99 protein-coding genes, 2 tRNA genes, 1 pseudogene and 1 riboswitch (2 of these 103 cut by a window edge) are annotated in these 114001 nt (G+C 71.1%); of the genes and pseudogenes, 41 read left to right on the top strand and 61 right to left on the bottom strand.

Annotation, left to right across the window (positions count from 1 at the left end):
• From ACTMTU_RS16035 to ACTMTU_RS16015, 5 genes are all read right to left on the bottom strand, one after another.
• Positions 1-722, bottom strand: the 5' portion of a protein-coding gene (locus ACTMTU_RS16035; RefSeq protein WP_441264138.1) for a cellulase family glycosylhydrolase. It extends 682 nt beyond the left edge of the window; 722 of the gene's 1404 nt are visible here — the first part of the coding sequence; it begins with the start codon at positions 720-722; the stop codon falls past the left edge of the window.
• 63 nt (positions 723-785) lie between these two features.
• Entirely contained in the window at positions 786-1751 is a 966-nt protein-coding gene (locus tag ACTMTU_RS16030; protein ID WP_441264137.1) for a zinc-binding dehydrogenase, read from the bottom strand.
• 63 nt (positions 1752-1814) lie between these two features.
• The gene (locus ACTMTU_RS16025; protein ID WP_441264136.1) at positions 1815-3380 is read right to left on the bottom strand and encodes an alkaline phosphatase D family protein; all 1566 of its coding nucleotides are present in this window, start codon (positions 3378-3380) and stop codon (positions 1815-1817) included.
• Positions 3377-3967: a phosphoesterase gene (locus tag ACTMTU_RS16020; RefSeq protein WP_441264135.1), complete on the bottom strand. Its 591-nt coding sequence runs from the start codon at positions 3965-3967 to the stop codon at positions 3377-3379. The genes ACTMTU_RS16025 and ACTMTU_RS16020 overlap by 4 nt, the downstream gene beginning before the upstream one ends.
• Positions 3968-4311: 344 nt before the next feature.
• Positions 4312-5523, bottom strand: coding sequence for an NAD(P)-dependent malic enzyme (locus tag ACTMTU_RS16015; protein WP_356621366.1), 1212 nt, complete (start codon positions 5521-5523; stop codon positions 4312-4314).
• A 523-nt stretch (positions 5524-6046) separates the two neighbouring features.
• Between ACTMTU_RS16015 and ACTMTU_RS16010 the strand changes: the two genes are divergently transcribed.
• Genes ACTMTU_RS16010 through ACTMTU_RS16000 form a run of 3 tightly spaced genes read left to right on the top strand, consistent with a single transcriptional unit; the run spans position 6047 to position 8774 of the window.
• Positions 6047-6991 (top strand): ABC transporter substrate-binding protein, encoded by a 945-nt coding sequence (locus ACTMTU_RS16010; protein WP_441264134.1) that lies wholly within the window; start codon positions 6047-6049, stop codon positions 6989-6991.
• A gap of 44 nt (positions 6992-7035) precedes the next feature.
• The gene (locus ACTMTU_RS16005) at positions 7036-8001 is read left to right on the top strand and encodes an amino acid ABC transporter permease (protein ID WP_441264133.1); all 966 of its coding nucleotides are present in this window, start codon (positions 7036-7038) and stop codon (positions 7999-8001) included.
• Positions 7998-8774: an amino acid ABC transporter ATP-binding protein gene (locus tag ACTMTU_RS16000; RefSeq protein WP_441264132.1), complete on the top strand. Its 777-nt coding sequence runs from the start codon at positions 7998-8000 to the stop codon at positions 8772-8774. The genes ACTMTU_RS16005 and ACTMTU_RS16000 overlap by 4 nt, the downstream gene beginning before the upstream one ends.
• 97 nt (positions 8775-8871) lie before the next feature.
• Here the strand turns inward: ACTMTU_RS16000 and ACTMTU_RS15995 are convergent, their stop codons facing one another.
• Positions 8872-9561 (bottom strand): class I SAM-dependent methyltransferase, encoded by a 690-nt coding sequence (locus ACTMTU_RS15995; protein WP_441264240.1) that lies wholly within the window; start codon positions 9559-9561, stop codon positions 8872-8874.
• A gap of 164 nt (positions 9562-9725) precedes the next feature.
• Here ACTMTU_RS15995 and ACTMTU_RS15990 point away from each other — a divergent pair, with 164 nt between their 5' ends.
• Complete coding sequence (locus tag ACTMTU_RS15990; RefSeq protein WP_005312054.1) at positions 9726-10355, top strand: CGNR zinc finger domain-containing protein; 630 nt, start codon at positions 9726-9728, stop codon at positions 10353-10355.
• On the opposite strand, the gene sodX is transcribed toward ACTMTU_RS15990, so the two are convergent.
• On the bottom strand, positions 10259-10678 hold the full coding sequence (gene sodX / locus ACTMTU_RS15985) for a nickel-type superoxide dismutase maturation protease (RefSeq protein WP_441264131.1): 420 nt from the start codon (positions 10676-10678) through the stop codon (positions 10259-10261). The two genes, ACTMTU_RS15990 and sodX, sit on opposite strands and share 97 nt — an antisense overlap.
• Before the next feature lie 150 nt (positions 10679-10828).
• On the opposite strand from sodX, the gene sodN reads away from it, so the two are divergent.
• Both sodN and ACTMTU_RS15975 read left to right on the top strand, forming a co-directional pair.
• Positions 10829-11224: a superoxide dismutase, Ni gene (gene sodN, locus ACTMTU_RS15980; protein WP_189893600.1), complete on the top strand. Its 396-nt coding sequence runs from the start codon at positions 10829-10831 to the stop codon at positions 11222-11224.
• Between the two features lie 168 nt (positions 11225-11392).
• The gene (locus ACTMTU_RS15975) at positions 11393-12889 is read left to right on the top strand and encodes a glycosyltransferase family 39 protein (RefSeq protein ID WP_441264130.1); all 1497 of its coding nucleotides are present in this window, start codon (positions 11393-11395) and stop codon (positions 12887-12889) included.
• 42 nt (positions 12890-12931) lie between these two features.
• Here ACTMTU_RS15975 and ACTMTU_RS15970 read toward each other — a convergent pair whose 3' ends face one another.
• Positions 12932-13912, bottom strand: a complete 981-nt coding sequence (locus tag ACTMTU_RS15970) for a LysR family transcriptional regulator (RefSeq protein WP_441264129.1) — start codon at positions 13910-13912, stop codon at positions 12932-12934.
• 193 nt (positions 13913-14105) lie between these two features.
• Between ACTMTU_RS15970 and snpA the strand changes: the two genes are divergently transcribed.
• Positions 14106-14762 carry a snapalysin gene (snpA, locus tag ACTMTU_RS15965; protein WP_441264128.1) on the top strand — a complete coding sequence of 219 codons (657 nt, stop codon included), beginning with the start codon at positions 14106-14108 and terminating at the stop codon, positions 14760-14762.
• Positions 14763-14835: 73 nt separating this feature from the next.
• On the opposite strand, the gene ACTMTU_RS15960 is transcribed toward snpA, so the two are convergent.
• From ACTMTU_RS15960 to ACTMTU_RS15950, 3 genes are all read right to left on the bottom strand, one after another.
• The gene (locus tag ACTMTU_RS15960; RefSeq protein ID WP_441264127.1) at positions 14836-15279 is read right to left on the bottom strand and encodes a DUF6304 family protein; all 444 of its coding nucleotides are present in this window, start codon (positions 15277-15279) and stop codon (positions 14836-14838) included.
• 606 nt (positions 15280-15885) lie between these two features.
• Entirely contained in the window at positions 15886-16917 is a 1032-nt protein-coding gene (locus ACTMTU_RS15955) for a family 2 encapsulin nanocompartment cargo protein polyprenyl transferase (protein ID WP_441264239.1), read from the bottom strand.
• Positions 16918-17016: 99 nt separating this feature from the next.
• Positions 17017-18435 (bottom strand): family 2B encapsulin nanocompartment shell protein, encoded by a 1419-nt coding sequence (locus ACTMTU_RS15950; protein ID WP_441264126.1) that lies wholly within the window; start codon positions 18433-18435, stop codon positions 17017-17019.
• A gap of 148 nt (positions 18436-18583) precedes the next feature.
• On the opposite strand from ACTMTU_RS15950, the gene ACTMTU_RS15945 reads away from it, so the two are divergent.
• Positions 18584-19516, top strand: a complete 933-nt coding sequence (locus ACTMTU_RS15945; protein WP_441264125.1) for a 1-aminocyclopropane-1-carboxylate deaminase/D-cysteine desulfhydrase — start codon at positions 18584-18586, stop codon at positions 19514-19516.
• 4 nt (positions 19517-19520) lie between these two features.
• Here ACTMTU_RS15945 and ACTMTU_RS15940 read toward each other — a convergent pair whose 3' ends face one another.
• The gene (locus ACTMTU_RS15940) at positions 19521-21119 is read right to left on the bottom strand and encodes a Na+/H+ antiporter (protein ID WP_441264124.1); all 1599 of its coding nucleotides are present in this window, start codon (positions 21117-21119) and stop codon (positions 19521-19523) included.
• 44 nt (positions 21120-21163) lie between these two features.
• On the opposite strand from ACTMTU_RS15940, the gene ACTMTU_RS15935 reads away from it, so the two are divergent.
• The 3 genes from ACTMTU_RS15935 to ACTMTU_RS15925 all read left to right on the top strand — a co-directional run bounded on the left by ACTMTU_RS15935 (position 21164) and on the right by ACTMTU_RS15925 (position 23021).
• Positions 21164-21424 (top strand): UBP-type zinc finger domain-containing protein, encoded by a 261-nt coding sequence (locus ACTMTU_RS15935; protein ID WP_360041193.1) that lies wholly within the window; start codon positions 21164-21166, stop codon positions 21422-21424.
• A 245-nt stretch (positions 21425-21669) separates the two neighbouring features.
• Positions 21670-22083: a hypothetical protein gene (locus tag ACTMTU_RS15930; RefSeq protein ID WP_005312080.1), complete on the top strand. Its 414-nt coding sequence runs from the start codon at positions 21670-21672 to the stop codon at positions 22081-22083.
• The gene (locus ACTMTU_RS15925; RefSeq protein WP_441264123.1) at positions 22080-23021 is read left to right on the top strand and encodes an RNA polymerase sigma factor SigF; all 942 of its coding nucleotides are present in this window, start codon (positions 22080-22082) and stop codon (positions 23019-23021) included. Before ACTMTU_RS15930 ends, ACTMTU_RS15925 begins: the two co-directional genes overlap by 4 nt.
• 348 nt (positions 23022-23369) lie before the next feature.
• Here ACTMTU_RS15925 and ACTMTU_RS15920 read toward each other — a convergent pair whose 3' ends face one another.
• Complete coding sequence (locus tag ACTMTU_RS15920) at positions 23370-23786, bottom strand: hypothetical protein (RefSeq protein ID WP_441264122.1); 417 nt, start codon at positions 23784-23786, stop codon at positions 23370-23372.
• Between the two features lie 159 nt (positions 23787-23945).
• On the opposite strand from ACTMTU_RS15920, the gene ACTMTU_RS15915 reads away from it, so the two are divergent.
• Both ACTMTU_RS15915 and ACTMTU_RS15910 read left to right on the top strand, forming a co-directional pair.
• Entirely contained in the window at positions 23946-24914 is a 969-nt protein-coding gene (locus ACTMTU_RS15915) for a diacylglycerol/lipid kinase family protein (protein WP_441264121.1), read from the top strand.
• 319 nt (positions 24915-25233) lie between these two features.
• Positions 25234-25491 (top strand): WhiB family transcriptional regulator, encoded by a 258-nt coding sequence (locus ACTMTU_RS15910; RefSeq protein WP_003953983.1) that lies wholly within the window; start codon positions 25234-25236, stop codon positions 25489-25491.
• Positions 25492-25730: 239 nt separating this feature from the next.
• Here ACTMTU_RS15910 and ACTMTU_RS15905 read toward each other — a convergent pair whose 3' ends face one another.
• The 6 genes and pseudogenes from ACTMTU_RS15905 to ACTMTU_RS15880 form a co-directional block, all read right to left on the bottom strand.
• A complete protein-coding gene (locus tag ACTMTU_RS15905; RefSeq protein WP_441264238.1) occupies positions 25731-27206 on the bottom strand; it encodes a histidine kinase N-terminal domain-containing protein in 1476 nt (491 codons plus the stop codon).
• 347 nt (positions 27207-27553) lie between these two features.
• Positions 27554-28625 (bottom strand): annotated as a pseudogene (locus ACTMTU_RS15900) (SIS domain-containing protein).
• A gap of 93 nt (positions 28626-28718) precedes the next feature.
• The gene (locus ACTMTU_RS15895; protein ID WP_441264120.1) at positions 28719-30254 is read right to left on the bottom strand and encodes a glycoside hydrolase family 3 protein; all 1536 of its coding nucleotides are present in this window, start codon (positions 30252-30254) and stop codon (positions 28719-28721) included.
• Between the two features lie 9 nt (positions 30255-30263).
• Positions 30264-31142 carry a carbohydrate ABC transporter permease gene (locus ACTMTU_RS15890; protein ID WP_441264119.1) on the bottom strand — a complete coding sequence of 293 codons (879 nt, stop codon included), beginning with the start codon at positions 31140-31142 and terminating at the stop codon, positions 30264-30266.
• The gene (locus ACTMTU_RS15885) at positions 31139-32149 is read right to left on the bottom strand and encodes a carbohydrate ABC transporter permease (RefSeq protein ID WP_441264118.1); all 1011 of its coding nucleotides are present in this window, start codon (positions 32147-32149) and stop codon (positions 31139-31141) included. Before ACTMTU_RS15885 ends, ACTMTU_RS15890 begins: the two co-directional genes overlap by 4 nt.
• Before the next feature lie 130 nt (positions 32150-32279).
• Complete coding sequence (locus tag ACTMTU_RS15880; protein ID WP_441264117.1) at positions 32280-33584, bottom strand: sugar ABC transporter substrate-binding protein; 1305 nt, start codon at positions 33582-33584, stop codon at positions 32280-32282.
• 305 nt (positions 33585-33889) lie between these two features.
• On the opposite strand from ACTMTU_RS15880, the gene ACTMTU_RS15875 reads away from it, so the two are divergent.
• The 6 genes from ACTMTU_RS15875 to ACTMTU_RS15850 all read left to right on the top strand — a co-directional run bounded on the left by ACTMTU_RS15875 (position 33890) and on the right by ACTMTU_RS15850 (position 41039).
• The gene (locus tag ACTMTU_RS15875) at positions 33890-34654 is read left to right on the top strand and encodes a GntR family transcriptional regulator (RefSeq protein ID WP_441264237.1); all 765 of its coding nucleotides are present in this window, start codon (positions 33890-33892) and stop codon (positions 34652-34654) included.
• Positions 34655-34833: 179 nt separating this feature from the next.
• On the top strand, positions 34834-35115 hold the full coding sequence (locus ACTMTU_RS15870) for a DUF3311 domain-containing protein (RefSeq protein ID WP_441264116.1): 282 nt from the start codon (positions 34834-34836) through the stop codon (positions 35113-35115).
• Entirely contained in the window at positions 35112-36746 is a 1635-nt protein-coding gene (gene mctP, locus ACTMTU_RS15865; protein ID WP_307708205.1) for a monocarboxylate uptake permease MctP, read from the top strand. The genes ACTMTU_RS15870 and mctP overlap by 4 nt, the downstream gene beginning before the upstream one ends.
• A 99-nt stretch (positions 36747-36845) precedes the next feature.
• Positions 36846-37370 (top strand): GNAT family N-acetyltransferase, encoded by a 525-nt coding sequence (locus ACTMTU_RS15860; protein ID WP_441264115.1) that lies wholly within the window; start codon positions 36846-36848, stop codon positions 37368-37370.
• Between the two features lie 49 nt (positions 37371-37419).
• Positions 37420-37546, top strand: a riboswitch (cobalamin riboswitch).
• Positions 37547-37677: 131 nt separating this feature from the next.
• Complete coding sequence (locus tag ACTMTU_RS15855) at positions 37678-40026, top strand: ribonucleoside-diphosphate reductase subunit alpha (RefSeq protein WP_441264114.1); 2349 nt, start codon at positions 37678-37680, stop codon at positions 40024-40026.
• Positions 40026-41039 (top strand): ribonucleotide-diphosphate reductase subunit beta, encoded by a 1014-nt coding sequence (locus ACTMTU_RS15850; protein ID WP_441264113.1) that lies wholly within the window; start codon positions 40026-40028, stop codon positions 41037-41039. The genes ACTMTU_RS15855 and ACTMTU_RS15850 overlap by 1 nt, the downstream gene beginning before the upstream one ends.
• A gap of 80 nt (positions 41040-41119) precedes the next feature.
• Here ACTMTU_RS15850 and ACTMTU_RS15845 read toward each other — a convergent pair whose 3' ends face one another.
• From ACTMTU_RS15845 to ACTMTU_RS15805, 9 genes are all read right to left on the bottom strand, one after another.
• Entirely contained in the window at positions 41120-41857 is a 738-nt protein-coding gene (locus tag ACTMTU_RS15845; protein WP_441264112.1) for a D-Ala-D-Ala carboxypeptidase family metallohydrolase, read from the bottom strand.
• 164 nt (positions 41858-42021) lie between these two features.
• Positions 42022-42666 carry a peptide deformylase gene (def, locus tag ACTMTU_RS15840; protein WP_441264111.1) on the bottom strand — a complete coding sequence of 215 codons (645 nt, stop codon included), beginning with the start codon at positions 42664-42666 and terminating at the stop codon, positions 42022-42024.
• Positions 42667-42748: 82 nt separating this feature from the next.
• Complete coding sequence (locus ACTMTU_RS15835; protein WP_189466066.1) at positions 42749-43729, bottom strand: tetratricopeptide repeat protein; 981 nt, start codon at positions 43727-43729, stop codon at positions 42749-42751.
• Between the two features lie 146 nt (positions 43730-43875).
• A complete protein-coding gene (locus ACTMTU_RS15830; protein WP_441264110.1) occupies positions 43876-45063 on the bottom strand; it encodes an HD domain-containing protein in 1188 nt (395 codons plus the stop codon).
• Positions 45064-45154: 91 nt separating this feature from the next.
• Positions 45155-46537 (bottom strand): HD-GYP domain-containing protein, encoded by a 1383-nt coding sequence (locus tag ACTMTU_RS15825; protein ID WP_441264109.1) that lies wholly within the window; start codon positions 46535-46537, stop codon positions 45155-45157.
• A 175-nt stretch (positions 46538-46712) separates the two neighbouring features.
• On the bottom strand, positions 46713-47009 hold the full coding sequence (rsrA, locus tag ACTMTU_RS15820; RefSeq protein WP_005312173.1) for a mycothiol system anti-sigma-R factor: 297 nt from the start codon (positions 47007-47009) through the stop codon (positions 46713-46715).
• Positions 47006-47671: a sigma-70 family RNA polymerase sigma factor gene (locus tag ACTMTU_RS15815; protein WP_037773788.1), complete on the bottom strand. Its 666-nt coding sequence runs from the start codon at positions 47669-47671 to the stop codon at positions 47006-47008. Before ACTMTU_RS15815 ends, rsrA begins: the two co-directional genes overlap by 4 nt.
• A gap of 248 nt (positions 47672-47919) precedes the next feature.
• A complete protein-coding gene (locus tag ACTMTU_RS15810) occupies positions 47920-48555 on the bottom strand; it encodes an alpha/beta hydrolase family protein (RefSeq protein ID WP_441264108.1) in 636 nt (211 codons plus the stop codon).
• A 135-nt stretch (positions 48556-48690) separates the two neighbouring features.
• Positions 48691-49506 (bottom strand): SOS response-associated peptidase, encoded by an 816-nt coding sequence (locus tag ACTMTU_RS15805; RefSeq protein WP_441264107.1) that lies wholly within the window; start codon positions 49504-49506, stop codon positions 48691-48693.
• 50 nt (positions 49507-49556) lie between these two features.
• On the opposite strand from ACTMTU_RS15805, the gene ACTMTU_RS15800 reads away from it, so the two are divergent.
• The 4 genes from ACTMTU_RS15800 to ACTMTU_RS15785 all read left to right on the top strand — a co-directional run bounded on the left by ACTMTU_RS15800 (position 49557) and on the right by ACTMTU_RS15785 (position 53234).
• Positions 49557-50291 carry a M50 family metallopeptidase gene (locus tag ACTMTU_RS15800; protein WP_441264106.1) on the top strand — a complete coding sequence of 245 codons (735 nt, stop codon included), beginning with the start codon at positions 49557-49559 and terminating at the stop codon, positions 50289-50291.
• A 100-nt stretch (positions 50292-50391) separates the two neighbouring features.
• Positions 50392-51753, top strand: a complete 1362-nt coding sequence (gene aroA / locus ACTMTU_RS15795) for a 3-phosphoshikimate 1-carboxyvinyltransferase (RefSeq protein WP_441264105.1) — start codon at positions 50392-50394, stop codon at positions 51751-51753.
• Between the two features lie 4 nt (positions 51754-51757).
• Positions 51758-52771: a ribosome small subunit-dependent GTPase A gene (gene rsgA / locus ACTMTU_RS15790; RefSeq protein ID WP_441264104.1), complete on the top strand. Its 1014-nt coding sequence runs from the start codon at positions 51758-51760 to the stop codon at positions 52769-52771.
• A gap of 139 nt (positions 52772-52910) precedes the next feature.
• Positions 52911-53234, top strand: a complete 324-nt coding sequence (locus ACTMTU_RS15785) for a DMT family transporter (RefSeq protein ID WP_441264236.1) — start codon at positions 52911-52913, stop codon at positions 53232-53234.
• Here the strand turns inward: ACTMTU_RS15785 and ACTMTU_RS15780 are convergent.
• Positions 53200-53838, bottom strand: a complete 639-nt coding sequence (locus ACTMTU_RS15780) for a TetR/AcrR family transcriptional regulator (RefSeq protein ID WP_441264103.1) — start codon at positions 53836-53838, stop codon at positions 53200-53202. The genes ACTMTU_RS15785 and ACTMTU_RS15780 overlap by 35 nt on opposite strands.
• Positions 53839-53970: 132 nt before the next feature.
• Between ACTMTU_RS15780 and hisN the strand changes: the two genes are divergently transcribed.
• On the top strand, positions 53971-54771 hold the full coding sequence (gene hisN / locus ACTMTU_RS15775; RefSeq protein WP_159687482.1) for a histidinol-phosphatase: 801 nt from the start codon (positions 53971-53973) through the stop codon (positions 54769-54771).
• Positions 54772-55002: 231 nt separating this feature from the next.
• Positions 55003-55392, top strand: a complete 390-nt coding sequence (locus tag ACTMTU_RS15770) for a CBS domain-containing protein (protein ID WP_441264102.1) — start codon at positions 55003-55005, stop codon at positions 55390-55392.
• Positions 55393-55514: 122 nt separating this feature from the next.
• Here the strand turns inward: ACTMTU_RS15770 and ACTMTU_RS15765 are convergent, their stop codons facing one another.
• Positions 55515-56966, bottom strand: a complete 1452-nt coding sequence (locus ACTMTU_RS15765; protein WP_441264101.1) for a catalase — start codon at positions 56964-56966, stop codon at positions 55515-55517.
• 160 nt (positions 56967-57126) lie between these two features.
• Between ACTMTU_RS15765 and ACTMTU_RS15760 the strand changes: the two genes are divergently transcribed.
• Complete coding sequence (locus tag ACTMTU_RS15760) at positions 57127-57543, top strand: Fur family transcriptional regulator (RefSeq protein WP_441264100.1); 417 nt, start codon at positions 57127-57129, stop codon at positions 57541-57543.
• A gap of 120 nt (positions 57544-57663) precedes the next feature.
• Here the strand turns inward: ACTMTU_RS15760 and ACTMTU_RS15755 are convergent.
• The 4 genes from ACTMTU_RS15755 to ACTMTU_RS15740 all read right to left on the bottom strand — a co-directional run bounded on the left by ACTMTU_RS15755 (position 57664) and on the right by ACTMTU_RS15740 (position 63318).
• A tRNA-Met gene (locus tag ACTMTU_RS15755) sits at positions 57664-57737 on the bottom strand.
• A 90-nt stretch (positions 57738-57827) separates the two neighbouring features.
• Positions 57828-60035, bottom strand: a complete 2208-nt coding sequence (locus ACTMTU_RS15750) for a tetratricopeptide repeat protein (RefSeq protein ID WP_441264099.1) — start codon at positions 60033-60035, stop codon at positions 57828-57830.
• Positions 60036-60238: 203 nt separating this feature from the next.
• Positions 60239-60312: transfer RNA gene (locus ACTMTU_RS15745), tRNA-Met, on the bottom strand.
• Positions 60313-60369: 57 nt separating this feature from the next.
• Positions 60370-63318 (bottom strand): UPF0182 family membrane protein, encoded by a 2949-nt coding sequence (locus tag ACTMTU_RS15740; RefSeq protein WP_441264235.1) that lies wholly within the window; start codon positions 63316-63318, stop codon positions 60370-60372.
• A 136-nt stretch (positions 63319-63454) separates the two neighbouring features.
• Here ACTMTU_RS15740 and ACTMTU_RS15735 point away from each other — a divergent pair, with 136 nt between their 5' ends.
• Positions 63455-64015 (top strand): PPA1309 family protein, encoded by a 561-nt coding sequence (locus ACTMTU_RS15735; protein WP_441264098.1) that lies wholly within the window; start codon positions 63455-63457, stop codon positions 64013-64015.
• A gap of 184 nt (positions 64016-64199) precedes the next feature.
• On the opposite strand, the gene ACTMTU_RS15730 is transcribed toward ACTMTU_RS15735, so the two are convergent.
• The 4 genes from ACTMTU_RS15730 to ACTMTU_RS15715 all read right to left on the bottom strand — a co-directional run bounded on the left by ACTMTU_RS15730 (position 64200) and on the right by ACTMTU_RS15715 (position 67405).
• Entirely contained in the window at positions 64200-65288 is a 1089-nt protein-coding gene (locus ACTMTU_RS15730) for a YlbL family protein (protein WP_441264097.1), read from the bottom strand.
• Positions 65289-65372: 84 nt separating this feature from the next.
• Entirely contained in the window at positions 65373-65549 is a 177-nt protein-coding gene (locus ACTMTU_RS15725; RefSeq protein ID WP_441264096.1) for a hypothetical protein, read from the bottom strand.
• Positions 65550-65712: 163 nt separating this feature from the next.
• Positions 65713-66174 (bottom strand): molybdenum cofactor biosynthesis protein MoaE, encoded by a 462-nt coding sequence (locus tag ACTMTU_RS15720; RefSeq protein WP_441264095.1) that lies wholly within the window; start codon positions 66172-66174, stop codon positions 65713-65715.
• 103 nt (positions 66175-66277) lie between these two features.
• A complete protein-coding gene (locus ACTMTU_RS15715) occupies positions 66278-67405 on the bottom strand; it encodes an SDR family oxidoreductase (RefSeq protein WP_441264094.1) in 1128 nt (375 codons plus the stop codon).
• A gap of 191 nt (positions 67406-67596) precedes the next feature.
• Here ACTMTU_RS15715 and ACTMTU_RS15710 point away from each other — a divergent pair, with 191 nt between their 5' ends.
• Positions 67597-69036, top strand: a complete 1440-nt coding sequence (locus tag ACTMTU_RS15710) for a zinc-dependent metalloprotease (RefSeq protein ID WP_441264093.1) — start codon at positions 67597-67599, stop codon at positions 69034-69036.
• A complete protein-coding gene (locus tag ACTMTU_RS15705; protein ID WP_441264092.1) occupies positions 69033-69572 on the top strand; it encodes an NUDIX hydrolase in 540 nt (179 codons plus the stop codon). Before ACTMTU_RS15710 ends, ACTMTU_RS15705 begins: the two co-directional genes overlap by 4 nt.
• Before the next feature lie 60 nt (positions 69573-69632).
• On the opposite strand, the gene ACTMTU_RS15700 is transcribed toward ACTMTU_RS15705, so the two are convergent.
• The 4 genes from ACTMTU_RS15700 to ACTMTU_RS15685 all read right to left on the bottom strand — a co-directional run bounded on the left by ACTMTU_RS15700 (position 69633) and on the right by ACTMTU_RS15685 (position 73502).
• Positions 69633-70388, bottom strand: a complete 756-nt coding sequence (locus ACTMTU_RS15700; RefSeq protein WP_441264091.1) for an AIM24 family protein — start codon at positions 70386-70388, stop codon at positions 69633-69635.
• A 19-nt stretch (positions 70389-70407) separates the two neighbouring features.
• Complete coding sequence (locus tag ACTMTU_RS15695) at positions 70408-71088, bottom strand: AIM24 family protein (protein ID WP_441264090.1); 681 nt, start codon at positions 71086-71088, stop codon at positions 70408-70410.
• A gap of 13 nt (positions 71089-71101) precedes the next feature.
• On the bottom strand, positions 71102-72772 hold the full coding sequence (locus ACTMTU_RS15690; RefSeq protein WP_441264089.1) for a TerD family protein: 1671 nt from the start codon (positions 72770-72772) through the stop codon (positions 71102-71104).
• A 106-nt stretch (positions 72773-72878) separates the two neighbouring features.
• A complete protein-coding gene (locus ACTMTU_RS15685; protein ID WP_441264088.1) occupies positions 72879-73502 on the bottom strand; it encodes a SprT-like domain-containing protein in 624 nt (207 codons plus the stop codon).
• 196 nt (positions 73503-73698) lie between these two features.
• On the opposite strand from ACTMTU_RS15685, the gene ACTMTU_RS15680 reads away from it, so the two are divergent.
• On the top strand, positions 73699-74856 hold the full coding sequence (locus ACTMTU_RS15680) for a ThiF family adenylyltransferase (RefSeq protein ID WP_441264087.1): 1158 nt from the start codon (positions 73699-73701) through the stop codon (positions 74854-74856).
• Between the two features lie 45 nt (positions 74857-74901).
• Entirely contained in the window at positions 74902-76290 is a 1389-nt protein-coding gene (locus ACTMTU_RS15675) for an ABC1 kinase family protein (protein ID WP_441264086.1), read from the top strand.
• A 46-nt stretch (positions 76291-76336) separates the two neighbouring features.
• Here the strand turns inward: ACTMTU_RS15675 and ACTMTU_RS15670 are convergent, their stop codons facing one another.
• The 5 genes from ACTMTU_RS15670 to ACTMTU_RS15650 all read right to left on the bottom strand — a co-directional run bounded on the left by ACTMTU_RS15670 (position 76337) and on the right by ACTMTU_RS15650 (position 80215).
• On the bottom strand, positions 76337-76537 hold the full coding sequence (locus tag ACTMTU_RS15670) for a hypothetical protein (protein WP_441264085.1): 201 nt from the start codon (positions 76535-76537) through the stop codon (positions 76337-76339).
• A gap of 96 nt (positions 76538-76633) precedes the next feature.
• The gene (locus tag ACTMTU_RS15665; protein WP_441264084.1) at positions 76634-76957 is read right to left on the bottom strand and encodes a hypothetical protein; all 324 of its coding nucleotides are present in this window, start codon (positions 76955-76957) and stop codon (positions 76634-76636) included.
• A complete protein-coding gene (locus ACTMTU_RS15660; RefSeq protein WP_005312256.1) occupies positions 76954-77322 on the bottom strand; it encodes a WhiB family transcriptional regulator in 369 nt (122 codons plus the stop codon). Before ACTMTU_RS15660 ends, ACTMTU_RS15665 begins: the two co-directional genes overlap by 4 nt.
• A gap of 170 nt (positions 77323-77492) precedes the next feature.
• Complete coding sequence (locus ACTMTU_RS15655; protein WP_364592468.1) at positions 77493-77819, bottom strand: hypothetical protein; 327 nt, start codon at positions 77817-77819, stop codon at positions 77493-77495.
• Positions 77820-77983: 164 nt separating this feature from the next.
• Positions 77984-80215, bottom strand: coding sequence for an ATP-dependent DNA helicase UvrD2 (locus ACTMTU_RS15650; protein WP_441264083.1), 2232 nt, complete (start codon positions 80213-80215; stop codon positions 77984-77986).
• Positions 80216-80345: 130 nt separating this feature from the next.
• Here ACTMTU_RS15650 and ACTMTU_RS15645 point away from each other — a divergent pair, with 130 nt between their 5' ends.
• Positions 80346-80588 (top strand): mycoredoxin, encoded by a 243-nt coding sequence (locus tag ACTMTU_RS15645; protein ID WP_005312266.1) that lies wholly within the window; start codon positions 80346-80348, stop codon positions 80586-80588.
• 193 nt (positions 80589-80781) lie between these two features.
• Here the strand turns inward: ACTMTU_RS15645 and nudC are convergent, their stop codons facing one another.
• The 6 genes from nudC to ACTMTU_RS15615 form a co-directional block, all read right to left on the bottom strand.
• Positions 80782-81732, bottom strand: a complete 951-nt coding sequence (nudC, locus tag ACTMTU_RS15640; RefSeq protein WP_441264082.1) for an NAD(+) diphosphatase — start codon at positions 81730-81732, stop codon at positions 80782-80784.
• 39 nt (positions 81733-81771) lie between these two features.
• Positions 81772-83169: a dipeptidase gene (locus ACTMTU_RS15635; RefSeq protein ID WP_441264081.1), complete on the bottom strand. Its 1398-nt coding sequence runs from the start codon at positions 83167-83169 to the stop codon at positions 81772-81774.
• A 10-nt stretch (positions 83170-83179) separates the two neighbouring features.
• The gene (locus ACTMTU_RS15630) at positions 83180-86953 is read right to left on the bottom strand and encodes a UvrD-helicase domain-containing protein (protein ID WP_441264080.1); all 3774 of its coding nucleotides are present in this window, start codon (positions 86951-86953) and stop codon (positions 83180-83182) included.
• 298 nt (positions 86954-87251) lie between these two features.
• The gene (locus tag ACTMTU_RS15625) at positions 87252-88349 is read right to left on the bottom strand and encodes a hypothetical protein (RefSeq protein WP_441264079.1); all 1098 of its coding nucleotides are present in this window, start codon (positions 88347-88349) and stop codon (positions 87252-87254) included.
• A 104-nt stretch (positions 88350-88453) separates the two neighbouring features.
• On the bottom strand, positions 88454-91939 hold the full coding sequence (locus ACTMTU_RS15620) for an ATP-dependent helicase (RefSeq protein ID WP_441264078.1): 3486 nt from the start codon (positions 91937-91939) through the stop codon (positions 88454-88456).
• 158 nt (positions 91940-92097) lie between these two features.
• Entirely contained in the window at positions 92098-92448 is a 351-nt protein-coding gene (locus tag ACTMTU_RS15615; protein ID WP_441264077.1) for an MGMT family protein, read from the bottom strand.
• A 314-nt stretch (positions 92449-92762) separates the two neighbouring features.
• On the opposite strand from ACTMTU_RS15615, the gene ACTMTU_RS15610 reads away from it, so the two are divergent.
• The 3 genes from ACTMTU_RS15610 to ACTMTU_RS15600 all read left to right on the top strand — a co-directional run bounded on the left by ACTMTU_RS15610 (position 92763) and on the right by ACTMTU_RS15600 (position 98786).
• The gene (locus tag ACTMTU_RS15610) at positions 92763-95447 is read left to right on the top strand and encodes a lysylphosphatidylglycerol synthase domain-containing protein (RefSeq protein WP_441264076.1); all 2685 of its coding nucleotides are present in this window, start codon (positions 92763-92765) and stop codon (positions 95445-95447) included.
• A 130-nt stretch (positions 95448-95577) separates the two neighbouring features.
• Positions 95578-97134, top strand: a complete 1557-nt coding sequence (locus ACTMTU_RS15605) for an alpha/beta hydrolase (RefSeq protein ID WP_441264075.1) — start codon at positions 95578-95580, stop codon at positions 97132-97134.
• Between the two features lie 62 nt (positions 97135-97196).
• Positions 97197-98786, top strand: a complete 1590-nt coding sequence (locus ACTMTU_RS15600; protein ID WP_441264074.1) for an alpha/beta hydrolase — start codon at positions 97197-97199, stop codon at positions 98784-98786.
• A 73-nt stretch (positions 98787-98859) separates the two neighbouring features.
• Here the strand turns inward: ACTMTU_RS15600 and moeZ are convergent, their stop codons facing one another.
• The 7 genes from moeZ to ACTMTU_RS15565 all read right to left on the bottom strand — a co-directional run bounded on the left by moeZ (position 98860) and on the right by ACTMTU_RS15565 (position 107544).
• The gene (moeZ, locus tag ACTMTU_RS15595; RefSeq protein WP_441264073.1) at positions 98860-100038 is read right to left on the bottom strand and encodes an adenylyltransferase/sulfurtransferase MoeZ; all 1179 of its coding nucleotides are present in this window, start codon (positions 100036-100038) and stop codon (positions 98860-98862) included.
• A gap of 63 nt (positions 100039-100101) precedes the next feature.
• A complete protein-coding gene (locus ACTMTU_RS15590) occupies positions 100102-100863 on the bottom strand; it encodes a spherulation-specific family 4 protein (RefSeq protein ID WP_441264072.1) in 762 nt (253 codons plus the stop codon).
• Positions 100851-101810 (bottom strand): NAD-dependent epimerase/dehydratase family protein, encoded by a 960-nt coding sequence (locus tag ACTMTU_RS15585; RefSeq protein ID WP_159687600.1) that lies wholly within the window; start codon positions 101808-101810, stop codon positions 100851-100853. Before ACTMTU_RS15585 ends, ACTMTU_RS15590 begins: the two co-directional genes overlap by 13 nt.
• Positions 101811-101966: 156 nt before the next feature.
• Positions 101967-103340 carry a hypothetical protein gene (locus tag ACTMTU_RS15580; RefSeq protein ID WP_441264071.1) on the bottom strand — a complete coding sequence of 458 codons (1374 nt, stop codon included), beginning with the start codon at positions 103338-103340 and terminating at the stop codon, positions 101967-101969.
• Positions 103337-105007, bottom strand: coding sequence for a DUF3492 domain-containing protein (locus tag ACTMTU_RS15575; RefSeq protein ID WP_441264070.1), 1671 nt, complete (start codon positions 105005-105007; stop codon positions 103337-103339). Before ACTMTU_RS15575 ends, ACTMTU_RS15580 begins: the two co-directional genes overlap by 4 nt.
• Before the next feature lie 225 nt (positions 105008-105232).
• The gene (locus ACTMTU_RS15570; RefSeq protein WP_441264069.1) at positions 105233-106570 is read right to left on the bottom strand and encodes a DUF3152 domain-containing protein; all 1338 of its coding nucleotides are present in this window, start codon (positions 106568-106570) and stop codon (positions 105233-105235) included.
• 8 nt (positions 106571-106578) lie between these two features.
• Positions 106579-107544, bottom strand: coding sequence for an alpha/beta fold hydrolase (locus tag ACTMTU_RS15565; RefSeq protein ID WP_441264068.1), 966 nt, complete (start codon positions 107542-107544; stop codon positions 106579-106581).
• 169 nt (positions 107545-107713) lie between these two features.
• On the opposite strand from ACTMTU_RS15565, the gene ACTMTU_RS15560 reads away from it, so the two are divergent.
• The 4 genes from ACTMTU_RS15560 to ACTMTU_RS15545 all read left to right on the top strand — a co-directional run bounded on the left by ACTMTU_RS15560 (position 107714) and on the right by ACTMTU_RS15545 (position 109678).
• Positions 107714-107938, top strand: coding sequence for a hypothetical protein (locus tag ACTMTU_RS15560; RefSeq protein ID WP_441264067.1), 225 nt, complete (start codon positions 107714-107716; stop codon positions 107936-107938).
• A 243-nt stretch (positions 107939-108181) separates the two neighbouring features.
• Complete coding sequence (locus tag ACTMTU_RS15555) at positions 108182-108826, top strand: TetR/AcrR family transcriptional regulator (protein WP_307708158.1); 645 nt, start codon at positions 108182-108184, stop codon at positions 108824-108826.
• 149 nt (positions 108827-108975) lie between these two features.
• Entirely contained in the window at positions 108976-109203 is a 228-nt protein-coding gene (locus tag ACTMTU_RS15550; RefSeq protein WP_053556957.1) for a DUF3107 domain-containing protein, read from the top strand.
• Positions 109204-109408: 205 nt separating this feature from the next.
• Positions 109409-109678, top strand: coding sequence for a hypothetical protein (locus ACTMTU_RS15545; protein WP_441264066.1), 270 nt, complete (start codon positions 109409-109411; stop codon positions 109676-109678).
• Between the two features lie 220 nt (positions 109679-109898).
• Here the strand turns inward: ACTMTU_RS15545 and ACTMTU_RS15540 are convergent, their stop codons facing one another.
• A complete protein-coding gene (locus ACTMTU_RS15540) occupies positions 109899-110633 on the bottom strand; it encodes a ferritin-like fold-containing protein (protein ID WP_441264065.1) in 735 nt (244 codons plus the stop codon).
• Between the two features lie 319 nt (positions 110634-110952).
• Between ACTMTU_RS15540 and ACTMTU_RS15535 the strand changes: the two genes are divergently transcribed.
• Both ACTMTU_RS15535 and ACTMTU_RS15530 read left to right on the top strand, forming a co-directional pair.
• On the top strand, positions 110953-113202 hold the full coding sequence (locus tag ACTMTU_RS15535; RefSeq protein ID WP_441264064.1) for a DEAD/DEAH box helicase: 2250 nt from the start codon (positions 110953-110955) through the stop codon (positions 113200-113202).
• Between the two features lie 270 nt (positions 113203-113472).
• A protein-coding gene (locus ACTMTU_RS15530; RefSeq protein ID WP_441264063.1) for an alpha/beta fold hydrolase crosses the window boundary here: on the top strand, positions 113473-114001 show its 5' portion. It continues 323 nt past the right edge of the window; only the first 529 of its 852 coding nucleotides appear in the window; its start codon is at positions 113473-113475; the stop codon falls past the right edge of the window.

Here is a 114001-nt window from a genome sequence, read left to right as displayed (position 1 = left end):
TCCGCGAGCCGGTTGTACATCGGCGTGAGCTGCTCGGCCTCGATGCGCCGGGCGGCCGCCGGCAGGTCCTCGCCCTCCCGGATCTCACCCATCGGCTCGTTGATCAGGTCGTAGCCGATGACGGCGGGGTGGTCCGCGAAGCGGTCGGCCAGCACCCGCCACATCGCGGCCTGGGCGCCGCGCAGGTCGGGGTCCTCGTAGAGGTGGGTGAACGCGCGCTGGACGGCGGGCTCGAAGTATTCGGCGAACCAGTCGTCGGGGTGCGGGGTGAACGGCAGCCCGTCCGTCCTGGTCGCCCACTCGGGGATGCCGCGGTGGCCGAAGGCGGGGCCGAAGACGTCCTGGTGGGCGTCGATCAGCACATGGATACGGTATGTGTGCGCCCAGTCCAGCACCTTGTCGATCTTGCGCAGGTACCGCTCGCTGTACCGGCCCCGCACCGGCTCCAGGTCGTCCCAGAAGACGAGGAGCCGGGCGAAGTTGAAGCCCTGGGCACGCAGGTCGCGGAAGTGCCGTTCGGTGATCGCGGACAGGGCGGCCTCGCCCCGGTGGGTCTTGTCCTCGACGTTCCAGCCGCGCAGGGTCAGGACCCGGCCGCGGTCGTCGGTCAGCCTCGGTATGCCGTCCGGCGCGGCGCCGGCCGTTGTGCCGTGTGCCCCGGCGGGCGCGGCGCAGAGCAGCAGGAGCGCGGAGACGAGGACGGCGAGCAGTCGGCGGTACATGAGGAACCTCCGGCACGGTCGTGGACCAGTGCCGGAGATCCCATCAGCAGAACTGACGAGCCATCAAGAGTTGGTCAGCACAATCTTGCCGAACAGTTCACCGGTGGCCATCTTCTCGAAGCCCTCCCTGGCCCGGTCCAGCGGCAGGACCTCGTCGATGACCGGCCGCACACCCGTGGCCGCGCAGAAGGAGAGCAGGTCCTCCAGCTCGTCCTTGGAGCCCATCGTGGAGCCGACGACCTTCAGCTCGAGGAAGAAGATCCGGGTGAGTTCGGCGTGCGCGGGACGGTCACCGCTCGTCGCCCCGGAGATCACCAGGGTCCCGCCCGGCCGCAGCGACTTGACCGAGTGGGACCAGGTCGCGGCGCCGACCGTCTCGATGACGGCGTCCACCCGGCGCGGCAGCCGCGCTCCCGGCTCGTACGCCTCCTCGGCCCCCAGCTCGACGGCGCGCCTGCGCTTGGCCTCGTCGCGGCTGGTGGCGTACACCCGCAGGCCCGCTGCCTTGCCGAGCACGATCGCGGCGGTGGCCACGCCGCCGCCCGCGCCCTGTACCAGGACCGAATCACCGGGACGCACACCGGCGTTGGTGAAGAGCATCCGGTAGGCGGTGAGCCAGGCGGTCGGCAGGCAGGCGGCCTGCTCGAAGGTGAGTTCCTTCGGCTTCGGCAGCACGTTCCACGCGGGGACGCTGACCTGCTCGGCGAAGGTGCCCTGGTAACGCTCGGTGAGGATGGAACGGGGCTCGTCGGGGCCGACGCCGTGGCCGCTCTGCCCGATGACGGAGTGGAGGACCACCTCGTTCCCGTCCTCGTCGACGCCGGCGGCGTCGCAGCCGAGGATCATCGGCAGCTTGTCCTCCGCGAGACCGACCCCCCGCAGCGACCACAGGTCGTGGTGGTTGAGGGAAGCGGCCTTGACGGTCACGGTCGTCCAGCCGGGGCGGGCTCGGGGTGCCGGGCGTTCGCCCAGTTCGAGGCCGTTGAGGGGCTGGTCGCGGTCGATGCGGGCGGCGTAGGCGGCGAACATGACCTTGAGAGTAGGGCGGGCCGGTGCGTGGCGGAACCACGCACCGGTGTGACACGCGTCCCGCTAGTCCCTCCGCCACTGGGCCGGCGAGTGCTTCGTCGCCGGGTCCTCGTACGAACCGGTGCTGCCCCGGTCGACGTGGAAGGTCGTCAGCGTGGTGACGGGCGACGCCGGGTCGCGGCGGTCCGCGATCACCCTCATGTGGGCGCTGAACCGCTCCGGAGTCACCTCGTACACGTCGTAGCCGTAGCGGTTGCCCTCGAAGTACTTCAGGTGCGGGTTTGCCGCGCCCATCAGCGGACCGTTCGTCCGGTTCCAGTCCGCCGAATAGGCCCCCGATGTGACGGAGTGCGCGGTGAACTCCGTGCCCACGACCGGGGACGAGAGGTCGTCGAAGTCGGTTCTGATGTCGTCGACGAACGCGGAGTGCCAGTCGCCGGTGATGACGACGAGGTCCTCGAGGCCACTGTTGTGCACATGGCCCAGCACTTCCTTGCGCTCCGCGAGAAAGCCGTCCCACTGATCGGTGAACATGTACGGGCCGCCCGGCCGTCCGCGGAGCTGGCTGAGCATGATCGAGTTGGCCCAGACGTGCCACGCGTCGGGCGCCCGGTCGATGCCCCGCTTCAGCCAGGACTTCTGCTCCTCGCCGAGGATCGTGCCGTCGGGAAGGTTCTGCGCGGAGCGGTACGAACGCAGATCGAGCACCGTCAGCTCCAGCAGGTCGCCCCAGCGGCGGACCCGGTGGATCTCCGGATCGGGCAGCGCGAAGGCGCTGTCGTCGCGGTGCGGCTGGTGCTCGTACCAGGCCTGGTACGCGGCGGCCTTGCGCTGCATGAACGGTGCGCCGCCGCCGGTTCCCGAGTAGTCGTTCACCACCTCGTGGTCGTCCCAGGTCAGGAACCACGGGTGGGCGGCGTGCGCCTCACGCAGGGAGGCGTCGCCCTTGTAGAGAGCATGGCGGCGGCGATAGTCGGCGACGGTGAAGACGGACGGGCCCTCGTGGTCGCGGACGTGGTCCGCGGGGACGCCGCCGACCTGGCCGTGCTCGTAGACGTAGTCACCGAGGTGGACCACGAAGTCGACTTCCTCGCGGGCGATTCCGCGGTGGGCGGCGTAGAACCCGTCGTGGAACGCCTGGCAGTTGGCGGCGGCGAACCTGACCGGGCGGGCTCCCCCGGCCGGCGCGGTGCGGGTGCGGCCGACCCGGCTGGTCCTGCCCAGTGCCTTGAACGCGTACCAGTAGCGGGTGTCCGGGCGCAGCCCCGGGACGGGCACATGGACGCTGTGGCCGAGGGTCGCCGAGGCGGGGGCGGTGCCGCGGGCCACCACCTGGCGGAATGTCCGGTCCAGGGCCACGATCCACTCGACCTCGACGACCTCCGGCAGGGGCTGCTCGGCGGCCAGCGGTTCCGGCGCGAGCCGGGTCCACAGCAGGACGCTGTTCGGGAGCGGGTCGCCGGAGGCGACCCCGAGGGTGAACGGCGCCGGGTCGTAGTCGGCGCCGAGGGCCTCCGCCGCCTCGCGGGCCTGAGCGGGCGACAGCCCGGCGCTCAGCGGCCACGCCAGGTTGAGGGCGCCCACGGCGGCCGCCGCCTTGAGCAGGTTCCGTCGGTCGGTCCTGGTCACGTGCGTCCCCCCGTGGCTCCGGTCGTGGCCGCCAGAGCGAGCGATATCCCGTCGGCGTACCCGTCGTTGGACGTCCCGCCGCCGCTGCGGGTGAGGACGAGCAGCAGGCGTGCGCTGCGGGCGCCGGGCGGCACGGCGGCGGACGCGGTGCGCTCCAGCAGCCCGGTGCGTGCGCCGCGGTCAGCGGCGGTCACGGGCCCGAGCACGCTCAGCGCCACGGGCGTGCCCTTCGCGTCGCGGAACTCGACCGAGAGCCTGGCGCCGTCCTCCTGGGCGGCGTATCCGCCGAGCCAGGCGGTCAGGGTGTACCGGACCCGTCCCGCGTCGACGGCCGCCCGGCCGGTCGCGCCGGTGCCGGGCAGTTCGATGTCCTGCACGAGGGCGGTGCGGGGCGAGTCGCCGCCGCTGAAGAACCGCGAGCCGCGGCGGACGGGCCCGGGATCGGCGGGGGTCGGATAACCGGCGCCCACGCTGTATCCGACGAGCGCCGGGGCGCCCTGTGCGACGACCCAGCCGGTCACGCTGCCGACGGGCTCGGCGCTCCCTCCCGGCCCGCTCTCGGCATCGCCGTTGACGACCAGATTCACAAGGGGCCTCCTGGGGTACGTGTGCCGGCCGCCGACGCGGACCGCGGAGCATCACAGCAGCACCGGATGAACCCCGGAAGACCCCCACGGGAACACCCGCCCCGATTCGGCCACAGCCACGCACGGCCCGCGTCGCACCGCCGGAGGCGTCCCCGCCCCTGCAGCGCCCCGGCCACGGGAAGCCTCGCGTCGCATCCTGGACCCGCCCCTGCGCCCCGGCCCCACGGGAAGCCCGGTGGAGCCGCGCCCGGCGGAGTCCCCCGCCGGACAGAAAACGGGCCGTGCCGTACCCCCGCACGGGGTACGACACGGCCCGGTTCGTCCAGCCGTGGTGCCGACTCGGGTCAGCGGCGGGCGACGCCCTCCGCCCGCGCCGCCGCGGCCACCGCCGCGGTCACCGCGGGCGCGACCCGCTCGTCGAAGGGCGAGGGGATCACGTAGTCGGCCGAGAGCGCGTCACCGACGACGTCGGCAAGCGCGTCCGCCGCCGCGATCTTCATGCCCTCGGTGATCCGCGACGCCCGCACCTGGAGCGCGCCCGCGAAGATGCCCGGGAAGGCGAGGACGTTGTTGATCTGGTTCGGGTAGTCCGAACGGCCGGTGGCCACGACCGCCGCGTACTTGTGCGCGACGTCGGGGTGCACCTCCGGGTTCGGGTTGGCCATGGCGAAGACGAACGACCCCGGCGCCATGGACGCGACAGCGGCCTCCGGCACGGTGCCGCCGGAGACGCCGATGAAGACGTCCGCGCCGGCCAGCGCGTTCTCCAGGGAGCCCGAGAGGCCCGCGCGGTTGGTGAGCTCGGCGAGCTCACGCTTGACCGGCGTCAGGTCCTCGCGGTCACGGCTGACGATGCCCTTGCGGTCGGCGACCGCCACGTCGCCGAGACCTGCCTCCAGCAGGAACTTCGCGATCGCCACACCGGCCGCGCCCGCGCCGGAGATGACACCGCGCAGGTCGCCGAGCGTGCGCCCGGTCAGCTTGGCGGCGTTGCGCAGGGCGGCGAGGGTCACGACGGCGGTGCCGTGCTGGTCGTCGTGGAAGACGGGGATGTCGAGGCGCTCCTGGAGCTTGCGCTCGATCTCGAAGCACCGGGGTGCCGAGATGTCCTCGAGGTTCACTCCGCCGAAGGAGGGCGCGAGACGCACGACGGTCTCGACGATCTCGTCGGCGTCGGTGGTGGCGAGGGCGATCGGGACCGCGTCCACGCCGCCGAACTGCTTGAAAAGGATCGCCTTCCCTTCCATGACCGGGAGGGATGCCTCCGGTCCGATGTCTCCGAGACCGAGCACCGCCGTTCCGTCCGTCACGACGGCGACGACCTGGGACTTCCAGGTGTAGTCGTGCACGAGCTCGGGCCGCTCCGCGATGGCGGTGCAGACCTTGGCGACGCCGGGTGTGTAAGCGAGGGACAGGTCGTCCTTGTTCCGCACCGGCACGGTGGCCTGGACGGCCATCTTGCCGCCGCGGTGCAGTGCGAACGCCGGATCGAAGGGCTCGTCGGCGCTCTCCGTGTCGGCGCTGTCGCTGCGAGGATTGACGATCTCCGCTGCCATGTGGTTGACCCCTTAGGTCTTCATCAGTTGAGGGTGGCCACTCCTGGTTGAGGAGGGGTGGGCGGGCACCGCGTCCGTTCCCTGCTTAGGGCGGTTGGCCCGCCCCGGCAGGGGGAGGTACGTACGCGCGGGCGCGCCGCACACGCGCCCTGAGCCCCGGATGAGGGGTGTAAGGATCCTTCTTACCGGACGGACCACACCGCGGACGAGTCGATATGCGCTCGGTGACGCGGTTCATAGCCAGAAACCCGGACAAGCCCGCCAGGTGCAGCCGAACCCGTCCAGAAGGCAAGACGGCCGAAGATCTTCCGGCCGGAAGAAGGCTTTCCAGCGAATGGTCCGGCCTTGATGTACCGGCCCGCCGGGGTTCGGGGGTGACCCGTTATCCGATTTTGACATGCGTGGCCCCCTGAATGGGCTCGTCCGAATGGCAAGATGCCGAAAACAGACAAGGTCGCGACACTCGAAGATGAGTGCAGTACGACCTGGTAACTCCACCCTCACCCGCCGGAGGACCCCGATCATGACCGCAAGCACCAAGCGCCGCACGACCGCCGCGAAGTCCCGCATAGCCGCGGTCAGCGCCATCGCGGTCGCCGGCGCCATGCTGCTGACCGCCTGTGGCGACCAGACGGACAGCGGCGCCAAGGAGGAGACCAAGGGGAACGCGTCGGCCGCGCCGCTGAACGACAAGCTCCCCCAGGAGATCCGCGACAAGGGCGTCATCAAGGTCGGATCCGACATCGCGTACGCCCCGATGGAGTTCATGGACGAGGGCAACAAGCCCGCGGGCGTGGACATCGACATCGCCAAGGCCCTCGGCAAGGTCCTCGGGGTCGAGTTCCAGTTCGAGAACTCCACCTTCGACCAGCTCGTCCTGGGCATGAACAACGGCCGCACCGACATCGTGATGTCGTCGATGACGGACACCAAGGAGCGCCAGCAGGGCGCGACCGAGGACGCCAAGGGCGGTGCCGACTTCGTCAACTACTTCAAGGCCGGCTCCGCGATCCTGGTCCAGAAGGGCAACCCCAAGAAGGTCAGCACGCTGGACGACCTGTGCGGCCTGACGGTCGCCGCCCAGCGCGGCACGGCCAACGAGGCGCTGCTCAAGGAGACGCAGAAGAAGTGCGGCTCCGACAAGATCAAGGAGTTCATCTCCGACCAGGACTCCGACTCGATCACGCAGCTCCAGACCAAGCGTGCCGACGCGGTGATCACCGACTTCCCGGTCGCCCTCTACAACGAGCTGAACGCGGGCGGCGGCAACCTCTTCGAGGTCGTGGGCGAGCAGATCGACGCCGCGCCGTACGGCATCGCGGTGAGCAAGAAGAACACGCAGCTGCGTGACGCTCTTCAGGCGGCCGTCCAGCAGATCATCGACGACGGCTCGTACGGCGAGGTGCTGAAGGAGTGGAAGGCCGAGAACGGCGCCATCGAGAAGGCAACGGTCAACGCCGGCAAGTGACGCCACTCGCCGCCACAACCTCCCTCATGTAAGGCAGCAACTCTGTGACTGACCCCCTCGACAAGGTGCCGGCCGACGTCCCCCCGGACGGCGGCCGGGACGCCTCCCCCCGCTACTCGGGGCCCATCAAGGCCGTTCCCGTGCGCCACTACGGGCGCTGGATCAGCGCCGTCGTGGTGCTCGGACTCCTCGCACTGCTGGTGCGGGCGTTCGCCGACGCCCAGATCCAGTGGAGCGTGGTCGGTGACCAGATCACCAACGGCACGTTCGCCTGGGGCGCCTGGGAGACCTTGAAGATCACCGTCTACTCGATGGTGATCGGTGTGGTCCTCGGCGCGATCCTCGCGGTGATGCGACTCTCGCCCAACCCGGTGCTCTCCTCGGTGGCCTGGGGCTACATCTGGTTCTTCCGCGGCACCCCGGTGCTGGTGCAGATCCTGCTGTGGTTCAACCTCTCGCTGGTCTTCCAGTACCTCGACCTCGGTTTCATCTACCGGGACGAGATGAACCAGGTCATGACGCCGTTCGTGGCGGCGCTGCTGGCGCTCGGCCTGAACGAGGCCGCGTACATGGCCGAGATCTGCCGGGCCGGAATCCAGTCGGTCGACTCGGGTCAGACGGAGGCGGCGCACGCGCTCGGCATGAAGGGCGGCAAGACGATGCGTCGCATCGTGCTGCCGCAGGCCATGCGGGTGATCATTCCGCCGACCGGCAACGAGTTCATCAACATGCTCAAGACCTCCTCGCTGGCGTTCGCCATCGGCTACGGCGAGCTGTTCCTGCGGGGCCGTGAATTCGGCTCCCGGACGCTCGCCATCATGGAGGGCTACATCGTGATCTCGCTCTGGTACCTGGCGCTGACGACCGTGTTCAGCATCGGCCAGTACTACCTGGAGCGGTATTACGCCCGCGGTTCGAGCCGTTCGCTGCCGCCCACGCCGCTCCAGCGGCTGCGCAAACAGCTGTCGTCGTTCCGTGTCCAGAGCAATGTCGGAGGCGTGAAGGTATGAGTTCCCAGTCGACGCAGCCGATGGTGAAGGCCGAGAACGTCCACAAGTCGTTCGGCCATGTGAAGGTCCTCAAGGGCATCGATCTCGAGGTCGCGCACCGTGAGGTGTTCTGCCTGGTCGGCCCGTCCGGATCCGGCAAATCCACCTTCCTGCGGTGCATCAACCACCTGGAGCAGATCAACGGCGGCCGGCTCTCGGTCGACGGCCGGCTGGTGGGCTACCGCGAGAAGGGCGACAAGCTCTACGAGCTGAAGGAGAAGGAGGTCGCGGCGCAGCGCAGGGACATCGGCATGGTCTTCCAGCGCTTCAACCTCTTCCCGCACATGACGGCCCTCGCGAACGTCATGGAGGCTCCGGTCCAGGTCAAGGGCGAGTCGAAGGCCGTGGCCCGCGAGCGTGCGCTGAGGCTGCTGGACCGGGTGGGACTGGCCGACAAGGCCAAGAACTACCCGACCCAGCTCTCCGGCGGTCAGCAGCAGCGCGTCGCGATCGCCCGTGCGCTCGCGATGGAGCCGAAGCTGATGCTCTTCGACGAGCCGACGTCGGCCCTCGACCCCGAGCTGGTGGGCGAGGTCCTCGACGTCATGCGCGGTCTCGCGGAGGACGGCATGACGATGATCGTCGTGACCCACGAGATGGGCTTCGCCCGTGAGGTCGGCGACGCGCTCGTCTTCATGGACGACGGCGTCGTCGTCGAGGCCGGCCACCCGCGTGACGTGCTCGGGAACCCGCAGCACGAGCGGACGAAGTCGTTCCTCTCGAAGGTGCTCTGACCTCGCAGGCGCTCTGATCCGCCGAAGGCGTTGCGAGCGGAGACGGCAAGGGGCGGTACGGACCCGGTGGTCCGTACCGCCCCTGCGCGTTCCGCCGCTACTTCAGGGCCAGCACCAGCGCGTCCGACGGTGACGCCCACACCGGGCGCGCCTCGGCGAAGCCCGCCGCCCGCAGGGCCTCGGCGTGCCACTGGGCGGAGGGGGTGTCACCGTCGGCGTGCTCGCCGTAGATGCGGAACCGCTCCGCGGTCGGCTCGGCGAGGACCGGGTCCTCGGCGGCGAGCGCCCACCACTCGGCCCAGTCGAGGGCGCCGGCCGCCCTGGCTCGTTCCATGCCCGCGTGCCGGTGCGCGCGCTCGGCGGCGTTGATGCGGGGCGTGGAGGCGTCCTTCATGTGGTCGGCGTTCATGAAGACGCCGCCGTCGCGGACGAGGGTGCCGATCTGCCGGTAGAGCGCGGCCAGCGGTTCGCTGTGGAGCCAGTGCAGCGCGGTGGCGGTGAGCACCGCGTCGTACGAGGTGTGCGGCAGGGACGTGGTCCAGGCGGGGTCCTTGAGGTCGGCGGTGACGAACGAGACGCGCTCGTCACCCGCGAAGTGGCCACGGGCGATGGTCAGCAGCGCGGGGTCGAGGTCGACCCCGGTGCTGGTGGCCTCCGGGAACCGTCCCAGGAGCCGGTCCGTGATACTTCCCGTACCGCAGGCGAGGTCGAGGACTCTCGGCTTGGGGCCGACCGTGGCCTCGACCATGTCCAGCATCACCCGGAACCGCTCCTCGCGGTCGGGCATGTACCACTCCTGCTGGCGGTCCCAGCTCTCCTGCCAGGCCCGCCAGTCGGTGCCCGCCGTCGTGCCCCTGTCCGTCCCGCCCACCGGAAGCCTCCTGTCCGTAATACCCTCGATTGATAAGCAGCCGTTACCCTCACCCTAGAACGCCGCTGTAAGGACTACAAGTGGAACTGGCCTATTACTCGGACTACGCCGTACGGCTGGTCAACACCGAGGAGCCGGCTCGCAACAAGGACTCCCTCACCTCGGTCGAAGCCGTCCGCGAGCTCTTCGGCGCGTCGTCCCAGGCCGCCCGCCGCGCCACCGACTCGGACGTCACCCGCTTCCGCTCGGTACGGGGCCGGCTGCGCGCGGTCTTCGCCGCGGCCGACGCGGGTGAGGAGACCCAGGCCGTCGACCTGCTCAACTCCCTGCTGCTGGAGTTCCCCGTCAGCCCGCAGATCTCGGGGCACGACCACCGGGACGAGGACGGCCGCCCCAAGTGGCACATGCACCTCGCCGACCACCCTTCGAACGCGACCGCGGGTTATGCCGCGATCGCCGCGATGGGACTGGCATTCCATCTGACCGAGTACGGCGTCGACCGCCTCGGCCTCTGCCAGGCGGCGCCCTGCCGCAATGCCTACCTGGACACGTCCACGAACCGCTCGCGCCGCTACTGCTCCGACCGCTGCGCGACCCGCGCCAACGTGGCCGCCTACCGGGCGCGCAAGCGCCTGGAGAGCGAGCGGTCCGGGCCCACCGGCCGCACCGCGGAGACCAGCCAGGAGACGACCCCCGTCACGGACCGCTGATCCCGGCCGAGCGGACGGAAGCGGCTGCGCACCCGGCCGAGCAGCAGCTCGGGCGGCACCACCCCGAAGACCCGGCTGTCGCCGTCGGCGCCGGGGTTGTCGCCGAGCACCCACCAGCCCCCGTCGCGCCGTTCGGCCAGCCGTTTGACGATGAGGAGATCCTGCTGGAGCGGATGGCGGAGCACCGCCACGTCGCCGACGCGCAGCAAGGCGCGGTAGTCGACCAGCAGCTGGTCCCCGTGCACCAGCGTCGGAACCATCGACGGCCCGGTCACCTCGGCGACCCCGAACCGGGCCCTCGGCTCCCGCCCCTGTTCAGTCATCAGCCACCTCCGACTCCCACTGTATGTTCGGCCACCGGCCCGGCTCGGACCCCGGACTTTTGACCTAAGCCCATGGGGGCACCCGCCAAAACGGGTTCCTCACGGAGTAATGTCCCACCTGAGAAGACGATCACGAGGAAGGACAGCTCAATGCTCTCCCGCCTGTTTGCCCCCAAGGTGAAGGTCAGCGCCCACTGCGACCTGCCTTGCGGTGTCTACGACCCGGCCCAGGCCCGCATCGAGGCGGAGTCGGTCAAGGCCGTCCAGGAGAAGTACCAGGCCAACGAGGACCCGCACTTCCGCGCCCGCGCCACGGTCATCAAGGAGCAGCGCGCGGAGCTCGCCAAGCACCACGTCTCGGTGCTCTGGAGCGACTACTTCAAGCCGCCGCACTTCGAGAAGTACCCGGAGCTGCACCAGCTCATCAACGACACCCTGAAGGCGCTCTCCGCCGCCAAGGCGTCCACGGACCCGGCGACCGGCCAGAAGGCCCTCGACTACATCGCCCAGATCGACAAGATCTTCTGGGAGACCAAGAAGGCCTGACCTCGCGTCAGCTTCCGCACCCGGCCCGCGGGGCTCCTCGTCCGGAGCTCCGCGGGCCGGGTGCGTCCGTCGAGGCGGCAAATGGACGTGTCGCCTCCGGTTGCCGAGGTGTCGCAAGGAGGAGCCATCGAGCTTCGGGAACAGTCCACGGCCGAGGGGCCCCCGGCCGTGCCCCCCGCGTCGGTCGGCGAGCAGCCCGCACCGGCGGACCGGTCCGGCCGGGCGCACTCCTTCCTCGCCCCGGCCGCCCTCGCCCTGGCCCTCGGCCTGTGGGGCATCACCCGGCAGGGGACGATGTGGCGCGACGAGTCCGTCACCTACCAGGTCGCGCACCGGAGCCTCCCGGAGATCTGGCAGCTCCTCCAGAACGCCGATGCCGTCCACGGCCTCTACTACTTCCTGATGCACGGCCTCTTCACCCTCTGGGACGACGGCCTCGTCACCCTCCGGCTGCCGTCCGTGCTGGCCGTGGCCGTGGCCGCCGGGCTGGTGGGACTGACCGGGTGCCGCATCGCCGGGCGCAGGGCGGGCCTGCTCAGCGGCCTGGTCTTCGCGCTCACCCCCGAGGTGCAGATGTACGCCCAGGAGGGGCGCTCCTACGCGCTCGTCTGCGCGCTCGTCGCACTGGGCACCTATCTGCTCCTGCGCTGTCTGACCGAACCGTCCCGCCGCCTGTGGATCCTCTACGGGCTCTCCCTGCTCGCCGCGAGCTGGCTCCACGAGTTCGCGGTCCTGGCGCTGCCCGCACACGGCATCACCGTGCTCGTTCGCCGCGCGGACCGGCCCGTCCGGCGCGCATGGGCGGTGGCGGCGGCCTCCGTTGCCGCCGGCCTGGTCCCGCTGATCCTGCTCAGCGCGGGCCAGTCCGGCCAGGTGTCGTGGATCAGCGGCCCGAAGCCCAGGGAGTGGCTGGAGATCACGGGCGTGGCCGTGGTGGCCGTGCTCTGCGCCAGGTACCCCGCCGCCGACCGCAGACCTCTCCTCCTGCCGCGTCTCGCCCTGCCCCTCGCGGTGCTCCCGACGGCCCTGCTGCTGCTGTCGGCGGTCCATGAGCCCATGTACGTGGACCGGTACGTCCTCTTCACCGACATCGGTTTCGCCCTGCTCGTCGGCACCTCTCTGAGCGCGCTCGTCACGGCCGCCTCCCGGCGTGGACCGCTCCGCGCCCGGCTTCCCCGGGCCACGGTCCTGACGGCGGCGGCGCTCGCGGCCGTGCTCGCGCTCACCCCGGTGACGCTGCAGATGCGGACCCCGGACAGCAGGAAGGACGACGTGACGGCGGTCGCCGAGGAGGTCCGGCGCGTCTCCGCCCCCGGCGATGGGGTCGTATTCGCGCCCTCACGCCGGCGCGAGTGGAGGCTTTCCCACCCGGACGAGTACGGCGGTCTCGTCGACCTCGCGCTCCGAACGACGCCCCAGGCCTCCGCGTCCCTCCAGGGCGAGGAACTCCCCGCTTCCAAGATCCGCGCCCGCATGCTGTCGATGGACCGGATCGTGGTGCTGAGCGACCCGCCGGGCCAGCCGGAGGACACGGTGCCGCAGGAGGCGGTCAAACGCGAAGTTCTGCGCACCCACTTCCACGAGTGCTCCCGCACCCAGGTCAAGGGCGCTCAGGTGACCCTCTACGCCCGCGACGGGGAGTGCCCGGGCGCGCGCGGGAACTGACGGCCTGACAGCCGCGGGCGCCCCCTCACCTCCCGCGCCGTATCAGGCTGCCGGCAGCGGGGCCGGTTCCGCCCGCGTCAGGAGGGGGCTCTTGTGGCGGAGCAGCCATTGCCGGTAGGCGGCCGCCCGCAGGGCCGCCTCGCGGTAGGCGGCGGTCAGGTCCGCGTACACCGATTCGTACAGCTCGCCCGAGGGCCCGGGTCTGGAGAAGAGCAGGAGGCGGACGGCGAGGGGGTCGCCGCGGAGCGGGCGGACGGCCATGTCCTCGCGGGGCATGGAGGTCGGCTGGCAGGGCGCGACGACCTCGCCGACCGCGATCAGGGAGGCGGCGGTGTGATAGTCGCCGTGCAGGACGGGCGGGTCGATCCCGGCGGCGCCCAGTACCCGCCGCAGCCCGTCCCACTCCCCGTCCACCGTCGGGTCGACCATCCAGCGGTCATGGGCCAGATCAGCGAGATCCACGACGGGGGCGGCAGCGGCGGGATGGTCCCGTGCCAGGGAGACGAACTGCGGCTCCCGCTCCACCAGTACCCGCACGCACAGTCCGTCCGGCACCAGTAACGGGCACCCCTCCACCTCGTGCACGAAGGCGACGTCGAGCTGACCGGCGGCGACCATCCGCAGCAGGGCGTTGGCGGACACGTCCATGTGGAGCGAGATCTCGGTGCCCGGCAGCCGGCCCCGCAGGCGGCGCAGCCAGCCGGCGAGCGCCCGGCTGGCGGTCGACCCGATGCGCAGCAGCGGACCGCCCTCGCCGGCCGCGGCGGCCCTCGCCTCCACGACGAGCGCGCCCATCTCCGCGACGAGCGGCCGCGCCCGGCTCAGTACGGAACGGCCGAACGGGGTCGGCCGGCAGCCGGTGCGCTCCCGTGAGAAGAGTGCCGCCCCCAGGAAGTTCTCGATACGGCGCAGTTGTGTCGTCAGGGACGGCTGGCTGACACCGAGCTGCCGGGCGGCTTTGTGCAGGCTGCCGGTGTCGGCTATGGCGCACAGCGCACGCAGGTGCCTCACCTCGAGCTCCATGCTCCCGAGCGTAGAGCTGCACCAACTGCCACACCAGACACCGTAGTCGGGGCAGGACGGGCGGATCGGGACAGGCTGCAGCGGAGTGGGTGATGCGCCCGCGCTATCGCCCCCTGGCATCATCCGCGCGGCGGTGCGCCTCCCCGAGACTTCGGCTACCGAACTTCGTTCATCGGACGAGTAGGAGCCCCCCATGCGTCACACCAGAACGTTATTCTCCGCCGTCGCCGGACTGGGCCTCGCCGCCGCCCTCGGCACCGTGCCCGCCACCGCCGCCAACTCCCCTGCGGCCGCGGTGACATCCTCCTCCGCCTCGTACGCCGCGTACGAAGGCTCCGCCGAGGACGCGAAGGCGACCAGGGCCTTCTTCGACGCCGTCGTTAAGTCGGTCGCGGAAAAGCGCGCGGCGAACCCCGGCGCGCAGGCCGTGACCGTCGTCTACAACGCGAGCAACGCACCCACGTTCCGCACCCAGATAGCGCGCAGCACCCAGATATGGAACGGCTCGGTCAGCAACGTCCGGCTCGTCGAGGGTTCGGGCGCGGACTTCGCCTACTACGAGGGCAACGACTCGCGCGGCTCGTACGCGAGCACCGACGGGCACGGCCGCGGCTACATCTTCCTGGACTACCGGCAGAACCAGCAGTACAACTCCACCCGCGTCACGGCGCATGAGACCGGGCACGTGCTCGGGCTGCCGGACCACTACTCGGGTCCGTGCAGCGAGCTGATGTCGGGCGGCGGCCCCGGCACCTCGTGCCAGAACGCCTACCCGAACTCGGCGGAACGCTCCCGGGTGAACCAGCTCTGGGCGAACGGGCTCGCGGCAGCGATCGCCAAGGTCTCCTGACACCGGAGCCGGCCACCGGGAAGGGGCGCCCCGCAGTGCACGGCGGGGCGCCCTGTCTGCCGCGAGCCGGTGCTCAGGCCTGGGCCGGTTCGCGCCGGCCGAGCTCGGCGCCGGGCGGCAGTTGGCGGCGGATACTGCCGAGCGCGTCGCCGAAGTCCCCGTCCGCGACACCCGCTTCGTACGCCGCGCCGCCGTAGTGCAGCGTCAGATTGAGGTCCGACCGGTCGAGGGGCGGCACTCCTCCGGTGGGCTCACCCAGTGTCAGCAGACAGCTGAGCGTCGCCTGCTGGACCGTGCCGTCCGCGTGAACGGGCAGGGGCATGTCCCATTCAAGGACACAGGAGGCCAGCACCTGGGACGCTCCCGCCGCCCTGAGGGCGGCGAAAGTGGCCCCCTCGTACACAACGCCTCTGATGGATGTGCGCAGTTGGCCGCCGCTCGCCGATATGGTGACCGATTCCGCGCCCTGCCGGTCGCGGTACCAGCCCGCCCAGGCTTCCGTAGACTCCGATGACATGCGCGGACTGTAGCGGTAGGGGCGAGCGGGCCGTGCCGCAGGTGCCCCTCAGGATGTGCCGGTCTGCCTGCCGGACGCGTCGTCGGGTGATTCTCCGGCCGGTCCCGCCGCCGATGCGTCGGAGTCGGATGCGCCGGGTCCACCCGTCTCCTCGGGTCCGCCGGACCGGCCCGGCCCGGCCGGAGGGTCGGCCTTCGCCCCGCCCTCAGGGGGGACATAGAGCGGACAGTCAGGATTGCGGCAGGGACCCGGCTCCCACAACGGGACGTACGTCCCCAGCGTCTTGTGCCGCTTCACCACCGATTCCACGGGTTGCCCGCACGCGGCGCACTTCTGCTGCGGGTCGTGACTCGTACGCGGTACTTCACGTCCTTTGCTGCCCATACGGCCAGAATAAGTCGGTATGGACAGCTCGGACAGCCAAGCCTTTACGGACAGCCACCGGCGGCCGGCCCTCCCATGCCCTGGCCCTCCTCCTTCTTGCGCAAATGCAGATGGGCGAGCGCTGTACCCGACGACTCGGGCGCATACCGGCGCCCGACCGGACCGGAGCCCTGACCACTTCAGGCACTTCAGTGGAAATTGTTGTGCAGTGCTGTGAGCGGCTCAGCGGTTACGGCGGGTGACGAATTCGGCCAAGGAGAGCAGGTCGCCGGCCGCGGCCAGGTCCGGGACGGCTCGGGACAGCTGCCCGACCGCCCGTGACATCCGCTCACCGGCATGTGTCTGGGCCCAGTCCCGCCCTCCGGCCCGTTCGACCGCGTCGGCGGCGCGGCGGACCGCCGACGCGCTCATCGGCCCCCGGTACAGCTCGGCCAGTTCGGCCGCCGCCGCCGTGCCGGAGGCCAGCGCGGCGACCACCGGAAGCGACTTCTTGTGCGCCGCGAGATCCGCGCCGGCCGGTTTGCCCGTCTGCTCGGGGTCGCCCCAGATCCCGATGAGGTCGTCGATGAGCTGGAACGCCAGTCCGGCCTCTCTCCCGAAGGCGTCCATCGCCGCGGCCTGCTCCTCGTCCGCGCCGGCGTACAGGGCTCCGAGGGCACAGGCACAGCCGAGCAGCGCCCCGGTCTTGGCCGTCGCCATGGCGAGGCACTCCTCCAGGGTGACCTCGAGCGGCGGACGTTCCTCGAAGGCGCAGTCGGCCTGCTGGCCCGCACACAGCTCGATGACGCAGGCCGCCAGCCGCACCGACGCGGGGACGGATGCCGCATGCCGGTCCTCCGCGAGGAGCCGCAGCGCGAGCGCCGACATCGCGTCCCCGGCGACGATGGCGTCGGCGGTGCCGAAGACGCTCCACGCCGTGGGCCGGTGCCTGCGGGTGGGGTCCTCATCGATCACGTCGTCGTGCATCAGGGTGAAGTTGTGCGCGAGCTCCACCGCGGCGGCCGCCCGCACGGCCTGCCGCGGGTCACCGCCCAGTGCCCGGCACGCGGCGAGCACCAGTGCCGGCCTGACGGCCTTACCCGTGGAACCGGCGGCCGGGGTGCCGTCGGACCGCTCCCAGCCGAAGTGGTACATGGCGATCCGGCGCATGGATCCGGGCAGCGACGCGATGGCTGAGCGGAGTTCGGGATCGACCGCACTGCGGGTGCGTTCGAGGAGGGCGATGGCCTCTCGGCCGCCGACGGTGTCCGGCATGGTCAACTGGCGTTCCTTTCCCGGTGGTGGCTTCTCCTCGCGGGCGGGGACGCGGCGAGCGGCACCGCGCCCCCGAAGGTCACGTCGCCCCTGGTCAGGTCACCGCCAACGGCTCACCTCGACGTTCTCCAGGACGCCGAGCGCGTCCGGGACGAGCACCGCCGCCGAGTAGTAGGCCGTGACCAGGTACGAGATGATCGCCTGCTCGTCGATGCCCATGAAGCGGACCGACAGACTCGGCTCGATCTCGTCCGGGATGCCGCTCTGCCGGAGGCCGATGACGCCCTGTTCCTCCTCGCCGGTACGCATGCAGATGATCGATGTCGTCCGGGCCTCGGTGACCGGGATCTTGTTGCACGGGAAGATCGGCACGCCGCGCCAGGCGGGCACATGGTGGCCCGCCACCTCCACGCTGTCGGGCACGAGTCCGCGCCTGTTGCACTCGCGGCCGAAGGCGGCGATGGCGCGCGGATGGGCGAGGAAGAGCTTCGAGCCCCGCCGCCGCGAGAGCAGTTCGTCCATGTCGTCCGGGCTCGGCACGCCGTCGTGCGGCTGCAGCCGCTGCCCGTAGTCGCAGTTGTGGAGGAGGCCGAACTCCCGGTTGTTGACGAGTTCGTGCTCCTGCCGCTCGCGCAGCGCCTCGACGGTCAGCCGCAACTGCTGTTCCGTCTGGTTCATCGGCTGGTTGTAGAGGTCCGCGACGCGACTGTGCACCTTGAGCACCGTCTGGGCGACGCTCAGCTCGTACTCCCGCGGCGCGGCGTCGTAGTCCACGTAGGTGTGCGGCACGACCGCCTCGCCGACATGGCCGGCCGAGAGGTCGATCGCCGCTTCGCCGTACTTGTTGGTGCGCTGGTGGGGCAGCGCCGCGAGGCTCGCCAGGTGCGCCCGCAGCGACTCCGCCCGGTCCGCCAGGTTGAGCACGTCGTCCCTCGTGAGCACGAGGACCGTGCAGGCGGTCGCGGCGCGGGCGGTGTACTGCCAGACCGCTTCCCGGTCCACCAGCGACTGGTCGCCGAAGTAGGCCCCGTCGGCGAGGACTTCGACGACCGCCTCGTCCCCGTACGGTCCCTCCCCCACCTTCTCCACCCTGCCGTGCGCCAGCAGGAAGATCCGGTCCGCCGGCTGGCCGCCGGTCGCCAGCACGTCTCCCGCAGCGAACTCACGCTGTTCGCACCGCCGCGCCAGCTCCGTCAGCGCCGCTTCGTCGTCGAAGTCCCGCAGCGCCGGAAGCTCCCCCAGTTCGGCGGGGATCACGGCGACACGGTCGCCGGTCTGGACGAACGTCACCCGGCCGTCGCCGACCGAGTAGCTGAGGCGGCGGTTCACCCGGTACGTACCACCCTGCACCTGCACCCACGGCAGCATGCGCAGCAGCCAGCGGGAGGTGATCTCCTGCATCTGCGGAACGGACTTGGTGGTGGTCGCGAGATTCCGTGCGGCAGCGGTACCGAGACTCTGTTGGGGTGCCTGGTCGCGCATGTCCTCGCCGACGGAACCAACCGAACCAACCGTCATGAGACTCCCTCTCGATCATGTCCTGACCTGCGAAAGCAAGCCTCCCAGTGCGCTGTGTGAGTACGCCATTACACAAATGAGTGTGACTGGATCACCGCGGACCGGGGCAGGAGCCGGGCTCGTTCACACATCCCGCCAGAATGGGTTCATGTCCGAAAGAACATCGTCCGATCCGGTGGCCGAGCTGCGGCCCCGGCTGCCGTCGCCGCTTCAGCCGGTCGAGGACGAGCGCTTCTCCCGGCACGGCGTACGGCTGCTCCTCAAGCGTGACGACCTGATCCATCCGGACCTGCCGGGCAACAAGTGGCGCAAGCTGGCACCGAACCTGCGGTCGGCGGCGGGCCGGCCGGTGCTGACCTTCGGCGGCGCGTACTCCAACCATCTGCGCGCCACAGCCGCCGCGGGCCGGCTGCTCGACTTCCGCACGATCGGCGTCGTCCGCGGTGACGAGCTCGCCGGCCGCCCGCTGAACCCGTCACTTGCCCGGTGCGCCGCGGACGGCATGCGCCTGCTGTTCGTCGACCGTGCCACCTATCGCGCCAAGGACGACCCGGGCACACTCGCCCGGATCCTCCGGACGGCGGCGCCGGACGACGTGTACGTGGTCCCCGAGGGCGGCAGCAACGCAGCGGCCGCCGCGGGCTGCGCCGGACTCGGCCGCGAGCTGCGCGGCCTCGCCGACGTGGTGGCCGTCGCCTGCGGCACCGGCGGCACCCTCGCCGGGCTGGCGGCCGGACTCGGCGACGGGCAGCGGGCCCTCGGCGTCCCGGTACTGAAGGGCGGGTTCCTCGGCGCGACGGTCCGTGCCCTTCAGGAAGAGGCCTTCGGCGGCCCCTCCGGCAACTGGTCCCTGGACGAACGCTTCCACTTCGGCGGGTACGCCCGTACCACTCCTGAACTCGAGGCGTTCGCGGCCGCATTCGGCGCTCGCCACGGCCTTCCCGTGGAGCGCGTCTACGTCGCGAAACTGCTCAACGCACTCGTGGAACTCGCCGCGGAGGGGGCCTTCCCGCCCGGCACGACGGTCGCCGCCGTCATCACCGGACAGGAGGACGGGCGGGGAACCGGCGTCGCCGGGTGACGGCTCAGGCGGTTTCCTCGCGGTAGGCTGCCGCCTCTTCCAGGTCGAGCCTGCGCAGCAGTTTGCGCAGCATCTCGTCGTCGATGACCCGCTGGTTCCGCAGGTCCACGAACACGTCCCGTTCCGCCGCGATCATTTCCCTCGCGAGCCGTCGGTAGGTGTCGTCGGCCGATTCGCCGGTCGTCTCGTCCACCGAACCGAGCCTCTCCCACACCGAGTTCCTGCGGCGTTCCAGCACCGTGCGCAGCCGCTGCTCCAGGGGTTGCGGCAGCCTGTTGCGTTCGTCCGCGAGCAGCTCCTCCAGCCGCCGCTCCGCCGCCGCGGACGCCTGGCTCTGCGCCTGGGCCTCCGCGAGGGTCTCGGCCTGGACGTCGCGGCCGGGGATCTTCAGCGCACGGATCAGTGGCGGCAGCGTCAGTCCCTGCACGACCAGAGTTCCGATCACGGTGGTGAAAGTGAGGAACAGGACCAGGTTGCGGGCCGGGAAGTCCGCTCCGTCGGACGTCGTCAGCGGGATGGAGAAGGCGATGGCGAGCGAGACGACACCGCGCATGCCGGCCCAGCCGACGATCAGCGGCGCCGCCCGACCGGGGTCCGGCTCACGTTCCCTGATCCGCCGGAACAGCATGCGCGGCAGGAACGTCGCCGGATAGACCCAGACGAACCGCACCACCACCACGGCGAGGAACACCCCTGCCGCGTACCAGAGGGACTCCCCCACGCCGTAGTCGCCCAGTTCCCCCACCACGATCGCCAGTTGCAGCCCGATCAGCGCGAAGACGGTGGACTCGAGGACGAACGCGACCATCTTCCAGACGGCCTCCTCCTGGAGCCGGGTCGCGAAGTCGACCTGGTACGCGTGGTGGCCCAGGTAGAGCGCGACGACGACCACGGCCAGGACTCCGGAGGCGTGGACCTGCTCGGCGGCGGCGTAGGCGATGAACGGGATGAGCAGCGACAGGATGTTCTGCAGCAGCGCTTCCTTCAGGTGCTTGCGCAGCCAGTGGATCGGGATCATCAGCGCCAGACCGACGCCGACCCCGCCGACGGAGGCCAGCGCGAACTCCGCCAACCCTTCGCCCCAGCTGGTGCCGGCTCCGATCGCGGCCGCGAGGGCGACCTTGAAGGCGGTGATCGCGGTGGCATCGTTCACCAAGGATTCACCTTGGAGGATCGTGGTGATCCGGGTGGGCAGGCCGAGCCTGCGCGCGATGGCCGTCGCGGCGACGGCGTCCGGCGGCGCGATCACCGCACCGAGCACCAGGGCCGTCGCCAGGGGCAGATCCGGCACCAGCAGATAGGCGAGGCAGCCGACCGCCACCGTCGCGAACAGGACATAGCCCACGGACAGCAGCGCGACGGGACGGATGTTGGCCCGCAGGTCGAGGTACGAACTGTCCAGCGCGGCGAGGTGCAGCAGCGGCGGCAGTACCAGCGGCAGCACGATGTGGGGGTCGAGGTGGTACTCGGGAACTCCCGGCACGTACGAGGCGGCCAGCCCGGCCGCCACCAGCAGCAGCGGCGCCGGGACCGGTGTCCTCCGGGCCGCCCCGGCCACCGCCGCGCTCACCGCGATCAGTCCCACCAGCGGCAATGCTTCCATCACACCGACCTCACGTCCGTCGTCCCCGTCGTAATCTGGCAATCATGAGCGAGTGCCCCCACGTAGCAGAACTGCCGCGCCCCGAACCGGCGCCGCTGACCGACACGTGTCCGGAATGCCTGGCCGTCGGGAGCCACCCGGTCCAGCTGAGACTCTGCCTGGCTTGTGGGCACGTGGGCTGCTGCGACTCCTCGCCGATGCGGCACGCGAGCGCGCACTTCCGCGAGACGGGGCACGCGGTGATGCGCAGTTTCGAGCCGGGACAGGTGTGGCGGTGGTGCTTCGTCGACGGTTCGATCGTCTGACGCCTGGGTACGTCAACCATCCGCCGCCCCCTCTCAATTGGGCGGCGCAGACCTCTAGCCACTGTGTGTACTCATGGGCTTACATTGAGTGACACTTGTAGGCATGGGGGTCCTGGCGACACGGCACCATGGATCGCGATAGCGTCGCCAGGCCAGACCTGGCTGCGTGACCGACCGCGTAACGCACGGCCGCGGGGCCTCTGCCCCCCGGCCCGGAAAGAGCTTGTGCCACCTTGGAGGTGAGGGTGTCCCATATTGCAGGCGAGCCCGGGACCCAGGACTTCGTGGAAGTCCGGCTGCCCGCTGCGGGTGCCTACCTGTCCGTACTGCGAACGGCCACCGCCGGCCTCGCAGCGCGCTTGGACTTCACCCTCGACGAGATCGAGGACCTGCGGATCGCGGTGGACGAGGCGTGCGCGATCCTGTTGCAGCAGGCCGTCCCGGGGTCCGTCCTGAGCTGTGTGTTCCGGCTCGTCGACGACTCGCTGGAGGTGACGGTCTCCGCGCCCACCACCGACGGCCGGGCGCCGGAGCGTGACACGTTCGCCTGGACGGTGCTCTCCGCACTGGCCGGCAAGGTCGACTCGTCGGTCGCCGACGACCGCACGGTCGCCATCAGTCTGTACAAGCAGCGCGGCGCGGGACCCGGGCCGGCGTGAGCAGCGGAAACGGGGACGGTTCGATGCGGGAGGACGAGGAGCGAGGCCCGAGGGTGCTGAGCGCGTCGGCCGGCATCCCTGAGCAGCAGGCGCGGCCGCACCCGGTGGTGGACGAACCTGATGGCCGTACGGCCTCGGCAGAGCGGGCGGACCGTATGAGCGAGCACCAGCAGGATCATCACCCCCATGACCGCAGCGGCGCGCGGGCGATGTTCATCGAACTGCGCAAGCTGCCCGACGGGTCGCCCGAGCGGGCCGAGCTGCGCAACCAGCTGGTCCGGATGCATCTGCCGCTGGTCGAACACCTGGCGCGGCGGTTCCGTAACCGCGGCGAGCCGCTGGACGACCTCACCCAGGTCGCGACGATCGGCCTGATCAAGTCGGTGGACCGGTTCGATCCGGATCGCGGTGTCGAGTTCTCGACCTACGCGACCCCGACGGTGGTCGGCGAGATCAAGCGCCATTTCCGCGACAAGGGCTGGGCGGTGCGGGTGCCGCGCCGTCTTCAGGAGCTGCGGCTCTCGCTCACGACCGCGACGGCCGAGCTCTCCCAGCAGCACGGCCGGTCCCCGACCGTGCACGAGCTGGCGGAGCGCCTCGGCATCTCGGAGGAGGAGGTCCTGGAGGGCCTGGAGTCCGCGAACGCGTACTCCACGCTGTCCCTGGACGTCCCCGACACGGACGACGAGTCCCCGGCGGTGGCGGACACGCTCGGCGCCGAGGACGAGGCCCTGGAGGGCGTCGAGTACCGCGAGTCCCTCAAGCCTCTCCTGGAGGGCCTCCCGCCGCGGGAGAAGCGGATCCTGCTGCTGCGTTTCTTCGGGAACATGACCCAGTCCCAGATCGCGCAGGAGGTCGGCATCTCCCAGATGCACGTCTCCCGCCTCCTCGCCCGCACCCTGGCGCAACTCCGCGAACGCCTCTTGGTCGAGGAGTAACCCTCGACGAAACGCTGCACCGACCCGCAAGGGAAGCCGAGCGGACGGTGGGAGCCCCCAGTACGGGAACGGGCGGAAGGGGGGCGGGGTCGTAGGAGGGGGTGTCCGGAAGTAAAGCGTCGCAACTCGCGCGAAGCGCGGGGAGGACAGCCATTCCGGACACTCCCTCCGGAGGCCCCGTCCCCCGCACCACCCACGCCGCAGGCCACGCCAACCCACCACCGGAACGCCACGCCCCGCACGGGCCACGCACCACCGGACCCGGGGGACCAGGACCAGGACCGCCACGCCCGCAGGGCGAAACGCACCCTGCCGGGGCCACGCCAGAACGTGCCGCCCGCCCAAGGGCTACGCGCGGCTACGGATCCCCAGCGCCTGTGCCGTCGTCGGGTTCACCAGCAGCACCAGGCCCGTCACGACGACCGCCGCCAGCACCACGCCCAGCGGAATCAGCGCGCCGGACGCCCGCAGCAGCGTCCACGCGGGGATCATCCCGATCAGCTGGGTGATGATCGCCGGTCCGCGGCTCCAACTGCGCTGCCGCAGCAGCCCTCGCGCCGCCGCCAGCGGGATCGCCCCGAGGGCCATCAGCGTCAGGCCGCCCATCTCCGCCTGGGACGGGCTGTCGGGCCGGCCGAGCAGACCCATCACGAGCATGTACACGCCGCCCGCGACCAGCGCCAGCCCTTCGGCGGCGCACACCGCTGCCGCGGCGGTCAGTCGGGTGGGGCGGCCGGGGGCGGAGGTCTGGTCGTCGCTGCTCACCCATGCAGGGTAGCCGCGACCCGAGCGAGGGCGACCGCCCCCGGGCAGGCCACCTCGCCCGTGCCCCGTCCGCCGTCATCCCACCCACCCCGCACCCCGCACCCCGCACCCCGAAACCCGGACTGGGCCAGGTACCCCCCAGTAGGTACGCTGCATCGCATGCGCGCACTTCTCGTGGTCAATCCGGCAGCAACCACCACCAGTGCCCGCACGCGCGACGTACTGATCCACGCACTCGCGAGCGAGATGAAGATCGAGGCGGTCACCACCGAGTACCGCGGCCACGCCCGCGACCTCGGCCGCCGGGCCGCGGAGTCCAGCGACATCGACCTGGTCGTCGCCCTCGGCGGCGACGGCACGGTCAACGAGGTGGTCAACGGCCTGCTGCACAACGGCCCCGACCCGGAGGGCCTCCCCCGCCTCGCGGTCGTCCCCGGCGGCTCCACGAACGTCTTCGCCCGCGCTCTCGGACTGCCGAACGACGCCGTCGAGGCGACCGGCGCGATCCTGGACGCGCTCCGCGACCGGACGGAGCAGACGGTCGGCCTGGGCCTCGCGGCCGGCACGCCGGGCACGGACGACGAGGGCGTCCCGCAGCGCTGGTTCACCTTCTGTGCCGGGCTGGGTTTCGACGCCGGCGTGGTCGGCCGGGTCGAACAGCACCGCGAACGCGGCAAGCGGTCGACGCACGCCCTTTACGTCCGCCAGGTGCTGCGCCAGTTCCTGGACGACCCGCACCGCAGACGCGGCACCATCACCCTGGAGCGGCCCGGCGCGGCCCCGGTGGAGGATCTGGTGCTGTCCATAGTCTGTAACACCTCACCGTGGACCTACCTGGGCAATCGTCCGGTGTACGCGTCCCCGAAGGCCTCCTTCGACACCGCCCTCGACGTGCTCGGACTGTCGAAGCTGTCGACCCCCGCGGTGGCGCGTTACGGCACTCAGCTGCTGACCTCGAGCCCGGAGCGCGGGCCGCACGGAAAGCACGCACTCACACTTCACGACCAGACCGACTTCACCTTGCATTCAAAGGTCCCACTGCCCTTCCAGATGGACGGTGACCACCTGGGGCTGCGCACGAGCGTGACGTTCACAGGCGTTCGCCGTGCACTGCGTGTGATTGTGTGACCGGAAGGACCGAAAGTCCTTTATCTCGAACGTACGGACTGGGATCCACCCCATAGAAGTACGGCTGTGACCTAGTCGACACCGAGGAATCAAAAAAAACTTTCCGGAAGGGGTTGTATCCGCCGCCGAGGTTTGCGAATCTCTACATGGCGATCGGGACGGCCCGCAACATCGGCCCCACAGACCGCCGGAACCCCTCCACGAATCCAGGACCCAATGCCGGGCAAACTGGCGATCGGCCCTTCCCTTGCGGGGGGATTCGTGAAAGCGTTCACATTCACAAGCAACCCGCATGTAATACCAAGGAGAGGTAGCAGCCATGGACTGGCGTCACAACGCCGTTTGCCGCGAGGAAGACCCCGAGCTGTTCTTCCCCATCGGCAACACCGGTCCTGCGCTGCTGCAGATCGAAGAAGCCAAGGCCGTCTGCCGTCGCTGCCCCGTCATGGAGCAGTGCCTGCAGTGGGCGCTCGAGTCCGGCCAGGACTCCGGCGTCTGGGGTGGCCTCAGCGAGGACGAGCGCCGCGCGATGAAGCGCCGCGCCGCTCGCAACCGGGCGCGTAACGCCAGCGCCTGACGCCCCCTGCTACCGGCCTCCCGGCGGCGCGTACAGCGAGTACGCACTCACCGCCTTCGAGCCGCAGCGCGCAGTACCCCCGATGCGCATCGCACATGCAGCACGTGAGCTTCGAGCCCCGGACCGTGTCACACGGCCCGGGGCTCTTCGCTGTGCACGCCCGGGCCGCACGCCGTCGGCGCGGCTCGAGCCGGCCCGAGCAAGGGCCGGCCCGGCAAGCTGCACCTGAGCAGAGAGCCCTAACGCCGGTCCGGCACCGGGATGTCGAGCACGACCCGGGTGCCGCGCCCCGGCGCGGGGACCGGGACCATGTCGAACGTCCCGCCCAACTCCCCCTCGACCAGGGTCCGTACGATCTGCAACCCCAGGTTCCCGGTCCGCTGCGGGTCGAAGCCCTCCGGCAGCCCACGGCCGTCGTCCTGAACGGTGATCAGCAGCCGGGCGTTCTCCGTGCGCGCGTCACCCCGGACGGCCGCGACCTCCACCGAACCCTGCTGCCCTTGCGAGAAGGCGTGTTCCAGGGCGTTCTGGAGCACCTCGGTGAGCACCATGGACAGCGGTGTGGCGATCTCGGCGTCGAGGATGCCGAAGCGGCCGGTGCGCCGGCAGTCGACCTTGCCGGGTGAGATTTCCGCGACCATCGCGATCACGCGGTCGGCGATGTCGTCGAACTCCACACGCTCGTCCAGATTCTGGGACAGCGTCTCATGCACGATCGCGATCGAACCGACACGCCGTACCGCCTCGTTGAGCGCCTCGCGGCCGCGCACGGAGTCCATCCGGCGCGCCTGGAGGCGCAGCAGCGCGGCCACCGTCTGGAGGTTGTTCTTCACCCGGTGGTGGATCTCCCGGATGGTCGCGTCCTTGGTGATCAACTCCCGCTCGCGGCGGCGCAGTTCGGTCACGTCCCGCAGGAGCACCAGGGAACCGATGCGTACCCCCTTGGGCTTGAGGGGGATGGCCCTCAGCTGGATGACTCCGCCGTTGCCCTCCACCTCGGTCTCGCGGGGCGCGTATCCGCTGGCGATCTTGACGAGGGCCTCATCGACCGGTCCGCGGGAGGGGGCGAGTTCGGCGGTGACCTGGCCCAGATGCTGACCGACGAGGTCGGAGGCCAGGCCGAGACGGTGGTACGCGGAGAGTCCGTTGGGGCTGGCGTACTGGACGATGCCGTCCGCGTCGAGCCTGATCAGCCCGTCACCGGCACGCGGTGAGGAATCCATCTCGACCTGCTCCCCGGGGAACGGGAACGTGCCGGCGGCGATCATCTGCGCCAGGTCGGAGGCGGACTGGAGGTAGGTGAGCTCCAGCCGTGACGGGGTGCGCACGGTGAGCAGGTTGGTGTTGCGCGCGATGACGCCGAGCACACGGCCCTCGCGGCGTACAGGGATGGACTCGACCCGGACCGGCACCTCCTCGCGCCACTCGGGGTCGCCCTCGCGCACGATCCGCCCCTCGTCCAGAGCGGCGTCCAGCAGCGGACGCCGGCCGCGCGGCACCAGATGGCCGACCATGTCGTCCTGGTACGAGGTGGGGCCGGTGTTCGGCCGCATCTGGGCGACGGAGACGTACCGCGTGCCGTCGCGGGTGGGCACCCACAGCACGAGGTCGGCGAAGGAGAGATCGGAGAGCAGCTGCCACTCCGAGACCAGCAGATGGAGCCACTCGAGGTCTGACTCACTCAGAGCGGTGTGCTGGCGGACGAGTTCGTTCATGGAGGGCACGTCAGCGAGGGTACCCGCGGGCCGCGGCGCCGCGACGGGACCCTCAACCCGTCCGGCACCGCAGCCCGGAGTTGCGCGGCCGAAGGGTGTGCGGTCCCGGTCGGCCGTGGGAGGTCTCGGCGCAGTCAGGGCAGAGAGCGCCGGGGACCTCGTTCCACCCTCCTGTGCGGGGAGGGCGGAGGCTTGTGCAGTATCGATTGTGGACTAGACCATTCGGCTCTGTCCATGCCTGGGGCGCGTTAAGTTCCGCCACCATACTTATACACCGTCGTGGACGACGGGCGGGCCCCTCATCACACCCGCCCGTCGCGATCACGGCCCCCGCCGCACGACCCGGCTCAGCGCGTCTCCGTCACCTTCGCCAGCGCCCGTGGCGCGTCGGGGTCCTGCCCGCGGGCGATGGTCACCTCGTACGCGAGCATTTGCAGCGGAAGGATCTCCAGAATCGGCTGGAGCTCTTCCGGCACACCCTCCGTGGGCAGTACGAAGCCCGCGGACGCGGCCTCGACCTGGGTTTGCCGGGCCCACCACGAAGAGGTCCGCTCCCCGGCCGCGGAGCCGGTCGAGCACCGGCTGGAGCGCCTCGCCGCCCTTGCCGTCCGGCACCACCGCGATCACCGGGGAGACGTTGTCGACCATGGCGAGCGGCCCGTGCAGCAGGTCCGCGCCGGAGTACGCCAGCGCTGGGATGTAGCTCGTCTCCATGAGCTTGAGCGCCGCTTCCCTCGCCGTCGGGTAGCCGTAGCCCCGCGAGGTGATCACCATGCGCTCGGCGAAGCGGTAGCGCGATGCCAGCGCCCGCACCTCGTCCTGCCGGCCGAGGATCTGCCCGGCCAGCTCCGGCAGCCGTCCGGCCGCCGGGGCCTCACCACCACGCAGGCCCTCCACCAGCAGGTGGAGGGCCAGCAGGGAGGCGGTGTAGGTCTTGGTGGCCGGAAGGGCCTTCTCCGGGCCGGCCATGATGTCGATCGAGAACTCGGAGACCGCGGCCAGCGGCGAGTCCGGGTTGTTGGTCACCGCCAGGGTCACCGCGCCGGCCTCCCGCGCCGCCTTCGTGGACGCCACCAGGTCGGGCGAACCGCCGGACTGGCTGACCGTGATCACCAGGACGTCGGCGAGCGAGGGACGGGCGCCGTAGGCGGTGGTGGTGGACATCGAGGTCAGTCCGCACGGCAGGCCGAGCCGGATCTCGATCAGGTACTTCGCGTACAGCGCGGCGTTGTCGGAAGAGCCGCGCGCCGTCAGCAGGACGAAGCGAGGCTTCTTCGCCGCGATCGCCGACGCCACCTCCCCGATCCTCTGCGCGCCCTCGTCGAGGATGCGCCGCAGGACCGCCGGCTGCTGCGCCATCTCTCCGGACATGATCCGGCCCGGGTGCTCCTCGTGCTCGGCCGACGTCGTGGCGGACATGCCCGTTGCCTCCAGATGGCGCTCAGGGTGCCGGGCGGCGACGCCGACGGCGCCCGCCCGGCACTGCACGGTCCACGCAGGTCCACTCCCGGCTCAGCGGCCGGTGATGACCTCCGCGGCGGCGCGGCCGCAGACGCGGGCGGCGCCATGGGTAGCGATGTGCAGGGCCCCCGCGGGCGCCGCCCGGTTCAGGCCCATCTCGACCACGACCGTGTCGGGACGGGCCGCGAGGAGCGCCTCGAGGGCGTTCGCCATCCACGGGTGGCGGTGGACGTCGCGAACCACAGCGACGATCCTACGGTCCGCCGCCGCCTCCAGCACATTTGCCACCAACCCGGGCGTATCGCCCTCGTCGGCATAGGTGCCGGTCTCCGTACCGGGCAGCAGAGCCGTCAGCTCGGCGGCCACGCCCCACGGAGTCTCGTCCCCGACAGCGATGTTGGCGACGGGGGTGAAGGCCGCCACGTACGGGGCCTCGGTGACCGGCTCGTACGGCCGTCCGCCCGGAGTGACCCGCACCGCGCGGCGCGCCGCGACGAGACCGATATCGGTGTCGGAGCCGGGCGCGGTCCCCTCCTGTGAAGCCGCGCCCGGCTCTGCTGCAGCCCCCCTGGCCCGCCGCGTCCAGTCCGCGAGGGCACGTACACGTGCCGCCGCGTCGGCCAGCCGCTCCTCGGGCAGGTCGCCGTTCCGCACCGCATCGACCAGCGCGTCGCGCAGTCGCAGTACGGTCTCCTCGTCGGCCAGGCCGCCACCGACGCAGATGGCGTCGGCACCGGCGGCGATCGCGAGGACCGAGCCGCGCTCGATGCCGTACGTGGACGAGATGGCCTGCATCTCCATGCCGTCCGTGACGATCAGGCCCTGGTAGCCCAGCTCCTCGCGCAGCAGACCGGTGAGGATCTGCGGGCTCAGCGTCGCAGGACGGTCGGGGTCGAGCGCGGGAAGTAGGATATGCGCGCTCATCACCGCTTTGGAACCCGCTGCGATGGCCGCCCTGAAAGGCACCAGCTCACGGGCGTGCAACGTGTCGAGGTCCACATCGATACGCGGCGCCGCGTGGTGCGAGTCCACGTTGGTGTCGCCGTGCCCCGGGAAGTGTTTGGTGCAGGCGGCCACGCCGGCGGCCTGCAGGCCCTCGACATAGGCGACGGTGTGGCGGGCGGCCAGTGCGGTGTCGGCGCCGAACGAACGCACCCCGATGACGGGGTTGTCCGGGTTGGAGTTGACGTCGGCGGACGGCGCCCAGTTGAGGTCCACCCCGCACGCGGCCAGCCGGCGCCCCAACTCGTGCGCCACGGCGCGGGTGAGGTCCACGTCGTCGACCGAGCCCAGCGCGTAGTTGCCGGGGAACGAGGAGCCGTTGCGCACCTCGAGCCGGGTGACGTCACCGCCCTCCTCGTCGATGGCGACGAGGACGTCGTCGCGTTCCGCCCGCAACCGGGCCGTGAGCGCGGTGAGCTGGCCGGGTGAGGTGATGTTGCGGCCGAACAGGCCGACGGCACAGAGTCCTTCGCCGATCCGCCGCAGCAGCCAGTCGGGCGCGGTGGTGCCGACGAAGCCGGGCTGGAGGATGGTGAGCGCGTCGCGGGTCAGGGTGCCTGACGAGCCACGTACCAGAGTCGTCATGAGGTGGCGTTATCCCTTCACTGCGCCCGAGGTGAGCCCTGCGGCCATCTTCTTCTGGATGATCATGAAGAAGACGACGACGGGCAGTGCGATGAGTGTGGAGGCCGCCATCAGGGCGCCGTAGTCCGTTCCACGCTCGGTGGTGAACGTCATCAGCCAGACGTTGAGCGTGTACTTGGAGTTGTCGTTGATCAGGATGTACGCGAAGAGGTACTCGTTCCACGCGTTGACCAGGGCGAAGATGGAGGCCGCGGCGAGGCCGGGGGCGAGCAGCGGGAAGATCACGCGGCGGAAGGCCCCCATGCGGGTGCAGCCGTCGACCATCGCGGACTCCTCGAGCTCCACGGGGATGTTCACCACGAACCCGCGGATCATGACGATCGCGAACGGCAGCGTGGAGACGAGGTAGACGACGATCAGGCCCCAGTACTCGTCGAGCCCGCCGATGGCGTTGAGCTGCGCGTAGATGGGGATGAGCATCGCGGTCGGCGGCAGCATCTGGACCAGGATCAGCACCATCAGCAGCGCTTTGCGGCCGAAGAAGCGGAACCGGCCGATGGCCAGCGCGGCCAGCGTGGCGATGATCATTCCGCCGACCACCGCGGTGATGGAGACGATGAGGCTCGACTGCACGGCGGTGGCGAAGTTCTCCTGCTTCACCGCGCGCGCGAAGTTGTCGAAGGTCAGCGACGAGGGCCAGAGCGTCTGGTCGTAGGACCGGATCTCATGGTTGGGCCGCAGGGCGCTGATGACGAGCCAGTACACCGGAAAGGCCATCAGGACGGCGGTGATCAGGCCGATGAGGTCGTAGTGCCAGCGGGACTTCTTGCGGTCGGGCCGCAGGTCCTGTCCGGCGCCGGCCGGGGAGGGAGCGGTGGAGGTGCTCATTCGACCTCTCCTGTCTTCATCAGCTGACGCAGGTAGTAGACGGCCACACCGGACAGCAGCAGAACGGTGATCAGGGCGATCGCGGTGCCCTGGCTGAACGAGGTGGACTCGAAGGCCTTGGAGAACGAGTAGAGGCCGAGGGTCTCGTACTCGGGCTCCGGCTTGTTGCCGCGCAGCAGCCAGATCTGCCCGAAGACGTTGAAGTCCCAGATCACCGAGAGGGTGGCGACCATGGTGAAGACCGGGCGGATCACCGGCCAGGTGACGAAGCGGAACACGGCGGGCGCGTTCGCGCCGTCGAGGGACGCGGCCTCCTCGAGCTCCTTGGGTACCTGGGTGAGGGCCGCGTACAGGGTGATGACCACGAAGGGGATGGCGCCCCAGACCACCAGCAGGGCGATGATGGCGAATCCCTGCTTCGGGTCGAGGAACCAGTTGTGGCCGAGAAAGTCCTCGCCCGCGACCTTCGCTATCAGGGTGTTGATGAGGCCGTAGTCGGAGTCGGAGAGCCAGCGGAAGATGGAGGCGGCGACCATCAGGGGCATCGACCAGGCAGCGACGAGCGCCGCCGTCAGCACCAGTCGCACCCATGTGGTCAGCCGGGTCATCAGCAGGGCGAGCAGCAGGCCGATACCCATGGTCAGGCCCACGCAGACGACCATGAAGACGACAGTGCGACCGGTGACCGACCAGAACTCACCGTCGCCCAGGATGTTGGTGAACTGCTCGAAGCCGACCCAGGGCGGCGATTCGCCCGTCCACAGCTCCTTGCGCCCCATGTCCTGGAAGGACATGATCACGGTCTTCGCCAGCGGGAAGGCGTAGACCGCGGCGACCGCTACGAGCGCCGGGAGGATCAGCAGGTACGGGAGAAGCTCTCCCTTCTTCCGCTTTTTCCGGCCGGAGCCGCTGATCCCTTTCTCGGGCGCCGGCCTGGGGCCGGTGCCTTTCGGGGCACGTGGTACGGGTACCGGCGGGCCGGCGGCCTTGGTGTCGGCGGCAGTCACGTGGCTGACCTTCCGTTTGTTCTTCTGCACCGAAAAGGGCGGGGGCGGGAGCCGCGTGGTGCGGTTCCCGCCCACCGCCTGGAGAGCCCGTCGGGCGTCCTCGGCGGGGCGCCGGGACGCCCGAGGCCCGTCAGGACTCCTGGTTGATCAGCTCGTTGATCTTGGCGTCGGCCGCCTTGGTGGCCGCTTCCACGGAGTCACCCTTGAGGATGGCCAGGAGCATGTTCTCCAGGACCTCCTCCTTCTCGATCGAGGTCCAGCCCGGGGCGATCGGGGTGAACCACGCGTCCGGGACGGCGTTGGCGATCGGAGCGGTCTCCGGCTTCGCCTTCAGCGGCTCCAGCTGCTTGGTGTTGTTCGGAAGGATGTTCTTGGCGGCGAGGACTTCCATGGACTTCTCGTTGGTGAAGAGCGAGATCCACTCCTCACCCAGGTCCGCGACCTTCGACTTGCTGGTCACCGCGAGGTCGGAACCGCCGATGAAGGAGGGCAGCGCCTTGCCGTTCGGGCCGGGCATGCCGGCCGTGAGGATCTTGCCCTCGAGCTTCGGGTTGCCGTTGTTCTTGCCGTCGATGACGGAGCCGGACTCCCAGCCGTTGCCGTAGAGAAGGGCGGCCTTCTCGTTGGCCATCACGTTGGCGTGGTCCTGCTCGTCCTTGGTCTGGTCGGCCTTGTTGTACTTCTTGACCAGGTCGATGAAGTGCTGGATGCCCTTCTGCGCCTCCGGCGAGGACAGCGAGGCCTTCCACTCCTTCGCACCCTCGTCGTACTCGGCGATCTTGCCGTCGTAGGCGGCCACGTAGGACATGGCGGCGTACCAGTAGCGGCCCGGCAGGTAGAGGGACGAGAAGCGCTTGTCCTTCTTGCCGTACTCGGCCGAGACCTTGTCCATCGCCGCCAGGAGCTCGTCCTCGGTCTCGGGCAGCTTGTCGACGCCCGCGCCCTTCTTGAGCATCTCGGTGTTGTAGATGGCGACACGGGCGCCGGCGTAGTAAGGCACGCAGAACTGCTTGCCCTCGAAGGAGCAGGTGTCCTTCAGGCCCTGGATCCAGGTGTCGGAGTTCTCGTACTTCTTCGGGTCGATCTCCGCGAGGGCGCCGTTGAGGATGTACTGCATCGTCTCGGTGTTGCCGAGCTCGACGACGTCGGGGAACTTGTCGCCACCGAGGGCCGTGTCGAGCTTCTTGGCCTTGTCCGCCCACTGCTGGTACTGGACGTCGACCTTCACACCGGGGTACTTCTTGTTGAACTGCGCGTTGACGTCCTTGACCAGCTCGGGCCAGGTCGACTGGGCGTCGACCATCAGCCAGACGGTCAACGTCTCCTTGCGGTCCTTCGGGCTCTTCGCCGATTCACTGCCGCCGTCGGAACCACAGGCCGCGACCGAGGCCATCATGGCCACCGCACCCACCGCTGCTACGAGCTTGCGCTTCACGCCACCCTCCTCAAAGGGATGCAAGAGTTACCCCCCACCACCCGGGAGTCGCGCAGCACTTGACGGGACGCGCGCCAGATTCTGCCGTGGGGCTGGGACCTGATCCTTAATGGTTTAGACCAGTACCGGGAGCTTGGCCTAGACCTTTAGGGGTGTCAAGGGTGTATAAGAAGGGCTGTCGTGTCCGTTATCGGACCGACACCTGAGGGAGGGCGACGACCCGTTACCGGTCCGTGCCACCATGTGAGCCGCAGCAGACGGAGGAGCCGGTGACGGCAGGAGCACAGCAGTCGGGAAGGCGGGCCATGACCATGGACGGGGGCGGCACGGAAGCCGAGGGCGGGGCACAGACCCGCACCGCGCGCGTGCCCAAGTACTACCGGCTCAAGCGCCACTTGCTCGACATGACGGAGACGCTGCCGCCGGGCACCCCCGTGCCCCCGGAACGGACGCTGGCCGCCGAGTTCGACACCTCCCGCACCACCGTCCGCCAGGCGCTCCAGGAACTGGTCGTCGAGGGCCGGCTCGAACGCATCCAGGGCAAGGGCACGTTCGTCGCCAAGCCCAAGGTCTCCCAGGCGCTCCAGCTCACCTCGTACACCGAGGACATGCGCGCACAGGGACTGGAACCCACGTCTCAACTGCTGGACATCGGATACGTCACAGCCGACGACACCCTGGCCGGACTGCTGGACATCGCGGCCGGCGGCCGGGTGCTGCGTATCGAGCGGCTGCGTCTGGCGAGCGGCGAGCCGATGGCCATCGAGACCACGCACCTGTCCGCCAAGCGCTTCCCGGCGCTTCGCCGCAGCCTGGTCAAGTACACCTCGCTCTACACCGCCCTGGCGGAGGTCTACGACGTCCATCTCGCGGAGGCCGAGGAGACCATCGAGACCTCGCTGGCCACCCCGCGCGAAGCCGGCCTGCTCGGCACGGACGTCGGCCTGCCGATGCTGATGCTCTCCCGCCACTCGCTGGACGCCCAGGGAGAGCCGGTGGAGTGGGTCCGCTCCGTCTACCGCGGCGACCGCTACAAATTCGTCGCGAGGCTCCAGCGCCCCAACGACTGACCCCGCTCCCCCTTCCGGCCGCATGGCACCGCAACCTGTTGCGGTGCCATGTCACGTTTTGCCCCCGCCGACCGGAAGTCGTTGCCGTACCGATATGCGGACCGGGGGTGACTCGGCGCGAACGGCTCGCCTAGATTTCCTGCCCATTACACAGGTGACCAGCAAGGGGACGGAGCCGCATGTCAGCAGTGCCCGAGGTACCGGAGGCGCCTGAAGCGCCCGAAGCGAAAGCACCGGTCGTCACACCGGTGCGCGTGATCATCGCCCTCTGCCTCGTCGCCCCGTTCGTGGCGATGCTCTGGGTCGGTTCGTACGCGAAGGTCGAACCCACGTTCATAGGCATGCCGTTCTTCTACTGGTACCAGATGCTCTGGGTCCTGATCTCGACGGCCCTGACGATGATCGCCTACAAGCTGTGGCAGCGTGACCAGCGCGCCCGCAAGGGGGGTGCGTCCCGATGAAGGACGGCGTGAACGGCGTCGCACTCGCCGTCTTCATCTTCTTCTTCCTGGCCGTGACGGTCATGGGCTTCCTGGCCTCGCGCTGGCGCAAGGCCGAGAACGAGAACAGCCTCGACGAATGGGGCCTCGGCGGCCGGTCGTTCGGCACCTGGGTGACCTGGTTCCTGCTCGGCGGCGACCTCTACACCGCGTACACCTTCGTCGCCGTCCCGGCGGCCATCTACGCGGCGGGGGCGGCCGGCTTCTTCGCCGTGCCGTACACGATCCTGGTCTACCCGCTGATCTTCACCTTCCTGCCACGGCTGTGGTCGGTGTCGCACAAGCACGGATACGTCACCACCTCGGACTTCGTCCGCGGACGCTTCGGCTCCAGGGGCCTGTCGCTGGCGGTCGCCGTCACCGGCATCCTCGCCACCATGCCGTACATCGCGCTCCAACTGGTCGGCATCCAGGCCGTGCTGGACGTCATGGGCGTGGGCGGCGGCGAAACCACGCACTGGTTCGTCAAGGACCTGCCGCTGCTGATCGCCTTCGGTGTCCTCGCGGCCTACACGTACTCCTCCGGACTGCGTGCCCCGGCACTGATCGCCTTCGTCAAGGACACCCTGATCTACATCGTCATCGCGGTGGCGATCATCTACATCCCGATCAAGCTCGGCGGCTTCGACGAGATCTTCGCCAGCGCCGGCGAGAAGTTCGCCCAGATCAACCCGGCCACCGACAAGCCCAACGGCGCTCTGGTGCCCGGCGAGCTGGGCCAGTGGGGCTACGCCACGCTGGCGCTCGGTTCGGCGCTCGCGCTCTTCATGTATCCGCACTCGATCACGGCCACGCTCTCCTCGCGCAGCCGTGAGGTGATCCGCCGCAACACCACCATCCTGCCGCTGTACTCGCTGATGCTGGGCCTGCTGGCGCTGCTCGGCTTCATGGCGATCGCGGCCGGGGTGAACGTCAAGAACGGCCAGCTGGCGATCCCTCAGCTGTTCGAGAACATGTTCCCCGACTGGTTCGCGGGCGTCGCCTTCGCCGCCATCGGCATCGGCGCACTCGTCCCGGCGGCCATCATGTCGATCGCCGCGGCGAACCTCTTCACCCGCAACATCTACAAGGACTTTCTCAAGCCCGACGCGACACCGGCGCAGGAGACCAAGGTCTCCAAGCTGGTCTCCCTGCTGGTGAAGGTCGGCGCGCTCGCCTTCGTCCTCACCATGGACAAGACGGTCGCGATCAACTTCCAGCTGCTGGGCGGCATCTGGATCCTCCAGACCTTCCCGGCGCTGGTGGGCGGTCTGTTCACCCGCTGGTTCCACCGGTGGGCGCTCATCGGCGGCTGGGCCGTCGGCATGATCTACGGCACCGCCGCCGCGTACGGCGTGGCCAGCCCGACCCAGAAGCACTTCGGCGGCTCGTCTGCGGAGATCCCGGGCATCGGCGAGATCGGCTACATCGGTCTCACCGCGTTCGTGCTGAACGTCGTCGTCACCGTCGTTCTCACCTTCGTCCTGCGGGCGGCCAAGGCCCCCGACGGCATCGACGAGACCAGCCCGTCCGACTACACGGCGGACGCGGGCGACCCGGGCGTCAAGGTGGAGCTGCCGCCGGCCACGGCGGGCGCTCCCGGCGGTCACTGACCGGTCGCGCGAACGAGGGCCGTCGCGTCTCCCGTCCGGGCACCTCCCGGCCGGGAAATGCGGCGGCCCTTCGTCGTGCCCTGATGCACACTGCCGGGCATGGACATCACGATCAGGAGAATCGAACCCGAGGAGCACACGGCCCTCGGCGAGTTGACCGCCCGCGCCTACCTCGACGGCGGGCTGCTGGTCCTCGGCGAGGAGGACCCCTACCTCGAGGTGCTCCGCGACGTCGCGGGCCGCGACGCGCAGGCGGAGGTGTACGTCGCCGTCGACGAGCAGGGCACGCTGCTCGGCGGGGTGGCGTTCGTCCCGGCCGGCGGACCGTTCGCCGACATCGCGGGTCCCGGCGAGGCCGAGTTCCGGATGCTCGCCGTGGGCGCAGAGGCACGCGGCCGTGGTGCCGGCGAGGCGCTGGTGCGCACCTGCGTGGAACGGGCGAGAGCCACCCCGGGGTGCGTACGGCTGGTGCTCTCCACGCAGCCCACGATGTACGCGGCGCACCGCATCTACGGCCGGCTGGGCTTCGTACGCACACCGGAACGGGACTGGGAACCGGTCCCGGGCCTCGTTTCGCTGCTGACGTACGCACTGGAGCTCCCCGGACCTCCCGACACAATATGACCTCTCGACACAACATGTAGGGGCAGGCGCAGCGGCCCGCCCCCACATGTATGCTCATCTCGCTGTCGCCACAGGGGAATCCGGTGTGAATCCGGAACTGTCCCGCAACGGTGTGATCCGGTGCGCTCTGCCGTACCCGTTCAAGTCCGAGGACCTGTCGACGGCGCATCCGGTTCGACCGATCCGGATGCCCAGACGTCCGGGCCTCGCGGTTGGGCCGGTGGACGCCGTGCGCCGTGCTGCCCCGTCACGCGTGCCACGGCCCGCCCCCTCCGCCGGCCCAGAGCCGAGCGAGGGAGAGCATCACATGACCATCGCGCCAGCCGATCCGGTCTCAGCGACGGAGAACGACGGCCCCGGGACCGCGCTGCTGCGGACCTTGACGGACCTGACGGCGGACCTGCCCGACACCGATCCGGGCAAGGTCGCCGCGGCCGCGCTGCGCGGCCGCAACGCCGGGTCCGACGCGGCGGAGCTGCACTCCCTCGCCGCCGAAGCGGCCGCCGGCCTGATCTCGGACGACCCCGCCTACTCCCGGCTCGCCGCGCGTCTGCTGACCCGCACGATCGCCGAAGAGGCGGCCGGGCAGGGCGCTTCCTCGTTCACCGCCTCGGTCGCCACCGGTCACCGCGAGGGGCTGATCGCCGACCGCACGGCCGCCTTCGTGGCACTGCACGCCGCGCGGCTCGACGCGCTGATCGACCTCGAGGCGGACGACCGCTTCGGCTACTTCGGCCTGCGCACCCTCTACAGCCGCTACCTGCTGCGCCACCCGATCACCCGCCAGGTCGTCGAGACGCCCCAGCACTTCATGCTCCGCGTCGCCTGCGGGCTCGCCGAGGACGACTCGCAGCGCGCCCTGGAGGAGGTCGCGGCGCTGTACCGGCTGATGAGCCGGCTGGACTACCTCCCCTCCTCGCCCACCCTCTTCAACTCCGGCACCCGCCACCCCCAGATGTCGTCCTGCTACCTGCTGGACTCGCCGCTGGACGAGCTCGACTCGATCTACGACCGCTACCACCAGGTCGCGCGCCTCTCCAAGCACGCGGGCGGCATCGGGCTCTCGTACTCCCGTATCCGCGCCCGCGGTTCGCTGATCCGCGGCACCAACGGGCACTCCAACGGCATCGTCCCGTTCCTGAAGACCCTTGACGCCTCGGTCGCCGCGGTGAACCAGGGCGGCCGCCGCAAGGGCGCGGCCGCCGTCTACCTGGAGACCTGGCACGCGGACATCGAGGAGTTCCTGGAGCTGCGCGACAACACCGGTGAGGACGCCCGCCGTACGCACAACCTGAACCTGGCGCACTGGATCCCGGACGAGTTCATGCGCCGCGTCGAGGCGGACGCCGAGTGGTCGCTGTTCTCCCCGGTCGACGTCCCGGAGCTGGTCGACCTGTGGGGCGAGGCCTTCGACAAGGCCTACCGCCGGGCGGAAGCCGCGGGCCTGGCCCGCCGGTCCGTCCCCGCGCGCGACCTCTACGGCCGGATGATGCGCACGCTCGCCCAGACCGGCAACGGCTGGATGACCTTCAAGGACGCGTCCAACCGCACCGCCAACCAGACCGCGGAGCCGGGCCGGGTCGTGCACTCCTCCAACCTGTGCACGGAGATCCTCGAGGTCACGGACGACGGCGAGACGGCCGTGTGCAATCTCGGCTCCGTGAACCTCGGCGCGTTCGTCAGCGGCGACGGCATCGACTGGGAGCGGCTGGACGCCACCGTCCGCACCGCCGTCACCTTCCTGGACCGCGTCGTCGACATCAACTTCTATCCGACGGAGCAGGCCGGGCGGTCCAACGCCAGGTGGCGCCCGGTGGGCCTGGGCGCGATGGGCCTGCAGGACGTCTTCTTCAAGCTTCGGCTGCCCTTCGACTCGGCGGAGGCCCGGGCCCTTTCGACGAAGATCGCCGAGCGGATCATGCTGGCGGCCTACGAGGCCTCGTGCGACCTCGCGGAGCGCAACGGGCCCCTGCCGGCCTGGGCCGAGACGCGCGCGGCACGCGGCGTGCTGCATCCCGACCACTACGACACGACGCTGAGCTGGCCGGAGCGCTGGGAGGCGCTGCGTGCCCGGATCGCCGACGTCGGCATGCGCAACTCGCTGCTGCTCGCCATCGCGCCGACCGCGACCATCGCCTCGATCGCCGGTGTCTACGAGTGCATCGAGCCGCAGGTCTCCAACCTGTTCAAGCGCGAGACGCTCAGCGGCGAGTTCCTCCAGGTCAACTCCTATCTGGTGGAGGACCTGAAGCGGCTCGGCGTCTGGGACGCGCAGACGCGGGAGGCGCTGCGCGAGGCGAGCGGCTCGGTGCAGGGCTTCACCTGGGTGCCCGAGGAGATCCGCGCGCTGTACCGCACCGCCTGGGAGATCCCGCAGCGCGGCCTGATCGACATGGCGGCCGCCCGTACGCCGTTCCTGGACCAGAGCCAGTCGCTGAACCTGTTCCTCGAGACGCCGACGATCGGCAAGCTCAGCTCGATGTACGCGTACGCGTGGAAGCAGGGCCTGAAGACCACGTACTACCTGCGCTCGCGCCCGGCGACCCGGATCGCGCGCGCCGCGTCGGCGGCCGTCCCGGTCCCCGCACAGGTGACGGCCGAGGATGCCGTCGCCTGTTCCCTGGAAAACCCCGAGTCCTGCGAGGCCTGCCAGTAATGAGCTCCACCACCAAGAACCTTCTCGACCCCGGCTTCGAGCTCACTCTGCGGCCCATGCGCTACCCGGACTTCTACGAGCGCTACCGGGACGCGATCAAGAACACCTGGACGGTGGAGGAGGTCGACCTGCACTCGGACGTGGCCGACCTGGCCAAGCTCTCCCCGGGTGAGCAGCACATGATCGGCCGGCTGGTCGCGTTCTTCGCGACGGGCGACTCGATCGTGGCGAACAACCTGGTGCTGACCCTCTACAAGCACATCAACTCCCCCGAGGCGCGGCTGTACCTGTCGCGGCAGCTGTTCGAGGAGGCCGTGCACGTCCAGTTCTATCTGACGCTGCTCGACACCTACCTTCCCGACCCCGAGGACCGGGCGGCCGCCTTCTCGGCGGTCGAGAACATCCCCTCCATCAGGGAGAAGGCCGCGTTCTGCTTCAAGTGGATGGACTCGGTCGAGAGCATCGACCGTCTCGAGTCACGGGCGGACCGCCGCCGCTTCCTGCTCAACCTGATCTGCTTCGCGGCGTGCATCGAGGGCCTGTTCTTCTACGGCGCCTTCGCGTACGTCTACTGGTTCCGCTCCCGCGGGCTGCTGCACGGTCTGGCCACCGGCACCAACTGGGTGTTCAGGGACGAGACGATGCACATGAACTTCGCCTTCGAGGTCGTGGACACGGTCCGCAAGGAGGAGCCGGAGCTCTTCGACGACGAACTGCGGCAGCAGGTCACCGACATGCTGAAGGAAGCGGTAGAGGCGGAGCTCCAGTTCGGCCGTGACCTGTGCGGCGACGGACTGCCGGGCATGAACACCGAGTCGATGCGCGAGTACCTCCAGTGCGTCGCCGACCAGCGGCTCACGCGCCTCGGTTTCGCCCCGGTGTACGGCTCGCAGAACCCGTTCTCCTTCATGGAGTTGCAGGGTGTCCAGGAGCTGACGAACTTCTTCGAGCGCCGCCCGTCCGCCTACCAGGTGGCGGTCGAGGGGTCGGTCGCGTTCGACGACGACTTCTGACCGTACGGAACGGCGCTCGAGAAAGCAGCGGCCCGCGCCTCTCACGGGGGGAGGCACGGGCCGCTCCGGCTTCGGGTGCCTCAGATGCCGCAGCTGGGGGCGGACCAGTAACGGCTGCCTCGGTGGTCGAGGTGCGTGTGGTCGTTGTGGCCGGGGTAGCCCGGGCCGAGGATCCCGTTGAAGCCGTGGTTGCGGGCCTGCTGGGCCAGCTTGCACAGCGAGTGCGGTCCGGCGCCCAGGTCGGCCGCGTCGCCGTAGAGGTGCCGGCTGCTGGACGCGCCGCCGACCGCGCTGTTGCACGAGTACGACCGGAAGCCGCTGGTCACGGTGATGGGCTGGTCGCCCAGGGCGTGCCGCAGGGCCTCCAGCTTCCACATCGTCCGCAGCGCGTTGGCCTTGGCGGTCGCCGCGCTCACCGCGCCACCGGACCAGGTGGAGTTGCAGCGGTTGAGTTCGGCGTAGCTGAAGTGGGCCGGTGTGCAGTCGCTGTCCTGGAGGGCGTAGATCTTGCTGAAGGTGGCGGGACCCGCGACGCCGTCGGCGGCGAGGCCGTAGGCGGACTGGAAGCGCTTGACGGCAGCCGTGGTGGCCGGCCCGTAGGAGCCGTCGACGGCGAGCACGGCGCCGTAGCCCGGGTAGCCGGACATGCGGATCTGGAGCTGGCTGACGTCCGAGCCGGAAGCCCCCTGGGACAGGGTGCGTGACCAGGTGTAGCAGTCGTCGGCCTGCGCGCTCCCGGCGGTCGCGACGACCCCGCCCAGACCGGCAACCATGAGCATGACAATAGAGAGCAGAAGTCGTGCGGTGCGTCTGAACATCGAGCCTCCATACCGGGTGGGGACGGTGCAACCACTGAGACTGGCGGGCCGTTCCACGCGCGTCAACCACGCCTGAGCAGGCGTCATTTGTCCGCCCAATGACGCCTGCGTGAACAGCGACGGCCCCGCTCGCGGTGAGCGGGGCCGTCGGACGGTGCGTGCGATCAGTCGTTCGGGACGACCTCGTACCGCGGGGTGCCCTCCGCCATCTGCCGCAGCGCGTCCTTGCGCTCACGCTTGGAGAGCCGGTCGATGTACAGGTACCCGTACAGGTGATCGGTCTCGTGCTGGAGGCAACGGGCGAAGTAGCCCGTGCCCCGCACCTTGATCGGATTGCCCTGCGCGTCCTGGCCGCGGACCACCGCGTAGTCGGGACGGGCCAGCGAGGCGTACGCCGTCGGCACGGACAGGCAGCCCTCGTTGGAGTCGTCGAGGACGCGCTCCTCCGGCGGCAGCTCCTCCAGGACCGGGTTGCAGACCACGCCGGTGTGCCGCACGCCGTCGTCGTCGGGGCAGTCGTAGACGAACACCTTCAGGTCGACACCGATCTGGTTGGCGGCCAGCCCCACGCCCTCAGCCGTCTTCTGGCTGGCGAACATGTCGTCGATGAGGGCGGCGAGCTTGTCGTCGAACTCGGTGACGTCCTTGCACTCCTTGTGGAGCACGGGGTTCCCCACGACCGTGATCGGACGCGACGTGCCGCGCTCGCGGTACGCCAGTTCCCGCTCCTCGCAGTTCTCCGTGTCCACGAGGAAACCCTCCTCGTCGACCCGCTGGTCCGTCCCCTGCTCCGACTGCTGCGACGCCATGTCAGCCTCTGCGCCCTTCTCAGTACCCGACCATGGCCCGATGCCCGGTCACTCACGTGTCCGTACAGCCTACGGGCAGGCGTCAGCAGACTTCCTCGAGATCCCGCCACTCCCGGGAGTCCGGGCTGTCGGCGACCCAGCCGTCGAGCAGGCCCCGCACCAGTCCGGCGGGCGCCGCTATGCCGCACTCGCGCTCCGGCGACCAGAGATCGCCGCCCGTACGGTGTCCCAGCGGCCCGGGATGGCCGGGCTCGCTGTGGTCGTGCGGATCGAGGTGCTCCCCCTCGCCCTCCGCGCTCGGCATGCTCCCCTCGGAACAGGCCCGGCAGAGCAGCCGCACCGAGGAGGACCAGTCCTCCGCGGCGAATCCGGCGTCCGCCGCCAGCCGCTCCAGAGCGTCCCGGTCGGACTCCGTCGCCGCCTCCAGCAGGACCACCCAGGTCGGGACGGGAGAAGGGGCCCAGAGCTCGATCTCGTCGAAGACCGGGAAGGACGGACCCGCGGTCGTGGTGCGCTCGCCGTTCGGGACGCCGTCGTGCAGCACGACCTCGCCCCAGCGCCGCCCGGACGACGGCAGCGGAATGGAGAGCACCTCTATCCGGGCCGGGTCGAGCCTGCGGCCCCACACCACCTCGGCCTCACCCTCCGGCGAGAGCCGCACAGCGGCGCTGCCCAGGTCCATACCGACGGGCTCGCCGTTCGCCGCGGCCGCTCCCGGGACCTTCAGGCCGTACGCCTGCCAGGCCCGGCGGGCCAGCGGCCAGTCCTGGAGGGCGGTGGCGGCGATGCCGACGTTCCACCAGTCCGGGGCGCCCGTCTCCTTGTCCAGCAGCGCGACCGCCCGCAGCCCCGCGGCGCGGGCCTGCTCCCAGTCGTGCCGGAACTTGTGCAGCAGCGCCAGGTTGAACCAGGACTCCGAGAGCCAGGGCTCAAGATCCGCCGCCCGCGTCAGCAGCGCGCCCGCGTCCTCGTACCGGCCGTCGCCGATCAGCGTGAACGCGCGGTCCGTGGCCTGCCGCCAAGAGGCGGAGGGCCGATGCCGTACCTTCCCGAAGATCCTCACGATTCCCGCCTGCCGGTCGCTCGGGGCCCTGCCCGGACGCATGACTGCCTGCCTGCTTCTGTGCCTTCTTTCGCATCCAACCATGCCCGGTCGCAGGCTCGCTCATTACCCATGGGTTACCCCGTGGGAACAGGGGCCGGGCCGCTTCACACAAGGACTCTGCCCAGGACCCTGGCCAGGGATTCGACCACCTCGGGCTGGTAGTCGTGCCCTGTGCCCAGCCTCAGCTGCTCCAGTGCGGCCAGCGCCCCGCCCGCTCTGCCTCCGCTTCCCCCTGCGAGGTCGTCGTATGCGTTGACGGCCCGCACGATCCTGGCGGCCAGGGGCTGGTCCCGGTACGGGTCGGCCTGCTGTTCCACGACGGCGGCCACGGCCGCCGGGACGCCGGTGCGCCGGACCACGGCACCGCCGAGCAGCGCGATACGGCGCTGCTCGGCCGGCGGCAGCGACGCGGTGGCACCGTCCGGTACGGGGTCGACGAGGGACAGCTGCCCGATGTCGTGCATCAGCGCCGCATACTCCAGCAAGGTCAGGTCGGGCCCGGACAGACCCATCTCCCGTCCGACGGCCGTGCTGAGCTCCGCGACCCGGCGGGCGTGGCCCTGCCGTGTGTAGCCGGCGATCTCGGTGGCGCGGGCGAGGGAGGCGATCGTCTGGCCGTAGGTGGCGCGCACGGCCGCGTACCGGCGGAAGGACAGCTGGGTGAGCAGCAGCGGCACACAGAACACCGGCAGGGCCCACAGGCCCGCGACCGCCACCGCCAGGGCCATGACCGCGCCGGTCGCGCCGACGGCCGAGCCGATACCCGGCAGTGCCCGCAGCTCGTCCCGCAGCAGCGGCCCGAAGGGGTGGCCGGTGTGGGCGCGCAGCATGACGGCGGCCAGCACGGCGTCGCACAACGCGGTCAGCACCAGCAGGACCAGCAGGAAGAGGGCGTAATAAGGACCCTCCCCGAGCCACAGACCCAACTCGCCGGAGGTGTACAGCGGCTGGAAGCACACCGCGGCGAATCCGACGGTCAGCACCCGCCGCGCCACATGGTCGAGCGCGGGCCCCTGACCGCGGGCGACGTGCGGCACGGCGCCGACAAGTGCGCCCGCGACGACGACGGCGACGACCTGGAAGGCCCCGTGCCCCGTCGGCTCACCGGCGCACTCGCCGAGCAGGGCGTACGCCAGCGCGCCCGCGGCCCCCAGCGGGGCGGGCTCCCTCTCCCCGGGGACCGCTCCCCACCGGGCGAGCTCCCCGACGGCGATGAACGCGCCGAAGGCGAGGGCGTTCGCGGGCTGTGCCACCCCGTGGGTCACGACCCAGGCGAGGGCGGCCGCGGTCACGGCGACCGCGGCGGTGTGGATGACATGGAGGACGCGTGCGGGCCGGCGTGCGCGGGGGCCTTTCTCGCCCGCCTCCGCCGGGGTGGGCCGCTCACCCTGTCCGTATCTGATGCGAAGCCCCCGTTCCCGGCGACCGCGGCGTCCGGGGCGGCCCCGTCGGCAGCACCGCCTCGTCCGAGGTCACCGATGTCTGCCACCCGTGCCGTTCCAGCGCGCGCACCAGGGCGCGCACCATGCGCGGGTCGAACTGCGTACCGGCGCACCGCTCCAGCTCGCGCAGGGCCACCGCCACCGGCCGGGCGCGCCGGTAGGAGCGGGTGGACGTCATCGCGTCGAACGCGTCGGCCACGGCCACCACCCGGGCGAACTCGGGGATCTGGTGACCGACGAGTCCGTACGGATATCCGCTGCCGTCCATGCGTTCGTGGTGGTGCAGGATCGCCGCCCGGGCCTCCCCCAGGAAGCCGATGCCGCGCACCATCTCGTGCCCGTACTCCGGGTGCAGCTCGATCACCCGCCGTTCCTCCGGTGTCAGCGGCCCCTCCTTGCGGAGCACCCTCGTCGGCACCCCCAGCTTGCCCACGTCGTGCAGGAGGCCGGCGAACCGGACGGCCTCGAGGCGCTCCTCCTCCATGCTCAGTTCCCTGGCGATCAGCACCGAGGCCCGGCCGACGCGTTCGCTGTGCCCGCGTGTGTACCGGTCCTTGATGTCGACGGCCTGCACCAGGGCCCGGATCGTCGCCTGATGGGCGGCGCGCTCCCGGTGGTACTGGGCGAAGATCCAGCAGGAGATGTACATGGGCAGCAGCACGAACAGGGCGGAGAGCGGCCCGTACGAGCTGCCCCACAGGACCGCCATCATGAGCCCGGCGAGCCCGTGCACACAGTGCGGTGCCGCCGAACCGGAGAGATCCCGCCGGACGGCGGGCGGGGGAACCCTCCCCCACCGCGCACTGCGTGAAGGAGGCACCCCGACCGCGGTGGCGCGGATGCCGCCGTCGAGGACCGTCAGCAGCAGACAGCAGGCGAGCGACCCGGCGAGGGCCGGCACGAGCGCGTACGGGAAGTCCGGTGCCCGCAGCGCCTGTTCGCCACCGAACAGCAGATACGCGTGGGCGGCGCCCCAGGTGGCGAGGCCGAGCCGGGCCGCGCGCCACGTCCGCCGGACCCCGGCCGGCGGTCCGTCCACCCGCCCGAGCAGCGCGCCCGGCACGGGGACCAGAGCGGCCGCGGCGGGCGGCAGGAGGAAGGCGGCCGCCAGCAGCACGGGGAAGAAGGTGCCGGCACCGACGGGGGCGGAGTCGTCGCCGCGACGGCGGGCGGGCAGCTCGCCCACGGCGTACAGGGCGGCGAGCAGCAGTACGGTCGGCCACGGCACCACGGCTGCGGGGAGGGCCACCGGAGCGGCGGCGACCGCGGCACAGAGGATCACGGCAAGGATGTACGCGCGCGCCGCCGCCGGTATGGCCGTCACTGCTCACGCCCTCCTCACCGACCTCCTCGAGCAGCGCCACGCTAACGAGTTGCGGAGTGGCAGGAGGACGTACGGCGAGCATTCGCACGTACGGGTGACAGGGCCGGCAACGCACAGGGTGCGCCGCGATGTTCGCGGCGCACCCTGTGCGCACGGCCGGTGTGTGCGGCGGCCCTCAGTCCTGGGCGGTCGCCACGTCCTTGTCGGGGACGGCCTGCCCCGAGCGGATCAGGTCGATGCGCCCCATGACCTTGGCCCGCAGGTCGCTGGGCACGTCGTCCTGCCCGCAACACCGCTTGACCAGCTTCTTCACCGCTTGCTCCAGGCCGTACTTCTCCAGGCACGGGGAGCACTCCTCGAAGTGGACCTCGAACTTGGTGCAGTCACTGTCGGGCATCTCGTGGTCGAGGAACTCGTAGAGATGGTCCAGGACCTCCGAGCAGTCCGTCTCGTGCGGCTCTCCGCAGCTCATGAGCCCGAGCCTTTCGCGTCGTTCGACTCCCCCGCACCGGCCGGGACGAGCCCGCGCTCGCGGGCGTAGTCCTCGAGCATGCCGCGCAGTTGGCGGCGGCCGCGGTGCAGGCGGGACATCACCGTACCGATGGGTGTTCCCATGATGTCCGCGATCTCCTTGTACGCAAAGCCCTCGACGTCCGCGAGATAGACCGCGATCCGGAACTCCTCGGGGATCGCCTGAAGGGCTTCCTTCACGTCCGAGTCCGGCAGGTGGTCGAGCGCCTGCGACTCCGCGGAGCGCAGCCCGGTCGACATGTGCGACTCGGCGCGCGCGAGCTGCCAGTCCTCGATCTCCTCCGCCGCGCTGCGCTGGGGCTCACGCTGCTTCTTGCGGTAGGAGTTGATGAAGGTGTTCGTGAGGATCCGGTACATCCACGCCTTGAGGTTCGTGCCCTCGCGGAACTGGTGGAAGGACCCGTACGCCTTCGCGTACGTCTCCTGCACAAGATCCTCGGCATCGGCGGGATTGCGCGTCATGCGCAGCGCAGCCGAATACATCTGGTCCAGGTAGCCGAGAGCATCCCGCTCGAAGCGGGCATTGCGCTCGAGCGTCGTCTCCTCGGACGTCTGCGCCTGACCGTCGTCGGTCCCTGCGTCGGTCCCAGTGACCGGACCCACCTCCTCCAACGCTGTGGCGGGGCCGAATGCCGACCCGCTCGAATCGGAGAATAGTCGACCTTGGTCCGCCGGGCCCTGCCGATTCACGTCACCCGCCGCAGGAACCGGCCCGCTCTTGCCCTGCGACAGCACCGTCCACTCCAACCCGTTGGCGCGCTCTGCTGTCGGGCAGAAGGTCGTACCCATGCGGCGGACTCCCTACTCCATGCTCTGTTCTGACGTTCGCCTCAACAGCCACGGCCCGTGTCTCATTCCCGCAAGGACCCGGTCCACCCGATCACGGCGTCCGTAATGGTGAGAAGGGTCTCGTCCTCGGTGATCCCGGCACGCTTGGGCACGGCGAACCCGTGGTCCCCGTGTGCCACTTCCACCAGCTCGTAGGACCCCTCGGGGAACTCGCCGGGCCTGCCGAAGGGGTCACTGCCGCCCTGCACCACGAGCGTCGGCACGCCCGCGCCGAGCAGCTCGTCCGCGCGGGACTTCTCCGGCCGCCCCGGCGGGTGCAGCGGGAAACTGAGCGCGAGGACGGCCGCCGCACCCAGGTCCGCGGCGGTCCTGCACGCCACGCGCGCGCCGGCGCTGCGTCCGCCGGCGACGACCGGCAGTCCCTTCTTCGTGAGCGCCGGCCAGAGCTCACGCCAGGCGGCGTCCAGGGTCCGCGGCGCGGGAGCGACCTTCTTGCCCGCGACCCGCCAGGGCTGCTCCACGAGGGCGACGGTGACGCCGTGCGCGGGCAGGACGCGCGCGATCGCCTGCAGATCGCGCGCTTCGATCCCGCCGCCGGCACCGTGCCCGAGCGCCAGTACGAGGTGCGCGCGCTTCCCGCCGAACCAGGTGATCCGGGCGTCCCCGCCGGCGACCTCGATGATCTCTTTCCGCTCCATCCGGCCATTCTGGCGCGGGGCCGCCGGCCGCGCCGTTCCCGGGCGCGGCCCTGTCGGCGTGCGGGGCGTCGGAGGCCGTCGTTCCGTGACGGCGGGGCGCCGCGGCCCTCCGTGAAGGTCAGGAGGACGTCCGGGTCAGAACAACGTCGCTTCTTCCGGCGCGGGAAGCTCCTCCAGCAGCTCCGGCCCGTTGTTCCGCACGTTGCTCACGGCCGTCGTCACGGGATAGGCCCGCATCCGCCCGCCGGGCGGCGGCTCCAGCAGCGGCCGCAGCTCCTCCGGGTCGGTCCGGGCCGGGTCCAGCCACGCGTCCCAGCGTTCCGGCGTCAGCATCAGCGGCATCCGGGGGTGGATGTCCGCCAGCGAATGGGGCCCCTCCGCCGGGGCGACCCCCAGCGGCCCGGTCTCCGCCTCCGTCGTGATCACGGAGCAGGTCACCCACCACGCCTGCGGATGGTCGTCCGGCAGGGTGCGGTCCCGCCAGAACTCGTAGAGTCCCGCCATCGCGAACACCGACCCGTCGGCCGGCGTGACGAAGTACGGCTGCTTCCGCGGCCGCTTCTTCTTCCCCTCGACCTCCAGCTGACGTTCGCCGGAGCCGGTCACCCACTCGTAATAGCCGTCGGCGGGCAGGATGCAGCGCCGGGTGAGGAAGGGCCTGCGGAACGACGGCTTGTCGTGCACCGTCTCCGCCCGCGCGTTGATCATCCGCGCCGCGCCTTCCGGCGTCTTGGCCCACGAGGGCACCAGCCCCCACCTCAGCGTGCGCAGCTGGCGAACCGGAGCACGGTCGCCCGCGTCCTTGAGAGGGCGTTCGAGAATCGCGTAGACCTCTTTGGTGGGCGCCACGTTCCAGTCGGGTTCCAGAGTCTCCTTCGGCTCCCACTTCTCGACCTCGAAGATTCCTACGAGGTCCTCCGGCCTACGACTCGCTGCATACCGTCCGCACATAAGTGCCACACTGCCACTTCCGTACGCCGTCCGAGGGAGCCGCCCGCGAAATGGTCACCACATACGCCGGCGCCGCGAGCGCGTCACTCACCGACCTGTGGGACCGCCTCTTCGGCACCCAGACCGCTCCGGAGCCGTGGCTCGTCGCCGTTACCGGGCTGGTGTCGCTCGCCGCGGTCATGCCGAACTTCCTGTGGCGTCTGACACGCAACGCCGTCACGATCGCCCACGAAGGCGGCCACGGTCTCGTGGCCCTGGCCACGGGACGCCGGCTGCAGAGCATCCGGCTGCACTCCGACACCAGCGGTCTGACCGTCAGCCGCGGCAGGCCGACCGGCATCGGAATGATCCTCACGGCCGCCGCGGGCTACACGGCGGCCCCGCTGCTCGGCCTGGGCGGCGCCTGGCTGCTCGCCGCGCACCACATCACGCTGCTGCTGTGGCTGGCGACCGCGCTGCTGCTGGCGCTGCTCGTCATGGTGCGCAACGCGTACGGGGTGCTGACGGTCACGGTCACCGGGGCGGCGTTCCTGCTGGTCTCGTGGCTGACGGGGCCGGCCGTACAGTCCGTCTTCGCGTACACGGCCGTCTGGTTCATGCTGCTCGGCGGGGTGCGGCCGGTCTTCGAGCTCCAGTCCAAGCGGCGGTACGGAGGTGCGCCGGACTCGGACGCCGACCAGCTCGCGAGACTCACCCATGTGCCACCGGCGATCTGGTTGTTCTTCTTCCACGCGGTGTCGGTCTGCTCGCTGATCGGCGGGGGCCGCTGGCTGCTCGGCCTGTGAGACAGCGGCCGTCACCCCGCCTACCACCTCTCCGTTACGCCCTGGTTTCCACATATTTGATCAAGATCTGGGTCGGCGCGGAGCCACTAAAGTGAGGGCCATGACCGAAAGCGCCGTGCAGCCCGCCCTCTGGCCCGCCCCCCTTGCGACCGGAGCCGTCGAAGCGACGGTCACCGTGCCCGGTTCGAAATCCGTCACCAATCGCGCCCTCGTCCTGGCGGCGCTGGCCGCCGAGCCCGGCTGGCTGCGCCGGCCGCTGCGCTCGCGCGACACCCTGCTGATGTCCGCGGCCCTTCAGGCGATGGGCGTGGGCATCGAGGAGACGGTCTCTTCGAGCACCGCGGGCGGCTCGGCCGACGAGGCCGCAGGCGGTGCCGGCGAGGCATGGCGCGTGATCCCCTCCGGCCTGAACGGACCCGCCACCGTCGACGTCGGCAACGCGGGTACCGTGATGCGTTTCCTGCCGCCGGTGGCCGCGCTGGCCGACGGTCCGATCCGCTTCGACGGCGACCCTCGTTCCTACGAGCGCCCGCTGAACGGCGTCATCGACGCGCTGCGGACGCTCGGCGCCCGGATCGACGACGACGGCCGCGGCTCGCTGCCCATGACCGTGCACGGCGGCGGCGCCCTGGAAGGCGGGCCGGTCCGGATCGACGCCTCCTCGTCGTCCCAGTTCGTCTCCGCACTGCTGCTGTCCGCCCCGCGCTTCAACCAGGGCGTGGAAGTACGGCACGTCGGCGGCCGGCTCCCGTCCATGCCCCACATCCGGATGACCGTGGACATGCTGCGCGCCGTGGGCGCCCAGGTCGACGAGCCGGAGACCGGCGGCGAGCCGGATGTCTGGCGGGTGTCGCACAGCGCACTGCTCGGTCGCGACCTGACGATCGAACCGGATCTGTCCAACGCCCAGCCGTTCCTGGCGGCGGCACTGGTGACCGGCGGCCGGGTGACGATCCCCGACTGGCCCGAGCGCACCACCCAGCCCGGTGACGCGCTGCGCGAGATCTTCACCGAGATGGGCGGTTCCTGCGAGCTGACGACGACGCCGAACGGAACGGCCCTGGTCTTCACCGGCAGCGGCCGTATCCACGGCATCGACGTCGACCTCGGCGAGGTCGGCGAGCTGACCCCCGGCATCGCGGCGGTCGCGGCGCTCGCCGACTCCCCCTCGACACTTCGCGGTGTCGCCCATCTGCGTCTGCACGAGACGGACCGCCTGGCGGCACTCACCAAGGAGATCAATGAGCTCGGCGGTGACGTGACCGAGACGGAGGACGGCCTCCACATCCGCCCGCGTCCCCTCCACGGCGGTGTCTTCCGCACCTACGACGACCACCGGATGGCGACGGCAGGTTCGGTGATCGGTCTCGCCGTCGACGGCGTGCAGATCGAGAACGTGGCGACGACCGCCAAGACCCTGCCCGACTTCCCGCAGATGTGGGCCGAAATGCTCGAGGCCTGACACCATGCGGCGCTACGGCAAGCACACCGACGAGGACGACATCCGGTCCCGGCCCAACCGCAAGGGCAACCGGCCGCGCACCAACATCCGTCCCAAGCACGAGGACGCCATGGAGGGCATGGTCCTCACCGTCGACCGCGGCAGGCTGACCTGCCTCGTCGGTGAACGGATCATCACGGCGATGAAGGCCCGGGAACTGGGCCGCAAGGCGGCCGTCGTCGGTGACCGGGTCGGGATCGTCGGCGACCTCTCGGGCGACAAGGACACCCTCGCGAGGATCGTCCGCATCGAGAAGCGCTCCTCGGTGCTGCGCCGTACCGCCGACGACGACGATCCGTTCGAGCGGGTCGTCGTCGCGAACGCCGACCAGCTCGCCATCGTCACCGCCCTCGCCGACCCCGAGCCGCGCCCCCGCCTGATCGACCGCTGTCTGGTCGCGGCGTACGACGGCGGGCTCGAACCGCTGCTGGTGCTGACGAAGTCGGACCTCGCGTCGCCCGACGAACTGCTGGAGATGTACGGCGCGCTGGGCGTCCCGCATGTGGTCACCACTCGGGACGAGTTCGTCGACGGGCGTGCCGCGGAGCGGGTGCGCGAGCACCTGGTGGGACGGACGACCGCGTTCGTCGGGCACTCCGGCGTCGGCAAGACGACCCTGGTCAACGCCCTCGTCCCGGACGAGATGCGGCGGAGCACCGGCCTGGTCAACGCGGTGACGGGCCGTGGCCGGCACACCACGACCTCCGCCCTCGCCCTCCCGCTCGCGGACGAGAAGGGCGGCTGGGTGGTCGACACCCCCGGGGTGCGCTCCTTCGGGCTGCACCACGTCGACCCGTCCCGGGTCATCAACGCCTTCCCCGACCTGGTGCCGGGCACCGAGGGCTGCCCGCGCGCCTGCTCGCACGACGAGCCGGACTGCGCCCTGGACGACTGGGTGGCGGAGGGCCACGCCGATCCGGCTCGGCTCTATTCGCTGCGGCGGCTGCTCGCCACCCGTGAGCGACGCGAAGGCGACTGAGTCATCCGTGTTTGCCGTCCCCGACGCCTGGTAAGTGCATAATCGCACCAGGTCGGACCGGCCGGTCATGACCGATCGGTCCGCAGCCCGGTCGGTCCCGGACCAGGCAGTCGTCGACTACGCGGGAGGCCCAGTACTCATGGCGTGGCTGCTGGTGGTGGTTGCGGGGCTCCTCGAAACGGGCTTCGCCGTGTGTCTCAAGCTGTCGCACGGCTTCACGAGGCTGTGGCCGACGGTCGCCTTCGCCGCGTTCGCGCTGGGCAGCTTCGGTCTGCTGACCCTGTCGCTGAAGAAACTCGACGTGGGCCCGGCCTACGCGGTGTGGACGGGGATCGGCGCCGCCGGCACGGCCATCTACGGCATGGTCTTCCTCGACGACCTGGTCTCCACCCTCAAGATCGTCTCCATCACGCTGGTGATCGTCGGGGTCATCGGTCTCCAGCTCTCGGGCTCGTCGCAATGAGTCCGTCGCCCACCGCCGCCCGCACGAGCGGGGCGACACTCGCACCGGCCGGCGCGACGACGAAGGACAGCGCGAGCCGCATCGCGAGTTCGCAGCGCCGGGACAGGTCGCCCGGTTCGCCGTCGCCGTCCCAGGACCGGCCGGCGTGTCCCGGCGCGGCGAGCGAACGGTCCCGCACGGCCGCGACCAGCTCCGCCGGACCGGGCAGCCGCGCGTCCGCGCGACGCTGGGCGGGCACCCGCGAGAGCACGGCCCCGCGGACCGGGCGCGGCACCGGCAGCCGTTCGCCCCAGCAGCCGGTGAGCAGCGCGCGCAGCACGGGTCTCGACCGCGCCTCCCCGACGGTCCACTCGGCGACGGCCACGAGCCGGTCGGCAACCGGGGCACTCTGCGCCATCAGCCGCTCCACCCCGCGCAGATAGGCGTCGGCCTCGCGCCGCGCGAGGGCGCGAGCGAGGCCGTCCTTGCTGCCGAACTCGTTGTAGAGGGTCTGGCGGGAGACGCCCGCGGCGGAGGCGACGTCGACCATCCGTATCCCCGACCAGGGCAGGTCGCGCAGCGCCGCCAGAGCGGCGTTCAGCAGTGACTCCCGCGCTGCAGGCATGGTCGCCTCCCCGGCCGAGCAACTCCGGTCTCAGAGTTGACGGGCCGCGTTCCCCTGTCAATACAGACGGCAGGAGGCCGCCGCCGCGGCCGGCCCGGGAACGACCGGGCCTGCACGGATAGAGTGGCGCCCATGCCCGACTACCACGATGATCTGCGGCTTGCCCACGTCCTCGCGGACGCCGCCGACGCCACCACCATGGACCGGTTCAAGGCTCTCGACCTCAAGGTCGAGACGAAACCGGACATGACGCCGGTGAGCGAGGCCGACAAGGCGGCGGAGGAACTCATCCGCGGGCATCTGCAACGGGCACGGCCACGCGACGCGATCCTCGGTGAGGAGTTCGGCATCGAGGGCACCGGGCCGCGGCGCTGGGTCGTCGACCCGATCGACGGCACGAAGAACTATGTGCGCGGCGTGCCGGTCTGGGCGACGCTGATCTCGCTGATGGAGGCGGGAGAGGGCGGCTACCAGCCGGTCGTGGGCGTGGTGTCGGCGCCGGCGCTCGGCAGGCGCTGGTGGGCGGCGAAGGGCGGGGGCGCGTACACGGGCCGCAGCCTGACGTCCGCGACGCGCCTGCACGTCTCGAAGGTCGAGCGCATAGAGGATGCCTCCTTCGCGTACTCGTCACTGACCGGCTGGGAGGCCCAGGGCCGTCTCGACGGGTTCATGGACCTGACACGCGCGGTCTGGCGCACCCGGGGCTACGGCGACTTCTGGCCGTACATGATGGTCGCCGAGGGCTCGGTCGACATCTGCGCGGAGCCGGAGCTGTCCCTGTGGGACATGGCCGCGCCGGCGATCGTCGTCCAGGAGGCGGGCGGCGTCTTCACGGGCCTCGACGGACGACAGGGACCGCACAGCGGAAACGCCGCGGCGTCGAACGGGCTGCTCCACGAGGAGCTGCTGGGTTACCTCAACCAGCAGTACTGAGGGACACGACGGTACTGGTCCGCAGCGGCGGCGACATCAGCGCCGGCGGACCGGCGTACGCCGCTCGTGCAGGGGCGTACGCCGGTCCGCCGGAGGCTCAGGCGCGGGCCGGAGAGGCCGCGCACGCCCTCTTGCTGCCGTCCCGGAGGGCTGCGACTCTGAGAGTCCCCACACTTGTGAACTTGTGAATCGGTTCTCTAGCGGCCGATCACCAAGGAGGTGGCTCCCTTCATGCTCGTCCGTGACGCCATGAGCACGGTGGTTCTCACCATCGGACCCGCACACACACTCCGCCAGGCGGCCAGGCTGATGGCCGCACGCCGCGTAGGCGCGGCAGTGGTCCTCGACTCCGACTCGAGCTTCGGCATCCTCACAGAACGGGACATCCTGAACTCGGTCGGCCTGGGGCAGGACCCCGACCTGGAGACCGCCGGAACCCACACCACCACCGACGTCGTCTTCGCCGCGCCTTCCTGGACCCTGGAGGAGGCGGCCGCGGCCATGAGTCACGGCGGGTTCCGCCATCTGATCGTGACGGACGGGGACGGGCCGATCGGCGTGGTCTCCGTCCGCGACATCATCCGCTGCTGGGCCCCGGCCAGGAGCCAGGTGGTCGCCTAGGAGCCTTCGCCGGGACCCGGTCCGGCCGCCGGATCGGCGCACGGAACCACGCTCCCCCGGGCACGCGGAAGGGGCCGGATCCCTCCCGGGATCCGGCCCCTTCCTCTCGACAAGCCGTCCCGTCAGCCGCGCAGGGCCTGGACCGCGGCCTCGAGCCGCTTGCCGAAGTCGCCGTCCGCCTGGCGGAAGTTGTTGATCGCGCGCTCGGCGATGTCGTCACGCGACACCTTGGCGATGAAGCCCGCCAGGTTGTCGATCAGACGGCCCTTCTCGTCCTCGGACATCAGGCGGTAGAGGTTGCCCGCCTGGACGAAGTCGTTGTCCTCGGAGTGGACCGGGGCCGCGTGGTCACCGGTCACGCCGGTCACCGGGATGGGCTGCCACAGCGGGCGGTCCGTCTGGTGCGGGCCGCCGAAGCTGTTCGGCTCGTAGTTCTTCGCGCCCTTGTGGCGGCCGTCGTACAGGAAGCCGTCACGGGAGTTGGTGCGCGCCTCGGTGGCGTGCGGGCGGTTCACCGGCAGGTGGTCGGCGTTGATGCCGACGCGGTAGCGGTGGGCATCGCCGTACGCGAAGAGACGGCCCTGGAGCATCTTGTCCGGGGAGGGACCGATGCCCGGCACGAAGTGGGCGGGGCTGAAGATGGACTGCTCGACCTCGGCGAAGATGTTCTCCGGGTTGCGGTTGAGCTCCAGCTTTCCGATCTCGATCGGCGGGTAGTCCGCGTGCGGCCACACCTTCGTGAGGTCGAACGGGTTGAAGCGGTAGGTCGCCGCCTCGGCCGCGGGCATGATCTGGACCTGCACGGTCCACGTCGGGAAGTCGCCGCGCTCGATGGCCTCACGCAGGTCGCGCTGGTGCGAGTCGGGGTCCTCGCCGGCGAGCCTGTTGGCCTCGGCCTGGGTGAGGTTCTTGATGCCCTGGTCGGTCTTGAAGTGGTACTTGACCCAGAAGACCTCGCCGGCCTCGTTGTTCCACTGGTAGGTGTGGGAGCCGAAGCCGTCCATGTGGCGGTAGGAGGCGGGGATGCCGCGGTCGCCGAACAGCCAGGTCACCTGGTGGGTGGACTCGGGCGAGAGCCCCCAGAAGTCCCAGACGTTGTCCGCCTCCTGGGATCCGGTGTACGGGTCGCGCTTCTGGGTGTGGATGAAGTCGGGGAACTTGATGGCGTCCTTGATGAAGAACACCGGGGTGTTGTTGCCGACGAGGTCGTAGTTGCCCTCTTCGGTGTAGAACTTCAGCGCCCAGCCGCGCGGGTCGCGCACCGCGTCCGCCGCGCCGAGGTTGCCGGCGACGGTCGAGAACCGCAGGAAGGTCTCGGTCTGCTTTCCGACCTCGGAGAGGAACTTGGCACGGGTCCACTGCGAGACGTCGCGGGTCAGCGTGAAGGTGCCGTAGGCGCCCGCGCCACGCGCGTGGACGACACGCTCCGGGATGCGCTCACGGTTGAAGTGCGCGAGCTTCTCCAGCAGCAGCTGGTCCTGGACAAGCACCGGCCCGCCGACGCCCGCGGTCTCGCTGTTCTGGTTGTCGGCGACCGGAGCCCCGGCCTCCGTGGTGAGCGGTCCCTGCGTCACGTGCGCCTCCTGCGTCATGTACTGCCCAGTCGTTCGTGCACACGACCTGTCCTTGGCGTGCGCTGGTCCCGATCCTACAATGGACAATGTCTAAGTCAAGCGAACATCCAAAGTCACACTCGTTCGGGACACGGCTCCCACCACTGTTAGGCTGGTGCTCATGAGTGACCTGTTGGAACGACTTCGCGGACGCGGCTGGCGCATGACCGCCCAGCGGCGTGTCGTGGCCGAGGTCCTCGACGGCGAACACGTGCATCTGACCGCCGACGAGGTGCACGCCCGAGCGGTGAGGCTGCTGCCCGAGATCTCCCGGGCGACCGTCTACAACACCCTGGGCGAACTGGTGAGCCTCGGTGAGGTGCTCGAGGTGTCGACCGACCGCCGCGCCAAGCGGTACGACCCGAACGCCCACCGCCCCCATCAGCACCTGGTCTGCGCCCGCTGCGGCGCGATCCGCGACGTGCACCCGGTGGGCAACCCGCTGGCCGACCTTCCGGACACGGAGCGCTTCGGCTTCACCATCTCCGACGTCGAGGTGACGTACCGCGGCACGTGTCCGAACTGCGCCGCCGGGTGACGTAGGCGACAGGCAACGAAGAGGCCCCCGATGTGCGCATCGGGGGCCTCTTCGCGTCCGGGCCGGCAGAAAACAAAACACCGAAGGCCCGGATCCAAGGATCCGGGCCTTCGGTTTCAGTAGCGGGGACAGGATTTGAACCTGCGACCTCTGGGTTATGAGCCCAGCGAGCTACCGAGCTGCTCCACCCCGCGGCGATGAACACAACATTACGTCACCCCGCCGACCAGCGCAAATCCCTTAAGGTCCTGTCCGGGCGATCAAGAAGACCGCCCGGACAGGCCTCAAGCGGTGAGTTCCTGGAGCAGTGCCTCGCGCAGGCGTGCGGCCCGCTCCGTGACCTCCGCGGGGCCGAGCTCCACCGCCCTGGCGCACCATCGCTGGCCTTCGGCCAGTTCTCCCCGGCGGGCGGCGAGCAGCGCAAGCCGCAGTGCGGCCCTGCCGTGCCCGGCCCGCGCGGCCCGCGTCCACCACAGCGATGCCTCGCGCTCGCTGCCCTCGCGGGCGAGGAGGAGCCCGAGGTTGAACGCGCCGCTGCGGCTGCCCGCCTCCGCCGCCTCGCGGTACCAGCGGGCGGCGTCGGTCATGTCACCGCGGGCGGCGGCCAGCATGCCCACCCGTACCTGGGCGCGACGGTGGCCCTGCTCGGCGGCCCGCTCGTACCACTCCTCGCACTCGCTCTTCTCCGCCACCGGCTCGCCGAGGGCCGGCGGACCGGGCGGCGGGCGGCGGGCGTCCAGCACAGTGGCGAGCCGGAACGCCGCCTCCGCGCTGCCGCCGCCCGCGGCGCAGCGCAAATGACGCTCCGCGCCCTGCTCGTCACCGTCCCTGAGCAGGGCGATGCCGACCTGGAGCGCCGCCTCGGTGTGCCCGGCCGCCGCGGCCCGCTCGTACCACGCGAGAGCCGTACGGTCGTCGTCGCGGCCGGCGTGGAGGATGCCCAGGTTGAAGGCGGCGTCGACGCTGCCCGCCTCCGCCGCCTTGGAGAACCACGGCTCGGCGCCGACCGGGTCACCCGCCTGGAGCAGCAGGACGGCGAGGGCGTTGGCGGCCTCACGGTGTCCGGCATAGGCGGCGCGGCGGTACCACTGCTCGGCCTGGGCCGTACGGTCCTGGGCAGCGCAGAGCAGACCCAGGTTGTACGCGCCGTTGACGTCGCCCGCGTCCATCGCGGCGCGGTACCAGCGCTCCGCCGTCTGCGGCTCACCCCTGGCCGCGTGCAGCGCGCCGAGGGCGTTGGCCGCGTTCCCGTCGCCCTCCTGGGCCGCTCGCAGCCACCACACGGCGGCGCTCTCCTCGTCGCCCGCGTCACGCAGCAGGAAGGCGAGCGCGCAGGCGGCGCGGGCCTCGCCGTCCTTGGCGGCCGTGAGGTACCAGCGCCCGGCCTCCTTCAGCCGGCCGCGCCTCTCGAGGATCGACCCCAGGTGCAGGGCGGCCCGCCGGTGACCTCGCGCGGCGGCCTGCCGGTACCACTGGGCGGCCTCGTCGAGCAGGGCCCCGCCCTGATCTGCCGCCTGCTCCTGCGCGGCGGGGGCGCTCGCACGGAGACGGCCGTCGCGTGTCCGGCGTCCGGCCGGGTGCTCGCCCGCTGTCTCCTCCGCGTCGACGAGCACGCGCAGCGCCGGGTCGGTCGTGCCGACGGCGCCCGGGCCCGTCGCGGGGGCCGCCGGCTCGTCGCGACGTGCCCCGGGCCGTCCCGCACCGCCCTTGGACACACCGGAGGGCCGTCCTCCGCCCTCGCCGCGACGGGCCCGCCGCACGGCGTCCCGCGCGGTACCAGGCTCCGCGGGGCCGGCGCCGACCAGACTGCCGACGCCGTCGTTCTTGCGGCACTCCTCCGCAACCGCCCGGCGCTCCAGGGCGCGGGCGAGCCGGTAAGCCGCCTCGCGGTGGCCCTGCTCCGCGGCCGTACGCAGCCAGCGCTCGGCCCCGACGTCGCTGCGGTGCTCCAGCAGGTCGGCGAGTGCGTACGCGCCGAGGGCGTGGCCCTGCTCCGCGGACTGGCGCAGCCAGTACTCGGCGGCCGGCTCGTCGCCCCGCTCGCGGAAGTGACGTCCCAGGGCGTGCGCGGCGGCGGCGGATCCGGCCACGGCGGCGATCCGCCACCAGCCGGCCGCCTCGTCCGCGTAGCCCCGCTGGTGGAGGAGCACGCCCAGGTTGTTGGCCGCGGCGCGGTCGCCGTCGGCGGTGGCGCCCCGCAGGTAGGGCTCCGCCCCATCGAGGTCCCCGCGGCGCAGCAGCAGCGCGCCGAGGACGCTCATCGCCGCGGTGTCACCGGCGTCGGCGGCGCTCCGGTGGCGCGCCTCCGCGCCGGCGGTCTCCACCGTGTCGGCGCTGCTGTCGTCCGTGTCGTCGTGGCCGGTGTTGCTCCGGTCCTTGCCCGTGTGGTCGGCACGGACCGCGGCGTCGATCGCGTCCGGCGCGTTTCCGGCATGCGGCTGCACAAACCGCCCTGTCTCCAACAGAGTTGCCCTGTCCCCCATAAATTCCATCGTCGCACCACCTGCAACCCGCGTACACCTGGTATACCGCAGCCAGTGAGGTCACTTCAGCGTTTTGTCGACATGCCCACAGAGAGATAAGTCAAACACGTTCGGGCCCAACTCACGGCCCACGGCGCGCACTTCGGCGCACAAAGATGTGCGCAGACATGAAGAGGGCCCGGATCCTGAAGGATCCGGGCCCTCTTCATCAGTAGCGGGGACAGGATTTGAACCTGCGACCTCTGGGTTATGAGCCCAGCGAGCTACCGAGCTGCTCCACCCCGCGTCGTTGTGTTGCAACCGTACCACGACGCGGGATGGTGCCTGCTCAGCCCGGTGGTCCTCAGTCCCCCGGCGCTCCTTCGTCCGGTTTCGCGTCCGGTTCGGTGCCAGGCGTCGTCTCCCCACCCGGCGCGGACTCCGGCTGTGCCTTCTGCGCATCGGCCGCCCGCTGCAGCGCGGCCTCCAGGGCTGCCTGCGCCTTGCCGTACGCGGCCCAGTCCGTCGGGTTCTTCTCCAGGGCCGCCCTGGCGTCGTCGTACGCCTGCTGGGCGTCCGCGATGGCGTCCTGGAGCGCAGCGTCACCGGTGGCAGGCGGTTCGGTGGGCTCGGTGGGCGGCTCGTCCGGATCGGTCGGCGGGGTCTCCTCGTCGGGTGCCCCCTCCGCGCCGAAGACCTGACCGAGCGCGCCGGCGAGGTCGTCGGCGAAACCGATCTTCTGGCCGTAGACGACCGCGACCTTGCTCAGGAGCGGGAACTCGGATCCGCGTCCCTGGGCGTAGATGGGTTCGACGTACAGGAAGCCTCTGTCGAGCGGAACCGTCAGCAGATTGCCGTACTTGATCGTCGAATCCGCGCCCTTGAGGTCACGGACGTAAGTGGCGATGGGCCCGTGCCGGTTGAGCCGGCTCTGCACCTGCTCGGGTCCGTCGACATTGTCGTCCGTCACCCGCAGCAGTTGGATGCGGCCGTAGTCGCTGCTCTTGGCGTCGGCGTCGACCGCCATGAACGCCCGCAGGTTGGGCCGTCCACTGGGGGTGAACGTCGTCGTCAGCGAGAACTGCTGCGCCTTGTCGCCCGGCAGCTTCATCGACAGGTAGTACGGCGGGACCGCGTTGCTGTCCGACTTGGTCGGGTCGTTGGGCACCTGCCAGGCGTCACTCGCGTTGTAGAACTGGCCGGCGTCCGTGACGTGGTAGAGGGCGAGCAGCTCGCGCTGCACCTTGAACATGTCCTGCGGGTAGCGCAGGTGCTCCCTCAGCTCGGCCGGGATGTCGCCCTTGGCCTTCACCGTGCCGGGGAAGGCCTTCTTCCAGGTCTTCAGCACCGGGTCGTTCTCGTCCCACTCGTACAGCGTGACGGTGCCGTCGTAGGCGTCGACGGTGGCCTTCACCGAATTGCGGATGTAGTTGACCTGGTTCTGCTGCGCGACCACCGCGCGCTGCCGGTCGGTCAGCGAGTCGGCCGTGGTGTCACCCAGCGTCGTACGCGAGGCGTAGGGGTAGCCGTTGGTGGTCGTGTAGGCGTCGATGACCCACTGGATCCGCTTGCCGATCACGGCGGGGTACGCGTCGCCGTCGATCGTCAGCCACGGGGCCACCGCCTCGACGCGCTCCTTGGGCGTGCGGTTGTAGAGGATCTTGGAACCTTCGCCGATGGCGCCCGAGTACATGATCTGCGGCTCGCTGAAGGCGACGGCGTACGCGGCGCGGTTGAGCGGGCCGGAGACGTCGATGCCGCCCTTGCCCTTGTAGCTCGTGGTGACCTGGCCGCCGCCGTCCCGCTCGTAGTCCAGCTCCTTCTGGGGGCCGCCCACGATCGAGTACTGCGTGGTCTTCTCGCCGTAGTAGATCCGCTGCTCGTAGTCGCCGAGCATGCCCTTGGTCGGCAGACCCGAATCCGTGAAGTCCGGGGCGCCGCTCGTGCCCGCGGCGGTGTCGGTGCCCTTGGCCGTGACAGCGCCGAAGCCGTGGGTGTAGGTGAAGTGGTCGTTGATCCAGTTGCGCTTGTCGACGCCTGCGAGGTTGAGCTCGCGCAGACCGATGACCGTGTCCTGACCCTTGTAGCGGTCGACGTCCAGGGTCGCCGGGAACTGGTAGTACTTCCGCTCCTGCTCCAGCTGCTGGAACGTCGGCGACACGATGTTCGGGTCGTTCATGCGGTAGCTGGCGGCGTCGTCGGCGTTCTTCCGCTGCTGGTCGGGGTCCTTCACCTGGCCCTTGCCCAGGTAGTCCGCGGGCTTGACGCCGTCGATCCCGTAGGCCTTGCGGGTCGCCTCGATGTTCTTCTCGATGTACGGCGCTTCCTTGGCCTGCTCGTTCGGCTGGACCTGGAACTTCTGAACTATGGCCGGGTACAGGCCGCCGATCAGGATCGCCGACAGCACCATCAGGCCGAAGCCGATCACCGGCAGCTGCCATGTGCGGCGCCACAGCGTCGCGAAGAACAGCAGCGCGCAGATGACGGCGATGCAGAACAGGATCGTCTTCGCCGGCAGGTAGGCGTTGGCGTCGACGTAGCGCAGGCCCGTCCAGTTGTCGGTCGCCTTGAAGTCACTGGACTTCACCGCGAGCCCGTAGCGGTCCAGCCAGTACGCGACGGCCTTCAGGGCGACGAACAGACCGAGCAGCACCGACAGATGGCCGGTGGCCGCGGCGGTCGCACGGGCGCCGGGGCTGGTGATGCGCAGCCCGCCGTACAGATAGTGGGTCAGCGCGGCGGCGATCACCGACAGCACGACGGCCGCGAAGCCGAAGCCGAGCAGGAACCGGTACCAGGGGAGGTCGAACGCGTAGAACGCGACATCCATCTGGAACTGCGGGTCCTTCTGTCCGAAGGGGACTCCGTTGACCCACATCAGCCACGTACGCCACTGGCTCGTGGCGGAGGCACCGGCGATCAGCCCGACCAGGGCGGTGATCGCGAGCAGCACCCACTTCTTGTACGGGGCGATGCCCATGCGGTACCGGTCGAGGCTCTGCTGCTCCAGCGACATCGCGCTGAGCGGCGGCCGCAGCCGGTGGGCCAGCCAGATGTTCACCCCGACGGCAGTCGCCATCAGCAGACCGAAGACGGCGAACAGGCCGATCTTGGTCCACAGGGTGGTGGTGAACACGGACGAGTAGTCGACCGAGCGGTACCAGAGCCAGTCGGTCCAGAACCCGGAGAACATGACGAAGACCATGGCCAGGACGGCCAGGACACCCAGTGTCATGAGCAGGGTGCGGACGCGCCGGGAGGGCCGGCCCACTCTGATCCGTGGCCCTGTCGGGCCTCCGCCGCGGTCCGGCATCTGGAAAGCCAACGTGCGCCCCTCGAAGTTCGCGGTTGTGTGAATCGGGCCCCGCGATCGTAGAGCCCACTCATGCAACTTACTGAGGCTTTACCTAGTTCCCGTCGCGGGGCAGGAAGGAGGCAGGATATTGACCATGCCCAACGATTCCTCTTCCGGCCCCCCGATGGCCGCGAACCCGCTCACCCGCGCCGTGCTCGAGATCGACGAGTACGCCTCCGGTCTCGGCTGGGACCAGCCGGCCCGGCTCTTCGCTCTCGTCGACAACCATCAGCTGCGTTCCCAGGAGCCGGGCCTCGCCCGCCAGCTCGGTCTGGACGGCGCCGACGACACTGCCGCGCCCCTCACCCCCGTCGAGCAGGACGAGATCCCTGCCGGCACCCCGCTCGACGAGTTCCTCGGCACCCTCGCCTGGCCCGACGCGGTGGCCGGCTGCGCCCTTACCGTGGAGCGCCTGATGCTGCCGCCCTCCGCGGAGGCCTCCGTACCGGTCGGCCTCGACGACGCGGCCCTCACCAAGTGGGTCGCCGAGCACCCGGACCGCCAGGAGGTCCGGATGACGGTGGCCGTGCTGCGCGACGGCACACGGGAGTCCGCACTGCGGCTGCGGGAGAAGGACTCCCCGACCGAGGTGCTGACCGGAGCCGGGCTGGTGCCGGGACTGGCCGAGGCGCTGGCCGCCACCTTCGAGGCGTAGGACCTCCCCCACTCTCTCGGGGTGGGGTTGGTCCACCCGGCCCTCCGGGGGCGCCCGGCCCCGGAGGGCTGCCTGTCCCTGCACCGTCCGACGCGTGCGGCGAAGTGCATGACAGCGGACTGCACCGGGTGATCCCGCGGCAGGACCTGGCCGAGCGGCGCTTCGATCGCGCGCCGGGCGAGTGTCAGCTCGCCGAGCAGCTCGGCAGGTCCGCCGTGGCGCCCGCATTGATCTTGGCCAGTGACTTCCGCGCGTCCTGGATGGTGTCCACCTTCACCAGCGTCAGTCCGTCCGGGATGTCGGAGACCGCGGAGGCGCAGTTGTCGCTGGGGGTGAGGAAGTACTCGGCGCCCGCGTTGCGCGCGCCGACGAGCTTCATCTCGATGCCGCCGATCGGCCCGACCTTGCCGGACTCGTCGATGGTGCCCGTGCCGGCGACGAACTTGCCGCCGGTCAGATCGTCGGAGGTGAGCTTGTCGACGATGCCGAGCGCGAACATCAGACCGGCGCTCGGTCCGCCGACGTCGGCCAGATTGATGTTGATCTCGAACGGGAACGTGTGGTCGGTGCCTGCCTGGATCCCGACGATCGCCCGGCCGTCGTCCTCCGCCTTCACCGTCGGGACGGTGACCTTCTTGGTCCGGGTCGGCTCCTTGCCCGCCTTCTCCGCGGCGGCCGCCTCGTCCGCGGGCACCACGGTGAAGACGACGTCCTCACCGGGCTTGTGCTTCACGACGAGCTTGGCGACGTCCTCCGGCTGCTTGATCGCGGTGCCGTCGACGGCACGGATCACGTCCCCGGCGTGGAGCCGGTTCTGCGACGGCGATCCCTTGACCACGGAGGAGACGACGACGCGGGCCTTGACCGGCATCTTCAGCTCACGCAGGGCGGCGACCTTGGCGCTCTCCTGGGACTGGCTGAACTCCTCGGCGTTCTCCTGCGTCGACTCCTCCTCCGTCTTCCCGTTCGGGTAGAGGGTGTCGTGCGGCACGACGACATTGTCGTGCGCCACCCAGCCGTAGACCGCCTCGAGGAGGTTCATCTGGTAGTCGGCGCCGGTGACCCTGACCGTCGTCATGTTGAGGTGGCCGGTCGTCGGATACGTCTTGTGGCCCGAGATGTCGAGCACCGGTTCGCCGTCCGCGGACCCGAGAGTGTTCACCGTCGGTCCGGGTGACATCTCCGCGTAAGGGACTTTGAGGAACACGCCTGCGCAGAGCAGCGCAATGAAGATGAGGGTGGAGGCGAGCATCGTCGCGGTGCGGCGTGGCATGGAACGACAGTACGGGACATGCCTGTGGACGCACCGTCGGGGCCGGGCCGTCCGGGGCCGCTCGGCGGCAGCGGATGGGGGCGGTCAGGAGCTTACGGCGTCGGTGCCGGAGGCGGTCTTGTCCATCGCGTCACAGAAGCGGGCATAGCCCGCGAGTTCCGCCACGTCACCGCTCGTACGGTCCCGCGAAGCCCAGCTCGCCCATATCGCCGCACCGACAGCAGCGAACAGCGGGATCAGCAACCAAGCCAGAACTGCCATCGCGACCTCCCTACCCCATGAGCACACGCAACCGAGTGATCAGCAGATTAGTCATCCGCCGGTTCAACGCTCACGGCAGGGGTGGGGTTACGCAAATCGGGCGGATGGGTACTGACCGCGTTTCAGCGGACAGACGCCGGAAAATCATTCCGGCCGACCGCCCTCAGCACGCGCCCACCCACTCCTCCGTGCCGTCGGAGAACCGCTGGTGCTTCCAGATCGGCACCTCGTGCTTGAGGTCGTCGATCAGCTTCCGGCAGGCCTCGAACGCCTCGCCCCGGTGCGGGCAGGAAACGGCGACGACCACCGCGAGATCCCCGACCGCGAGGTCACCCACACGGTGGACAGCGGCGAGCGCCCGGACGGGATAGCCGGCGGCGACCTTCTCCGCGATGCGGCGCATCTCCGCCTCCGCCGTGGGATGGCAGGAGTAGCCGAGGGTGTCGACATCGGCGCCGCCGTCGTGGTTGCGCACGGTGCCGACGAACAGCGCGGTGCCACCCGCCGCGTCGTCGCCGACCGCCGCGAAGACCTCGTCGAGGGAGAGCGGCGTGTCACGGATCGCCAGCAGACGGATCGGGTCCTGCGCCGCCTGCTCACCTGGATGGTCGTTCGTGCTTGCCATGCCGTCCATCGTGCCGTACCGCACCGACAACGAGGAATAGCCGGTTCGACCGTTCGGGGACGATCCTGTTTGGAGCCTCCTACAGCCTCCCGGGCCCGCCGCCTCAGATCCTCCGCCGTGCCTTGCGCGCCCGGCGGACCAGGGCCGCCGTGCCGAGCAGCGCAACCGTCGCGCCCGCCGCGCCCGCGGCCGTGGCGTCCTTGCGGCCGAGGCGGCGGCCGGCCACCGTGTGCCGGCCCTCCACCTCCTCCAGGAGCGCGGCCAGCACCTCCTCGTTGGTCCACTGAGGACGCCAGCCTGCGTCGTGCAGGCCGCTGACGCTCACGACCCAGGGGTGCATCGTGTAGGCGAGGTCCCCGGCGGGCGAGGGCGTGAGCCCGATCCGGTGGAGCCGGGCCGCAGCGCCCAGGGCGACCGCCGAGGGCAGCTCCATGCGCCGGATGCCGCTGAGCTCCTCGACCTCCTCCTGCTCCAGCCACCCGTCGCAGCCGACGGCGAGCTCGCCCTCGACCTTCTCGAGGGCGGCGTACTCGAGCGCGCTCACCAGGTCCTCCACGTGGCAGAACTGCCACATGGGCCGTGATCCGGCGACCACGAGCAGCCGCGGCGACTCGAAGTAGCGGGTGAGCGCGGTGTCGGTGCCGCCCACCAGGACGGCGGGCCTGACCACGGTGACGTTGAGACCGGGGTGGGCGCGCGGAGCCCGGCGGGCCAGCCGCTCGATCTCGAGAAGGTCGCCGACACCCGTCGCCTCCGCTGTCGCGCGCAGTTCCGCGTCCTCCGCGAGAGGAACGTCGTTGTCGGGATGCGCCCCGTAGACCATGGCGGAGGTGCACAGGACGACCCGGTGGACACCGGCGGCAGCGGCGGCCGTCAGCACCGTCTGGGTGCCGCGCACGTTGTAGGCGGTCCGTGCGGCGGGATCGGACTCCAGGTCGAGGTCGAGCGCCAGATGCACCACGACGTCGACGCCGCGCAGCTTCTCGGCGATGGCCGGGTCCCGCACATCGAGAATGTGCCACTGGGCCTCGGACACCTCGCCCCGGCGTTCGTCCAGGGCCACGACCTGCTTGACCTCCTCCGACGCGGCCAGGCGCCTCGTGAGGAGGTCACCCACGCCGGTGGCGGCGCCGGTGACGGCGACGACGGGGCCACGGCCCGACGGCCCGCGGCCCCCGGCCGGGGTTGAGTGGTTTCGCGCTGCGCGAACCTGCGGATCTGGGGAACTCACCAGGCGTCTCCAGCGGTTGTCTTCAGTACGTGAGCGAATGACGCATACGCACCAGGTGGCGTCCATCCTGCCGCAGGCCCAGTGTCGGCGGAGCATCGAGCCCATAAGCGGTTCGGATGTCTACGCTGGATGGTGTTGTCGGGCAGTCGCCGCCGGCAGGAAGCCGGCGGCCCTACGAGCCGAGGAAACCCGTGAGTGACACCCCATTCGGATTCGGCCTTCCGCCGGAGGAGCCGGAGAACGGCGACGAGGGCAAGAAGAAGGATCCCGCAGGAGGTGGCCAGGGCTCCGGCGGGTCCTCCCCCGCCGACCCCTTCGGGTTCGGCTTCGGGGAGAGCGGCGGGGACAACCCCTTCGCGGCCATGTTCGGCTCCCTGAACCCGAACGACCTGGGCGCTGCCTTCCAGCAGCTCGGCCAGATGCTCAGCTACGAGGGCGGCCCGGTCAACTGGGACATGGCGAAGCAGATCGCGCGCCAGACCGTCGCCCAGGGCACGCCGGACGGCACCAAGGACGCGAGCGTCGGCCCCGTCGAGCGGACCGCCGTCGAGGAAGCCGTGCGACTGGCCGACCTGTGGCTGGACGGCGTGACGTCCCTGCCCTCCGGCGCGAGCACGGCCGTCGCCTGGAGCCGCGCGGAGTGGGTCGAGGCGACGCTGCCCGCGTGGCAGCAGCTCGTGGACCCGGTCGCCGAGCGCGTCGGCCTCGCCATGGGCGATGTGCTGCCCGAGGAGATGCAGGCCATGGCCGGGCCGCTGATCGGGATGATGCGCTCCATGGGCGGTGCGATGTTCGGGCAGCAGATCGGCCAGGCCGTCGGTGTGCTGGCGGGCGAGGTGGTCGGCTCGACCGACATCGGTCTGCCGCTCGGCCCGGCCGGCAAGGCCGCGCTCCTCCCGCTGAACGTGGAGGCGCTCGGCAAGGACCTCGGCGTGCCACGCGAGGAGGTCCGGCTGTACCTGGCCCTGCGGGAAGCCGCCCACCAGCGGCTCTTCGCCCATGTGCCGTGGCTGCGGTCGCACCTGTTCGGCGCGGTCGAGGGCTACGCCCGCGGCATCAAGGTGGACACCTCCAAGCTGGAGGACGTGGTCGGCCAGTTCGACCCCACGCACCCCGAGCAGCTTCAGGAAGCACTCCAGCAGGGCATGTTCCAGCCGGAGGACACCGCCGAGCAGAAGGCCGCCCTGGCCCGCCTGGAGACCGCTCTCGCGCTCGTCGAGGGCTGGGTGGACGCGGTGGTCCACGAGGCCGCCTCGTCGCGTCTGACGTCCGCGGACGCGCTCCGCGAGACGCTGCGCAGGCGACGCGCCTCCGGCGGCCCCGCCGAGCAGACGTTCGCCACCCTGATCGGCCTTCAGCTGCGCCCGCGCAGGCTGCGGGACGCGGCCCGGCTGTGGGCCTCGCTGACCGACGCCCGCGGCATGGACGGGCGGGACGCTCTGTGGGAGCACCCCGACATGCTGCCGACGGCCACCGACCTCGACGACCCGGACGGCTTCGTCCACCGTGAGCAGCTGGACTTCTCCGAGCTGGACAAGATGCTCGGCGAAGCGGCCGGCGGCCAGGGGCAGAAGCCCGGCACGGAGAAGGCCGACGACTCCGGGACGGACGAGGACGAGACCGACAAGTGAGCCTCCACGAAGACGCGCTCCTCGTCCTGAAGGACTACGACGGACAAGGGGGCCAGGCGGAGCTGCGCCAGACGTACCTGGACCACCTGCAGGCCCATCCGGACGGCATGTGGAAGTCCTGCGGGGCGGGACACCTGACGGCCAGCGCCCTCGTGATCGATCCTGAGCGCGGGCGGGTGCTGCTGACGCTGCACAAGAAGCTCGGCATGTGGCTGCAGATGGGCGGCCACTGCGAGCCGGGCGACACGTCCCTGGCCGCGGCGGCGCTGCGCGAGGCGACGGAGGAGTCCGGGATCCCGGGGCTGTCTCTGCTGCCCGGCGGTCCGGTCACTCTGGACCGGCACGCCATTCCGGCGCCGTGTCACTGGCATCTGGACGTGCAGTACGCGGCCCTCGCCCCGGCGGGAGCGGTCGAGGCCATCAGCGACGAGTCACTGGACCTGCGCTGGTTCCACTACGACGAGGTGGCCGGCGTGGCCGACACCTCCGTCGTACGGCTCATGGAGCGCACGCGGGAAGCTCTCCGGCACCAGTGAGGGCACGGGTAAGGGGCGGTCGCCACGGCGACCGCCCCTTACCCGTGCTGTGTTTCCGCGCTAGTTCCAGGCGTTGTTCTGGTTCTGGGCGTGGGAACCGTGCTGGCCGACTCCGAACTGGGCGCGCACGCCCTGCCCGAGATCGGCGTTCTGCGGCGGCATGACCTCGCTGGGCTGGACCAGGGCGAAGCCCTGGCCGAGGAAGCTGAGCTCCCAGCCCTCTCCGGTGTTGCCGCGGCGCCGGCGGACACCGGAGGAGTGCGTCTGCGCCTGCATCTGCACCCGCAGCGCCGAGGACCAGGCGACGATGGCGTCCGCGTCGACGTTGACGTACTTGTCCGGGGTGACCTGCATCATCAGCGGCTGGCCGGAGGTCATCAGCGCGACCTTGCCCCGGCCCGAGATGTTGAGCTGGTACTTGCCCGACCCGGAGATGCCGTACTGGCTGTCCACCGCGATCACCTCGGTGTGCAGCGTGGAGTCGAGCGCCAGGACGTAGGAGCTGTCGACCGTCATGCCCTCCTGGTCGACATCCACCACGTGGACGTACTGCGCGAGGTTGGCGAAGTAGATCGTGCCCTGCCCGGAGCAGCGCATCAGGTCGAGACCCTCACCGGTGTTGGCGCGGGCCCTGCGCTGGCTGCTCGTCTGGTATTCGCCGTCGAAGTCGACGAGCCCCTGGTAGGCAACCATGGCGCCCTTGCGGGCCAGGATGTCGTCGTGGCCGGTCAGCGAGACCCGCAGGAGCTGCGGGTTCTGGACGACGTACCGGTCCTGGCTCTGCTGTTCTGTGTTGCTGAAAAGAGGACTCTGCATGATGTGTTCCCGCTCCCCCTCAGCCCCGGATCCGCAGGCGGTCGGTGCTGTCCTCGCTCGGCTGTACGACGACGATGCCCTGGCCGGAGAAGGCCATCTGGTAGGCCTCTCCGCTGCCCCGCCCGATCAGCGAGGACGCCTTGAAACTGCGCTTGCCCTTCACCTTCAGGTTCGGGGACCAGGCGACGAGAGCGTCGGGGTCGACGTACGTCTCGTCCTCGCCGCGGCCGCAGTCGACGACGATCGGTGTGCCGCGTGAGGTCAGGGCCACCCATCCGGTGCCCGCGATCTCCACGTTCCACAGGCCCTGGCCGGCGAACTTGGCCAGGCCCTTGACCTTCTCGACGCCCCACTGGAGGTGCGCGTCGAAGGCGAGGACGTTCGTGCCGTTGACCGACAGGGAGTCGTTGTTGAGGTTGATGACGACCACGTCGGCGCCGTAGTCGGCGAGGTAGAGCAGGCCGTCACCGGAGCACTTCATGATGGGCGCGCCCTCGCCGGTGACCCACTGCGCCGCGACCTGGCGGACGGCGGGCGGGTTGGGCTCGTACTGGACGAAGCCCTCGTAGGCGACCATCGAGCCGGTGCGCGCGTACAGGTCCTGGCCGGTGGCCATGGCGACCTTGAGCATGGTGCGGCCGTGGTTCTCCATCCGGGCCACCACGGGGGTCGGGGCGAAGCCCGCGAGTTGCTGGTTCATTGACAGGGCTCCCTCAGACCTCGTACGGCTGGACGACGATGAAGTTGCCGGGGGCGCCCCGGAACTGGAGGTTCACGGTCTCTCCGCTGTGTCCCGGGTACGCGTTGCGGCGCAGCCGGACCTGGCTGGAGAGGATCACCTGCGAGGCGGCCGACCAGGCGACGACCGCGTTGCAGTCGGCGAACGTGGTCGGCGTGACCGGCAGGACCACGGGGATGCCGTGCGTCTTGACGACGACGGTGCCCGTGCCCTGGAACATCATCGTGAACAGCGCGCCGCCGGGAATGCCGTGGCCCTCGATGCGGCGGACCTCGTGCTGAAGGGACTCGTCGAAGGCGAGGACGTTCTCTGCGGAGACGCAGATCCCGTCGCCCTGGAGCTCGATGGGGTGCAGGTGCGAGCCGTCCTCGGCGAGGAACACCTGGCCGCGTCCGGTGCAGCGCATCAACTGCATCTCCTGGCCGGTGGCGTTCCCCACGACCCGGCCTGCGAAGCCCGCGCCCTTGTAGCTGAAGTCGACCTTGCCCTGGTACATCACCATGCTGCCCTGGCGTGCCAGGACGGGCATGCCGCCCATGGTCAGGTCGACCCGCATGAGCTGCTGGTTCTGCGGGGTCCACCGCTGGCCGGTGGCCGTCTCACGGTACGGCTGAAGGGCCGCCTGCAGGCCGGCGCCGGCCTGGGGCACACCCTGCGGAACGCCTTGCGGCATCCCGCCCTGCGGCATGCCGGGGGGCTGCTGACCGTACGGGGCGGGAGCCTGCTGGCCGTACGGCGACGGCATGCCGGGCTGCGGCATCTGTCCGGGGACCTGGCCGGGCATCTGACCCGGCATCTGCCCGGGAACCTGCCCGTACTGAGGCTGCTGCGGCTGCTGCGGCGGTTGCCCGTACGGGGACGGAGCGGGCGGGGGGACGGTCCCGGCCGGCGGCGTCATCGGCGCCGCCATGGTCGGGGCGCTGTGCATCTGGGGCTGCGGGGCCGCGGGGGCCTGACCCGCCGGTGCGCCGAAGGCCGGCGCGGGCTGCGGCGTCTGCGGAGCCTGCGGCGCCTGAGGTGCGGGCGCGCCGAAGGCCGGAGCCGGGGCCGCCGCCTGCGGGGGCGGCGCGAACGACGGTGCGGCGCCCTGCGGTTGCTGAGCCGCGGGGGGCTCCTCCTCCGCGACCTCGCCGCCGAAGTTCTTCAGCAGAGCCTCGAGACCGCCGTCGAACCCCTGGCCGACGGCGGCGAAACGCCACACGTCCTTGAGGTAGAAGTCACCCAGCATCACAGCGCGCTCGGTGGTGAACTCGGAGCCGGTGAAGGCGTACCGGACGACCTCTTCGCCGCCTGCGACGATGCGGATGTACCCGGGGCCGATCTGCGACATCTGACCGGCACCGTCGATCGTGGCGGTGAAGGACAGCCTGTGGATGTTCGCCGGGATGCGGTCGAGCGTGACGCGGAACGACTCGGTGTCGCCGGACTGCGCGCCGAGCAGCTGAATGGACTCCTCGGGCGACTTCGGCTGATTGAAGAAGATGAAGTACCGGTCGTCGGAGAGCTGCTCGTTGGCATCAAGTCCGAAGCAGCTGATGTCGAAGGTCAGACCAGGAGCCGCGATCTGCACGCCTACGTACAGATCCGTTCCCGGAGTGAGATCACTGATCTTGGCCTTGTGGCCGCGTTGGAATTCCCTGGCCATGCGTTACGACCGTCCCCCATCCCGAATTGAATGCGTCGCGTCAGGCTAACCGCTGGGCGTGAGATTGAGCCAAGCCGGTACACATTCGGTACAGGACCGTCGACGGTCACTCTCCGCGACCCGCGGGCAGGTGCGGCAACCGCCCGGCGGCGACGACGCCCTCCAGGTAGCCACGGGCCCGCTCGGTGCGGGGATAGGCCTCCAGCAGCCGCCAGAACCGGGGTCCGTGACCGGGAACGAGCAGGTGGGCCAGCTCGTGGAGGAGCACGTAGTCCACCACGTACTCCGGCATGCCCTGCAGGCGGTGGGAGAGCCGGATGCTGCCCTCGGCCGGAGTGCAGGAGCCCCAGCGGGTGTTCTGGTTCGTCACCCAGCGCACGGACGCGGGCCTGGCGCGCCCGTCGAAATATTGGGCGGACAACCGTTCCGCACGCTCCGTCAGTTCGGCGTCACCGAGTACCCGCTTGCTCTCCTGCGCCGCGAGCTTGTCGAGCATCACGCCCACCCAGCGCCGCTCCTCCGCCTCCGACATCCTCGCGGGGATCAGGACGATGGTGCGGTCCCCCTCGCGGTAGGCGGAGACCGTTCTGCTGCGCCGGGCGCTGCGGCGGACCTCGACCGCGCTCGTCCCCGTTCCGCGGGGCGCGGGACACTGCGCGCTGCGCTGCTGACCTCCCGCGCTGTGCGGTGAGGTCTCCCCAGCGAGGCGAGCGGGTGGGTCGACGGGCACGGCCCCGACGTTACCCGCTGTCCCTGGGAGAAGTCGTGTCCCCGGACGCCGCACTCTTGATCCGCCCGATGGCTGCACCATTTGAACGACTAATACCCCGGACCTGTGGACAACTTTTCACACGCCTCGCCGCGGCCCCGCATTCTGACAACGGCTCGGAGCCAGTCCGAGCACAAAGACCGACGGGGGAAGCGGAATGCATCCGATGATGAAGCCTGCCTTGCGGCGGGCATGGCGGGACCGCCAGTCCGTGCAGTTCGGGGTGACGCCCGCGCATGCGGTGACCCTCGGGCCGGTCGACACCGCGACCGGCGCTCTGATGGAACTGCTGGACGGGACCCGGGGCCTGCCTCTGCTGCGCGAGGAGGCGCGGGCGATGGGCCTGCCGGACGGCCGGGCGGAGGCCCTGGTGCACCGGCTGACCGCCGCGGGCCTGCTCGACGACCCGACGGCCGGAGGTCCAGCGGCCGCCGCGCTGCGCAAGCGGGCGGCGGCCCATGCCCGGCTGCGGCCGGACATCGCCGCTTTGTCCGTGATCCATCCCGAACCGGGCGGCGCGGCGGGTCTCGTGGCGGCCAGGCGGGCCATACGGGTCCAGGTCCGCGGAGCCGGAAGGGTCGGTGCGTCGATCGCCGCCACGCTGTCGGCCGCGGGCGTGGGGCGGGTCGAGGTACTGGACGGCGGAGTCACGGAGCCGGGTGATGTGGCTCCGGGCGGCCTGCCCGCGGAGGCGGTCGGCGAGCGCAGGGACACCGCGGCCCGGCGGCTCGTCCGGCGGGCGGCCCCCGACCGGCCTCCGCGTGCCGCGGAGACCCAGGACCCGGACGGCGGGCCCGGCCTCAGCCTGGTCGTCGTGGCGCCGCGCGACGGGCTGGCGGCCTACGCCCCTGCCGCGAGCGACGCCGAGGGGTGGATCGCGACCGGCACACCCCATCTTTATACGGGCGTTGTGGAGGCAACCGGCGTCGTCGGTCCGCTCGTGCTGCCGGGATGTACGGCGTGCGCGGGCTGCATGGAGCGGGGGCAGGCCGAGCTCGATCCGGGAAGGGGCCGGCTGCTGGCACAGTGGCGCTCGGGGCGGCGCCGGACCGTGCCCGCCTGCGATGTCGCGCTGGCCACGGCCGTGGCGGGGACGGCCGCGTGTCACGCGCTGTCCTTCCTCGACGGCGGGGCACCCGTGAGCACCGGGGCCCGATGGGAGATTTCGCTGCCACAGCTGTCCTGGCGGTCGGAACGGATCGCACCCAACCTCGACTGTGCCTGCAGTGCGGCGGGGAAAACTGAGAGGAGGCACACCTCAGGAACAGCTCCGGCACACGACACAATGAACGGGTACACGCGGTCGGCGGAATGATGCCGTCGGCAAACGCGGCACGCTGTCTGGGATTTGGAGGGGCGCATGTCTGATCTTCCCCGGAAGGCGGTCACCCGGACCGCCAAGCTGGCAGCGCTGCCACTGGGATTCGCCGGCCGCGCCACATGGGGGCTGGGAAAGCGGATCGGCGGCAAGTCCGCCGAGATCGTGGCCCGGGAGCTGCAACAGCGCACGGCCGAGCAGCTGTTCAAGGTGCTGGGGGAACTCAAGGGCGGTGCGATGAAGTTCGGGCAGGCGTTGTCCGTCTTCGAATCGGCCCTGCCGGAGGAGATCGCCGGTCCTTACCGAGCCGCTCTGACCAAGCTTCAGGAGGCCGCGCCTCCGATGCCGACGCGGACCGTCCACTCGGTGCTCGAAGAGCGTCTCGGGGAGGACTGGCGTGAGCTGTTCCTGAGCTTCGAGGACAAGCCGTCCGCCGCCGCGTCCATCGGGCAGGTGCACCGTGCGGTGTGGCACGACGGGCGCGAGGTCGCCGTGAAGGTGCAGTACCCGGGGGCGGGAGACGCGCTGCTGTCCGACCTGGCGCAACTGAGCCGTTTCGCCAAGCTGTTGGGGCCGCTGATTCCGGGCATGGACATCAAGCCCCTCATCTCCGAACTGCGTGACCGCGTCTCGGAGGAGCTCGACTACGCGCTGGAGGCCCAGGCCCAGCGGGAGCACGCCGCCGAGTTCGCGGACGATCCCGGCGTGCTGGTGCCGGACGTGGTGCACCAGAGCGACCAGGTCCTGGTGACCGAGTGGATCGACGGCATACCGCTGGCCGAGGTGATCTCCGGCGGCACCCCCGAGGAACGGGACCGGGCGGGCCAGTTGCTGGCGCGGTTCCTCTTCTCCGGCCCGGCACGCACGGGACTTCTCCACGCCGACCCGCATCCCGGGAACTTCCGCCTGCTTCCCGACGACGACGGCAAGGGCTGGCGTCTGGGTGTCCTCGACTTCGGCACGGTGGACCGGCTGCCGGACGGGCTACCGGAAACCATCGGCGCCTGTCTGCGTATGACCCTCGAAGGCGAGGCGGAGGCCGTCTACGGACTCCTGTGCGAAGAGGGCTTCGTCAAGGAGTCGATCGACCTCGACCCCGAAGCGGTGCTCGACTACCTGCTGCCGATCATCGAGCCGGCGGAGGTGGAGCAATTCACCTTCACGCGCGGCTGGATGCGCACCCAGGCCGCTCGGATCGCCGATGTCCGCTCTCCCGCGCACCAGCTCGGCAAGCAGCTCAACCTGCCGCCCGCATATCTGCTAATACACCGTGTGACATTGAGCACGATCGGCGTGCTGTGCCAGCTGAACGCGACGGTGCGGCTCCGGGGCGAGCTGGAGGAGTGGCTGCCCGGCTTCGTTGTGGAGGACGCCGCAGAGGCGGAGGAGGAAAGCGCGGACGGCACCGCCGTACTGGAGGCAGGAGCCTGACGGCACCCGGAGCGGCTCCGGTGGGCGGAGAGCATGCGGGCGGCGGTCACCACCACTGCGGGTCGAGCCGGCTCTCGATCGCCCGGATGTTGTCACGGGCGCAGTCCTCGCAGAGGTAATGGCGGACGCCGTCCTCCACGGAGCAGGTCCAGGTCACGGGCGGCCCCTCGGCGACCTTGCCGCAGCCGGCGCACACGATGCCCTCGTCCCCCGGCTGCTCGGGGTGGGGAGTCCTGTCCTGGTCCACCTCGCGACGATATCGCCGTCCGGCGGCGAGTGCGCGTCACCACGCACCGCGGGGGCCGGTCCGTGAGGACCGGCCCCCGCGTGGACGGCTTCGCCGTCAGTGCATGACGGCCATGGCCAGTGCGCGGCGCGCGCGCATCGACACGCGCTCGGCGCGGCGCTGCATGCGTCGGGCGGCGACCAGGCGCACGGCCTGGCGTTCCGCGTCGACTTCACGCAGGCGCTCGTGCATATGCGCACGAGCCAGGGCTTCTGGGATGAGTTGCATTTCGCGGGTCCTGTTCTGACGCGAGGCGTTCGCGCCGATGGTGGTGACAGCTCGGGTGGCGGAGCCCTGGGGCTCGCTCGTGGAAGAGGTCATAGGGGCCTGCTTCTGGGGGTCGTGCGTGACGGGTCGATCGATGGTTCCGATGGCGTTCATGCCGCAACCGGGTTCTTGCGCGGGCGACCACGCGGCCGCTTGCGGGCAACGACGACACCCTGGACGAAGAGCTCTCCGCCCCAGACGCCCCACGGCTCACGCCGCTCCTTGGCGCCCGCGAGGCAGGCCTCCATCAGCGGGCAGGTGCGGCAGAGGGACTTGGCGTACTCGACGTCGGCCGGCGACTCGGCGAAGAAGACCTCCGGGTCGTAGGAACGGCACGGGACGGGCACGCCCAGGTTCTCGATGGCGTCGTCGAGCGCGGTGAGCGCGGTGAGGGGAGTCAAGGTGGAGTCCTCGGTACGGACGGGCGGGGAGGTGGTCTCGGAAGGCGGTACGGACGGGGCGTGCGCTTCGAGTTGCACGGTGTGTGATTCCTCGTCTGGTCGTTCCGGCCGGTCGGCCGGGTGGCAGTTGGTACCGGGTGCTTCTGGTCCCGAGGCCCCTTCGCACTGTTCTCCCGTTGGGGAAAACAGAAGGGCCGCGGATCCCGGGTGGGGTTCCGCGGCCCTGAAGGCGCCGGCCTGATGCCGTATCAGGCTGGATCACTCCAGGGTTCGAGCCCGCGGAAGGCCCACTTCGTGTGGTGCTGCGTCGTCTTCTGCTCGGTCTCGGCACTGGCCGCCGCAAAGGCATAGGCCTGAGCCTCTGCCGCTGCTACTCCTGCTTCCAGTGCCTTGGTCGGTCGCTCATTGCGCTCCAGGACGGGCAGGCCGCCCAGACCGGACACGGGAAGCACGGCGGAGATGCCGGACATACCGGTGCCGAGGAACGCGGAGGAGAAGCCGAGCGAGCAGGCGGAGACGACCGAGCGATCGGTCATTTTGGCGGTGCTGATGAAGCTGGTCTTGATGCTGATCACTGGAATCGCCTCCTCTCGGCGTCTCGAGGACCGGACAGGCCGGTCACGCTATTCGGATAAGTACAGCACGAAGACAGGGCTTCAGAGAAGCCGCTGTTCTTCGTGGTTAAGAACCTATGGGTCTTGGCCGGGCGCGCGCAAACCATTTTTTCGACGAGTTTGTATCAGTCCTCCTCGTCGGCCTCGCCCGGCTCCTCACCTGCGCAGATGGCCAGGACATCGGCCCCGAACCGATCGAGCTTGCGGCCGCCGACACCGGAGATCCCGGCCAACTCCGCCTCGTCGCCCGGCACGGCCTCCGCGATCGCCATCAGCGTCTTGTCCGTGAAGACGCAGTACGCGGGCTGGCCCAGGTCCTTGGCCTGCACCGAGCGCCACTCACGCAGCCGCTCGTACAGCGCCTCGTCCATGTCCGAGGGGCAGTCCTCGCAGCGCATCAGCTTCATCTCGCCCGCGTCGGTCAGGGTCTTGCCGCAGACCCGGCACAGCACCGGGCCGCGCCGCTTGCGGCGTCCGCCGCCCCGCTCGACGCCGCCCGCGCCGCCGGCGGTTCGCGGCCCGGCCGCGGCGGAGCCCGGGCGGATGCCGTTCAGGAAGCGGGTCGGACGCCGGGAGGCACGGCCGCCCGGCGCACGGGACAGGGCCCACGACAGGGACAGGTGCAGCCGTGCACGGGTCACGCCCACGTAGAGGAGCCGGCGCTCCTCCTCCACCTGCTCGTCCGTCTTGGCGTAGGTGATCGGCATCATGCCCTCGGTGAGCCCGACCAGGAAGACGGCGTCCCACTCCAGGCCCTTCGCCGAATGCAGGGAGGCGAGTGTGACGCCCTGGACGGTGGGCGCGTGCTGGGCGGCCGCCCGCTCGTCCAGCTCGGCCACAAGGTCGGCGAGCGTGGCCTGCGGCCTGGCCCGCACGAAGTCCTCCGCGAGGCGGACCAGCGCCGCCAGCGACTCCCAGCGGTCGCGCACGGCACCGGATCCGGCGGGCGGCTCCGTGGTCCACCCCTTGGTGGACAGCACGGCCCGCACCTGCGAGGGCAGGTCCTCCACGTCGTCGAGCAGTGCGTCGTTGCCGCCGGCGCGGGCCGCGCCGCGCAGGGCGATGCCCGCCTCGCGCACCTCCTGCCGCTCGAAGAACCGCTCGGCCCCGCGCAGCTGGTACGGGACGCCCGCGTCGGCCAGAGCCTGCTCGTAGACCTCCGACTGGGCGTTGATCCGGTACAGCACGGCGATCTCACCGGCCGGGACACCCGCGTCGATCAGCTCGCGGATGCGGCGGGCGGTGCCCTCCGCCTCCGCGGGCTCGTCCGCGTACTCCACGTACGAGGGCTCGGGGCCCGGCTCGCGCTGGGAGATCAGTTCGAGGCGGTGCTCGGCGGCCCGTCCGCGGGCCTGCCCGAGCAGGCCGTTGGCGAGGTGGACGACCTGGGGGGTGGAGCGGTAGTCGCGGACCAGCTTGACCACCGTCGCACCGGGGTGCCGGGTGCGGAAGTTGAGCAGGTGGTCGGGGGTGGCGCCGGTGAAGGAGTAGATCGTCTGGCTGGCGTCACCGACGACGCACAGGCTTTCCCGGTCGCCGAGCCACAGGTCCAGGAGGCGCTGCTGGAGGGGGCTGACGTCCTGGTACTCGTCGACGACGAAGTGCTGGTACTGACGGCGGACATGGTCGGCGATGTCGTGCCGGTCCTGCAGGATGCCGACCGTGAGCAGCAGCACATCCTCGAAGTCGATCACCGAGCGGTCGCGCTTGAGCTGCTCGTACATGGCGTAGACCTGGCTGATCTCGGCCGGGTCACGGGGCGCGTCGCGCAGCGACTTGGCGACGGCCGCCGGGTAGTCGGCGGGCACGGTCTGGGTGACCTTGGCCCACTCGATCTCTCCCGTCACGTCCCGCAGCTCGTTGCGGTCGAGGCGGATCCGGCAGCGGGCTGCGGCCTCGGCCACCAGCTGGATCTTGCGCTCGAGCAGTCGCGGCATCTCGCCGCCGACCGCCTTCGGCCAGAAGTACTGCAGCTGGCGGAGGGCGGCGGAGTGGAACGTACGCGCCTGGACGCCGCCCGCGCCGAGCTGGCGCAGCCGTCCGCGCATCTCACCGGCGGCGCGGTTGGTGAACGTGACGGCCAGCACACTGGCGGGCTGGAGTATGCCCGCCCGCACCCCGTACGCGATGCGGTGGGTGATCGCGCGGGTCTTGCCCGTGCCGGCTCCTGCCAGCACGCACACCGGTCCGTGCAGGGCGGTCGCCACCTCGCGCTGCTCGGGATCGAGCCCGTCGAGCACGGCGTCCGCCGACTCGGGGACCTGCGGGAAAAGAGAGGAGTGCGTTGCTGCTGTCACCCCGCCATGCTGCCAGGTCGCCGGGGGCGGATGCGGCGGTTGTCCACAGGGCTGCCTCATCAGTCGTACGAATTGGCCGTCGGCCGCACGGATCCGCCTCACACGGGGCGCGGGAATCGTTACCGCGTCACGTACGTTCTAGCCCGAGGTGATGACACCCCCCGCCCCCGAGACCTAGGAGCAAGAGACGATGCAGGGCACTGTGACGATGTACAGCACCACGTGGTGCGGATACTGCCGTCGGCTGAAGAGCCAGATGGACCGCGAGGGCATCGCGTACACCGAGATCAACATCGAGCAGGACCCCGAGTCGGCGGCCTTCGTCGAGAAGGCCAACGGGGGCAACCAGACGGTGCCCACCGTGCTCTTCCCCGACGGTTCGACGCTGACGAACCCGTCTCTCGCCCAGGTCAAGCAGAAGGTGGGCGTCTAGCCCTCGAGGCTGGACCGGGCGGCGGCCCCGGCAGTCCGGTTCGACCGAGCGACAGCCCGGTCGGCCGGACCGGCCGGGGCCTTCGTGCGTCTGGCCGGATTCGTGCGTCTACGGCGGCCGCGCGGCCGTGGCGGGCCCGGAGCACGTCCCGGACCTCGGAGCAGGTCCGGACCTCAGAAGCGCGTCCAGGGCCTCAGACCACGTCGCCGGGCTTCGGCAGCGGCTTGCCGTACCAGAGCTCGATCAGTCGGGCCGCGATGGAGATCCCGTAGGGAGGCAGCACCTCTCCGGACTCGAACGCGGCCCGCAGGTCCTCCCGTGAGAACCAACGCGCCTCGTGGATCTCCTCGCCGTCGACCTCGATCCGCGACGTCGTGGCGCGGGCCATGAACCCGAGCATCAGGCTCGAGGGGAACGGCCACGGCTGGCTGGCGACGTACTCCACCTCGCCCACACCGACGCCCACCTCTTCACGGACCTCGCGGCGCACCGACTCCTCGATGGACTCCCCCGGCTCCACGAAGCCCGCCAGCGTCGAGAAGCGGCCCTCCGGCCAGTGCACCTGGCGGCCGAGGAGCGCGCGGTCCTGGTCGTCGGTGACGAGCATGATCACGGCAGGGTCGGTGCGGGGATAGTGCTCGGCGCCGCAGGCCTGGCATCGGCGGATGTGTCCGGCGGCGGCGATGACGGTGCGCTCGCCGCAGCGGGAGCAGAAGCGGTGCAGCCGCTGCCAGTTCTCCAGGGCGACCGCGTGCACCAGCAGCCCGGCGTCGCGCGGCGACAGCAGGAGCCCGGCCTCGCGCAGCCCGGCGGGCCTGGCCGACTGGTCCATGCGGCCCGGCAGGGCGTCCTTCTGGAGGGCGAAGTAGCGCACCCCTTCCTCGTCGGTGCCGAGGAAGTAGCGGTGGGTCTCCGTGACCGGGGCCTCGAAGGCCGGGGTCATGACGAGCTCGGTGCGGCCGTCGGGGGTGTCGTCGATCAGGGCCTGGCCACCGGAGACGACGAACACACGGGTCGTGGGATGGCTCCACGCGGCCGCGAGCCATGCCTCGTCGAGACGGTTGTGCGCCTCGCGGTCGATGCCGCTGGGCGCGGTGAGACCGATGGGACGGCCTGCGGCATCGGCGTAGCTCTGGGTGCTCACGGTTCTTCCAACTCCCCCGGGGCGGATCGGGACATCGGTTCAGCGAAGGGTGCGGGCCATGTCGTCCCACAGATGGGCGGTCGTCTCCACTCCCTTGAGGAGCAGTTCCAGCTCGACCTTCTCGTTCGGTGCGTGCCAGCCGTCGGACGGTACGGAGATGCCCAGGAACAGCACGGGCGCCGCGAGGACGTCCTGGAGGTCGGCCGCCGGTCCCGAACCGCCCTCGCGGGTGAAGCGGATCTTGTGACCGTCGAAGGCACGGCCCATGGCTCGTACGACCGACCGAAGGGCCGGATGGTCGAGCGGCGTCAGGCAGGGCCGGGTTGCGGCCCCGAAGACGATCTCGTGCCGGATACCGGCAGGGATCCGGGAGTCGACCCAGTCCGTGACGGCGCGTTCGATCTTGTCGGGTTCCTGACCGGCGACCAGCCGGAAGGACAGTTTCAGCTGCGCGGACGACGGGACGATCGTCTTGCCGCCGGGGCCCTGGTAGCCGCCCCCGATGCCGTTCAGCTCGGCCGTCGGGCGGGCCCAGACGCGCTCGAGCGTGGAGTATCCGGCTTCGCCGAGCGTCCCGTGCGACTTCGCGGTGCGCAGCCAGGTCTCCTCGTCGAACGGCAGCTCGGCGAACAGCTCGCGCTCCTCGTCGGTGAGCGGTGCGACGCCTTCGTAGAAGCCGGGGATCGTGACCTGCTCGTTCTCGTCGTGCAGCGCGGCGACCAGGCGGGCGGCGACGGTCGCGGGGTTGGGGACGGCGCCGCCGAACGAGCCGGAGTGGATGTCCTGGTCGGGGCCGTACAGCGTGATCTCGCAGTCGGCCAGGCCGCGCATGCCGGTGCAGACGGTCGGGGTGGTCTCCGACCACATGCCCGTGTCGGAGACGATCACGGCGTCGGCGGCGAGGCGGTGCGCCTGCTGTTCCACGAGTGCGCGGAAGTGCGGGGAGCCGGACTCCTCCTCGCCCTCGATCAGCAGCTTGAGGTTGACGGCGGGGGCGGTACGGCCGGTGACCGCGAGGTGGGCGCGCACGCCGAGTGTGTGGAAGAACACCTGCCCCTTGTCGTCGGCGGCGCCGCGGCCGTACATCCGTCCGTCGGCGATCAGGGGCTCGAACGGGTCGGTGTGCCAGCCGTCCTCACGGGCGGCGGGCTGCACGTCGTGGTGGCCGTAGACCAGCACGGTGGGCGCGTCGGGGTCGCCGGACGGCCACTCGGCGAAGACCGCCGGGGCACCGGATGTGGGCCAGATCTCGGCGACCGGGAAGCCGGTCTCCGACAGCTTGCCCGCGAGCCACTCGGCGCTGCGCCGTACGTCCCCGTCGTGCTCCGGCTGAGCCGACACGGACGGGATGCGCAGCCACTCGGCGAGGTCGTCGAGGAAGGCGGCGCGGTGCTGCTGTATGTACGTACGGACGGCGTTGTCCGGGGTCTCGCTCATGCTCTTGAGCCTAACGGGCGCCGGCACCGGACTCGTCGGCCGTCCCGCCCAGCAGGATGCGCTCCAGTCCGGCGCGGTCGGGGAGGCCGTCGGGATGCACGATCTCGCCGGTGCGTACGAACACGAACGTGGCGGTCACCGCCTCGAGCGGTATGCCGTGCTGTTCGGCCCACGCGAGGCGGTAGACGGCGAGCTGGAGGGGGTCCGCGACGCCGCTGCGCGCGGTCTTCCAGTCGACGATCTCGTACGTGCCCTCACCGGTCCGGTACACGGCGTCGATCCGGCCCCGCACGACCCGGCCGGCCAGCGTGAACTGGAACGGCGCCTCGACGCGGTACGGGGTGCGGCGGGCGTACGGCGTGCGCTCGAAGGCCTCCTTGAGCGCGGCGAGGTCCTGCTCGTCCGCGATGTCGTGCTCGTCGGCGCCGCCCGGCAGCTCGTCCGGGCCGAGCATGGGAAGGGCGAGCTCCTCGAAGCGCGACTCCACCCAGGCGTGGAACCGGGTGCCTCTGCGGGCCGCGGGCTGCGGCGGACGGGGCATGGGGCGGGCGAGCTCCTGGGCGAAGCCGTCGGGGTCGGCGGCGAGGCGGAGCAGCTGGGACGCGGAGAGGGAGGCCGGCACGAGCACCTCACGGACGGTCGCGCGGGTACGGCGCAGTTCGCCGGTGAGCGCGTCGAGGTCGCGGTCCCATGACGCGATGGCGCGGGCCTCCTCGGGAGTGAGTGCCTCCCGCCTCCCGTTCCCTCCCGAGGTCCGGTGCGGGCCTTCGGCGCTCCGGGGAGCAGAGGGGTACGCGGCGTCAGCGTCTCCTGGGGCGGCGACGGCGGCGCGCTCGGCGTGCGGGGACGGCTGATGCGGGACGGTCGGCGCCGGCGGCGGGGGCGCGAACGGGTCGTCCTCCGGGGGCTCGGTCGGCCACTCCCATTCCTCCGGGTCGGCGGAGGGAGCCGGCACGGGACCGCGCTCGGCGGACGGCACCGTCACGGGTGCCGACCCGGACCCGGAACCGAGCCCGGAACCGGGCCCGGAACCGGGCCCGAATTCGAAGTCGGCCTCGAACTCGGGCTCAGGCTCGGGCCCGGTGCCGAACTCGGCCTCGAACTCGGGCTCAGGCTCGGGCCCGGTGCCGAACTCGGAGTCGTACGCGGGCCCGGAGCCGGAGTCGAACTCCGGCTCCCGCCCGGACTCGGTCTCCGGATCCGGCTCGGATCCACGTACGTGGTCGGCTCCGGCCGACGCACCCGCTCCGACCCCGCCCGGCACCGCCGTCAGCGCCTCGAGGTGCGCCATGACCGTGTCTGCCGCTGCCCGGCGGCGGGACAGGGAGACGGGGTCCAGAGGCAGCGGCCAGGCGTGGTCCGCGGTGGCCGTGCCGAGCGCCGGGTTCTCCGCGTCCTCCTCGGGCTCGTCGGCCCAGACCTCGATCTCGCCGTGGCCCTGCTCGCAATGGTCGTACAGGGCCTCCAGGAACGCGGACGGGCCGCGCCGCCGCTTCTGGCTGGGCCCCCACCAGTGCGCGGAGCCGAGGAGGAGCGAGCGGGGGCGGGTGAAGGTCACGTAGCCCAGGCGCAGTTCCTCCGTGTGCTGGTGGTCCTTCATCGCCTCCTTGAAGGCCTTCAGCCCCCCGGCGTCCCACGACTCGACGTCCGGCAGTGTGTCCGCGTCACCGCGCAGGGCGTGCGGAAGGACCTTGGACTGGGACGTCCATGCCTCTCTGGCCTGGTCGTTCGGGAAGTGCTTGGCGACGAGCCCCGGCACGGCGACGACGTCCCACTCGAGGCCCTTGGACTTGTGCGCGGTGAGCACCTTGACCGTGTTCTCACCGCCCGGAAGGGCGTTGTCGAGCCCCTTCTCGTACTGCGCCGCGGTACGCAGGAAGCCGAGGAACGCCAGCAGTGTCGCTTCCCCGTCCAGCGCGGCGAAACCGGCGGCGATGTCCAGGAAGTTGGCGAGGGTCTCCCGTCGGCGGGCGGCCAGCGCGTGCGGCGAGGCGGACAGCTCGACCTCGAGGCCGGTGGTGGAGAGCACCCGGTGCAGGACGTCCATCAGCGGGTCGGCCAGCGAGCGGCGCAGGTCACGCAGTTCGGCGGCGAGGCGGGCGAAGCGGACCCGTGCCTCCGCGGAGAAGGGAAGTCCGTCGTCCTCGTTCCCGGCCGACTCCAGGAACGTGTCGAGCGCGTCGGCGAGCGAGATGATCTCCGCCGGGTCGGTGCCCTCCACCGCCGCCGCGAGCCGCCGCTCCGGATCGTCGTCAGCGGAGGCATGGTGGACGAGCAGCCGCGCCCGGCGGCCGAGCAGCGCCAGGTCGCGCGGCCCGATCCGCCACCGGGGGCCGGTGAGGATGCGAACGAGCGAGGCGTTGGCGCCGGGGTCCTGGAGCACCTCGCACATCGCCACCAGGTCGGCGACCTCGGGCAGGTGCAGCAGCCCGGAGAGGCCGACGACCTCGACCGGGACGTCGCGGGCGACCAGGGCGCCCTGGATCTCGGGGAAGTCGCCCGCGGTACGGCAGAGGACCGCGATCTCGCCCGGCTCCTTGCCGGTGCGGACGAGGTGGGCGATGGAGTCGGCGAGCCACTCGATCTCCTCCGCGTGCGTCGGCAGCAGCGCGCAGCGCACGATGCCGTCCCGCTCCGCACCGGGCGCGGGCCGCAGTGCCTCGACCCCCTCGTGCATGGCGCGCAGCGGCGTCGCGAGGCCGTTGGCGAGGTGCAGCAGACGCCCGCCACTGCGGCGGTTTTCGCTGAGCGAGTAGCGGTCGGCGGGACGGCCGTCGCAGTGGGGGAAGTGGACGGGGAAGTCGTCGAGGTTGGCGACGGACGCCCCGCGCCAGCCGTAGATCGCCTGACAGGGGTCGCCGACCGCGGTGACGGCGTGGCCCGTGCCCTGCCCGAACAGTCCGGACAGCAGCAGCCGCTGGGCCACCGACGTGTCCTGGTACTCGTCGAGCAGGACGACCCTGAACTCGTCGCGGAGGAGGGTGCCCACCTCGGGGCGGGTGAGTGCGAGCTCGGCGGAGAGCGCGATCTGGTCGCCGAAGTCGAGCAGGTCCCGCTGCCGCTTCGCCGCGCGGTAACGCAGGGTCAGGTCGAGCAGCTCGCGGCGCGCCTCTGCGGCCTCCGGGACCTTGCGGAGGTCCGCGTTGGTCAGCCGGGCGCCTTCGAGGGTGCGGAGCAGCTCAGTGTCGTACTCCTTCAGGCGCTCAGCGGGCACGAGGTGCTCGGCGAGCTCCGCGTCGAGCGCGAGCAGGTCGCTCACGAGAGAGGGGAAGGAACGGGTGAGCGCGGGGTACGGTCCCGGGGCCTCGCGCAGCACACGAGCGGCGAGCTGGTAGCGGGTGGCGTCGGCGAGCAGCCGGGCGGTCGGCTCGAGTCCGATGCGCAGGCCGTGGTCCTTGAGGAGCTGGCCGGCGAAGGCGTGGTACGTGGAGATGCGCGGCTCGCCGACCGGGGTGTCGCCGCCGAAGACCGAGGAAGGGTCGCCCGGGTCGATGGCGTCGGGGTCAGTCACGCCGGCCCGGACGAGGGCGGTGCGGACGCGCTCGGCGAGCTCGCCGGCGGCCTTGTTGGTGAAGGTGAGTCCGAGGACCTGGTCGGGCGCCACCTGGCCGGTGCCGACGAGCCAGACCACCCGGGCCGCCATGACCGTCGTCTTCCCCGAACCGGCGCCGGCCACGATGACCTGCGGGGCGGGCGGCGCGGTGATGCAGGCCGTCTGCTCCGGGGTGAAGGGGATGCCGAGCAGCTCTTTGAGCTGCTCGGGGTCGGTGATGCGTGCGGTCACCCCGTAGAGGCTAACGGGGACCACCGACAGCAGTGGTCCCCGTTCGTGCGCGGGACCCGACCCGAACCCGGTCCGTCCCGGCGCCTTCGCGGTCCGTCTCCGGTCGGGTCCCGGCCCGGTCCGGCATGCCGGACCGGCCGCCACGGCAGGCGGGCCCGCGAGGCCGCGCAGCAGTGGCTCGGCCAGAGGGAGCCCGGCGCCGTGCCGCAGCCGGCAGCGCGCAAGCGCGGGCCCCCATAGCCCGGGCAGCCCGCAAGCGCGGGGCCGTAGCCCCGGAGCCGGCCGCCTGTACCGGTCTCTAGGACGCGCTGTCACCGTCCGCGGCCGTCCCCGCGCCGGAGCCGGTGTCCCCGCCGGTGCCCTCGTCGCCGTCGGAGCCTTCGCCGGAACCCGGTTCGTCGCCGGTGCCGGCATCGGTGTCCTGGTCCGAGCCGGAGTCCTCGGCGGAGCCGGTGCCCCCGTCCGCCTCCGGGTCCTCACCGGGGTCCGTGCCCGCTCCGACGCCGGAGTCCCCTCCCGTGTCCGACTCCCCGTCCGTGCCGCTCCCGTCGCCGGACTGCGTGGGGCCCGCCTCGAAGCCGAGGCCCGCGCCCCCGGTCAGGTTGTCCAGGTCGACCACTTCCCCGGCCGGCGGCGCCTCGACCTCGACCGGCTCGTCGTAGCGGGAGAGAACGATGGTGCCGGTCTCGTTGCCACCGGCCTTGACGATCTTGAGGACATGGGGCTTGCCCTCCTTCGCGACATGGACCGTCGTCGTCCTGTCCTGCTCCTTCTTCACGAGGGTCACCGTCGGTACGCCCTCGACCTCGGAGTCCGGGCCCTTGGTCATCTGCTTCCGGTCCGCCTCGTCCACGTCCATCTGCGCGAACATCGCCTTGAGGTCGCAGACGCGGTCCAGGTCCTTGACGGTCCCGGTGGGCATCTTGACCCACCGGCCCTGCATGAGTTCCGCGACGGCGTCGTTGTCCACCCCGGGCGACTCGGAGGAACGCTCGCGCAGTGAGGCGCTCCAGAACTGCTCGTCGCCCTTGAGGTACATGACCTCGGACGCCTGGCGGAGTTCCGCTCTGCCTCCCTTGACGCCGAGCAGGCCGCTGCATTTGTCGCCGGAGTCGAGGGCGAGGTCGACGGAGACCGGCTCGCCGTCCTTCTCGATCCGGCCCGCCATGGTCAGGGACTTGGCGGCTCTGGTGGCCGCGACCGCCTTGTCGGCGATCTGCCCGGCGTCGAGGCCCTCCAGCGATTCGCCGTCGCCGCTGGTCACGGCCGCAGGCCCCCTTCGCTCCCCGGAGGCTCCCTTGGCCTTGATGTCACCGTCCTGGGAACAGCCCGCCAGCACGATGACGGCACTCGCACAGACCGCCGCCGTCACCAGGGACTTCCGCTTGGCCGTCATGTTGTCTCTCCTCGCAGATCCGGATGGGCCCGCCACGACGTGTCGCGGTGGCCGGGAAGTCCATTGGATCTGCGCAAATGTGACACTGCATGACAAAACTCCGGTCATTCCACTATTTGGCGGCCCTCCGGCTGCGCGCTGCACGATGCGCGGAACGCGCAATGGGCGCAGTGCTGCCCGGTGGAGGGCGTGAAGCGCTCGTCGAGGACCCGGCCGGCAGCGGTGGCGAGCAGGTCCCCGACCCATTCGCCGGTGAGCGCCTCCTGTGCCTGCACCTTCGGCAGGGCGTCGCCGCCCTCCTTCTTCGCGGCCGGCTGCCGCAGCTGTACGAGCTCGGCGCCGCCCGGCTCGGGGCGGTTCCCGCCGAAGACCTCGTCGACCGCGCCCTCGCGGACGGCCAGCTGATACACGGCGAGCTGGGGATGGCGGGCGACCTCGTCCTTCGTGGGCGTCTGCTTGCCCGTCTTGAAGTCGACGACATAGGCGCGGCCCTGCTCGTCCTGCTCGACGCGGTCCATGGAGCCCCGGATGCGCACCTCGAACCCGCCCGCCTCCAGCGTGACGTCGAAGTCGTGCTCGGTGGCGGCGGGGCGGCGTCCGCCGCGGTCCATGACGTGCCAGCGCAGGAAACGCTCGAGTGCGGCGCGCGCGTGCCCCTTCTCCTGCTGCGACTTCCAGGGGGCGTCGAAGACGAGCGCGTCCCACACCGAGTCGAGGCGCTCCATGAGAACGGCGAGGTCGGCGGGGGTACGGCCGGAGGCGACCTCGTCGGCGAGCACGTGCACGACGTTGCCGAAGCCCTGGGCGGCGGTCGCGGGCGCGTCGGCCTTCACCTCCCGGCCCAGGAACCACTGGAGCGCGCAACTGTTGGCCAGCTGGTCGAGTGCGCTGCCGGAGAGCGTGACGGGCTGGTCCCGGTCGCGCAGCGGCTTCGCGCTGTGGGTGGCGTCGTACAGCCCCCACCAGCGGTACGGGTGCGCGGAAGGCACCAGCGGCTGTCCCTCCTCGTCGGTCAGCGCCGCGAGCCGGGCCAGCCGGCGGGCGGCGGCCTCCCGCAACCGGGGCGAGGCGTCCGGGTCGACGGTGGTGGCGCGCAGTTCGGCGACGAGCGGGGCCACGGCCAGCGGGCGGCGCGGACGACCGGTCACATCACGAGGCTCCACGCCGAGTTCGGCCAGGAAGCGGGAGGGCTGGTCACCGTCGTCGGCCGGGGCCTTGACCGCGGTGACGACGAGACGGTCACGGGCGCGGGTGGCCGCCACGTAGAACAGCCTGCGCTCCTCCGCCAGCAGGGCGCCGGGGGTGAGCGGCTCGGCGAGGCCGTCCCGTCCGATGCGGTCGGCCTCCAGAAGTGAGCCCCGGCGCCGGAGGTCGGGCCACAGGCCCTCCTGCACACCGGCGACCACGACGAGGCTCCACTCCAGACCCTTGGAGCGGTGCGCCGTCATCAGCCGCACGGCCTCCGGGCGGGCCTCCCGCCTGGAGAGGGTGTCGGCGGCGATGTCCTGCGCTTCGAGCTCCTCGATGAAGTTGAGCGCGCCGCGGCCGCCGGTGCGTTCCTCCGCGCGCGCCGCCGTCTCGAAGAGCGCGCAGACGGCGTCGAGATCACGGTCGGCGTTCCGGCCGGCCGCGCCGCCGCGGAACGCCGCACGCTCCAGGCGCTGCGGCCACGGGGTGCCGTCCCACAGCAGCCACAGGGCCTCTTCCGCGGTGCCTCCGCCCTCCAGGAGTTCGCGCGCCTTGCGCAGCAGGGCGCCCAGCCGCTGGGCGCCTCGGGCGTACGCCGGATCGTGGGCGACAAGCCGCTCGGGCTCGGCCAGCGCGCGGGCGAGAAGCTGGTCGGACGGCGGCGGCAGCGTGTTGCCCCCGGCCCGCTCCTCGTCCCGCAGCGCCCGGCCGAGACGGCGCAGGTCCGCGGTGTCCATGCCGCCGAGCGGCGAGGTCAGGAGAGTGAGCGCGGTCTCGGTGTCGATCCACACGGCGGGCTCGGGACCGGGCTCCCGCGCCTCGCCCGCCTCCTCCGGAACCCCGGAGACCTCAGCCGCGCCGTCACCAGCATCGCCCCGCTCGCCCGCCTCCTCCGGAACCCCGGAGACCTCAGCCGCCCCGTCACCGGCGCCGGGCTCCTCGCCCGCTCCCCCGGCGACAGGCGCGGGCGCCGGTGTGGGCGGCGCTTCCGCCGGGCGGCCCGCGGCCGCCGTCGCGACCGTACGCAGGGCGGTCAGCAGCGGCGCCACCGCCGGTTCATGGCGCAGGGCCACGTCGTCGCCGTCGATCTCGAGTGGTACGCCCGCCGATGTCAGGGCGCGCCGCATGGAGGGGATGGTGCGGCCGCCCGCCCGGACGAGCACCGCCATCTCGTGCCAGGGGACGCCGTCCTCGAGATGTGCGCGGCGCAGGATGTCCGCGATGTTGTCCAGCTCCGTGGAGGCCGTCGGATAGGTGTACGCCTCGACGCGGCCGCCCTCGCGGACCGCCGCCAGTTCGCGGTGGGCGCGGACCTTGCCGGCCGGCAGCCGTGTCAGCGGCATCCGGCGGGTCAGCAGCCGCGTCGCCGCCAGCAGGGCGGCCCCACTGCGCCGGGACGTGGTCAGCACGGCGACGCCGGCGGGAGTGCCGTCGGCACGGGGGAAGGCGTCGGGGAAGTCGAGGATGCCGTTCACGTCCGCGCCGCGGAACGCGTAGATCGACTGGTCGGGGTCGCCGAAGGCGACGAGTGTCCGCCCGCCGCCCGCCAGCGCGCGCAGCAGCCGCACCTGGGCCGGGTCGGTGTCCTGGTACTCGTCCACGAACACCGCGTCGTAGGCGGGCGGCGCCACCTCCTCGGCCAGCAGGACGGCCCGGTGCACCAGTTCCGCGTAGTCGAGCACCCCCTGGAGGTCGAGGACGTCCAGGTATTCGGCGAGGAACGAGGCGGCCGCGCTCCAGTCGGGCCGGCCGATGCGGGCGGCGAAGCGGGCGAGGGAGTCCGGGCCGAGGCCCAGCTCGCGGCTCCGGGCCAGCACGGCACGGACCTCGTCGGCGAAGCCGCGGGTGGTCAGGCACGCCCGCAGTTCGTCGGGCCAGCGGACGCCGGGCAGGCCGATCTGGCCGGCGAGGAGTTCCCGCACGGTGACGTCCTGCTCCGGACCCGACAGCAGGCGCAGCGGCTCGGCGAACAGGTCGGCGTCCTGATGAGAGCGGACGAGCGCGTAGCAGTAGGAGTGGAACGTCGTGGCCTGCGGTCCGCGGGCGCCGCCGAGCCGCAGCGCCATCCGGTCGCGCAGTTCCACCGCCGCTTTGCGGCTGAAGGTGAGGACAAGGATGCGAGAAGGGTCCGTGCCCGCCGCGATCCGGGCCGCGACGGCCTCGACGAGCGTGGTCGTCTTGCCGGTGCCCGGTCCGGCGAGCACGAGAAGCGGTCCGGTTCCATGGTCAACCACCGCGCGCTGGGCTGCGTCCAGGAGAGGGGGAGTCACGGGGCCCGGCGGGGTTCGCACCAGCCGGTACGCGCCCGGGGACCTTCCGCCCCGCCCGTGCGGGCGCGGGAGAACCCCCTGCCGTACCTGCTGCGGGTACGGCACATGCCCGGTGGTGGAGGAGGAGCTCACGTGGATCGCCGGTCCTGGTGGGTGTGCTGGTGGTGAGAGTGCGGTTCGTGCCGCGCGCTGGAGACGCTACGCCAGGCGCCCGGGTACGGACGGCGGAGCCGTTCCGTACCCCGTACGGTCCTCGGAGTCCCCGCCCTGTCGCCGCTTGGCGGAAGCTGTCATATGTGAGCTTCGTCGCTGTACGCCCCGGCGCCGTCCCATCGCGCGCGTTTCATGTCGAGGCGCGGCACATGCCCTTCCGCGGCACGGGACGCTTCACGCAACGGGGTCCCCTCCTCGCGGTACCGCTCCAGGGCGCGCAGTTCGTGGCCCGGGAGCAGGACGCCGTCGGAGCGCACCACCCGCCACCACGGCACGGCGCCGCCGTACAGCGCCATGACGCGGCCGACCTGGCGGGGTCCGCCGTCGCCGAGCCACTCCGCGACGTCCCCGTAGGTCATGACCCGGCCGGGCGGGATGCGCTCGGCGACCTCCAGAACCCGCTCGGCGTACTCAGGCAGCTCGTCCATCCGACCCATCCTGCCGCACGGCACCGACAACGCCGTGGCCCTGACGCCCCCGACGGGGACCGCTCCGGCCGGGAGCGGCGTGAGGGACAGCGGCGCGGCCCGAAGACGCACGGCCGGACCGGCCCTGGGCGAGAAGGCCGCGATGCGGAGAGGGAGAATCGGCACATGGGAGGCAAAGAGGGGTACCGTTCTCGCCTCGCGACCCCGCATTGCACCCTGATGCCCCCCTCTGTCGTCCGGTCGTGCCACCATCGTGCGGGCGGTGACTGGTGATACGAGATCAAGAAGAGACAGAGACGGCGAAGGAGCAGGGCGTGCAGCCGAAGGCAGCAGGCACCCCTGATTCCGAGCCGCACCCGGAGAAGGCCGTTCCCGGCAAGGAGACGCCGGCGGCCGGGGTACCGGAGGCCGAGGTGGCCCACGCGGACCAGGTCTCCGGGGACGAACCGCTGCTCGCCGCCCGTGTGCACCGCCCGTCGGACCTGATGCGGCTGCTGATCGGCATTCTGGTCATCGCACTCGTGCTGGCCGTCGCCGCCTTCGCGCAGGGCACCACGAGCGGCCTCGAACAGGACATCAACAAGGGCACCGGACAGGCCCCCGACCTGCTGGTCAAGATCGCCGGCCTGGTGTCCAGCATCGCCGTGCTGCTCGTGCCGGTGGCGTTCGCCATCGAGCGGCTGATCAAGCGGGACGGTCTGCGGATCGCGGACGGCGTGCTCGCCGCGGTCCTCGCCCACGGAGTCACCCTCGCCACCGACCTCTGGGTCGCCAAGAGCGCCCCCGGCTCGCTCCAGGACGCGCTGACCCAGCAGCAGACCGGCGGCGAGCTGACCGATCCGGTGCACGGATACCTGGCGCCGGTCATCGCCTATATGACGGCGGTGGGCATGGCCCGCAGACCCCGCTGGCGCGTGGTCCTGTGGATGGTGCTGATGCTCGACGCCTTCGCGATGCTCGTCGCCGGCTACACCACCCCGTTCTCGGTGCTGCTGACCGTGCTGCTGGGCTGGACCGTCGCGTACGGCACCCTCTACGCCGTCGGCTCGCCGAACGTGCGCCCCACCGGCCGGAACCTGCTCGCCGGCCTGCGTCACGTCGGGTTCCGCCCGGTGACCGCCATGCGTGCGGAGGACGACGCCCCGGAGAGTGCGGACCAGGACCGCGGCCGCCGGTATCTGGTGTCGCTGGAGGACGGCCCTCCGCTGGACGTCACCGTCGTCGACCGCGAACAGCAGGCGCAGGGCTTCTTCTACCGCGTGTGGCGCCGGCTGACACTGCGCTCGATCACGACCCGCCGTTCCATCCAGTCGCTGCGTCAGGCGCTGGAGCAGGAGGCCCTGCTCGCGTACGCGGCGATCGCCGCCGGCGCCAACGCCCCCAAGCTGATCGCCACGTCGGAACTCGGCCCCGACGCGGTGATGCTCGTGTACGAGCACTCCGGGGGCCGTTCCCTGGACTCCCTGGCGGACGACGAGATCACGGACGACGTGGTGCGCGGCGCCTGGCGCCAGGTGAAGGCGCTCCAGTCGCGCCGCATCGCCCACCGCCGGCTCGCCGGCGACGCCATCCTGGTCGACCCGGACGGCCAGGTGATCATCACGGATCTGCGCGGCGGAGAGATCGCCGCCGGCGACATGGTGCTCCGGATGGACATCGCCCAGCTGCTGACGACCCTGGGCCTGCGGGTGGGCGCCGAACGGGCCGTGGCCGCGGCGGTCGAGGTGCTCGGCCCCGACAAGGTCGCCGACTGCCTGCCGCTCCTCCAGCCGATCGCCCTGAGCCGCTCGACCAGGGCCACCCTGCGCCACCAGGCACGCGAGCGTGCCCAGCGCGAGCGGGATGCGGTGCTGGAGGCGTCGGAGGCGGCGAAGCGGGCCCGTACTGAGGGGCCCTCCGCGGACGACCGCAAGGCGGCCCGCAAGGTGGAGCGCGCGGAGAAGCAGGCGGACAAGCGCGCCATGGACGAGGCCATGGACGAGGTGCGCGAGGAGGACCTGCTCTCCCAGATCCGGCGGCAGGTCCTGCTGATCAGGCCGCAGGCCCCCGTGGAGCCCGTCCGTCTGGAGCGGATCAGGCCCCGGACGCTCGTCAGCTTCATCGCCGGCGCGGTCGCCGCGTACTTCCTGCTGTCGCAGATCGCCGGCATCGACTTCGGCACCGTCTTCGCCAACGCCCACTGGGGCTGGGTGGCGGCTGCCCTGCTGTTCTCCGTACTGAGCTACTTCGCGGCGGCGATGAGCCTGCTGGGATTCGTCCCCGAGCGGGTCGGCTTCCTGCGGACGGTGCTCGCGCAGGTCGCCGGGTCGTTCGTCAAGATCGTCGCCCCTGCCGCGGTCGGCGGCGTGGCGCTGAACACCCGGTTCCTGCAGCGCTCCGGTGTCCGGCCGGGGCTCGCCGTGGCCAGTGTCGGCGCCTCGCAGCTGTTCGGACTCGGCGCGCACATCATGCTGCTGCTCTCCTTCGGCTATCTGACCGGCACGGAGAAGACGGCGTCGCTCACCCCGTCCAGGACGGTGATCGCCGGGCTGCTGACGGTCGCCGTGCTGGTGCTGGTGGTGACGGCGATCCCGTTCCTGCGGAAGTTCGTCGTGACCCGGCTGCGGTCGCTGTTCGCGGGCGTGGTGCCGCGCATGCTGGACGTGCTGCAGAGGCCGGGGAAGCTGATCACCGGCATCGGCGGGATGCTGCTGCTGACGGGTGTGTTCGTGCTCTGTCTGGACGCGTCGGTCCGGGCGTTCGACGGCGGGCACCAGCCGGTGAGCTACGCCAGCATCGCCGTGGTGTTCCTCGCCGGGAACGCACTGGGCTCTGCGGCGCCGACTCCCGGCGGTGTGGGTGCCGTCGAGGGCGCGCTGCTCGGCGGTCTGGTGCTGGTGGGCGTACCGGGGGACGTCGCCGCGCCCGCGGTGCTGCTGTACCGGACGATGACGCTGTGGCTGCCGGTCCTGCCGGGCTGGTTCGCCTTCACCCACCTCACCCGCCAGGGCTCCCTCTGACGGGCCGGGGGCTCGCCCGACAGGCCGCCCCCGGCCCGCCGGAAGTCACCCGTCCGGCGTAGCGCGGCATCCTCCACCCGCATGGACCTTCGCCCGTGCGGGGTACTCGGTGGCGGCGCACGATGGCGACATGCCGATAACTTCCTCCGCCGCGCGCGCCGCGGCCGCCGCCACCGTGACAGCCGCATTGCTGGCCGCCGCCGGGTGCTCCGACGAGGGGAACGACGGCGAGGACAGGCCGAAGGACCTCGCCTCCCAGCGACTGGAATGGCGGCCCTGCCCCGCACCCTCGCAGGCGGAAGGCGGCGGTCCGGCGCCGTCGCCGCTGCCGGGCGGGACGAAGTGGGAGTGCTCCTTCATGGACGTCCCGCTGGACTACGCGAAACCGGACGGCGAGACGATCGAGCTGGCCCTGATCCGTGCCCGGGCCCGTGACACCGCGAACCGCATCGGCTCGCTCGTCTTCAACTTCGGCGGACCGGGCGCCTCCGGGGTGCACACCCTGCCGTCGCTCACCTCCGACTACGAGGGTCTCCGGGCCCGCTACGACCTGGTGAGCTTCGATCCGCGGGGAGTCGGCCGCAGTGTTCCCGTGGAGTGCCTCGACGACAGGGAGATGGACGAGTACGCGGCCGAGGACCCGACGCCCGACGACGCGGCCGAGGAGAAGACCTTCCTGGAAGGCATCGAGGACTTCACCAAGGCCTGCGAGGAGAACTCCGGTGACGAACTCCCGTACGTCGGCACCGTCAACGCCGCACGGGACCTGGACCTGATGCGCCAGGTCCTCGGCGACGACAAGCTCCACTACTTCGGCATCTCGTACGGCACCGAGCTGGGCGGCGTCTACGCCCACCTGTACCCGAAGAACATCGGCCGGGCCGTCTTCGACGCCGTCGTCGACCCGACGCTGGACACCGTCCAGAGCGCGCTCGGGCAGGTCAGAGGCTTTCAGCAGGCCCTCACCAACTTCGCGGAGGACTGCCTGGAGCGCGGTGACGCGTGCCGGCTCCCCGGCTCGTCCGTGCAGGAGATCCAGGACTGGATCATCAGTCTGCTGGACCGGCTCGACAAGAAGCCGATCCGGGGGATCGGGGAGCGGATGCTCACCGAGGGGCAGGCGGCGAACGGCATCATCCAGACGCTCTACTCCAAGGAGTACTGGAAGCTCCTGGAGGAGGGCCTCGACGAGGCGGACGGCGGCAACGGGGCTCTGCTGATGGCGTTCTCCGACGCGCTTAACGGACGCTCCGAGAACGGCACCTACAGCAACATCCAGGCGGCGGGCACGGCCATCGGCTGTGTCGACACCAAGGCCCGCTACACCGTCGACCAGGCGAAGGCCATGGTGCCCGAGTTCCGCAAGGCCTCCCCGGTCTTCGGCGAGTACCTCGCCTGGGGACAGGCGAGCTGCAGCAAGTGGCCCGTACCGGGCACCTGGGACCACCCGGACGTCTCGGCGCCCGGCGCGCCGCCCATCGTGGTGGTCGGCAACACCGGCGACCCGGCGACCCCCTACAAGGGCACGAAGGCGATGGCTCAGGCGCTGGGCAAGGGCGTCGCGGTCCAGGTCACCTACGAGGGCGAGGGGCACGGTTCGTACAGCAGCAGCCCCTGCGTCAAGAAGGCCGTGAACGGCTACCTGCTGAACGGCCGGGTCCCCTCCGACGGCACGGTGTGCAGGTAGTGCCGGCGCGTGCCCTGCCTAGGATGTCGAAACTGCCTTCGACGACCGTTGGGATGTGTGGGATGAGACATCGGGTGCGAGCAGTGGCCCTGGCAACGGCGACGATCCTCGTGGCGGCCGGCGCGGCCGGATGCAGCGGGGACGGGAGCGACGGGACCGGCGACGCGCGCAACGGCGAATCCCCGTCCTCCGCCGGCTCCTCCCCCGCGGCGAGCCCTGCCGGTGATCCCGCCCTGCCGGCCGTGCTGACCGGGCAGAAGCCCGATTGGAAGCGCTGCGAGGCCCCGACCAAGGCGTACGGCAGCTCCGCGCAGGCGCCCGGCGGCCAGTGGCAGTGCGCCACGGTCGAGGCCCCGCTGGACTACGGCGACCCGGCCGGGGAGACCATCGGCATCGCGCTGATCCGTTCCAAGGCAAAGGACCCCGAGAAACGCATCGGCTCGCTGCTCTTCAACTTCGGCGGCCCCGGCGGCTCCGGCGTGGCGGCGCTGCCGCGGGCGGCCGAGGGCTACGGCAGCCTGCACAGCCGCTACGACCTGGTCGGCTTCGACCCGCGCGGTGTGGCGGAGAGCTCCGCGGTGGTGTGCCGTGGCGACAAGGAGACGGCGAGGTCGCTGGGCCTGGACGCCACTCCGGACACCGCGGCGGAGGAGAAGACCTACATGGCCGACGCGGCGGCCTTCGGCAAGGGCTGCGCCGAGCGGTCCGGCCGGGTCGTCCCGCACGTCGGCACGGCGAACGCCGCACGCGACATGGACCTGATACGCCACGTCCTCGGCGACGACAAGCTCCACTATCTGGGCTTCTCCTACGGCACCGAGCTGGGCGGCGTCTACGCCCACCTGTACCCGAAGAACGTCGGGCGGCTGGTCCTCGACGCCGTGGTCGACCCGTCCGCCGACTACGCCGGGCACTCGCGCAACCAGGCACGCGGATTCCAGCGCGCCCTGGAGAACTACTTCAAGAGCCGGGGCATCAGCGCGGAAGAAGGCACCGGACGCGTCGTGAAACTGCTGCGGCAGCTCGACCGCAAGCCGATAACCGCGGCCGACGGGCGACGGCTCACCGAGAGCCTCGCGCTGACCGGGATCATCCAGCCGCTGTACTCGCAGAGCAGCTGGAAGTACCTGACCCAGGCACTGGACGCGGCGGAGCAGGGCGACGGCACGGGGCTGCTGCTGATGGCCGACTCGTACAACGACCGTGACGCGAGCGGCCGTTACGGCACCCAGAGCCATGCGCAGCGCGCCATTTCGTGCGCCGACGCCAAGGGCCGGGTGCTGCCCGCCGAGGTGCGTTCGCGTCATCTCGCCGAGTTCACCGACGTGTCCCCGGTCTTCGGCCCGTATCTGGCGTGGGACCTGGCCGGCTGGTGCGCCGAGTGGCCGGTGCCCGGCGAGTGGGAGACGCCGGAGGTCTCGGCGGAGGGCGCGGCGCCCGTCCTGGTGATCGGTACGACGGGCGACCCGGCGACCCCGTACGAGGGTGCGAAGAAGATGGCCGACGAGCTCGGCAAGGGCGTCGGCGTACTGCTCACCAACAAGGGTGAAGGCCACGGCGCCTACGGAAGCGGGACGTGCGTGACGGAGGCCGTGGATGCCTATCTGCTCGCGGGCAAGGTCCCGCAGAACGGCAGTACCTGCACCTCCTGAGGTGCCCGCAGCCGGCACGACGAAGGCCCCGGACCGCTCGACGCGGTCCGGGGCCTGTCTGTTGCCGGGGCGATCAGTAGACCGGCTTCTCCGGCTCGATCTGGTTGACCCAGCCGATGACGCCGCCGCCGACGTGCACCGCGTCGGCGAAGCCCGCCGACTTCAGCACGGCGAGGACTTCCGCACTGCGGACACCCGTCTTGCAATGCAGGACGATCTTCTTGTCCTGGGGCAGGTCCTGGAGGGCGGTGCCCATCAGGAACTCGTTCTTGGGGATCAGCCGTGCACCCGGGATCGAGACGATCTCGTACTCGTTGACCTCGCGGACATCGATGATGTCGATGTTCTCGCCGTCGTCGATCCACTCCTTGAGCTGCTTGGGAGTGATCGTCGCGCCGGCCGCCGCCTCCTGGGCCTCCTCGGACACGACGCCGCAGAAGGCCTCGTAGTCGATGAGCTCGGTGACGGTGGGGTTTTCGCCGCAGACCGCGCAGTTCGGGTCCTTGCGGACCTTCACCTGGCGGTACTGCATCTCGAGGGCGTCGTAGATCATGAGCCGGCCGACCAGCGGCTCACCGATGCCGGCGAGCAGCTTGATGGCCTCGTTCACCTGGATCGAGCCGATGGACGCGCAGAGCACGCCGAGCACGCCGCCCTCGGCGCAGCTCGGGACCATGCCCGGCGGCGGGGGCTCCGGGTAGAGGCAGCGGTAGCAGGGCCCGTGCTCGGACCAGAAGACGGAGGCCTGGCCGTCGAAGCGGTAGATCGAACCCCACACGTACGGCTTGTTCAGCAGCACACAGGCGTCGTTGACCAGGTAGCGCGTGGCGAAGTTGTCCGTGCCGTCGACGATCAGGTCGTACTGGCTGAAGATCTCCATCACGTTGTCGGCCTCGAGCCGCTCTTCGTGGAGGACGACGTTCACGTACGGGTTGATGCCCTTGACGCTGTCACGGGCGGATTCGGCCTTGGAACGGCCGATGTCGGCCTGGCTGTGGATGATCTGGCGTTGCAGGTTGGACTCGTCGACCTCGTCGAACTCCACGATGCCGAGCGTGCCGACACCGGCGGCCGCCAGGTACATCAGGGCCGGCGAGCCGAGTCCGCCCGCACCCACGGCGAGCACCTTGGCGTTCTTCAGCCGCTTCTGCCCGTCCATCCCGACATCCGGGATGATCAGGTGGCGGGAGTACCTGCGGACCTCGTCTACGGTGAGCTCGGCTGCGGGCTCGACCAGGGGTGGCAGCGACACGGGGGCTCCGTCGGTCGGTATGTCAGTACGGTTGTTCTCCTCGTAACACTGCCACGGCCCTTCTCATTCCGAGACACCACGTCCGATCTGCGAGACGATTTCGTCCCAGTAGCCGGGCAGTGTCTCGAATGGTCCGATATGACCCTTTCCCTCCCACCGGCCGCCCCGGTCGGTGAAGAAGATGGTGCCCGCGCCCTGCCACCGGGCGATGCGGGTGGCCTCCTCCAGGTGAGTACGGGGCACGCCATGGACGAAGTGGACGAACCGTTCCGGCGGATATTCGGCCGTCCACTCCGCCACCTGTGACCAGCGGTACTCCGCCCACGGCCCGGAGAAGGTGACCAGCTGGTCCGCGGCCTCCGCGTAGCCGGGATACGGATGCGAACCATGCCCCAGCACCAGGTGCCCGCCGTCCACCACGGCGTCCAGAGTGGCTGTGGTCCGGCGCACGTTCGCCAGATCGGCCCGCTCCGTGGGACAGCGGTCCAGCAGGAAGCCGTCGACCTTGTACCAGTCGAAGAAGTGCTGGGCGTCACGCACCAGGTCGCCGAAGGCCCGCGATCCGTGGGACATGTCGAGGTGCCCCAGGACCCGCACGCCTGCGTTGCGCAGCCGGCCGACGGCGTCCAGACAGTGCGGGTCGGGCCGGTCGCCCGGCCCTGCCGCGACGTTGAGGACGACCCAGTGCAGCGGTGCCCCCGGCCGGGTCAGCTCGGCCCACTCGGTGGGAGCGAGCAAGGGATGCGCGTAGCCGGGAACACCGAACCCCAGCCTTTCCGCGCCGGTGGCGGACAGCGGTGTGTCCGTGGTGGTCAGATGCGGCATGCCGCCTCCATCCAGATGTCGGCGAGGGACTCCTCGAGGTTGATACGGGGACGCCAGCCGAGCCGGTCGCGGGCGGTACGCACGTCCGCCTGCTGCCAGGTTCCGCAGCCGTCCGGATAAGGGGAGGGGGTCGCGGCGAGGTGCTCCACGATCGACTCGGAGCGCGGGCTGCCGATGACCGGGCGGCCGGGCGGCGCGTCCAGCTCGTGCAGGGCGCCCGCGTAGCCGGCGACCCTGGCGAGGATCGACGCGGCGTCCCTGAGCTTCACGGCCCGGCCCGTGCCGATGTTGACGACGCCCTGCGCCGCCGAGAGCGAGGCGGCGTGCACGGCGCGCGCCACGTCCCGCACGTCGACGAAGTCACGCTGTACGCCGAGGCCGCTGAGTTTGAGCTCCCCGTCGCCGGACTGCATGGCGCGCCGCATGGCTTCGGCGAGCCGGCCGAGCGGGGAGCCGGCCGGTGTGCCGGGGCCGACGGGAGAGAAGACGCGCAGGACGACGGCGTCCAGACCCGAGCCGAGCACCAGCTCGGTGGCGGCGAGCTTGCTCACCCCGTAGGGGCCGCCGGGGCGGGGGACGGCGTCCTCCGCGGTCGACGAGCCCTGCTGCGAGGGGCCGTACTCGGACGCACAGCCGACCTGGACCAGCCGGGCGCCGCAGCCGCTGCGGCGCAGCGCCTCGCAGACGGTCGCGACAGCGACGGTGTTGTGTCTGGTCAGTTCGCGGGCCCCGCCGCGGGTTGCGCCCGCGCAGTTGATGACGACACCGGGGTGCACGGCGCCCAGGAAGCGGGTCAGCGCTCCCGGGCTGCCGCCGGAGAGATCGAAACGGACATCGGCGTCGTCGCCGCGGCCCAGGGCGGTGAGGTGCACGGCCGGGTCGGCGAGCAGCCGGTCGGCGACGAATCGGCCGAGGAATCCATTGGCACCGAGCAGGAGCACCCTCATCGCGCGGCTCCTCGGGGCCGACGGGCCGGAGCTGGGTGTTTCGGTGTCATGTGGCTTTCTCCTTAGAAATGTTGCTGTCGGTGCCATGGCGGCCGGTTACTCCGAGGTGTCGGCTCCGCGGAGTGCGGCGGATGCGACGGCGGCGTTCAGAGCAGGTCAGGGGGTGTGTGCCGAGGCCCGGGACAGTGCCGGTACGGCGTGGGCGAGCAGCCCGAGACCGGCGACGCCACAGGCGAGAGCCGGTACGGCCGCCACGCCCCAGGCGGCGACGATCGCCTCCACGGGACGGGCCAGGGCTTCGAGACCGGGCAGGCGTCCCGCCAGCAGCAGGGCCGGGGCGGCCGCTTCGGCGGCGCACGCGGCGGCCAGTGCGGTGGCCGCGGGTCCCGCGAAGCCATGGACGATGAGCAGACGAGCGAGGAACAGCAGCGTGCCGAGCGCGGCCGTCGGGGCGAGTGCGGCGCCGGGGAGCACCAGCCCGGTCGCCGCGAGCAGCGCCATGAGCGTGCCCGCGTACAGGACGAGCGCCGCGAGGAGCAGCGGCCGGGCCCCGGCGGCGAACTCGTCGAGGCCCCGGCTCCGTTCGAGCCTGCGCCGGGCGAGCACGGAGAAGAGGTGGGCGCACCAGGCGGCCGGGGCGACGGCCAGCGCGAGTCCCACGAGCGGCGCGGGGTCCATGGGCCAGGCGCCGTCGGGGCCGCCGGTGGTCACCTCGCGCAGGAGCCCCTGACCGTAGGCAGCGTGGGCGAGCAGGCACAACGTCCACATCCGTACGGAGGCGATGCCGCGGCCCTTCGCGCGCAGGGGCCCTCGGCGCAGGCACAGCGCGACCGTGACGGCCACCGCGGCGGCGCCGGCCACGCCGACCACGAGCCGGAGCGCCCCTCCGGTGGCCGCGGCGCCGGCGACCGTGAGGGCGCACACGGCGCCCGGCAGCAGTGCCAGGAGGAGCCCCGGGGCGAGGAAGGCCCGGCCGGCGCGCGGATCGGCGGCGCGCGCCGGCCGGACGGGGGCGGCGGTGTGCTCCTTGCCTCGGGGCACACGCGCGTACATCTCCTCGGCGAGAGCGAAGACATCGCGGTGGCGGAAGCGTGCCGCGGTGCGGTCCGTGACTCCGTGCGCCTCGAGACCCGCCGCGATCTCCAGCGGGTCGACGGCCTGCTCGCACAGTTCGCGGTGGCGGTGCATGAGCGCCTTGACCGGGTCGGCAGGTCCCCGGCGTCCTTGCCGCGCACCGCCGGGGCCGCCGTCCGCGGCGCCCGGGGCGGCGGCGGATGACCGAGACTCCCCCGGGCGTACGGCGCCCGTCCCGTCGTCGTCCGTCCGGGCGCCCGGTCGCGGCGCGCCGCCGGCCTCCGCTGACGGCTCCGCCGCCGTGTCCGGCCGGTGGCCCGCCTCGGCGGCGGTCGCGGCGGCCAGTTCCTCGTGGAGCTGGGTGAGGGCCGCGAGGGCCAGGGCCGGGTCGGTGGCCCGCCCGGCGCCGGCCGGGTCCGCGTGCGCCGTGCTCCCGGTGACTCTGGGGGCCGTCATGGCTGTGTCTCCTTCGCCGTCTCCGGTGGGGCTCCGGCCGCGACGAGACGCGGCTCCTCGGCCCAACTGGGGGTGCGGGGGCGGGCCGTCGCGCCGGTCCAGGGCGCCGGGACGTGACACTCGGCCGGGTGCGCGAAGGGCAGCGGCCCGCCGTCGGCGTCGACGACGTCCCGCTGGACCGGCGAATGCGACATCAGCTCCAGATAGATGCCGCGAAATGCCGTCAGGTTCTGTTCCACCGTGAAGAGTTCGAGTGCGCGGGCGCGCGCCGCGGCGCCGAGTCGCTCCCGTCGTGCGCCGTCACGCAGCAGGGAGACGCAGGCGTCGGCGAGCGCCCGCGGATTGCGCGGGGGCACGACGAGCCCGGTGCCGCCGATGACCTCCACGACCGCGCCCACGTCCGTGGACACGGTCGCGCGACCGCAGAACATCGCCTCCACGAGGCTGATCGGGAAGCCCTCGACGACGCTGGACAGGACGACCACTCCCCCTGCCGCGTAGGCGTCGACGAGCTCCGGCGCCTCGGGGCCCCCGATCTCCTCGAAGGAGACCGGGTTGTCGCCGACGGCATGGGCGCCGTCGGCCTCGTCGGGGAAGAGCTGAGCCGCGAGCGCCTTGCAGTGAGCGAGATAGGTGACGGCTTCCGGGCTCTGCGCGGGCGCGCCGAACAGTCGGAGCCTGGCGAGCGGTTCCGCCTTGCGGGTCTCGGCGAAGGCGTGGAGCAGGGAGATGAGGTCCTTGGACGGCTCGATCCGTCCGACCCAGACGAGGGTGTGCGGATCGCCGGTGTCGCCGCTCTCGCCGACGGCCGCGAAACGATCCGCCTCCATGCCTGGATAGACCGTGCGCAGCTTCTCGCGGGCCGCGCCGCACCTCTCCTGCCAGCGCCGTGCGTGGGTGTTGCCGGGCGTGATGACGGACGCCTGCCGGTAGACCTCCGCGGCCAGCCGGCCGTGGAAGGCGGCGAGGAGGGCCCGGACCGGTGTGCTCAACCCGGCGTCGGTGGCAGCGAGGTAGTGGGCGCGTAGCTGGACGCCGTACTCGGTGACCAGCAGCGGGACTCCGCAGAAGCGTTTGGCCAACAGGCCGGGCAGGGCTGCCGATCCACCGGCCGCCGCGTGGCAGAGGTCCACCGCGCCGAGGCCGTCCTCGTCGTACCAGTCGAGGAGGAGAGGGCGCAGGGCTCGTTCGAGCCGGTCGGCGAAGGCCAGATGGTCCACCACCGTCGCGCCGTGGACGGTGCGGCGTGTGCCGGGCGCCCGGCAGGCCGACTCGAGGGCGCGCACGGCCGTCTCCGAGCGGAGGGCGGCGTACAGCCCGCCGTGCTCACGGGCGAGTTCCGCCAGTCCGTACAGCCCCTCGGCGAATCCGTCGCCGTCGGCGCACACCGCGGCGGCGAGGTCCTTGAAATGGCCCGCGAAGCGCCGGCGTTCACGCCGCCCGTAGGTCCGGCCGTCGTCCGCCGGCGCCCACAGGGCCGCCGTACGGACCCTGCGAACCTGCGGGGGGAGCTGGATGCAGCCGCGCTTCTCCTGCTGAGCGCTCCGGCTGAGGGCGTACAGGTCGAACTCGTGCTGCTCGAGCCCGCGCACCAGCCGGTCGCACCAGAGCCTGGACTCACCGGTCGCATACGGGTAACCACCCTCCGTGAGCAATCCGATCCGCACAGGTGCACCCCCGATCTCCCGTTGTGGGCGGCCGCCGTTGATTTCCGGCGACTCACAGCGGAACGACGTTAAGCGGACATGCCGGTGGCGCGACGGACGGTTGTCCGTCGCGCCACCGGAAGGGGTGAATGCACGTAACTTTCGCTGCCGGGTAGCGTTCTGTCGCGCTACGGTGCCACTTGCCTACGTAGGGTCAAGCTGCGGCCATCACGCGGAAGGGATGGCTCAATCGCCGGGGTACACCCATGGATTGGCCCGGCATTTGATGCCGCCGACGTCCAGCGTCTTGGTCTGCTGCTGCATCACGGGCGCGAGGGCACCCGGGGTGGAGCAGTTCACGTGGTTGTAGCCGAGGCGGTGCCCGACCTCGTGATTGATGAGCATCTGGCGATACGCCAGCATCGCGTCGTCGCCGTAGGTCTCCGCGCCCTGCGCCCACCGGAACGCGTTGATCATCACGCGCTCCGTCGAGGCGGAGTCGCAGGAGACGTTGTCCACGGTCGTGTCGAGCCCGGACTTCGCGCACCAGACGGCGGTCGTCCCGGGACTGGCCAGCGTGATGACGAACTCGGCCGCGCCTGACGAGATCCGCTCGAAGGTCATGGCCCCGCCGTGCGCCCAGCTGCGGTCGTCGTTCAGCGTCTCCTGGACGGCCCTGGCGAAGAGGCCGACGTCCAGGCCGAGGCCCTTCTCGACATCGATGCGGTAGCTGACCTTGCGGCCCTTGCCGGGCGCCTTGTCGAAGCCGGGAACGGCCTCGAAGTCACCGGAGGCCTTGAGGTCCGGGTCGATCGGGAACTGCCGCGTCATCAGCTGCTGGTAGGTCGGGGGCGCTGCCGGGGGTTTCGCGGCCTGGGGCGGGGTGGGCCTGCCCTCCGAGCGGTCGGGCCGCTGCTGCGCCTCCCGCTCCTCGCCGGACGCCTGCGAGCCGATCTCACCCGACCGGTCCGTCGCGACCTGTCCGGCCACCACCACGGCGAGCACGGTGGTCACCGCGGCGGCCGCGATGCCCGTGAACGTACGGCCCTTGCCGCCCTTGGCGGGCGGTTCCCCGGCCGGCGCGGCGTCCGGGTCGGGAACGTCCTCTGTGTCCGCGGCGATCTCGGGCGGCCGCCCGTGCCCCGTGTCCCAGTCGGTGACGGAGTCGTAGGGATAGTCGGGCGAGTACCGGTCAGGGCTCGGCGGGCGCGGGTCGGGGGCCCGGTCGAAGGCCTCGACGTACTCCCGGCGCGGGCCCGGTATACGCGGCCCGGTGGTCATGGTGCGCGACTGGGGCGGCTGGACGCGCTGCGCGCCCTGCTCCGGCGACGTGCCCTGCCAGTCCCCCCATCCGCCGCCGGGCTCCCGGTGCTCCGGGTGCCCGCCGCGGGCGTGCGGCACCCCGTGGTCGGTGCCGTGACCGGGAGCGTTCCACCCGGGGGCGGGACCGGGCCCCGGCGCGAGCCTGCGTCGGCCGTTGCCGGGTACGGCGGTCACGGCCTCCCGTTCACCGGAGTCCGGTCCACCGTCCGCGCCGGTGCGGGCTCCCTTCGGAAGAGGGCCCTTGCGGCTGTGTCGTCCCACGCCCCGGATCAGCTCCTACCGCAGTCGTCGAGCAGCTCCCGGAAGGCCTGGGCGACCGCTTCCGGATACTCCATCATCGCAACGTGCCCGGCGTCCGGGAGCGTCAGCAGCCGGGAACCCCGGAACGCCGCTGCCGCCTTGCGCGCCATACGGTACGAGATGAGCAGGTCCTTGCGCCCGTAGACGAGGAGGGTCGGGGCGAGCACCCGCTCCGCCTGACGCCACAGTCCCTGCTGTCCGCCGAGGGTGTAGGCGTCCACGATGCCACGCGCCGACCTGGTCATCGCGTCCCAGAAGTAAGGAAGGCTCATCCGCCGTTCCATCTCCTCGACGGCGCGGCGGAGGGCTTCCTCCGTCACCCGTGAGGGGTCTCCGTAACAGAGCGCCAGCACCCCGCGCGTGCGGCGCTCAGCGGTCCAGTCCTTGGTCATCCGCGCGAAGAGGCCGGTGACTCCCGGCACCGCGAGCAACGCGGTCGGCACGGCGGAGCGCTGCACGCGAAGCTCGGGAAGGGCGGGCGAGACGAGGCTCAGCGTGCGCACCAGATCGGGCCTGGCGGCCGCGACGCGGGTGCAGACGGCGCCGCCGAGGGAGTTGCCCAGCAGATGCACGGGGCCGCGGGCGCTCGCGTCGAGGAAACGGATCACCGCCCTGGCGTGACCGGTGACCGAGTAGTTGCCGTCGTCCGGCGGCGGGGAGTCCCCGAAGCCGGGCAGGTCGATCGCCTCACCGTCCACGACGCCCTCGAGCTGCGCCATCAGCGCCGACCAGTTCTGCGAGGACCCGCCCAGTCCGTGCACGTACAGCGCGGGCGGCAGTCCGGTGCGCGCCGGGGGCCGCGAGCGGACCGTCAGGGTGAGCCCGGGCAGGGACACGGAACGGAGCTTCTCGCCGTCAGCGACGTGCACCGTCGCGACCTTCGGGGCCATCGCGGCACTGAGGGCGCGGGCTCCCGGCAGCTCGGTCGAAGACATGCGGCAATGTTACGAGACGATCACGCGGTGCTTGATGTGTTCGGTGTCACACATCACTCGCGTTCCGCCGGGCACCCGGACCTCGTCACCGAATCACCACGTAGCGACATGAATCAGTACCTCATAGGCTCGTAATCAAAAGCGCGCTCTCCATCGAAAGCGGTGCCGCATGTCAGTCGATCCGACCGATCCCGAGACCTTCGAGGAAGAAGACAACGAGAACAGTGCGACGCATGCCGCGGAGGTCCCAGAGGCCGATGCCGCCGAGCAGCACACCGACGTACGCGCCGAGCGCGACGACCCGATGAATCACGTCGACCCGGCCGCCGCGAACGAGGCGGATGCCATCGAACAGACCCGCGTGGTCAAACTCGACGAGGACGACTACCGGTGACCTGCCGCCCGTTGCCCCGGTATGTCCCGGGAAGGGGCGTGAACCGGCAGCTTCCGAGACTGTCCGGTCCGTGAAATCCTGCGTCCGCACGACGCACAGCCGGGTTACCCAAAAGTACGATGGCGGGCGCGGCGCACAGCGCGCGCGGAGCCCCCGCGCCGGGCCGGACAATTCATGGTCGAAGAAGAGTCTGCCCGAACTGTGCTTGTCAGAACTGTGCTTGTTCTTACATTGGGAGGCGGCGTGACAGCCATCGAGCAGACAGAGGCGGCGCGCCCGCGGGGCACACGCCTGCCACGCCGAGCCCGCAGAAACCAGCTCCTGGGCGCCGCCCAGGAAGTTTTCGTGGCTCAGGGATACCACTCGGCGGCGATGGACGACATCGCCGAGCGTGCCGGGGTCAGCAAGCCCGTGCTCTACCAGCACTTCCCGGGCAAGCTCGAGCTCTACCTGGCGCTCCTGGACCAGCACTGCGAATCGCTGCTCCAGGCCGTCCGCGGCGCGCTCGCCTCGACGACGGACAACAAGCTCCGCGTCGCCGCCACCATGGACGCCTACTTCGCCTACGTAGAGGACGAGGGCGGTGCGTTCCGGCTGGTCTTCGAGTCGGACCTGACCAACGAGCCCGCCGTCCGCGAGCGGGTGGACCGGGTGTCGTTGCAGTGCGCCGAGGCCATCTCCGACGTGATCGCGGAGGACACGGGCCTGTCCAAGGACGAGTCGATGCTGCTGGCGGTGGGTCTGGGCGGCGTCTCCCAGGTCGTCGCCCGTTACTGGCTCTCCAGCGGCTCGGCCATCCCGCGCGACACGGCGGTCCAGCTGCTGACGTCGCTGGCCTGGCGCGGTATCGCCGGCTTCCCGCTGCACGGCACCGAGCAGCAGCACTGAGACCGGGCCCCCGGCCGGGGGGTCGGCGTCCGGGCTGTTCGCTCCTGGCGTTTCCGGGCGGCGCCTGACGGCTGCCGCCTTGGGGCTAATGTGTGCTGCGTACGGCGCGGTGACCGCGCAACGCACTGACCGTTCGGAGGGACATAGCCGTGGAGGTCAAGATCGGCGTGCAGCACGCGCCCCGGGAGCTCGTTCTGGAGAGCGGGGAGTCCGCCGAGGAGGTCGAGCGCGTCGTGGCAGAGGCGCTGGCCGGCAAGTCGCAGCTGCTCAGCCTCACGGACGAGAAGGGCCGCAGGGTCCTGGTGCCGGTCGACAGGCTCGCCTACGTCGACATCGGCGAGTCGACGACGCGGCGCGTGGGGTTCGGCGCGCTGTAGCGCGACGGCGGCGCACGCCACGGGCTGTGTCCGGGCGAGCGTGGTGAAGCATGTTCGAAAGAGGGCCCGGCGGGACGACCGCCGGGCCCTCTTCGCTGCTCAGGGCTGCTCCGAACCGCCGGAAGGAGGGTTGCGTTCCGTGCACGCCGGGTAGTACGGGCTACGACCGTCCAGCCCCCGCCCGGCGTTCGTGAGGAGATCAGCAGTGCTCTTGGAATCGCTCGGCTCAGTCCTGCTCGGGCTCGCACTCTCCTGGGCGGCGGTCCATCACCTCGGCGACCGGCTCCCCTCCCGCAGGGCGGTCTTCGCCACCGGCGCGGCGGGGGCACTCTTCGGCGCGTACGTGACACACGTGGCACTCGGACCCGGCCACAGCCTCGCGACCTTGCTGGGGGCCGTGGCGATCGGGGCGGTGCTGCTCTCGCTGCTGATCCGCCCGTCGACCCGCAGACTGCGCCGCGCGTTCCCTTTCTGAGCCCGCACGACGTCCGGCCGCCCCAAGGACGGCCGGCGGACGAGACCGGCGACGAACCGGACGGCGGACCGGGGAGGCGACCGGACGGCGGACCGGGCGACGCCCCGGGCAGGCGCCCCGGCGACGGACCGGACCCCGGCGGCGACGCCGGGACTCAGGGCCCCGGGAAGCGCACCTTAGGCCTCTCCCGATGCCTTTCCCCGCCCGGTGAAGGCCGTTCCTATGCCGCCAGACCCAGTGCGGCCATCCGCTTGGTGTGAGCCTTGGTGATCCGGGAGAACATCTCACCGACCGCTGCCAGGTCGAAGCCGTCCGCCACACCGCCCACGAGCATCGTGGACAGCGCGTCCCGCTCCGCCACGACACGCTGTGCCTGGGACAGGGCCTCTCCCATCAGCCGCCGCGCCCACAGGGCCAGCCGGCCACCGACCCGCGGGTCCGCCTCGATCGCGGCACGGACCTTCTCCACGGCGAAGTTCCCGTGGCCGGTGTCGTCGAGCACGGCGAGCACCAGGGCGCGGGTGTCGCTGTCCAGGCGGGCGGCCACCTCGCGGTAGAAGTCACTGGCGATCGAGTCGCCCACGTAGGCCTTGACCAGGCCCTCCAGCCAGTCGGACGGCGCGGTCAGCCGGTGGAAGTCGTCCAGGGCCTGGGCGAACGGCTCCATCGCGGCCGTCGGCTCCGCGTCGATGGCCGTGAGGCGGTCGCGCAGCCGCTCGAAGTGGTGGAACTCGGCGGAGGCCATCTTCGCCAGCTCGGCCTTGTCGCCGAGCGACGGCGCCAGCTTGGCGTCCTCCGCGAGCCGCTCGAATGCCGCCAGCTCGCCGTACGCGAGTGCCCCGAGCAGGTCCACGACGGCGGCACGGTACTGCGGTTCCGCGGACGCCGCAGCCCAGTCCAGGGCGGCGATCCCGGTGTGACCGGTGGATTCAGTGGCGTTGTCAGGCGTCTCCATGAACGGCACAATAGCCCGCCCGCCGCACGGGGGAAGGGCCTGGTCAGCCACGCCGGGAACACAGTTCTCGTGAATTCACCCAACACACATGCGCGAATCCGGGGTACAGTGGTAATGCGCCTGCTGAGCGCTCAGAGTATTTCTGTGCCCTCGGTAGGCCGTCTGATGAATGAGGATGCCCGGTCGGTGGCCCGATCGGCTCCGACCCCGACCGCCCTCCACGCGGATCATGCGCACAGTTGCGCAAGACCGCAGATGAGGGGCCCCCTCAGCGGTACGAGCGCTCGAGCGACGGCAGTGGTCCCGCGCCATCCGGCCGATGCACAGCCGGTCCAGTACCCAGGTGCGGTACGACCCCCAGCGTTCGCCTCGCGCCGCGTCTCACAGAAGAGGCAACACCCTGACTACGCAGACTTTCCGGGATCTCGGGATCCTCCCCGAGACCGCCGAAGCCCTCGAGGCCGTCGGCATCGTTTCCCCCTTCCCCATCCAGGAGATGACGCTCCCCGTCGCGCTCTCCGGCTCCGACGTCATCGGCCAGGCCAAGACCGGCACCGGCAAGACCCTCGGATTCGGCCTGCCGCTGCTGGAGCGCGTCACCGTCCCCGCGGACGTCGAGGCCGGCCGGGCGAAGCCCGAGCAGCTGACCGACGCCCCCCAGGCCCTGGTCGTCGTCCCCACCCGCGAGCTGTGCACCCAGGTCACCAACGACCTGCTGACCGCCGGCAAGGTCCGTAACGTCCGTGTGCTCGCCATCTACGGCGGCCGGGCGTACGAGCCCCAGGTCGAGGCGCTCAAGAAGGGCGTCGACGTGATCGTCGGCACGCCCGGGCGTCTGCTGGACCTGGCGGGCCAGAGGAAGCTCGACCTCTCGCACGTGCGCGCCCTGGTCCTCGACGAGGCCGACGAGATGCTCGACCTGGGCTTCCTGCCGGACGTCGAGAAGATCATCCAGCAGCTGCCCGCCAAGCGGCAGACCATGCTGTTCTCCGCGACCATGCCGGGCGCCGTCATCGGTCTCGCCCGCCGCTACATGTCGCAGCCCACGCACATCAGCGCCACCTCGCCCGACGACGAGGGCGCGACCGTGCGCAACACCACGCAGCGCGTCTACCGTGCTCACTCCATGGACAAGCCCGAGATGGTCTCGCGCATCCTGCAGGCCGAAGGCCGCGGACTCGCGATGATCTTCTGCCGTACGAAGCGCACCGCGGCGGACATCGCCGACCAGCTCGCACGCCGCGGTTTCGCCTCCGGAGCCGTCCACGGCGACCTGGGCCAGGGCGCCCGTGAGCAGGCGCTGCGCGCGTTCCGCAACGGCAAGGTGGACGTACTCGTGTGCACCGACGTCGCCGCGCGAGGCATCGACGTCGAGGGTGTCACGCACGTCATCAACTACCAGTCGCCCGAGGACGAGAAGACCTACCTCCACCGCATCGGCCGCACGGGCCGCGCGGGAGCGTCGGGCACCGCCGTGACGCTGGTCGACTGGGACGACATCCCGCGCTGGCAGCTCATCAACAAGACACTGGACCTGGGCTTCCCGGACCCGCCGGAGACGTACTCCACGTCGCCGCACCTGTTCGAGGAGCTGAACATCCCGGCCGGCACCAAGGGCGTCCTGCCGCGCGCCGAGCGCACGCGCGCCGGTCTGTCCGCGGAGGAGGTCGAGGACCTCGGCGAGACCGGTGGCCGCGGCCGCCGGACCGCGTCGGCCCCGGCGGCCCGCGAGGAGCGCCCGGCCCGTACGCGTACGCCACGTCAGCGTCGCCGCACCCGCAGCGGGGAGACGACGGCCACCGGGACGGCCGTGGCCGAGGCAGTCGTTCCCGAGCAGGCCGCCGGCGAAGGGGCCGTCGAGCCGCGCACGCCGCGCCGTCGCCGTCGCACCCGGGTGGGCGCGCAGGCGTCCGCCGAGGCGACGGCCGTCGTCGAGACGGTCGAGCAGACCGCTCCCGTGGCCGAGACGGAGGCGGAGGCGGAGGCGGAGTCCAAGCCGCGCCGCCGCCGTACGCGCGGCGCCGCGCAGACCGTCGTCGCCGAGGCCGAGGCGGTCGCGGAGTCCGCGGCCGAGTCCGAGCCCGAGGCCAAGCCCCGTCGCCGCACCCGTGCCGCGAACGCGGTCGACGCTGTCGACACCGTCGAGGCCGGCACCGCGACGGTGGAGGCGGAGGCGGTCGTCGAGACCAAGCCGCGCCGGACCCGGACGCGTGCGGCCAAGGCCGTCGACACCGCCGAGGCGGCAGTGACCGCCGAGGCCGACACCGAGACGAAGCCGCGCCGGACCCGCGCCCGCAAGACCGTCGATACGGCCGAGGCCGTCAAGACCGACACCGAGGCGAAGCCCCGGCGGACGCGTGCGGCCAAGGCCGTCGACACCGCCGAGGCGGCAGTGACCGCCGAGGCCGACACCGAGGCCAAGCCCCGTCGGACCCGCGCCCGCAAGACCGCGGAGCCCAAGGCTGCGGTGGCGGCCGAGACCACGGTGAGCGCCGAGACCGGCGTGGAGCCGGAGGCGAAGCCGCGTCGGACGCGTACGCGCAAGGCGGTGGCGCAGCCGGAGAGCTGACGCCCGCGCATCTCATCACGGCCCGGCCCCGGGAAGGGGCCGGGCCGTTGTGCATCTCCTTCGAGGGACCGGGCTCCGCCCGGAGCCGGCACCGCCGTCGGCATCGCCCCACGCCCGGCGGCCACGGGACCGGCCGGCCCGGAGTTTGCTACGCGACTCCGGCCCCGCTGCGTTCGAGGCGGGGGTCGGAAGGGGCGGGACAGGGGAACACGCCCGGCGCATCGGCGCCGCCCGCCCCCGTACGGCCTTCCCCGCGTTAGCCTCGTCCGCATGAGCCGGCCGCCCACCTTCGTTCCGCCCACCTGCGCACGTTCCCGCGCGCTCCCCACCTCGCGCGGCGAGTTCGCCGTGCTCGACGCGCGGCCGTCCGGGGACGTGCGCGGCACCGCGCTGCTGCTGCCCGGGTACACCGGCAGCAAGGAGGACTTCATCGCGCTGCTCGAGCCGCTGACCGCGGCCGGCTATCGCGCCGTCGCGGTCGACGGCCGCGGCCAGTACGAGACGGCCGGTCCTGCCGATCAAGCCGCCTACGTCCAGGACGAGTTGGCGCGGGACGTACTGGCCCAGGCGGCGGCGCTGGGCGGTCCGCTGCACCTCGTGGGGCACTCGCTCGGCGGCCAGATCGCCCGCGCCGCCGTCCTCATGGACGCTTCACCGTTCGTGACGCTGACACTGATGGCGTCCGGGCCGGCGCAGATCAGCCCGGCCCAGCAGCAGCGGGTGAAGCTGCTGAGCGACGCGCTCGCGGTGATGCCGATGGACCAGGTGTGGGAGGCGATCCTCGCCTTCGACGCGCCGG

The sequence above is a fragment of the Streptomyces sp. OZ13 genome (genome assembly GCF_052068155.1).
Taxonomy (GTDB): Bacteria; Actinomycetota; Actinomycetes; order Streptomycetales; family Streptomycetaceae; genus Streptomyces.
Note: the sequence above shows the minus strand (reverse complement) of the source record. Positions and strands in the feature narration are given on the sequence as shown.

Coding starts and splice junctions, on each gene's coding strand:
- ACTMTU_RS16030 (WP_441264137.1), bottom strand. CDS start 1,751: ATGTTCGCCGCCTACGCCGCCCGCATCGACCGCGACCAGCCCCTCAAC.
- ACTMTU_RS16015 (WP_356621366.1), bottom strand. CDS start 5,523: ATGGCAGCGGAGATCGTCAATCCTCGCAGCGACAGCGCCGACACGGAG.
- ACTMTU_RS16010 (WP_441264134.1), top strand. CDS start 6,047: ATGACCGCAAGCACCAAGCGCCGCACGACCGCCGCGAAGTCCCGCATA.
- ACTMTU_RS16000 (WP_441264132.1), top strand. CDS start 7,998: ATGAGTTCCCAGTCGACGCAGCCGATGGTGAAGGCCGAGAACGTCCAC.
- ACTMTU_RS15995 (WP_441264240.1), bottom strand. CDS start 9,561: ATGCCCGACCGCGAGGAGCGGTTCCGGGTGATGCTGGACATGGTCGAG.
- sodX (WP_441264131.1), bottom strand. CDS start 10,678: ATGACTGAACAGGGGCGGGAGCCGAGGGCCCGGTTCGGGGTCGCCGAG.
- sodN (WP_189893600.1), top strand. CDS start 10,829: ATGCTCTCCCGCCTGTTTGCCCCCAAGGTGAAGGTCAGCGCCCACTGC.
- ACTMTU_RS15970 (WP_441264129.1), bottom strand. CDS start 13,912: ATGGAGCTCGAGGTGAGGCACCTGCGTGCGCTGTGCGCCATAGCCGAC.
- snpA (WP_441264128.1), top strand. CDS start 14,106: ATGCGTCACACCAGAACGTTATTCTCCGCCGTCGCCGGACTGGGCCTC.
- ACTMTU_RS15960 (WP_441264127.1), bottom strand. CDS start 15,279: ATGTCATCGGAGTCTACGGAAGCCTGGGCGGGCTGGTACCGCGACCGG.
- ACTMTU_RS15955 (WP_441264239.1), bottom strand. CDS start 16,917: ATGCCGGACACCGTCGGCGGCCGAGAGGCCATCGCCCTCCTCGAACGC.
- ACTMTU_RS15950 (WP_441264126.1), bottom strand. CDS start 18,435: ATGACGGTTGGTTCGGTTGGTTCCGTCGGCGAGGACATGCGCGACCAG.
- ACTMTU_RS15945 (WP_441264125.1), top strand. CDS start 18,584: ATGTCCGAAAGAACATCGTCCGATCCGGTGGCCGAGCTGCGGCCCCGG.
- ACTMTU_RS15940 (WP_441264124.1), bottom strand. CDS start 21,119: ATGGAAGCATTGCCGCTGGTGGGACTGATCGCGGTGAGCGCGGCGGTG.
- ACTMTU_RS15935 (WP_360041193.1), top strand. CDS start 21,164: ATGAGCGAGTGCCCCCACGTAGCAGAACTGCCGCGCCCCGAACCGGCG.
- ACTMTU_RS15915 (WP_441264121.1), top strand. CDS start 23,946: ATGCGCGCACTTCTCGTGGTCAATCCGGCAGCAACCACCACCAGTGCC.
- ACTMTU_RS15910 (WP_003953983.1), top strand. CDS start 25,234: ATGGACTGGCGTCACAACGCCGTTTGCCGCGAGGAAGACCCCGAGCTG.
- ACTMTU_RS15905 (WP_441264238.1), bottom strand. CDS start 27,206: ATGAACGAACTCGTCCGCCAGCACACCGCTCTGAGTGAGTCAGACCTC.
- ACTMTU_RS15895 (WP_441264120.1), bottom strand. CDS start 30,254: ATGACGACTCTGGTACGTGGCTCGTCAGGCACCCTGACCCGCGACGCG.
- ACTMTU_RS15890 (WP_441264119.1), bottom strand. CDS start 31,142: ATGAGCACCTCCACCGCTCCCTCCCCGGCCGGCGCCGGACAGGACCTG.
- ACTMTU_RS15875 (WP_441264237.1), top strand. CDS start 33,890: ATGACCATGGACGGGGGCGGCACGGAAGCCGAGGGCGGGGCACAGACC.
- ACTMTU_RS15870 (WP_441264116.1), top strand. CDS start 34,834: ATGTCAGCAGTGCCCGAGGTACCGGAGGCGCCTGAAGCGCCCGAAGCG.
- mctP (WP_307708205.1), top strand. CDS start 35,112: ATGAAGGACGGCGTGAACGGCGTCGCACTCGCCGTCTTCATCTTCTTC.
- ACTMTU_RS15860 (WP_441264115.1), top strand. CDS start 36,846: ATGGACATCACGATCAGGAGAATCGAACCCGAGGAGCACACGGCCCTC.
- ACTMTU_RS15855 (WP_441264114.1), top strand. CDS start 37,678: ATGACCATCGCGCCAGCCGATCCGGTCTCAGCGACGGAGAACGACGGC.
- ACTMTU_RS15850 (WP_441264113.1), top strand. CDS start 40,026: ATGAGCTCCACCACCAAGAACCTTCTCGACCCCGGCTTCGAGCTCACT.
- ACTMTU_RS15845 (WP_441264112.1), bottom strand. CDS start 41,857: ATGTTCAGACGCACCGCACGACTTCTGCTCTCTATTGTCATGCTCATG.
- def (WP_441264111.1), bottom strand. CDS start 42,666: ATGGCGTCGCAGCAGTCGGAGCAGGGGACGGACCAGCGGGTCGACGAG.
- rsrA (WP_005312173.1), bottom strand. CDS start 47,009: ATGAGCTGCGGAGAGCCGCACGAGACGGACTGCTCGGAGGTCCTGGAC.
- ACTMTU_RS15810 (WP_441264108.1), bottom strand. CDS start 48,555: ATGGAGCGGAAAGAGATCATCGAGGTCGCCGGCGGGGACGCCCGGATC.
- ACTMTU_RS15805 (WP_441264107.1), bottom strand. CDS start 49,506: ATGTGCGGACGGTATGCAGCGAGTCGTAGGCCGGAGGACCTCGTAGGA.
- ACTMTU_RS15800 (WP_441264106.1), top strand. CDS start 49,557: ATGGTCACCACATACGCCGGCGCCGCGAGCGCGTCACTCACCGACCTG.
- aroA (WP_441264105.1), top strand. CDS start 50,392: ATGACCGAAAGCGCCGTGCAGCCCGCCCTCTGGCCCGCCCCCCTTGCG.
- rsgA (WP_441264104.1), top strand. CDS start 51,758: ATGCGGCGCTACGGCAAGCACACCGACGAGGACGACATCCGGTCCCGG.
- ACTMTU_RS15785 (WP_441264236.1), top strand. CDS start 52,911: ATGGCGTGGCTGCTGGTGGTGGTTGCGGGGCTCCTCGAAACGGGCTTC.
- ACTMTU_RS15780 (WP_441264103.1), bottom strand. CDS start 53,838: ATGCCTGCAGCGCGGGAGTCACTGCTGAACGCCGCTCTGGCGGCGCTG.
- hisN (WP_159687482.1), top strand. CDS start 53,971: ATGCCCGACTACCACGATGATCTGCGGCTTGCCCACGTCCTCGCGGAC.
- ACTMTU_RS15770 (WP_441264102.1), top strand. CDS start 55,003: ATGCTCGTCCGTGACGCCATGAGCACGGTGGTTCTCACCATCGGACCC.
- ACTMTU_RS15760 (WP_441264100.1), top strand. CDS start 57,127: ATGAGTGACCTGTTGGAACGACTTCGCGGACGCGGCTGGCGCATGACC.
- ACTMTU_RS15750 (WP_441264099.1), bottom strand. CDS start 60,035: ATGGAATTTATGGGGGACAGGGCAACTCTGTTGGAGACAGGGCGGTTT.
- ACTMTU_RS15740 (WP_441264235.1), bottom strand. CDS start 63,318: ATGCCGGACCGCGGCGGAGGCCCGACAGGGCCACGGATCAGAGTGGGC.
- ACTMTU_RS15735 (WP_441264098.1), top strand. CDS start 63,455: ATGCCCAACGATTCCTCTTCCGGCCCCCCGATGGCCGCGAACCCGCTC.
- ACTMTU_RS15730 (WP_441264097.1), bottom strand. CDS start 65,288: ATGCCACGCCGCACCGCGACGATGCTCGCCTCCACCCTCATCTTCATT.
- ACTMTU_RS15725 (WP_441264096.1), bottom strand. CDS start 65,549: ATGGCAGTTCTGGCTTGGTTGCTGATCCCGCTGTTCGCTGCTGTCGGT.
- ACTMTU_RS15720 (WP_441264095.1), bottom strand. CDS start 66,174: ATGGCAAGCACGAACGACCATCCAGGTGAGCAGGCGGCGCAGGACCCG.
- ACTMTU_RS15700 (WP_441264091.1), bottom strand. CDS start 70,388: ATGCAGAGTCCTCTTTTCAGCAACACAGAACAGCAGAGCCAGGACCGG.
- ACTMTU_RS15695 (WP_441264090.1), bottom strand. CDS start 71,088: ATGAACCAGCAACTCGCGGGCTTCGCCCCGACCCCCGTGGTGGCCCGG.
- ACTMTU_RS15690 (WP_441264089.1), bottom strand. CDS start 72,772: ATGGCCAGGGAATTCCAACGCGGCCACAAGGCCAAGATCAGTGATCTC.
- ACTMTU_RS15680 (WP_441264087.1), top strand. CDS start 73,699: ATGCATCCGATGATGAAGCCTGCCTTGCGGCGGGCATGGCGGGACCGC.
- ACTMTU_RS15675 (WP_441264086.1), top strand. CDS start 74,902: ATGTCTGATCTTCCCCGGAAGGCGGTCACCCGGACCGCCAAGCTGGCA.
- ACTMTU_RS15665 (WP_441264084.1), bottom strand. CDS start 76,957: ATGAACGCCATCGGAACCATCGATCGACCCGTCACGCACGACCCCCAG.
- ACTMTU_RS15650 (WP_441264083.1), bottom strand. CDS start 80,215: ATGAGGCAGCCCTGTGGACAACCGCCGCATCCGCCCCCGGCGACCTGG.
- ACTMTU_RS15645 (WP_005312266.1), top strand. CDS start 80,346: ATGCAGGGCACTGTGACGATGTACAGCACCACGTGGTGCGGATACTGC.
- ACTMTU_RS15635 (WP_441264081.1), bottom strand. CDS start 83,169: ATGAGCGAGACCCCGGACAACGCCGTCCGTACGTACATACAGCAGCAC.
- ACTMTU_RS15625 (WP_441264079.1), bottom strand. CDS start 88,349: ATGACGGCCAAGCGGAAGTCCCTGGTGACGGCGGCGGTCTGTGCGAGT.
- ACTMTU_RS15615 (WP_441264077.1), bottom strand. CDS start 92,448: ATGGACGAGCTGCCTGAGTACGCCGAGCGGGTTCTGGAGGTCGCCGAG.
- ACTMTU_RS15605 (WP_441264075.1), top strand. CDS start 95,578: ATGCCGATAACTTCCTCCGCCGCGCGCGCCGCGGCCGCCGCCACCGTG.
- ACTMTU_RS15600 (WP_441264074.1), top strand. CDS start 97,197: ATGAGACATCGGGTGCGAGCAGTGGCCCTGGCAACGGCGACGATCCTC.
- ACTMTU_RS15590 (WP_441264072.1), bottom strand. CDS start 100,863: ATGCCGCATCTGACCACCACGGACACACCGCTGTCCGCCACCGGCGCG.
- ACTMTU_RS15585 (WP_159687600.1), bottom strand. CDS start 101,810: ATGAGGGTGCTCCTGCTCGGTGCCAATGGATTCCTCGGCCGATTCGTC.
- ACTMTU_RS15580 (WP_441264071.1), bottom strand. CDS start 103,340: ATGACGGCCCCCAGAGTCACCGGGAGCACGGCGCACGCGGACCCGGCC.
- ACTMTU_RS15565 (WP_441264068.1), bottom strand. CDS start 107,544: ATGTCTTCGACCGAGCTGCCGGGAGCCCGCGCCCTCAGTGCCGCGATG.
- ACTMTU_RS15560 (WP_441264067.1), top strand. CDS start 107,714: ATGTCAGTCGATCCGACCGATCCCGAGACCTTCGAGGAAGAAGACAAC.
- ACTMTU_RS15540 (WP_441264065.1), bottom strand. CDS start 110,633: ATGGAGACGCCTGACAACGCCACTGAATCCACCGGTCACACCGGGATC.
- ACTMTU_RS15535 (WP_441264064.1), top strand. CDS start 110,953: ATGCACAGCCGGTCCAGTACCCAGGTGCGGTACGACCCCCAGCGTTCG.